The 114641-nt window shown below is 55.1% G+C and carries 108 protein-coding genes and 1 tRNA gene (2 of these 109 cut by a window edge); 44 read left to right on the top strand and 65 right to left on the bottom strand.

Annotation, left to right across the window (positions count from 1 at the left end):
- On the top strand, window positions 1–411 hold the final stretch of the coding sequence (locus L466_RS21375; protein ID WP_032680021.1) for an MDR family MFS transporter. It extends 1107 nt beyond the left edge of the window; only the last 411 of its 1518 coding nucleotides appear in the window; the start codon falls outside the window, past its left edge; the stop codon is at window positions 409–411.
- A 108-nt stretch (window positions 412–519) separates the two neighbouring features.
- Window positions 520–1320: a lipoprotein NlpA gene (gene nlpA / locus L466_RS21380; protein WP_020882712.1), complete on the top strand. Its 801-nt coding sequence runs from the start codon at window positions 520–522 to the stop codon at window positions 1318–1320.
- 41 nt (window positions 1321–1361) lie between these two features.
- On the opposite strand, the gene L466_RS21385 is transcribed toward nlpA, so the two are convergent.
- The gene (locus L466_RS21385) at window positions 1362–2390 is read right to left on the bottom strand and encodes an alpha/beta hydrolase (protein ID WP_032679306.1); all 1029 of its coding nucleotides are present in this window, start codon (window positions 2388–2390) and stop codon (window positions 1362–1364) included.
- 2 nt (window positions 2391–2392) lie between these two features.
- A complete protein-coding gene (locus tag L466_RS21390) occupies window positions 2393–3589 on the bottom strand; it encodes an MFS transporter (protein ID WP_032680020.1) in 1197 nt (398 codons plus the stop codon).
- Between the two features lie 198 nt (window positions 3590–3787).
- Here L466_RS21390 and L466_RS21395 point away from each other — a divergent pair, with 198 nt between their 5' ends.
- From L466_RS21395 to L466_RS21405, 3 genes are all read left to right on the top strand, one after another.
- Window positions 3788–4675, top strand: a complete 888-nt coding sequence (locus L466_RS21395; RefSeq protein ID WP_020882709.1) for a LysR family transcriptional regulator — start codon at window positions 3788–3790, stop codon at window positions 4673–4675.
- Between the two features lie 94 nt (window positions 4676–4769).
- The gene (locus L466_RS21400; protein WP_032680019.1) at window positions 4770–5549 is read left to right on the top strand and encodes an MBL fold metallo-hydrolase; all 780 of its coding nucleotides are present in this window, start codon (window positions 4770–4772) and stop codon (window positions 5547–5549) included.
- Window positions 5550–5575: 26 nt separating this feature from the next.
- A complete protein-coding gene (locus L466_RS21405) occupies window positions 5576–6529 on the top strand; it encodes a GlxA family transcriptional regulator (protein ID WP_032680018.1) in 954 nt (317 codons plus the stop codon).
- A 106-nt stretch (window positions 6530–6635) separates the two neighbouring features.
- Here L466_RS21405 and L466_RS21410 read toward each other — a convergent pair whose 3' ends face one another.
- The 4 genes from L466_RS21410 to L466_RS21425 all read right to left on the bottom strand — a co-directional run bounded on the left by L466_RS21410 (window position 6636) and on the right by L466_RS21425 (window position 10170).
- The gene (locus L466_RS21410; RefSeq protein WP_032680017.1) at window positions 6636–7724 is read right to left on the bottom strand and encodes an AAA family ATPase; all 1089 of its coding nucleotides are present in this window, start codon (window positions 7722–7724) and stop codon (window positions 6636–6638) included.
- Window positions 7725–7872: 148 nt separating this feature from the next.
- Window positions 7873–8832, bottom strand: coding sequence for a YbgA family protein (locus tag L466_RS21415; RefSeq protein WP_020882705.1), 960 nt, complete (start codon window positions 8830–8832; stop codon window positions 7873–7875).
- A gap of 102 nt (window positions 8833–8934) precedes the next feature.
- Window positions 8935–9345, bottom strand: a complete 411-nt coding sequence (uraH, locus tag L466_RS21420) for a hydroxyisourate hydrolase (RefSeq protein WP_014168029.1) — start codon at window positions 9343–9345, stop codon at window positions 8935–8937.
- A 99-nt stretch (window positions 9346–9444) separates the two neighbouring features.
- The gene (locus L466_RS21425; RefSeq protein WP_032680016.1) at window positions 9445–10170 is read right to left on the bottom strand and encodes a MerR family transcriptional regulator; all 726 of its coding nucleotides are present in this window, start codon (window positions 10168–10170) and stop codon (window positions 9445–9447) included.
- Between the two features lie 117 nt (window positions 10171–10287).
- On the opposite strand from L466_RS21425, the gene L466_RS21430 reads away from it, so the two are divergent.
- Together L466_RS21430 and L466_RS21435 are read left to right on the top strand one after the other, a co-directional pair.
- A complete protein-coding gene (locus tag L466_RS21430; RefSeq protein WP_020882704.1) occupies window positions 10288–10812 on the top strand; it encodes a lipocalin family protein in 525 nt (174 codons plus the stop codon).
- 77 nt (window positions 10813–10889) lie between these two features.
- Window positions 10890–11927, top strand: coding sequence for a class I SAM-dependent methyltransferase (locus L466_RS21435; protein ID WP_032680015.1), 1038 nt, complete (start codon window positions 10890–10892; stop codon window positions 11925–11927).
- A gap of 85 nt (window positions 11928–12012) precedes the next feature.
- Here the strand turns inward: L466_RS21435 and L466_RS23530 are convergent, their stop codons facing one another.
- Window positions 12013–12168, bottom strand: coding sequence for a hypothetical protein (locus tag L466_RS23530; protein ID WP_153852750.1), 156 nt, complete (start codon window positions 12166–12168; stop codon window positions 12013–12015).
- 62 nt (window positions 12169–12230) lie between these two features.
- Here L466_RS23530 and L466_RS21440 point away from each other — a divergent pair, with 62 nt between their 5' ends.
- The gene (locus L466_RS21440; protein ID WP_032680014.1) at window positions 12231–12668 is read left to right on the top strand and encodes an acetyltransferase; all 438 of its coding nucleotides are present in this window, start codon (window positions 12231–12233) and stop codon (window positions 12666–12668) included.
- A 455-nt stretch (window positions 12669–13123) separates the two neighbouring features.
- Here L466_RS21440 and L466_RS21445 read toward each other — a convergent pair.
- Window positions 13124–13218: transfer RNA gene (locus L466_RS21445), tRNA-Sec, on the bottom strand.
- Window positions 13219–13505: 287 nt separating this feature from the next.
- Between L466_RS21445 and L466_RS21450 the strand changes: the two genes are divergently transcribed.
- Together L466_RS21450 and yicI are read left to right on the top strand one after the other, a co-directional pair.
- On the top strand, window positions 13506–14897 hold the full coding sequence (locus tag L466_RS21450; protein WP_020882700.1) for a glycoside-pentoside-hexuronide family transporter: 1392 nt from the start codon (window positions 13506–13508) through the stop codon (window positions 14895–14897).
- A 12-nt stretch (window positions 14898–14909) separates the two neighbouring features.
- Window positions 14910–17228, top strand: a complete 2319-nt coding sequence (yicI, locus tag L466_RS21455) for an alpha-xylosidase (RefSeq protein WP_032680013.1) — start codon at window positions 14910–14912, stop codon at window positions 17226–17228.
- A 60-nt stretch (window positions 17229–17288) separates the two neighbouring features.
- Here the strand turns inward: yicI and L466_RS21460 are convergent, their stop codons facing one another.
- Both L466_RS21460 and xanP read right to left on the bottom strand, forming a co-directional pair.
- Entirely contained in the window at window positions 17289–18989 is a 1701-nt protein-coding gene (locus tag L466_RS21460) for an AsmA family protein (protein WP_032680012.1), read from the bottom strand.
- A gap of 119 nt (window positions 18990–19108) precedes the next feature.
- A complete protein-coding gene (xanP, locus tag L466_RS21465; protein WP_032679316.1) occupies window positions 19109–20500 on the bottom strand; it encodes a xanthine/proton symporter XanP in 1392 nt (463 codons plus the stop codon).
- Between the two features lie 225 nt (window positions 20501–20725).
- Between xanP and gltS the strand changes: the two genes are divergently transcribed.
- On the top strand, window positions 20726–21928 hold the full coding sequence (gltS, locus tag L466_RS21470) for a sodium/glutamate symporter (RefSeq protein ID WP_014168040.1): 1203 nt from the start codon (window positions 20726–20728) through the stop codon (window positions 21926–21928).
- Window positions 21929–21930: 2 nt separating this feature from the next.
- Here gltS and recG read toward each other — a convergent pair whose 3' ends face one another.
- The 5 genes from recG to gmk are packed head-to-tail and all read right to left on the bottom strand — an operon-like array spanning window position 21931 to window position 27797.
- Window positions 21931–24012: an ATP-dependent DNA helicase RecG gene (recG, locus tag L466_RS21475; RefSeq protein ID WP_020882696.1), complete on the bottom strand. Its 2082-nt coding sequence runs from the start codon at window positions 24010–24012 to the stop codon at window positions 21931–21933.
- Window positions 24013–24015: 3 nt separating this feature from the next.
- On the bottom strand, window positions 24016–24705 hold the full coding sequence (gene trmH / locus L466_RS21480) for a tRNA (guanosine(18)-2'-O)-methyltransferase TrmH (RefSeq protein ID WP_014168042.1): 690 nt from the start codon (window positions 24703–24705) through the stop codon (window positions 24016–24018).
- A 4-nt stretch (window positions 24706–24709) separates the two neighbouring features.
- The gene (gene spoT, locus L466_RS21485) at window positions 24710–26824 is read right to left on the bottom strand and encodes a bifunctional GTP diphosphokinase/guanosine-3',5'-bis pyrophosphate 3'-pyrophosphohydrolase (RefSeq protein ID WP_014168043.1); all 2115 of its coding nucleotides are present in this window, start codon (window positions 26822–26824) and stop codon (window positions 24710–24712) included.
- Between the two features lie 19 nt (window positions 26825–26843).
- Window positions 26844–27119, bottom strand: coding sequence for a DNA-directed RNA polymerase subunit omega (rpoZ, locus tag L466_RS21490; protein WP_000135058.1), 276 nt, complete (start codon window positions 27117–27119; stop codon window positions 26844–26846).
- 54 nt (window positions 27120–27173) lie between these two features.
- Window positions 27174–27797, bottom strand: a complete 624-nt coding sequence (gmk, locus tag L466_RS21495; RefSeq protein WP_014168044.1) for a guanylate kinase — start codon at window positions 27795–27797, stop codon at window positions 27174–27176.
- A gap of 251 nt (window positions 27798–28048) precedes the next feature.
- Here gmk and ligB point away from each other — a divergent pair, with 251 nt between their 5' ends.
- Entirely contained in the window at window positions 28049–29719 is a 1671-nt protein-coding gene (gene ligB, locus L466_RS21500; protein ID WP_032680011.1) for an NAD-dependent DNA ligase LigB, read from the top strand.
- A 68-nt stretch (window positions 29720–29787) separates the two neighbouring features.
- Here the strand turns inward: ligB and L466_RS21505 are convergent, their stop codons facing one another.
- Complete coding sequence (locus L466_RS21505) at window positions 29788–30405, bottom strand: trimeric intracellular cation channel family protein (RefSeq protein WP_020882694.1); 618 nt, start codon at window positions 30403–30405, stop codon at window positions 29788–29790.
- Between the two features lie 251 nt (window positions 30406–30656).
- Window positions 30657–31520: a YicC/YloC family endoribonuclease gene (locus tag L466_RS21510; protein WP_020882693.1), complete on the bottom strand. Its 864-nt coding sequence runs from the start codon at window positions 31518–31520 to the stop codon at window positions 30657–30659.
- A gap of 125 nt (window positions 31521–31645) precedes the next feature.
- Between L466_RS21510 and rph the strand changes: the two genes are divergently transcribed.
- Complete coding sequence (gene rph, locus L466_RS21515) at window positions 31646–32362, top strand: ribonuclease PH (RefSeq protein ID WP_013094888.1); 717 nt, start codon at window positions 31646–31648, stop codon at window positions 32360–32362.
- Between the two features lie 68 nt (window positions 32363–32430).
- Window positions 32431–33072 carry an orotate phosphoribosyltransferase gene (gene pyrE / locus L466_RS21520; protein ID WP_014168048.1) on the top strand — a complete coding sequence of 214 codons (642 nt, stop codon included), beginning with the start codon at window positions 32431–32433 and terminating at the stop codon, window positions 33070–33072.
- A 39-nt stretch (window positions 33073–33111) separates the two neighbouring features.
- Here the strand turns inward: pyrE and slmA are convergent, their stop codons facing one another.
- The 3 genes from slmA to coaBC all read right to left on the bottom strand — a co-directional run bounded on the left by slmA (window position 33112) and on the right by coaBC (window position 35476).
- Window positions 33112–33708, bottom strand: coding sequence for a nucleoid occlusion factor SlmA (slmA, locus tag L466_RS21525; protein ID WP_020882692.1), 597 nt, complete (start codon window positions 33706–33708; stop codon window positions 33112–33114).
- A 120-nt stretch (window positions 33709–33828) separates the two neighbouring features.
- On the bottom strand, window positions 33829–34287 hold the full coding sequence (gene dut / locus L466_RS21530; RefSeq protein ID WP_014168052.1) for a dUTP diphosphatase: 459 nt from the start codon (window positions 34285–34287) through the stop codon (window positions 33829–33831).
- Window positions 34265–35476, bottom strand: a complete 1212-nt coding sequence (gene coaBC, locus L466_RS21535) for a bifunctional phosphopantothenoylcysteine decarboxylase/phosphopantothenate--cysteine ligase CoaBC (RefSeq protein ID WP_025206464.1) — start codon at window positions 35474–35476, stop codon at window positions 34265–34267. The genes dut and coaBC overlap by 23 nt, the downstream gene beginning before the upstream one ends.
- A gap of 172 nt (window positions 35477–35648) precedes the next feature.
- Here coaBC and radC point away from each other — a divergent pair, with 172 nt between their 5' ends.
- The 4 genes from radC (at window position 35649) to mutM (ending at window position 37842) form a co-directional block, all read left to right on the top strand.
- Window positions 35649–36314 carry a RadC family protein gene (radC, locus tag L466_RS21540; RefSeq protein WP_020882690.1) on the top strand — a complete coding sequence of 222 codons (666 nt, stop codon included), beginning with the start codon at window positions 35649–35651 and terminating at the stop codon, window positions 36312–36314.
- Between the two features lie 217 nt (window positions 36315–36531).
- Window positions 36532–36768, top strand: coding sequence for a 50S ribosomal protein L28 (gene rpmB / locus L466_RS21545; RefSeq protein WP_002436699.1), 237 nt, complete (start codon window positions 36532–36534; stop codon window positions 36766–36768).
- 22 nt (window positions 36769–36790) lie between these two features.
- Complete coding sequence (rpmG, locus tag L466_RS21550) at window positions 36791–36958, top strand: 50S ribosomal protein L33 (RefSeq protein WP_003024094.1); 168 nt, start codon at window positions 36791–36793, stop codon at window positions 36956–36958.
- A 74-nt stretch (window positions 36959–37032) separates the two neighbouring features.
- Window positions 37033–37842: a bifunctional DNA-formamidopyrimidine glycosylase/DNA-(apurinic or apyrimidinic site) lyase gene (gene mutM, locus L466_RS21555; protein WP_032679319.1), complete on the top strand. Its 810-nt coding sequence runs from the start codon at window positions 37033–37035 to the stop codon at window positions 37840–37842.
- A gap of 2 nt (window positions 37843–37844) precedes the next feature.
- On the opposite strand, the gene coaD is transcribed toward mutM, so the two are convergent.
- The 7 genes from coaD to rfaQ all read right to left on the bottom strand — a co-directional run bounded on the left by coaD (window position 37845) and on the right by rfaQ (window position 44736).
- Window positions 37845–38324 (bottom strand): pantetheine-phosphate adenylyltransferase, encoded by a 480-nt coding sequence (gene coaD / locus L466_RS21560; protein WP_014168056.1) that lies wholly within the window; start codon window positions 38322–38324, stop codon window positions 37845–37847.
- Window positions 38325–38327: 3 nt separating this feature from the next.
- Complete coding sequence (locus L466_RS21565; protein WP_032679320.1) at window positions 38328–39098, bottom strand: glycosyltransferase family 2 protein; 771 nt, start codon at window positions 39096–39098, stop codon at window positions 38328–38330.
- Complete coding sequence (waaA, locus tag L466_RS21570) at window positions 39098–40372, bottom strand: lipid IV(A) 3-deoxy-D-manno-octulosonic acid transferase (protein WP_014168058.1); 1275 nt, start codon at window positions 40370–40372, stop codon at window positions 39098–39100. The genes L466_RS21565 and waaA overlap by 1 nt, the downstream gene beginning before the upstream one ends.
- Window positions 40373–40437: 65 nt before the next feature.
- Window positions 40438–41427 (bottom strand): glycosyltransferase, encoded by a 990-nt coding sequence (locus L466_RS21575; protein WP_032680009.1) that lies wholly within the window; start codon window positions 41425–41427, stop codon window positions 40438–40440.
- A 14-nt stretch (window positions 41428–41441) separates the two neighbouring features.
- The gene (locus L466_RS21580) at window positions 41442–42539 is read right to left on the bottom strand and encodes a glycosyltransferase (protein WP_032679322.1); all 1098 of its coding nucleotides are present in this window, start codon (window positions 42537–42539) and stop codon (window positions 41442–41444) included.
- 2 nt (window positions 42540–42541) lie between these two features.
- The gene (locus tag L466_RS21585) at window positions 42542–43669 is read right to left on the bottom strand and encodes a glycosyltransferase family 4 protein (protein WP_032680008.1); all 1128 of its coding nucleotides are present in this window, start codon (window positions 43667–43669) and stop codon (window positions 42542–42544) included.
- Window positions 43669–44736 (bottom strand): putative lipopolysaccharide heptosyltransferase III, encoded by a 1068-nt coding sequence (gene rfaQ / locus L466_RS21590; protein WP_014168062.1) that lies wholly within the window; start codon window positions 44734–44736, stop codon window positions 43669–43671. Before rfaQ ends, L466_RS21585 begins: the two co-directional genes overlap by 1 nt.
- A 150-nt stretch (window positions 44737–44886) precedes the next feature.
- On the opposite strand from rfaQ, the gene L466_RS21595 reads away from it, so the two are divergent.
- The gene (locus tag L466_RS21595; protein ID WP_032680007.1) at window positions 44887–45849 is read left to right on the top strand and encodes a polysaccharide deacetylase family protein; all 963 of its coding nucleotides are present in this window, start codon (window positions 44887–44889) and stop codon (window positions 45847–45849) included.
- Between the two features lie 14 nt (window positions 45850–45863).
- On the opposite strand, the gene L466_RS21600 is transcribed toward L466_RS21595, so the two are convergent.
- Genes L466_RS21600 through rfaD form a run of 6 tightly spaced genes read right to left on the bottom strand, consistent with a single transcriptional unit; the run spans window position 45864 to window position 51987 of the window.
- Window positions 45864–47027, bottom strand: a complete 1164-nt coding sequence (locus L466_RS21600) for an O-antigen ligase family protein (RefSeq protein WP_032680006.1) — start codon at window positions 47025–47027, stop codon at window positions 45864–45866.
- Complete coding sequence (locus tag L466_RS21605; RefSeq protein ID WP_032680005.1) at window positions 47014–47919, bottom strand: sugar glycosyltransferase; 906 nt, start codon at window positions 47917–47919, stop codon at window positions 47014–47016. Before L466_RS21605 ends, L466_RS21600 begins: the two co-directional genes overlap by 14 nt.
- 1 nt (window position 47920) lies before the next feature.
- Entirely contained in the window at window positions 47921–49015 is a 1095-nt protein-coding gene (locus L466_RS21610; RefSeq protein WP_032680004.1) for a glycosyltransferase family 9 protein, read from the bottom strand.
- Between the two features lie 3 nt (window positions 49016–49018).
- Window positions 49019–50002: a lipopolysaccharide heptosyltransferase RfaC gene (rfaC, locus tag L466_RS21615; protein WP_032680003.1), complete on the bottom strand. Its 984-nt coding sequence runs from the start codon at window positions 50000–50002 to the stop codon at window positions 49019–49021.
- A 3-nt stretch (window positions 50003–50005) separates the two neighbouring features.
- A complete protein-coding gene (gene rfaF, locus L466_RS21620; RefSeq protein WP_020882677.1) occupies window positions 50006–51052 on the bottom strand; it encodes an ADP-heptose--LPS heptosyltransferase RfaF in 1047 nt (348 codons plus the stop codon).
- Between the two features lie 2 nt (window positions 51053–51054).
- Entirely contained in the window at window positions 51055–51987 is a 933-nt protein-coding gene (gene rfaD / locus L466_RS21625) for an ADP-glyceromanno-heptose 6-epimerase (RefSeq protein WP_008502707.1), read from the bottom strand.
- A 215-nt stretch (window positions 51988–52202) separates the two neighbouring features.
- On the opposite strand from rfaD, the gene kbl reads away from it, so the two are divergent.
- Together kbl and tdh are read left to right on the top strand one after the other, a co-directional pair.
- Window positions 52203–53399 (top strand): glycine C-acetyltransferase, encoded by a 1197-nt coding sequence (kbl, locus tag L466_RS21630; protein ID WP_020882676.1) that lies wholly within the window; start codon window positions 52203–52205, stop codon window positions 53397–53399.
- A gap of 9 nt (window positions 53400–53408) precedes the next feature.
- Window positions 53409–54434 (top strand): L-threonine 3-dehydrogenase, encoded by a 1026-nt coding sequence (gene tdh / locus L466_RS21635; RefSeq protein ID WP_020882675.1) that lies wholly within the window; start codon window positions 53409–53411, stop codon window positions 54432–54434.
- Window positions 54435–54465: 31 nt separating this feature from the next.
- Here tdh and L466_RS21640 read toward each other — a convergent pair whose 3' ends face one another.
- Genes L466_RS21640 through gpmM form a run of 5 tightly spaced genes read right to left on the bottom strand, consistent with a single transcriptional unit; the run spans window position 54466 to window position 60405 of the window.
- Entirely contained in the window at window positions 54466–55380 is a 915-nt protein-coding gene (locus L466_RS21640; protein WP_020882674.1) for a hypothetical protein, read from the bottom strand.
- 15 nt (window positions 55381–55395) lie between these two features.
- Window positions 55396–56601, bottom strand: coding sequence for a glycosyltransferase (locus L466_RS21645; RefSeq protein WP_032680002.1), 1206 nt, complete (start codon window positions 56599–56601; stop codon window positions 55396–55398).
- 9 nt (window positions 56602–56610) lie between these two features.
- Window positions 56611–57564 (bottom strand): divergent polysaccharide deacetylase family protein, encoded by a 954-nt coding sequence (locus tag L466_RS21650; RefSeq protein WP_014168074.1) that lies wholly within the window; start codon window positions 57562–57564, stop codon window positions 56611–56613.
- Between the two features lie 3 nt (window positions 57565–57567).
- Window positions 57568–58827, bottom strand: a complete 1260-nt coding sequence (envC, locus tag L466_RS21655; RefSeq protein WP_025206449.1) for a murein hydrolase activator EnvC — start codon at window positions 58825–58827, stop codon at window positions 57568–57570.
- A 33-nt stretch (window positions 58828–58860) separates the two neighbouring features.
- The gene (gene gpmM / locus L466_RS21660; RefSeq protein WP_020882671.1) at window positions 58861–60405 is read right to left on the bottom strand and encodes a 2,3-bisphosphoglycerate-independent phosphoglycerate mutase; all 1545 of its coding nucleotides are present in this window, start codon (window positions 60403–60405) and stop codon (window positions 58861–58863) included.
- A gap of 246 nt (window positions 60406–60651) precedes the next feature.
- Between gpmM and L466_RS21665 the strand changes: the two genes are divergently transcribed.
- The 5 genes from L466_RS21665 (at window position 60652) to cysE (ending at window position 63765) form a co-directional block, all read left to right on the top strand.
- Window positions 60652–61083, top strand: coding sequence for a rhodanese-like domain-containing protein (locus L466_RS21665; RefSeq protein ID WP_014168077.1), 432 nt, complete (start codon window positions 60652–60654; stop codon window positions 61081–61083).
- A gap of 11 nt (window positions 61084–61094) precedes the next feature.
- On the top strand, window positions 61095–61346 hold the full coding sequence (grxC, locus tag L466_RS21670; RefSeq protein ID WP_014168078.1) for a glutaredoxin 3: 252 nt from the start codon (window positions 61095–61097) through the stop codon (window positions 61344–61346).
- 32 nt (window positions 61347–61378) lie between these two features.
- A complete protein-coding gene (gene secB / locus L466_RS21675) occupies window positions 61379–61846 on the top strand; it encodes a protein-export chaperone SecB (RefSeq protein ID WP_014168079.1) in 468 nt (155 codons plus the stop codon).
- A complete protein-coding gene (gene gpsA / locus L466_RS21680; protein WP_014168080.1) occupies window positions 61846–62865 on the top strand; it encodes an NAD(P)H-dependent glycerol-3-phosphate dehydrogenase in 1020 nt (339 codons plus the stop codon). The genes secB and gpsA overlap by 1 nt, the downstream gene beginning before the upstream one ends.
- Window positions 62866–62943: 78 nt before the next feature.
- A complete protein-coding gene (gene cysE / locus L466_RS21685) occupies window positions 62944–63765 on the top strand; it encodes a serine O-acetyltransferase (RefSeq protein ID WP_008502718.1) in 822 nt (273 codons plus the stop codon).
- On the opposite strand, the gene trmL is transcribed toward cysE, so the two are convergent.
- The 9 genes from trmL to L466_RS21730 form a co-directional block, all read right to left on the bottom strand.
- On the bottom strand, window positions 63762–64235 hold the full coding sequence (gene trmL, locus L466_RS21690; RefSeq protein WP_014168081.1) for a tRNA (uridine(34)/cytosine(34)/5-carboxymethylaminomethyluridine(34)-2'-O)-methyltransferase TrmL: 474 nt from the start codon (window positions 64233–64235) through the stop codon (window positions 63762–63764). The two genes, cysE and trmL, sit on opposite strands and share 4 nt — an antisense overlap.
- A 45-nt stretch (window positions 64236–64280) precedes the next feature.
- Window positions 64281–65621 (bottom strand): MFS transporter, encoded by a 1341-nt coding sequence (locus tag L466_RS21695; protein ID WP_025206448.1) that lies wholly within the window; start codon window positions 65619–65621, stop codon window positions 64281–64283.
- A 182-nt stretch (window positions 65622–65803) separates the two neighbouring features.
- Entirely contained in the window at window positions 65804–66991 is a 1188-nt protein-coding gene (lldD, locus tag L466_RS21700) for an FMN-dependent L-lactate dehydrogenase LldD (RefSeq protein ID WP_025206447.1), read from the bottom strand.
- Window positions 66988–67761: a transcriptional regulator LldR gene (gene lldR / locus L466_RS21705; RefSeq protein ID WP_014168084.1), complete on the bottom strand. Its 774-nt coding sequence runs from the start codon at window positions 67759–67761 to the stop codon at window positions 66988–66990. The genes lldD and lldR overlap by 4 nt, the downstream gene beginning before the upstream one ends.
- Complete coding sequence (lldP, locus tag L466_RS21710; RefSeq protein ID WP_032680001.1) at window positions 67758–69413, bottom strand: L-lactate permease; 1656 nt, start codon at window positions 69411–69413, stop codon at window positions 67758–67760. Before lldP ends, lldR begins: the two co-directional genes overlap by 4 nt.
- A 285-nt stretch (window positions 69414–69698) precedes the next feature.
- Window positions 69699–70061: a YibL family ribosome-associated protein gene (locus tag L466_RS21715; protein ID WP_014168086.1), complete on the bottom strand. Its 363-nt coding sequence runs from the start codon at window positions 70059–70061 to the stop codon at window positions 69699–69701.
- Between the two features lie 58 nt (window positions 70062–70119).
- On the bottom strand, window positions 70120–70707 hold the full coding sequence (gene mtlR, locus L466_RS21720; RefSeq protein ID WP_192879999.1) for a mannitol operon repressor MtlR: 588 nt from the start codon (window positions 70705–70707) through the stop codon (window positions 70120–70122).
- Window positions 70707–71855, bottom strand: a complete 1149-nt coding sequence (gene mtlD / locus L466_RS21725) for a mannitol-1-phosphate 5-dehydrogenase (RefSeq protein WP_020882667.1) — start codon at window positions 71853–71855, stop codon at window positions 70707–70709. The genes mtlR and mtlD overlap by 1 nt, the downstream gene beginning before the upstream one ends.
- A gap of 99 nt (window positions 71856–71954) precedes the next feature.
- Window positions 71955–73862 (bottom strand): PTS mannitol transporter subunit IICBA, encoded by a 1908-nt coding sequence (locus tag L466_RS21730; RefSeq protein WP_014168089.1) that lies wholly within the window; start codon window positions 73860–73862, stop codon window positions 71955–71957.
- A gap of 655 nt (window positions 73863–74517) precedes the next feature.
- Between L466_RS21730 and L466_RS21735 the strand changes: the two genes are divergently transcribed.
- From L466_RS21735 to L466_RS21760, 6 genes are all read left to right on the top strand, one after another.
- Window positions 74518–74874: a DUF3302 domain-containing protein gene (locus tag L466_RS21735; protein ID WP_014168090.1), complete on the top strand. Its 357-nt coding sequence runs from the start codon at window positions 74518–74520 to the stop codon at window positions 74872–74874.
- A gap of 2 nt (window positions 74875–74876) precedes the next feature.
- On the top strand, window positions 74877–76013 hold the full coding sequence (locus tag L466_RS21740; protein ID WP_014168091.1) for an HlyD family secretion protein: 1137 nt from the start codon (window positions 74877–74879) through the stop codon (window positions 76011–76013).
- Between the two features lie 89 nt (window positions 76014–76102).
- Window positions 76103–76711, top strand: coding sequence for a glutathione S-transferase (locus L466_RS21745; protein ID WP_032679336.1), 609 nt, complete (start codon window positions 76103–76105; stop codon window positions 76709–76711).
- Between the two features lie 103 nt (window positions 76712–76814).
- Window positions 76815–78200, top strand: a complete 1386-nt coding sequence (gene selA / locus L466_RS21750; protein WP_032679999.1) for an L-seryl-tRNA(Sec) selenium transferase — start codon at window positions 76815–76817, stop codon at window positions 78198–78200.
- Window positions 78197–80044, top strand: a complete 1848-nt coding sequence (gene selB, locus L466_RS21755; protein ID WP_032679998.1) for a selenocysteine-specific translation elongation factor — start codon at window positions 78197–78199, stop codon at window positions 80042–80044. The genes selA and selB overlap by 4 nt, the downstream gene beginning before the upstream one ends.
- 86 nt (window positions 80045–80130) lie before the next feature.
- On the top strand, window positions 80131–81669 hold the full coding sequence (locus L466_RS21760; protein ID WP_020882663.1) for an acetaldehyde dehydrogenase ExaC: 1539 nt from the start codon (window positions 80131–80133) through the stop codon (window positions 81667–81669).
- Here the strand turns inward: L466_RS21760 and L466_RS21765 are convergent.
- Entirely contained in the window at window positions 81666–82631 is a 966-nt protein-coding gene (locus tag L466_RS21765; protein ID WP_059305611.1) for a LysR family transcriptional regulator, read from the bottom strand. The genes L466_RS21760 and L466_RS21765 overlap by 4 nt on opposite strands.
- Before the next feature lie 117 nt (window positions 82632–82748).
- Here L466_RS21765 and L466_RS21770 point away from each other — a divergent pair, with 117 nt between their 5' ends.
- Complete coding sequence (locus tag L466_RS21770; RefSeq protein ID WP_032679997.1) at window positions 82749–83489, top strand: MipA/OmpV family protein; 741 nt, start codon at window positions 82749–82751, stop codon at window positions 83487–83489.
- Window positions 83490–83583: 94 nt separating this feature from the next.
- Here L466_RS21770 and L466_RS21775 read toward each other — a convergent pair whose 3' ends face one another.
- Together L466_RS21775 and L466_RS21780 are read right to left on the bottom strand one after the other, a co-directional pair.
- Complete coding sequence (locus tag L466_RS21775) at window positions 83584–85539, bottom strand: glycoside hydrolase family 127 protein (protein WP_032679996.1); 1956 nt, start codon at window positions 85537–85539, stop codon at window positions 83584–83586.
- Window positions 85540–85549: 10 nt separating this feature from the next.
- On the bottom strand, window positions 85550–86950 hold the full coding sequence (locus L466_RS21780) for an MFS transporter (protein ID WP_020882660.1): 1401 nt from the start codon (window positions 86948–86950) through the stop codon (window positions 85550–85552).
- A gap of 224 nt (window positions 86951–87174) precedes the next feature.
- On the opposite strand from L466_RS21780, the gene L466_RS21785 reads away from it, so the two are divergent.
- Complete coding sequence (locus L466_RS21785) at window positions 87175–87993, top strand: helix-turn-helix domain-containing protein (RefSeq protein ID WP_032679995.1); 819 nt, start codon at window positions 87175–87177, stop codon at window positions 87991–87993.
- On the opposite strand, the gene araD is transcribed toward L466_RS21785, so the two are convergent.
- The 8 genes from araD to yiaK are packed head-to-tail and all read right to left on the bottom strand — an operon-like array spanning window position 87994 to window position 95543.
- Window positions 87994–88689, bottom strand: a complete 696-nt coding sequence (gene araD / locus L466_RS21790) for an L-ribulose-5-phosphate 4-epimerase (RefSeq protein WP_032679994.1) — start codon at window positions 88687–88689, stop codon at window positions 87994–87996.
- Entirely contained in the window at window positions 88683–89543 is an 861-nt protein-coding gene (locus L466_RS21795; protein ID WP_014168102.1) for an L-ribulose-5-phosphate 3-epimerase, read from the bottom strand. The genes araD and L466_RS21795 overlap by 7 nt, the downstream gene beginning before the upstream one ends.
- A 2-nt stretch (window positions 89544–89545) precedes the next feature.
- Window positions 89546–90199 carry a 3-keto-L-gulonate-6-phosphate decarboxylase UlaD gene (gene ulaD, locus L466_RS21800; RefSeq protein WP_032679345.1) on the bottom strand — a complete coding sequence of 218 codons (654 nt, stop codon included), beginning with the start codon at window positions 90197–90199 and terminating at the stop codon, window positions 89546–89548.
- The gene (locus tag L466_RS21805; protein ID WP_032679993.1) at window positions 90196–91701 is read right to left on the bottom strand and encodes an FGGY-family carbohydrate kinase; all 1506 of its coding nucleotides are present in this window, start codon (window positions 91699–91701) and stop codon (window positions 90196–90198) included. The genes ulaD and L466_RS21805 overlap by 4 nt, the downstream gene beginning before the upstream one ends.
- Window positions 91702–91749: 48 nt before the next feature.
- Entirely contained in the window at window positions 91750–93069 is a 1320-nt protein-coding gene (locus L466_RS21810) for an MFS transporter (protein ID WP_032679991.1), read from the bottom strand.
- Window positions 93070–93112: 43 nt separating this feature from the next.
- Window positions 93113–94039, bottom strand: coding sequence for a DUF4862 family protein (locus L466_RS21815; protein WP_032679990.1), 927 nt, complete (start codon window positions 94037–94039; stop codon window positions 93113–93115).
- A gap of 27 nt (window positions 94040–94066) precedes the next feature.
- A complete protein-coding gene (locus L466_RS21820; RefSeq protein WP_025206436.1) occupies window positions 94067–94534 on the bottom strand; it encodes a YhcH/YjgK/YiaL family protein in 468 nt (155 codons plus the stop codon).
- A gap of 10 nt (window positions 94535–94544) precedes the next feature.
- Entirely contained in the window at window positions 94545–95543 is a 999-nt protein-coding gene (yiaK, locus tag L466_RS21825) for a 3-dehydro-L-gulonate 2-dehydrogenase (RefSeq protein ID WP_032679989.1), read from the bottom strand.
- A gap of 224 nt (window positions 95544–95767) precedes the next feature.
- Between yiaK and yiaJ the strand changes: the two genes are divergently transcribed.
- Window positions 95768–96586, top strand: coding sequence for an IclR family transcriptional regulator YiaJ (yiaJ, locus tag L466_RS21830; RefSeq protein ID WP_020882654.1), 819 nt, complete (start codon window positions 95768–95770; stop codon window positions 96584–96586).
- Between the two features lie 3 nt (window positions 96587–96589).
- On the top strand, window positions 96590–97045 hold the full coding sequence (locus L466_RS21835; RefSeq protein ID WP_032679988.1) for a 4Fe-4S binding protein: 456 nt from the start codon (window positions 96590–96592) through the stop codon (window positions 97043–97045).
- 4 nt (window positions 97046–97049) lie between these two features.
- On the opposite strand, the gene avtA is transcribed toward L466_RS21835, so the two are convergent.
- Together avtA and L466_RS21845 are read right to left on the bottom strand one after the other, a co-directional pair.
- Entirely contained in the window at window positions 97050–98306 is a 1257-nt protein-coding gene (gene avtA, locus L466_RS21840; RefSeq protein ID WP_032679986.1) for a valine--pyruvate transaminase, read from the bottom strand.
- A gap of 180 nt (window positions 98307–98486) precedes the next feature.
- A complete protein-coding gene (locus L466_RS21845) occupies window positions 98487–100517 on the bottom strand; it encodes an alpha-amylase (protein WP_032679985.1) in 2031 nt (676 codons plus the stop codon).
- Between the two features lie 314 nt (window positions 100518–100831).
- Here L466_RS21845 and L466_RS21850 point away from each other — a divergent pair, with 314 nt between their 5' ends.
- Window positions 100832–101656 carry a protein bax gene (locus L466_RS21850; protein WP_020882650.1) on the top strand — a complete coding sequence of 275 codons (825 nt, stop codon included), beginning with the start codon at window positions 100832–100834 and terminating at the stop codon, window positions 101654–101656.
- 47 nt (window positions 101657–101703) lie between these two features.
- Here L466_RS21850 and xylR read toward each other — a convergent pair whose 3' ends face one another.
- The 4 genes from xylR to xylF all read right to left on the bottom strand — a co-directional run bounded on the left by xylR (window position 101704) and on the right by xylF (window position 106680).
- Window positions 101704–102882, bottom strand: a complete 1179-nt coding sequence (gene xylR, locus L466_RS21855; protein WP_020882649.1) for a D-xylose utilization transcriptional activator XylR — start codon at window positions 102880–102882, stop codon at window positions 101704–101706.
- A gap of 33 nt (window positions 102883–102915) precedes the next feature.
- A complete protein-coding gene (gene xylH / locus L466_RS21860) occupies window positions 102916–104097 on the bottom strand; it encodes a xylose ABC transporter permease XylH (RefSeq protein WP_032679984.1) in 1182 nt (393 codons plus the stop codon).
- The gene (locus L466_RS21865; RefSeq protein ID WP_020882648.1) at window positions 104075–105616 is read right to left on the bottom strand and encodes a xylose ABC transporter ATP-binding protein; all 1542 of its coding nucleotides are present in this window, start codon (window positions 105614–105616) and stop codon (window positions 104075–104077) included. Before L466_RS21865 ends, xylH begins: the two co-directional genes overlap by 23 nt.
- A gap of 71 nt (window positions 105617–105687) precedes the next feature.
- On the bottom strand, window positions 105688–106680 hold the full coding sequence (xylF, locus tag L466_RS21870) for a D-xylose ABC transporter substrate-binding protein (protein ID WP_032679983.1): 993 nt from the start codon (window positions 106678–106680) through the stop codon (window positions 105688–105690).
- Between the two features lie 371 nt (window positions 106681–107051).
- Here xylF and xylA point away from each other — a divergent pair, with 371 nt between their 5' ends.
- The 4 genes from xylA to L466_RS21890 all read left to right on the top strand — a co-directional run bounded on the left by xylA (window position 107052) and on the right by L466_RS21890 (window position 111463).
- Window positions 107052–108374 carry a xylose isomerase gene (xylA, locus tag L466_RS21875; RefSeq protein ID WP_086462926.1) on the top strand — a complete coding sequence of 441 codons (1323 nt, stop codon included), beginning with the start codon at window positions 107052–107054 and terminating at the stop codon, window positions 108372–108374.
- Between the two features lie 71 nt (window positions 108375–108445).
- Window positions 108446–109900, top strand: a complete 1455-nt coding sequence (xylB, locus tag L466_RS21880; RefSeq protein WP_032679982.1) for a xylulokinase — start codon at window positions 108446–108448, stop codon at window positions 109898–109900.
- 103 nt (window positions 109901–110003) lie between these two features.
- Window positions 110004–110543, top strand: a complete 540-nt coding sequence (locus L466_RS21885; protein ID WP_020882645.1) for an isochorismatase family protein — start codon at window positions 110004–110006, stop codon at window positions 110541–110543.
- Window positions 110543–111463, top strand: a complete 921-nt coding sequence (locus L466_RS21890; RefSeq protein ID WP_032679981.1) for a GlxA family transcriptional regulator — start codon at window positions 110543–110545, stop codon at window positions 111461–111463. The genes L466_RS21885 and L466_RS21890 overlap by 1 nt, the downstream gene beginning before the upstream one ends.
- On the opposite strand, the gene L466_RS21895 is transcribed toward L466_RS21890, so the two are convergent.
- The gene (locus L466_RS21895; RefSeq protein WP_032679980.1) at window positions 111456–112451 is read right to left on the bottom strand and encodes an acyltransferase; all 996 of its coding nucleotides are present in this window, start codon (window positions 112449–112451) and stop codon (window positions 111456–111458) included. The genes L466_RS21890 and L466_RS21895 overlap by 8 nt on opposite strands.
- Before the next feature lie 184 nt (window positions 112452–112635).
- Between L466_RS21895 and L466_RS21900 the strand changes: the two genes are divergently transcribed.
- From L466_RS21900 to glyS, 3 genes are all read left to right on the top strand, one after another.
- On the top strand, window positions 112636–112941 hold the full coding sequence (locus tag L466_RS21900) for a YsaB family lipoprotein (RefSeq protein WP_014168124.1): 306 nt from the start codon (window positions 112636–112638) through the stop codon (window positions 112939–112941).
- 161 nt (window positions 112942–113102) lie between these two features.
- Complete coding sequence (gene glyQ / locus L466_RS21905; protein WP_014168125.1) at window positions 113103–114014, top strand: glycine--tRNA ligase subunit alpha; 912 nt, start codon at window positions 113103–113105, stop codon at window positions 114012–114014.
- Window positions 114015–114023: 9 nt separating this feature from the next.
- Window positions 114024–114641 carry the 5' portion of a glycine--tRNA ligase subunit beta gene (gene glyS / locus L466_RS21910; RefSeq protein ID WP_014168126.1) on the top strand. The gene runs 1452 nt beyond the window's last position, so the window shows 618 of its 2070 coding nt (coding positions 1–618); it begins with the start codon at window positions 114024–114026; its stop codon lies off the right edge, out of view.

The following is a 114641-nucleotide window of genomic DNA, read 5'->3' as shown; positions in this document are numbered from 1 at the left end:
ACCGGCGTGCTGGGGATGGGTCTGGGGCTGGTCATGCAGGTACTGGTGCTGGCCGTGCAGAACAGCGTCTCTGCCGATCAATACGGGGTAGCGACTTCCGGGGTCACGCTGTTTCGTTCCATTGGCGGGGCCATCGGCGTCGCGCTGTTTGGCGCGGTCTTCACCCACGTTTTGCAATCGGGTCTGATGGACCGTTTACCGCAAGGGGCGGAGTTACCGCATGAGCTCAATCCAGCGGCCATTCACCGGCTGCCAGAAGCCCTGCGGCTCGATTACCTGGACGCGTTTGGCTCAGCCATTCACGCGGTGTTCCTGCTGGCGGCAAGCATTATGGTGCTGGCGTTTGTACTGTCGTGGTTTTTACGGGAAACGCCGTTACGCCGTGCGGACATGCTCAGGTCGGATCAATAGCACCCCCGCACATATAACTTATCCGTCTTATTGATGCTTTTTCGTTTTTTAGCCAGCCGTACCGTTGTCGATATAGTCACTGAAACGTTTATCAAAAGGATATGTCTCGTGAAACTTCGATTGGGTGCTCTGGTTCTCGCGGGCCTGCTGCTGGCAGGTTGCGATCAAGGCGGCAGCGATGCCAAACACATCAAAGTCGGCGTGATTAACGGCGCTGAGCAGGATGTCGCGGAAGTCGCTAAAAAAGTGGCGAAAGAGAAATACGGTCTGGATGTGGAACTGGTGGGGTTCAGCGGCTCGCTGTTGCCCAATGATGCCACCAGTCAGGGCGATCTTGATGCCAATGTCTTCCAGCATCGCCCGTTCCTGGCAGAAGATAACAAGGCGCATCACTACAAGCTGGTTGCTGTGGCGAACACCTTTGTTTTCCCGATGGCCGGCTACTCCCGCAAGATCAAATCCGTGTCTGAGCTGAAGGACGGCGCGACCATCGCCATTCCAAACGATCCGACCAACCTTGGCCGCGCACTGCTGCTGTTACAAAAAGAGAAGCTGATTACCCTGAAGCCGGACGTTGGCCTGCTGCCGACGGCGCTGGATATCACCGCCAATCCGAAGCATTTGAACATCATGGAGCTGGAAGGGGCGCAACTGCCGCGCGTGCTGGATGATCCGAAAGTGGATGTTGCCATTATCAGCACCACCTATCTCCAGCAAACCGGGCTGTCGCCGGTGCATGACAGCGTGTTTATTGAAGATAAAAACTCGCCGTATGTGAACATCGTGGTGACGCGGGAAGACAACAAAGACGCGGAAAACGTGAAGGAATTTATCCAGTCGTATCAGTCGCCGGAAGTGGCGAAGGCCGCAGAGACCCTCTTTAACGGTGGCGCGGTGCCGGGCTGGTAGTCAGGACAAAGGCGTATAACAGTGTTATACGCCTTACCGGGTTATTTCAGGTTGGCTTTAAAGAACGAGGCCAGTTTTGCAAACGGGATCAGATCCGTGCGGTCATACAGGTCAACGTGGCCTGCATTCGGCACGATATACAACTCTTTCGGTTCACCGGCGCGTTTATAGGCATCTTCGCTAAACTCTTTCGAATGCGCTTTATCACCCGTGATAAACAGCATCGGACGCGGTGAAATGGTTTCGATATCGTTGAACGGATAGAAGTTCATAAACTTACCGATGCTGCTCATCATCGGTTTCGTCGTCAGCGCCTCTTTCTCGCCCTGTGGCGTGTACCCGCCGCGTTCGGTGCGATAGAAATCGAAGAACTCACGCTGGATAGCCGGCGTAGAATCATCCAGCTTATTTACCGTCCCGGGAATGTAGGCTGTCTCTGCACCCTGATACTCTTTCAGACGCTGCTCAGCGGCAGAGGCAATCATCGCTTTACGCTGTTCAACCGTCACGGAATGGTTGAGACCGTTGCGGAAGGCGGAGCCCATGTCATACATGCTGACGGTGGCGATCGCTTTCATGCGCGGGTCAATTTTCGCCGCGCTAATAACGAAGCTGCCGCTGCCGCAAATGCCCAGTACCCCGATGCGCTGCGGATCGACAAAGGACTGAGTGCTCAGATAATCCACGGCCGCGCTGAAATCATCGGAATAGATTTCTGGTGAGATCAGATGCCCCGGTTTACCTTCGCTTTCCCCCCAGAATGAGAGATCAATCGCCAGGGTGACAAAGCCCTGTTCCGCGAGCTTTTGCGCATAGAGACTGGCGCTTTGCTCTTTCACCGCGCCCATCGGATGGCCGACCACGATCGCCGGCAGTCTGGCGTTTTTATCCGCCTCTTTTGGCCTATACAGATTGCCGACGACGTTCATCTGATACTGATTTTTAAAGGTCACCTTCTGCTGCGTAACCTTATCGCTTTTGTAGAAATTATCTGCGCCCCGGGACATATCGGCAGCGCTGGCGGCGAAGGCGCTGACTAACAGCCCGAGCGCCATGGTGAATCTTCTCATGATTAACTCCTGTGAAGTGTGTCGTTGTGTGAGGTGTAAAACGTGAACATGGCAGCGGCGATAAGCAGTACACCGCTGAGTGCAAAGGTGCTTTGCCAGCCGCTGTGGTCAAAGGCCAGGCCACCGAGCGTGGAGCCGAGCGCAATGGAGAGCTGCACCATTGCCACCATCAGTCCGCCACCCGCTTCGGCATTTTCAGGAAGCGTTCTGGCAACCCAGGTCCACCAGCCGACGGGGGCGGCCGTCGCGACCAGTCCCCAGAGGCCGAGCAGGGCGGTGACGGCGGCAAGGTGATGGCCGAAGGCCATCAGTGCCGCGGCAATCAGCGCCATCACCACGGGAATGGCGACCAGCGTGGTGTAAAATCCGCGGCGCAGAAACGTGCCGATCAGCAGGGTGCCGATAAAACCCGCCACGCCAATCACCAGCAGGATTAACGATAACTGCGTCGCGCTGGCGAAAGTCACGGTTTCCAGGAACGGACGCACGTAGGTAAACAGCGCGAACTGCCCCATGAAAAAGACGCCGCACGCGACCATTCCTTTTGCCACCAGTGGGTTTTTCAGCAGGCCGAAGGCGCTGGTGGACGACGCGGTGCGCTTTTCCACGGGCATGGAAGGCAGGCTGAACCACTGCCAGATAAACGCGAGCAGGCTCACGGGCACCAGGCAGTAAAAGGCACCGCGCCAGCCGATTGTCGCCCCCAGCCAGCTGCCGAGCGGAGCCGCAACGACGGTCGCCAGGGCGTTGCCACCGTTAAAAATGGCCAGCGCACGTTGAACCTGATGCGGTGGCACAAGGCGAATTGCGGTCGCCGCGGAGAGCGACCAGAAGCCGCCAATGGCCACGCCAAGCAGTGCGCGTCCCAGCATATAAAGGGGATAGCTCTCAGCCACGGCGATAATCAGACCGGAGACGGCCATCAATGCCGTCAGGCCCAGCAGCAGCGATTTGCGGTTAATGCCTCCCGCAAGAGAAGAGAGAAACAGGCTGGTCAATACGGCCAGCGCGCCGGATATCGCGATCCCGAGGCCCGCCAGGCCTTCACTGACGGCGAGATCCCGCGAAACGGGCGTCAGCAGACTTACAGGCATAAATTCTGAGGCGACCAGCGTAAAAGCGCAGAGGGTCATTGCCAGCACGCCGCTCCAGCAGGCACGGGACTGGCGCGCTGATGTTTCGTTCACCATAGCGGACATCGTGTTTACCTTGTTATTCGTTCGGCCAGATTCGGACAAGCCGGGGCCGGGCGCTATTCACGGGAATAACGCATGCAGATGAAAGGTTGGAATGTGGTTGACGTCAGGTCACAGTGAAAATTTTACACGGCGGGTGTATTCTGACTAGCTAATCAATGCTTAATGAGCTTATAAGTTTGGCTTATAAATGAGGGTGCGATGAAGCGTAACCTGAACGATCTTTTTGCTTTTGTCACCGTGGCGCGTGAGGGCAGTTTTACCCGTGCCGCGGCACAGTTGGGCGTGACCCAGCCCGCGTTAAGCCAGGCCATAACCGGGCTGGAGAACCGGATGCAGATCCGCCTGCTGACCCGCACCACCCGCAGCGTTTCCCCCACCGCAGCCGGCGAACGCTTGCTCAACGCCATTGGCAACCGTTTCGATGAAATCGAAGCGGAGCTGGACATGTTGACGGAGCTTCGCGACAAACCCGCCGGCACGGTGAGGATCACCTGTGGACCCGATGTGTTATCGCGCACCCTGTTGCCTAAGTTGACGCCGCTTTTGCGGCAATACCCCGATATTCACATTGAGTTCGACGCCAATCACGGTTTTCGCGATATCGTTGCCGACCGCTTCGATGCGGGCGTTCGTATGGGAGATACCATCGATAAAGACATGATCGCGTTGCCGATAGGCCCGCAGTTGCGTATGGCCGCGGTCGCCTCGCCGGACTACTTCGCCCGTCATCCTGTTCCGCAAACGCCGCATGAGCTGACGCAGCACCAGTGTATTAACCAGAGGATGATTAAATCCGGCGGGATTTACGTCTGGGATTTTGATCAGGACGGTGGCGATCTGAACGTGCGCGTGAATGGCCAGCTGACCTTCAATACTTCCTGGCATATTGTCGAAGCTGCCCTGGCGGGATTCGGGATTGCTTTCCTGCCCGAAGACGAGTTTGGCGATCATATTGCTGAAGGCCGGTTAATCCGCGTGCTGGAACCCTGGTGTCTGCCCTTCCCGGGGTATTATCTCTACTACCCGAGCCGAAAGCAGCCGTCTCCGGCCTTTTCGCTGGTGGTGGATGCGTTGCGGATGCGATAACGTTGACCCGATTTCATCGATCATCGCCCTGTGGCCCACATCGTTACGCGCGGCATCGGGCTATTCTCCTCTTCACACTATGAGGAGAATACCCATGAACATCACCCAGATTCGTAATGCCACTCAGCTGATTACCTACGCCGGGAAATGCTTTTTAATCGACCCAATGCTGGCCCCGAAGGGCGCTTATCCGGGCTTCCCCGGCACGGCGCATGCGGAAATCCGCAACCCGATGGTCGAGCTTCCCGTTGACGTCAACACGTTGCTGGAGGCGGATGCCGTGATCGTCACCCATACCCATGACGATCACTGGGATCGCGCCGCAGTCGAACTGATCGGCAAAGATAAACCTGTCTTTGTGCAGAACGACAGCGACGCCGCGCTGCTGCGCAGCCAGGGATTTACCCACCTGACGGTAATGACCGAGGAGACGGCGTTTGGCGATATCCGGATCGCGAAAACCCGCGGCGGTCAGCACGGTACCGATCGTGCTTACGCCGTGCCGGAGCTGGCGGAACGGCTGGGTGAAGCCTGTGGCGTGGTTTTACGTCATCCTGATGAGAAGACGCTCTACATTGTCGGGGATACCATCTGGCGTGATGAAGTGGCAGCCGATCTGCAAAAGCATCAGCCGGATGTGGTGGTGCTTAACGCGGGCTATGCTCACGTCATCGGGTTTGGGCCGATTATCATGGGCCAGGAAGATGTGCTCAACGTCCACTTCCTGCTGCCGCAGGCGAAAATTGTGGCGACCCATATGGAGGCCATCAACCACTGTCTGTTGACCCGCCATGCGCTGCGTGAGTACGTTGACGCGAACCTGATTGGAGATGCGGTGAGCATTCCCGAGGATGGTGAAACCGCTATATTCTGAGCATCATCAGGGGAAAGGAGAGATACATGGCGCTAATCAACGTCGCGATTGTTGCGGTAGACGGGTTCAGCCCGTTCCACTACTCCGTTCCCTGCATTTTGTTCGGTGATACGGTATCCGGCGAAAAGCGCTTTAGTGTGTTGATCTGCGCCGAAAAACCGGGATTATTGACATCCACAGACGGGTTTGCGCTTAACGCGACTCACGATTTCTCCGCCATCGGCCAGGCAGATATCGTCGTGGTGCCTTACTGGCAGCATGTCCAGCAACGCCCGCCCCAGACGCTTCTCGACAGCCTGGTCCAGGCCAGAGACAACGGGGCGGAGATCGTCGGGCTTTGTCTGGGGTCGTTTGTGCTGGGTTATGCGGGCATTCTCGACGGTAAACGCGCGGCCACGCACTGGGAGTTTGAACATCAGTTTCAGACGCTTTTCCCGGACGTAAAGCTGGATATCAATGCGCTATACGTCGATGACGACAATATCATCACCTCTGCGGGTACCGCTGCCGCGCTTGACTGCTGCCTGTACATCATCCGCCAGCGCTTTGGCAGCGTGGTCGCTAACCAGATTGCCCGCCGTATGATCGTGCCGCCACACCGCGAGGGGGGGCAGGCACAGTTTATTGCCCAGCCGGTACCGAAAGATACCCGTGACGGACGAATCAACTCCCTGATTGACTATCTCCAGCAGCACATTGCCGAACCGCATAATCTGGACTCGCTGGCAGAGGTGGTATCGATGAGCCGCCGCACGCTTACCCGCCATTTTGTAAAAGCCACCGGGATGAGCGTGGCCGACTGGCTGACCACCGAGCGCCTGCGGCGCAGCCAGATATTGTTAGAAGCCGGGAATATGCCCATTGAAAGCGTGGCAGAGCTGGTAGGGTTTAACTCTGCGGTGACCTGGCGCCAGCAATTTAAGGCGCGTTTTGGCGTGAGTCCGGCAGAGTGGCGTAAGACTTTTCGGCTTCGTCATTAATTTATTACGGCTAACTCAAGAGTTAAGAGGCAAATAAAGGCCTTTATATTTTATCTTAACGGAAGGTATCACGCAGGCGGTGGCAGCGCATGCTTTCGCACCGGGCTTACCCCAGCCTCTCCACCCTCGTCTCCCCCTCCACCATCGACAGCTGATACAGCGAAAACGACCGCTGCTTCTCAATCAACTTCGCCAGCTCCGGCGAGTGGCTGGTGAGCCAGATCTGCGAGTAGCGGCTGGCCTCGGCGATTAAGCTCGCCAGCGCGGGCAGCATCTGCGGGTGCAGGCTGTTTTCCGGTTCGTTCAACGCGATAAAGGCCGGTGGGCGTGGGCTTAACAGCGCTACCGCCAGGCACAGGAAGCGCAGCGTCCCGTCGGAGAACTCCGCCGGTTCCAGCGGCCTGCTCAGCCCCTCGCGCTGCATCATCATGCGAAAGCGGCCGCCGGTGTTGTCGCTGTAAAATTCGCAGCCGGGGAAGGCCTGATCAAGAATGCGCATCAGCAACATTTCATCGCCAATCTCGACAATGGTCTGAAATGCTGCCGCCAGGTTGGCGCCGTCGCTGGCCAGTATCGGGGAGCGGAAACCGACCTGCGGGGCACGCATCGCCGAGCCGGACGAGACGGAAAATTCATGATAAAAGCGCCAGTTACGCAGGGACTCGCGCATCTGCGACACTTCCGGGTAGAGATGCGGTTCGCCGAGCTGCCCGAACACCGATTCGTTTTCATACAGCGTGCCGCTGTGAGTCACTTTTTCGTGGTGCACGTTGTTGAGAAATACCGCCTGATTCCTGCGCTTCATCAGCTGTGATGAAGGGCGACGGCGCTGACCGGTAAGCCAGATGGACTCTTCTTTAATGACCGGATCGAGCTGAAACTGGGAGGGATAGGGCAGTTGCTCGACAAAGCCCACCTGCAGCTCGTACTCGTAAGTGTCCGTTTCCACCGCAAGATTCATCCGCCGGAGCTGGTCGCTACGGGTCTTACCTGCCCAGAACACCTTCAGAATACCGCCTTCATTTGCCAGCGCCTGGGAGAACTGCCCCTGCGCCGCGCTGTGCATCAGGTGTATCGCCTTGTAGATATTCGATTTCCCGGTACCGTTGGGGCCGAAGACGATATTGAGCGCTTCCAGCTCCAGCGACATGTCGCGAATCGAGCGGTAGTTTTGGATGTGCAGGCTTTTGATCACAGGCAGGCTCCTTTTTTGCACTGTAGGCCTGTATATAATTACAGTCTTGAAGGTTAAATGCAAAAAAAGAGACGACAGTGAGGGTGTCGTCTAAACGGGGTACTGCTTTGGGCCTCTGAGGGTCAATGGGGCCTTCGCATTTTTATGATCACTTGACTGCCAGACGCAGACCCAAATCATCAGGATAGGGATCAAAGTAGTTTTGCGTCATCAGATACCGGTCAGGGTATTCGGCCAGGTAGTGCTTCAGCAGCGTGATCGGCGCGAGGATGGGCAACTGCCCGTTACGGTAGTGCAGGATCACGTCGCGAAGTTCGCCGCGCTGGCGGCTGTTGAGCTGGTTACGGAAATACCCCTGAATATGCATCAACACGTTGGTGTGATTTTTCCGCGAGGCAGGTTTTTTCAGGATGGTCATCAGCTTTTCGCGGTACGCCACAAAGAAGGCGTCCAGATCTTCCCACTCGTGCAGCGTGGCAACGAACGGGCCGATTTCACGATAACCCGCCTGATGGTGCGCCAGCAGCTGAAGTTTGTAGCGGCTGTGGAAGTCCAATAGCGCACGGCGCGTCAGACCCTGGGCGCGCAGTGTGTTCAGTTCATGAAGCGCGAAAACACGCTCAACAAAGTTTTCCCGCAGCACCGGATCGTGCAGGCGGCCATCTTCTTCCACGGGTAACCACGGCAGGGTTTCAAGGAGGGTGGCAGTGAACAGCCCGACACCCTCCTTGCGGCCCCGGTTGCCGTTTTCATCATACAGCCGCACGCGTTCCATGCCGCAGCTGGGGGATTTTGCACAGACGATAAAGCCCGCCAGATCGCCGATTTTAGGCAGATAATCTGCCGTAAAGTCAGCCATCTTTTGCGTGACGTCTTCGTGCGGGGCGTGGCTAAAACGCATCTGGGTTTCACCGCTGTCCGTCACGATAAGACGCAGTGCAGGGCGTGGCGTCGGCAAGCCGATGGCCATCTCAGGGCAGACGGGCCTGAAATTCACCCACTGGGCCAGTTCGTCCATGACAAAGCCCATACGCTTATGTCCGCCGTCGAAGCGAACGGCGGAACCGGTCAAACATCCGCTAATACCGATTACAGGTTTCATTGTCATGGTGTGTGTCTCCAGTTCGTATATCTAAAACTTACACAACATGAGTAATTTGTCCAAGTATTGGCGGAGTTATTTTTTATTATCCTTTAAAATCAATGTTTCTTAACTGCCCTTGTAGGTCGAGTAGCCATACTGGCTCAGCAGAAGCGGGATGTGAAGTTTCTCGTTGGTTCGGGTCACGGTAAATAGCACTGGGATCTCCGGGAAGAAGGTGTCCAGCTTTTTGCCGTGGAAGTAATCAGCGGTTTTAAAGGTCACTTTATACACGCCTGGCTGCATGTCCTGATCCTGCGGATAGAGTGATTTGATACGTCCGTCGTGGTCGGTTTTGCCGCTGGCAATCTGGGTCCATGTGTTCTGCTGCTGCTTCTCCAGCGTGACGGTAACGTCAGATGGCGGCATCCCGGTTTGCTGGTCGAGAATATGTACGCTCAGGGTGCCGGCAGGGGCGCTAAACGCGGCAGGAGTAAAGGCCATGGCGGCCAGCATCAGCAGAGGGGTTGTTTTTTTCATTGTGTTTTCCTGTGGAGTTGTCAGTCACAGGAAAACGTTAGCATTTGCGGGACGGAAAAATATTCAACTTTTCGTGAAGTTTACCGCAGGAGAAAATAATCAGAGGATAATCACTTCAAGGGATACCTGCTGCTGCCACTGCGCCACCTGCTTTTTCCGTGTGGCGGTCAGTTTACCGCTGGTCACCAGAAGCCATTTGCGCTCGGGGAAAATCTCAGGCGCCAGTGACGTGGAGGGTGTAGGCAAAATATCGATACGGTGCCCTTGTCCGGTACGCGTCAGGGCCTCGAGCCAGATTTCACACGGGTCATTCAGGTACCAGCCACTAAGCAGGATGTTATCACCCGGCGCTTTTTTGTCGCCCTCAAGGCAGAACGAGGCATAGGCGATGATAATACCGTCGAGGATCTCGCGCAGGGTCATGGCGGCAGGGATGTTGGCTGACATCTGGCTGCGCAACGGACGCAGCACATTTGCAACCAGCTCTGGCCTGGGGTATTCGCGGCCGGCGTCGTAAATCATCTGGCGCAGGGACTCAATTTTCCCGTCCTGCAGGCGTTGCAGCATGGTCTCAAGCAACGTTTGCCAGTTGTTGGTCCGGCGCGGGACGGGGCGTTCCAGTAGCGGTTTGACCTGGCCAATGGGTACGCCTTTTTTCACCCAGTCGAGGATTTTCAGTGCCTGCTGGACGTCCTCATCACTGTACTGGCGATGGCCGCCCTCCGTGCGCTGTGGCTTGAGTAAACCATAGCGACGCTGCCATGCCCGCAGCGTCGTGGCGGTGATCCCGCTGAGTCTGGCGAATTCGCCGATGGAGTAAGCCATGTCCGTGTCCAGAGTGGAGGAATACTCTCAATATACTACGAATTTTCCCTCACGGGATGAAGCGCCGTAACGGTGCACTACACTTTACTTCCAACCGTGCAAATGAAAGGAATTCTCATGAAACTATGGCCTGTTGTGACGGGTGTCGCCATTGCCCTGACTCTGGTGGCCTGCAAATCCCCTACGCCACCGAAAGGCGTAAAGCCCATTTCAAATTTTGAAGCCAGCCGCTATCTCGGCAAGTGGTATGAAGTCGCCCGCCTGGAAAACCGCTTCGAACGCGGGCTGGAGCAGGTGACCGCCACCTACGGCGAGCGCAGCGACGGTGGCATCAGCGTGCTTAACCGGGGTTTCGACCCGGTCAAAAACAAGTGGAATGAGAGTGAAGGCAAAGCGTACTTTACCGGCGAACCGACGACGGCAGCGCTGAAGGTGTCGTTCTTCGGCCCCTTCTACGGCGGCTATAACGTGATCAAGCTGGACGATAAGTACCAGTATGCGCTGGTGAGCGGGCCGAACCGCGACTATCTGTGGATCCTGTCTCGTACGCCGACGATTCCGGATGCCGTGAAGCAGGACTACCTGAATACCGCACGCAGTCTGGGCTTCAAGGTTGATCAGCTGGTGTGGGTTAAGCAGTGAAGATCGTGCTTTCTTCGTAGGGTTTTACTGGCTCGCCTGGATAGACTTCCGTTAAAAGCTCAACGGGAGACGACGACATGAACTGGCAGCCTTTTCGCGGCGACGCACCGGAAAATATGACCATTTTCAGTGCGTCATTTCCGGATATTAGCGACCAGTGGCCGATGAAGGACGACACTGCCCGTGAGATCAATTCGATTAACCGGGCGTTGAAAGCCGACCCGGCGCTTCGTCCTCCGTTGATTGAATACGAAGAGGGGGGACAGGCCGTGCTTGTCCCACAGAACCGTTATTCCGGGCAAGCCTACCGCAATCGTCCGGCGCTCACCGCGTGGCGTACCCGGCTGGTTCCCTCTGCGCTGGCGCTTTTTGTGGTGCAAAACCCGCTGGAGGAGCGCCTGCCAGACGGAACCCGAATGGACAGCGACAGCCGCCAGTGGTTTATCCATGCGAACGATGCCATTGGTGTGCGCTCCCGTGCAAAAGTACTGGCTGCGATGGTGGATAAATACATCCGCAACGGGAACGATAACAATTGGGTGAGCCTGGCGAGCGGGGCTGCAATTCCCGTGCTGGAGGCGCTGCGCGAGGCGAAGCTCGACGGCCAGCAGGTGTATCTGACGCTGGTGGATAAAGACCCTGTGGCGCTCAGTTGGGCCGAAACCATGGCGGCGCAGGAAGGCATTATCGTGGGTGAACAGCTGACCCTGCTCAGGCGCAACTTGCTCCATACGCTGGTGCGTAACGAAGATTTACTGCATGAGCTGGGCGAGCATCAGGCCGAACTGGTGGATGCGCTGGGGATTTTCGACTATTTCAACGATGCCGATGCGGTGATTTTTCTCCAGCGTGCGCTGCGGCTGATAAAGCCCGGCGGGGCGGTGATTGTCTCGAATATGCTGGCCAGCAGCTCACAAATCGATTTTATTTTGCGCTGTATCGGCTGGGAGGATATTTACCCGCGGACGCTCCGGCAGCTGCAGGATATTCATATCGCGGCAGGCGTGCCGGTGGAAAATGTCACCGTGGTGGTCCCGAAAGACGGGGTGTATGCGGTGATGGAGATTAAGGTGGGGGATGACAAACCGCACGGTCAGTTCCCTCTCCCTGAGTGAGAGAGCTAGGGTGAGGGGGGACAGGGCGCTACAATATTTACTGTTCCTCAGTTGTTCGGTTTACCCGAACAACTACCACGAAGGATTAGCTGGTTTCTTTATTCTCAATGTCTGTTGGGGATTCTTGCTTTTCATGCTCTATCTGCTGACCAGTCTCCTGAACCAACTTCCGGGCCATTTCCTTGATACGCTCTCGACTTTCACAGGTTCGAGAGTTTATTACTTCATTTAAGGTCTTCATTTTATTGCCTCCATGCTTCTGGATACTTGATTTAATCTCTGCACCCTATAATGATCCCCCTCATGAAAATCGAAACCGCACACCCCTCACACTTCGAACGCCTGGTCGCGATCTGGGAATCCTCCGTCCGCGCCACCCATCACTTTTTACAGGAAAGCGATATTGCGGCCCTGCGTCCGTTATTGCTCAATGCCTATCTGCCCAATCTCAAGGTTATGATTGCCCGCGATGAAGCGGGTGTTATTCATGGCTTTTTAGGCGTCGATGAAAACCGCATTGAAATGCTGTTTGTTGATGCGGCGAGCCGGGGGAAGGGCGTGGGTAAATTACTGCTGAATTATGCCATTGCGCATTTTGGTGCGAATGAAGTGGATGTAAACGAGCAAAACCCGCAGGGCGTTGCGTTTTATCAGCATATGGGATTTGTGCAGGTGGGGCGCTCAGAACGGGACGGACAAGGGAATGCGTTTCCGTTGCTGCATATGCGGTTGGGTGAGTGAATGCTAACTTAACGCAGATATCCTACTCGTTAGATATGAAATGCGACCCAACTTACCCAAAATCCGGAAAAACCCCTTCATTGCAGATCTGCATTAAAATAAAGTTAAAGGCGCAATTTGAAGCCGCAACGAAAGATGAGAAGTTGAGTTTGGCATATTGGCTAAAAACTTAGCCAGGAAAGCATTTTGCCGTTCAGGAATTGTACCTCACGATTAAAGTTTGGCTATTATGATATCCGAAATATAACCGAACAAATCAATATCAACCTAATTAATTAGTTGAAACACATGGATAAAGTTAAGGCCTGAATATTTGTGGGTGAGAAAACTAAAAAGGATGACTTAAAAATTACTGAAAAGCAGAAGAGTCACATAAAAAATTTTAGTGAATAGATTTAATTATTATTTGGGTTTAATGGTGGAACAAATATGAGAATAATCTCTTCAAAGAATTTTGGCGGAAGATCACAGGAGTCGAACCTGCCCGGGAACGCTGGCGTCCCCAACTGGATTTGAAGTCCAGCCACCTCACCGGAGATGACGATCTTCCGCGCCTGCATTGCTACATGGAGGCGGGGCGCATTATAGCTACTTTCAGGCATTTACCACATACCCCGGCACACTTTTTTCACCTCTCTTTTGACCTTAACACCCCTGTTTCAGTTAATTCCTAAGAAAATCCTCAGGTTAGCATTTCGTGCTCGTCAATATTTACCGCGATCACAAAAAACAAGAAACGTAACCAGCTAACCAGAAAACGCAATACCCGCTCCTGAAACAATGGTTTAAAAATCTGTAACCGGTCTCAGCGCCCCCTACAGCGTGAAGGATAAAAAAATGAGCGACGTATTGTCAGTAAAAGAGAAGATTGGCTACGGCATGGGTGACGCCGCCAGCCACATCATCTTCGATAACGTTATGTTATACATGATGTTTTTCTATACCGATATCTTCGGCATTCCTGCCGGGTTTGTCGGCACGATGTTCCTGCTGGCACGTGCGCTGGATGCGATTTCGGACCCGTGCATGGGCCTGATCGCCGACCGTACCCGCAGCCGCTGGGGTAAATTCCGGCCGTGGATACTGTTCGGTGCTATCCCGTTCGGCATTGTCTGCGTGCTGGCCTACACCACGCCGGACCTCAGCCTCAACGGCAAAATGATCTATGCCGCCATTACCTACACGCTGCTGACGCTGCTCTATACCGTGGTTAACATCCCTTATTGCGCCCTGGGCGGTGTGATCACCAACGACCCGACGCAGCGTATCTCCCTGCAGTCCTGGCGCTTTGTGCTGGCGACCGCGGGCGGCATGCTCTCGACGGTACTGATGATGCCGCTGGTTAACCTGATTGGTGGCGATGACAAAGCGTTCGGTTTCCAGGGCGGGATCGCCGTGCTGTCGGTGGTCGCGTTCCTGATGCTGGCGTTCTGCTTCTTCACCACCAAAGAGCGCATCCAGGTGCCGCCGAGCACCACCTCCATGCGCGAAGACCTGCGAGATATCTGGCACAACGACCAGTGGCGTATTGTTGGTGTACTGACCATTCTCAATATCCTCGCCGTCTGCGTGCGTGGCGGCGCGATGATGTACTACTGCACCTGGATCATGGGCTCACCGGAAATCTTTGTCGCGTTCCTCACCACCTACTGTGTCGGCAACCTGATTGGCTCTGCGCTGGCGAAACCGCTCACCGACTGGAAATGCAAGGTCAGCATCTTCTGGTGGACCAACGCCGCCCTGGCGGTGGTCAGCGTGGCGATGTTCTTCGTTCCCATGCATGCCACGGTGGTGATGTTCACCTTCATCTTTGTGATTGGGGTGTTGCATCAGCTGGTGACGCCGATCCAGTGGGTCATGATGTCCGATACCGTCGACTACGGCGAATGGACCAACGGCAAGCGTCTTACCGGCATCAGCTTCGCGGGCACGCTGTTTGTGCTGAAACTCGGCCTGGCGCTGGGCGGGGCAATGATCGGCTGGATGCTGGCAGGGGGGGGTTATGACGCCGCAGCTAAAACCCAGAACAGCGCGACCATCAGTATCATTATCGGCCTGTTCACCCTGGCCCCGGCAGTCTGTTACGTGCTGAGCGCCATCATCGCCAAACGCTACTACACCCTGAAAACGCCCTTCCTGACCAAAATCATGAGCGAGCTGGCACACGGCGCGCGCCGCAATCAGCAGGAGTTTGACAACCTGCCGGTCAGTAAAGAATTACAGAACTAAGAGGACGAGAGTATGAAAATCAGTGATGGAAACTGGCTCATTCAACCGGGCCTGAACGTCACCTGCCCGGTTCAGGTGTTCGATGTAGAGCAGCAGGGCAATGACCTTGTGGTGTACGTGGCGCCGCGTGATGTACGAGAACGTACCTGGCAGCTTGATACCCTGATGTTCACCGTCCGTCTTTTCTCCCCGCAGGAAGGGATTGTCGGCGTGCGTATCGAGCACTTCCAGGGCGCGCTGAACAACGGTCCGCACTATCCTCTGAATGTCATCAAAGAGGTGAACGTTGAGATTGAAAACAATGCCGAATTTGCTGAGCTGAAAAGCGGTCACCTCAGCGTGCGCGTCACCAAAGGCGAGTGCTGGGCGCTGGACTTCCTGCGCAACGGCCAGCGCATTACCGGCAGTCAGCTGAAAAACAACGGTTACGTGCAGGATACCCGTACCGATCGTCATTATGTTTTTGAGCGTCTGGATCTGGGCGTAGGTGAAACGGTCTACGGCCTCGGCGAGCGCTTTACCGCCCTGGTGCGCAACGGCCAGACGGTCGAAACGTGGAACCGCGACGGCGGCACCAGTACCGAGCAGTCATACAAAAATATCCCGTTCTATCTGACCAACCGCGGCTACGGGGTGCTGGTGAACCACCCGGAAAACGTGTCGTTTGAAATTGGCTCCGAGAAGGTCTCCAAAGTGCAGTTCAGCGTGGAAGGTGAATATCTCGAGTACTTTGTGATCGACGGCCCGACGCCAAAAGAGGTGCTCAACCGTTATACGCGATTCACCGGACGCCCGGCGCTGCCGCCCGCGTGGTCATTCGGCCTGTGGCTCACGACTTCGTTTACCACTAACTACGATGAAGCCACGGTGAACAGCTTTATTGATGGCATGGCGGAGCGCGACCTGCCGCTGCATGTCTTCCACTTCGACTGCTTCTGGATGAAGGCCTTCCAGTGGTGTGATTTTGAGTGGGACCCGGTGACCTTCCCGGATCCGGAAGGGATGATCCGCCGCCTGAAGGAGAAAGGGCTGAAGGTTTGCGTGTGGATTAACCCGTACATCGGCCAGAAGTCGCCGGTATTTCGCGAACTGAAAGAGAAGGGCTACCTGCTCAAGCGTCCGGACGGTTCCCTGTGGCAGTGGGACAAATGGCAGCCCGGCCTGGCGATTTATGACTTCACTAACCCGGACGCGTGTCGGTGGTATGCCGACAAGCTGAAAGGCCTGGTGGATATTGGCGTCGACTGCTTTAAGACCGACTTTGGCGAGCGCATCCCGACGGACGTCCAGTGGTTTGACGGTTCCGATCCGCAGAAGATGCACAACCACTACGCATACCTTTATAACGAACTGGTGTGGAACGTACTGAAAGAAACGGTGGGCGCGGATGAGGCGGTGCTGTTTGCCCGCTCGGCGTCGGTAGGTGCGCAACAGTTCCCGGTGCACTGGGGTGGCGACTGTTACGCCAACTACGAGTCGATGGCGGAAAGCCTGCGCGGCGGGCTGTCGATTGGTCTGTCCGGCTTTGGCTTCTGGAGCCATGACATCGGTGGATTTGAGAATACCGCGCCGGCACACGTCTACAAACGCTGGTGCGCGTTTGGGCTGTTATCCAGCCACAGCCGCCTGCATGGCAGCAAATCTTACCGCGTACCGTGGGCGTACGATGATGAGTCCTGTGATGTGGTGCGTCACTTCACTCAGCTGAAATGTCAGATGATGCCGTATCTCTATCGCCAGGCTGCCCTGGCTCGCGAGTATGGCACACCGATGCTGCGGGCGATGATGCTGGAGTTCCCGGACGATCCGGCATGCGATTACCTCGACCGTCAGTACATGCTGGGGGAGTCGGTGATGGTAGCCCCGGTGTTTTCTGAGGCCGGTGACGTGCAGTTTTATCTGCCGGAAGGGCGCTGGACCCATCTCTGGCATAACGATGAAATCAAGGGCAGCCGCTGGCATAAACAGCAGCATGATTTCCGCAGCCTGCCGGTCTATGTGCGCGATAACACCCTGCTGGCGTTGGGCAACAATCAACAGAAACCGGACTACGCCTGGAACGAGGGAACAGCTTTCCAGCTGTTTAACCTGGGCGATGGCGCGATGGCGGTGAGCGAAGTGCCTGCGGCGGACGGTTCTGTGGCATTTACGCTGAAAGCCACACGCAGTGGCGACACCGTGACCATTACCGGTACAGGTGACGCGCGAAACTGGTCGGTCTGCTTGCGCAACGTGCAGAAACTGAGTGGCGTAAAAGGCGGCTCAGAGGCCGGGAGCGAGTGGGGCGTGGTGGTGAAAGCGGAGGGTAATGAGGTGGTGGTACACCTTTAATTTTCCTCACCCTAACCCTCTCCCCAACGGGGGGAGGGAAGGGTTTGCTTCTTCTTCCTTTCAGGGAGAGGGCTGGGGCGAGGATAGTGTCGACACCTCTCCCCCCGTCATCGTCTGTTGCACCTGCTGTTTATCCATATTTACCGCATTCAGTTTCCCGTTAACCGTCGGCTTCAGCGGTGCGTTGGCCTGCACGCTGCCGCTGGCGGTTAGCTGGATATTGCCATCACCGCCAATGGGCAGCGCCGGCCAGCCCCACGCCTGCAGCACGTTGAGCGGCACGCCGCGTCCGTTCAGGCTGATTGTCGTCTGCCGTGGCGGAAGCTGTGATACCGTCGCCGTGGCTTCCAGAATGCCTTTTTCGGTGAAAGCGCTCAGGTCGGTAATGTTTACCGTTGAGGCGTTAGCGTTCAGCGCCAGCGACGGACGACGCACGTCCACGCGGTTAAAGGTCGCCGCCGCGCCGTTCAGCGTTGCGCTGCCACCCCATACGCCCCACTGGCGATCTTTCGCCAGCTGCAGGTTCGCACCATAGCCATCAAGAGAGGTGATTTGCCACGGGAAGGCCGGGTCGATATCAATAACCAGGTTACGGCTCAGGCCGAATTTTTTCAGCGTCAGGCTGTTCAGCCATTCCGGTAACGGCTCCATCCACAGCGTTTTCCAGTTCTGCGGCAGGGTGTATTCCAGCCCGGCGATGGCGACATCGTCCAGCACCAGCGCGTTACCCTCACGCAGCCAGTTGCCGGAAGCGCGTACCATGCCGCCCTCCCAGCGGGAGGTAAACTGGCGCAGCGCCACGCCTTGCGGGGAGAACTCCGCATTCATGATCGGGTCGAACAGATGCAGAGAGCCATAAATAAACTCGCTGGCGTTCATGGACAAACGCCCCTCCTGACTTTGCCAGTCGCCTTTGCTGAGTGTCAGGTTGCGCAGGCTTAAATCGAGATCGGTCACCGCCCAGTCCGGCCCCTGCAGGCGTGCGTCAGTCACTTCCAGACGGCCAATCTGCAGCGAAATGGTGGTCAGAGGCGCGAAGAAATCCACCAGTGACTTATCGCTTTGCAGGCGGATCTCATTCAGACGCATAGTGTCGATAATCCAGCTGCCGTCAGCGTTGCGCAGGGCGGACCCGGTGAGCGAACCGCGCGCCATATCGGCACCAATGGTGTTCAGCACCACCTCTTTGCCGTTGAGCTGCCCCTGGATCAGCACGTTGGTGGCCGGTACGCCGTTCAGGGTAAGCGAGCCTGCGCTTACCTGGATCTGTGCGTTTTTACCCAACACATTGCCTGCTTCTGGCTGCCACGGGCTGACGCCGCCCGTCACTTTCTGTGCGCTGAGATCCCATTCCGTATTGGGGCTGTTAAAGGCCATGTTATTCAACTGCAAACGGTCCGCCTGGAACGGGAGCGGTGCCGTCTGAGGAGAAAGATTAAGCGTGCCATCGAACAGGGTAATGGTGTCCATGTGCAGCGGATCGGTGACCTGTCGGCTACTCAGACCAATATCGACTTTCCTGGCCACCAGCGTGGCGGGTTTACCGTCGCGGCCAAACGTGACGTTTTCCAGAATGATGTGGGAAGGTGACGAAAAGCGGTGATCCATCAGGTCGAAATTGAGTTCGTAATCGGTATTCACCGTTATCCAGTTGCTGGCCTGAGATGCTCCCCAGCGGGTCTGGAGCAGAATATAGAGCGCCAGCACCACAATGAGCAGGGCCACCAGAAGATAGACGAGTACCTTTCCAATAAATTTCATGGTCTTCCATCCCGCGAAACGCACATAAGGGAGTTATGCACGATTTATGCGCAATGCTCAAGGCGGGAATGGTGTAAAGAGATGTCACGGCAGGCGTTGACAGCCTGCCGTGAGGGCGATCAATTTTTCTCAGGCGGGAAAACGAGGTTCAGAACAATCGCGGTGATACCGCCTGCCGCAATGCCGGAAGAGAGCAGGTTTTTCACCCAGTCCGGGGCAAACTGCAGGATCAGCGGTTGCTGTGAAACACCCAGACCCACGGCCAGCGACAGGGCAATGATCATGATGGCGCGGCGGTTCAGCGGTTCGCGAGAGACGATACGTACACCGGAAGCCGCGATGGTCCCGAACATCACCAGCGTTGCGCCGCCCAGCACCGGTTCAGGTATATGCTGCACAAAACCGCTTACCGCCGGGAACAGGCCGAGGACGATCAGCATCAGTGCCACCACAAAACCGACGTAGCGGCTGGCAACGCCAGTCAGCTGGATCACGCCGTTGTTCTGGCCGAAGCAGGAGTTCGGGAAGGTGTTGAAGACCGCAGAGACAAACGAGTTCAGGCCGTTCGCCAGCACGCCGCCTTTCAGGCGTTTCATATACAGCGGGCCGGAGACCGGCTGCTCGGAGACATCAGACGTGGCGGTGATATCGCCAATCGTCTCCAGCGAGGTGATCATAAAGACCAGCATCAGCGGCAGCAGCAGACCCCAGTCAATGCCCAGGCCGTAGTACAGCGGCGTTGGAATGGTGATCAGCGCACTGTTGGTCTGCGGGGTGTTCTCCGGCAGCATACCCAGCGCCCAGGCCAGCAGATAACCGGCCGCCATGGCGATCACCAGCGATGCCACACGCAGATACGGGTTACGCTGACGGTTAAGCAGAATAATGATTGCCAGTACCACGCCGGCCAGCAGCAGGTTTTTCGGTGCACCAAAAGTGTGGTCGCTCATTGCCGCATAACCGCCACCGATGGAGGTCAGGCCAACCTGAATCAGCGACAGGCCAATGATCATCACCACCACGCCGGATACCAGCGGCGTGATCACGCGACGCGCCAGGTGCAGTACCCGGGAGATCACCATCTCGGTGCAGCTGGCCAGCATCAGCGTGCCAAACAGCGCCGCCATCATGGTCGGAACATCCGCGCCGCCGGTTTTGAGGGCTGTACCGCCCATGATCAGCGGTGCGACAAAGTTAAAACTGGTGCCCTGGATCGACAACAATCCAGACCCCACCGGGCCCCACGCTTTAATTTGAATAATGGACGCCACGCCGGAGGCAAAGAGGGACATACTGATGATGTGCTGTGTATCCTGAGCCGGTAAACCAAGCGCCTGGCAGATCAGCAGCGCCGGGGTGATCACCGCAACGAACATAGCCAGCAGGTGTTGGCAGGCGGCAAAGAGCGTCTGAGGAAGAGGCGGACGGTCTTCAAGGCGGTAAATCAGTTCGCTATTTTGCTTCTGCGCAATCGGTTGCGCATCGGGAGACTCAAGGGTGTTAACGGACATCGGCGGCAATCCCACGGTGGAAAAGCGGGCATTTTATCTGACCACCTGGTAAAAGCAAACGATTGCCAACAAAAAAAGACAAGAAAATCTGCCGCTGTGAGCAGGTTTTCTACAACCCATGGGGAAAAAAAATTACACTTTTTGCGCCGGCGGCTCATGACGAGCGCAAGCCGGCCCAGGATAACGCCGCGTGTGTATGGAACACGCGCATAACAGGAGCCTTTTATGATTCATCTCGATACGTTGTCGACCCTTGTTGCCGCAACGCTGGTCTTACTGCTTGGCCGTAAGCTCGTACACAGCGTTTCCCTTCTGAAGAAATACACCATTCCTGAACCTGTTGCCGGCGGACTGCTGGTGGCGCTGGCCCTGCTGGTGCTGAAGAAAAGCATGGGCTGGGAAATTGATTTTGATATGTCCCTGAAAGATCCGCTGATGCTGGCCTTCTTTGCCACCATTGGCCTGAATGCCAACCTGGCGAGCCTGCGGACGGGTGGCAAAGTGCTTGGCGTATTTCTGATCGTGGTGGTAGGGCTGCTAGTGATGCAAAACGCCATTGGTATCGGGATGGCCACGCTGCTGGGGCTGGATCCGCTGATGGGGCTGCTGGCCGGATCAATCACCCTCTCTGGTGGCCACGGTACCGGGGCGGCGTGGAGCAAGCTGTTTACTGAGCGCTACGGCTTTGAAAATGCCACCGAAGTGGCGATGGCCTGCGCCACCTTCGGTCTGGTGCTGGGCGGCCTGATCGGCGGGCCGGTGGCGCGGTATCTGGTGAAGCACTCTGGTACGCCAGACGGAAGACCGGACGATGAGCTGGTGCCCACTGCCTTTGAAAAACCCGACGTCGGACGCACCATCACTTCGCTGGTGTTGATTGAAACTATCGCGATGATTGCCATCTGCCTGACGGTGGGCAAAGTGGTTGCGCAATGGCTGGCAGGTTCAGCGTTCGAGCTCCCGACGTTTGTGTGCGTGCTGTTTGTTGGGGTGCTGCTGAGTAACGGTCTGGCGCTGATGGGCTTCTACCGCGTATTTGAACGTGCCGTATCGGTGCTTGGCAACGTCTGCCTGTCGCTGTTCCTGGCGATGGCCCTGATGAGCCTCAAGCTCTGGGAGCTGGCCTCACTGGCGCTGCCGATGGTGGCTATTCTGGCCGTTCAGGCGCTGTTTATGGCGTTCTACGCCATGTTTGTGACCTGGCGCATGATGGGCAAAAACTACGATGCAGCAGTGCTGGCGGCCGGGCATTGTGGGTTTGGTCTGGGGGCAACGCCGACGGCTATCGCCAACATGCAGGCGATCACAGAACGTTTTGGGCCTTCGCATATGGCGTTTCTGGTGGTCCCGATGGTCGGGGCGTTCTTCATTGATATCGTCAACGCGCTGGTGATCAAGCTTTACCTGATGCTGCCGATGTTTGCCTGAGATCAGGCGTTGGAATAGCGTTCGGTTTCCGGCATCCAGCGCTCAATTAACGCTGCCGCCTGTTCGGGGTAGCGCTCATGAATATGGCGTGCGAGGCGCTGAACTTCGGGGATCATGGCCTGATCGCGCAGTAAATCCGCCACTTTGAATTCGGCGTTACCCGTCTGACGCGTGCCCAGCAGTTCGCCTGGGCCGCGGATCTCCAGGTCTTTTTGTGCAATCACAAAACCGTCGTTACTGTCGCGCAGCACCTGCAAACGCATCTGTGCGGTTTTCGAGAGCGGTGCTTTGTAGAGCAGCACGCAGTGAGAGGCGACAGCACCGCGGCCAACGCGGCCGCGCAGCTGATGGAGTTGCGCAAGGCCAAGACGCTCCGGGTTTTCGATGATCATCAGGCTGGAATTGGGCACGTCTACGCCGACTTCAATCACCGTTGTGGCAACCAGCAAATGCAGTTCACCCTGTTTGAACGACTGCATCACCGCCTGTTTCTCAGTAGGCTTCATCCGCCCGTGAACCAGACCCACGTTCAGCTCGGGCAGCGCCAGCTTCAGCTCTTCCCACGTCGCTTCCGCAGCCTGCGCTTCAAGCAGTTCAGACTCTTCAATTAACGTGCAGACCCAGTAGGCCTGACGGCCTTCGTGAGTGCAGGCGTTGCGCACGCGGTCGATGATATCGCTGCGGCGCGTGTCCGGAATGGCGACCGTGGTGACCGGTGTACGGCCCGGCGGCAGTTCGTCGATGGTCGATGTATCGAGATCGGCGTAGGCGGTCATTGCCAGGGTGCGCGGGATAGGTGTGGCAGTCATGATCAGCTGATGCGGGTGGAAGCCCTGCTGCAGCCCTTTCTCCCACAGCGCCAGACGCTGGTGTACACCGAAGCGGTGTTGTTCGTCGATAATCACCAGGGCAAGACCATTAAACTGTACCTGCTCCTGGAAAATCGCGTGCGTGCCGACAATCATCTGTACCTGACCGCTGGCAATGGCGTCCTGTTGTGCCTGACGCGCTTTACCTTTTTGCTTCCCGGCAAGCCAGCCCACTTCAATCCCAAGCGGGGCAAACCACGCGCGGAAGTTATTAGCGTGCTGTTCAGCCAGCAGTTCGGTGGGGGCCATTAGCGCCACCTGCCTGCCGTGGGCAATTGCGCGCAGGGCAGCCAGGGCTGCAACCAGCGTTTTACCGGAACCCACATCCCCCTGAACCAGGCGCATCATGGGCACATCAAGCGCCATATCGCGTTCAATCTCGGCCGTGACGCGTGCCTGTGCACCGGTGGGTTTAAACGGCAGTGAGGCCAGCAGCTTATCTTTGAGTTCATCTCGCGGGCTTAAGGGCTGGGCATGAAAACGCTGCGCGCCCGCCCGTACCGCCAGCATGCTCAGGTTATGAGCCAGTAATTCCTCAAGGATAAGACGCCGTTGAGCGGGGTGTTTGCCGCTTTCCAGGTCGCTAAGCTGCAGGGTTGGCGGCGGGCGGTGCAGGGTGCGCAGCGCCTCGGGCAGACTCATCATGCCCTGAGCCAGCTCAGGCGGCAGTAGCTCGGTAATGGCGCAGGTATCCAGCAGTTCCAGTGCCTGGTCGGTGAGTTTACGCAGCGTTGCCTGCTTGATGCCTTCGGTCGTCGGATAAACCGGGGTCAGGGTCTCCTGCAGCTCCGGCGTGCTTAGATCTCCCTGAACGCGATACTCCGGGTGGATCATCTCTGCGCCGTATTTCCCGCGTTTGGCTTCACCATAGGCCAGCACCCTGCGACCGGTCGCAAGGCTGTTTTTCATGGCCGCATTGAAGTTGAAAAAGCGCATGGTGAGAATGCCGGTGCCGTCGCTGATCTGACAGGTCATCATCCGGCGTCCGCCAAAGGTGATATTGCAGTTTAGTACTTCGCCTTCAACGGTGGCGTAAATGGCAGGCAGCAGATCGCCAATCTTATAGAGTTGGGTGCGGTCTTCATAACGCAGGGGGAGATGGAGCAGGAGATCCTGCACGGTATGCAGGCCAATTTTTGCCAGTTTACTGCTTTGCGCCGCACCTACGCCCGTCAGGCTATTGAGCGGTATGGCATCCAGCAGACGGCCTTTCATCGGTTATCCTGCGTACTGCATGGTGGCCCACCACTCGGCATCGGCTTCAATTTCGCCCTGCGCGTTGACGTGGGGGTAAGGCAGTTTTTTCTGTTTCGCGACGCGAGCCAGCACCGGGTAACCACCTTCGAACAGCAGGCGCTGCTGCTCCTCTTCCGGCAGCATGCTGTTGCTGCGCTTGTACATGCCCGCGTTCTGACGCTGGCGCTGCGCTTCATAGAGAATGAGCGCAGAGGCCACGGAGACATTGAGAGACTGCACCATGCCGATCATGGGGATGATGATATCCTGATCCGCCAGATCCAGCGCTTCCTGGGTGATCCCGGTTTTCTCCTGACCCATCAAAATACAGGTCGGGCGGGTGTAGTCGATCTCACGAAAATCGACGGCTTTTGCGGACAGGTTAGTGGCCAGGACCTGCATACCGCGACCTTTCAGGTGCGATACGGCTTCGCCAATAGTCTGGTGGGTTTTGACGGACACCCAGCTGTTGCTGCCGGCGGCAGTTGAAGCCATGGTTCGCATGCGGGCACCCGGCCAGACGGCGTGCACTTCATGCACGCCTACGGCGTCTGCGGTACGGACAATTGCAGAGACGTTATGAGGTTTGTGGACCTGCTCCATGCAGACCGTCAGGTCAGGCTGACGCCTGGCGAGCATTTCGCAGATACGCTCGTAACGTTTTGAATTCATAAGTCTAGTTTCGGTTACGGGTGACTTTAATCACGTCCGGCATCACGCGGATCTTGCGCATAATGTTCGCCAGATGCACGCGGTCACGGGCGGTCAGACGAATAAAGGCGCTGTAGACGCGGCCATCTTTCTCTTCCGTGTTCAGGCTCTGAATGTTGGAAGAGGCCGTATTGATTGCTGCCGTCAGGTTCGCCAGGGCACCCTGGTGGTTGAACATATCCACCTTAATTTCGGTGATAAATTCCTGTGCCGTCTCTTTATCCCACTCGACTGCCATGAACTTCTCCGCCTCTTTTTGATAGCCGCGGATGTTACGACAGGATTCGTGGTGGATAACCAGCCCTTTACCCGGACTGACGTGCGCAATAATCGGGTCACCCGGGATAGGACGGCAACATTTCGCGAAGGTGATAAGTACGCCGTCCGCGCCTTTGATCGGCAGATGACCGTGGCTTTGCGTCGTCGTCGGGATCGCCGTGGTATCACCCTGCTGCAGGTTCTTCGCCACGACCACGCTCATGGCGTTGCCGAGGCCGATTTCTGCCAGCAGGTCATCAAGCGAGGCGAGTTTCATGCGCTCCAGCTCACGCTGAATGTTCTCTTTCGGGATCTCAGCCAGCTTACGGCTACCACCCAACGCATGGTTGAGCAGACGACGCCCCAGGCTGACAGAATCATCGCGCTTGAGGTTTTTCAGCAACTGGCGGATTTTGGCGCGTGCTTTGGAACTCACGACAAAGTTCAGCCAGGCCGCGTTCGGGCGTGCGCCCGGTGCGGTAATAATTTCCACCGTCTGGCCGCTGGAAAGCGGCTGAGAGAGCGGATAAGGCTGCCTGTCGACGCGCGCGCCCACGCAGGCGTGGCCGATATCGGTATGCACGGCGTAAGCAAAGTCGACCGGCGTAGCGCCTGCAGGTAGTTCGACAATGCGGCCTTCTGGGGTGAAAACGTAAATCTCATCCGGGAAGAGATCGGATTTAACGCTCTCGATAAATTCAAACGAGCTACCCGCACTCTGCTGCAGTTCCAGCAGGCTTTGCATCCAGCGCTGGGCGCGGATTTGTGCGGTCGTACTGCTTTCGCCACCGTGCTCTTTATAAGCCCAGTGTGCAGCCACACCCATCTCCGCCATCTGGTCCATGTCTTCGGTGCGGATCTGCACTTCAACAGGCACGCCGTGTGGACCGATCATCGAGGTGTGCAAAGATTGATAGCCGTTCGCTTTTGGAATGGCGATGTAATCTTTCATGCGCCCTGGACGCGGTTTGTACAGGCTGTGCATCTGGCCCAGCACGCGGTAGCAGGTATCAGAGTCGTGGACGATCACGCGGAACGCGTAGATGTCCATGATCGAATGAAAACGCTGCTCTTTGAGCACCATTTTGCAGTAGATGGAGTACAGATGTTTTTCGCGACCGCTGACGCGGCACGGAATTCCCGCTTCCTGTAAACGTCCTTCAATTTCAGAGAGGATCTTTTGAATCATCTCTTTACGGTTGCCGCGTGCGGCTTTCACCACCTCTTTAATCACGCGATAGCGGTTCGGGTATAACGCTTCAAAACCCAGCTCTTCCAGCTCGGTTTTAATGTGGTGGATACCTAAACGGTGCGCCAGCGGACTGTAAATTTCGAGGGTTTCACGGGCAATGCGGCGACGTTTGTCCGGGCGAAGTGAGCCCAGCGTGCGCATATTGTGGGTACGGTCAGCAAGTTTGATAAGAATGACGCGGATATCCTGCACCATCGCCATAATCATCTTGCGAAAGTTTTCGGCTTGCGCCTCTTTCTTGTCGCGGAATTTCAGCTTATCAAGCTTAGAGACCCCTTCCACCAGCTCGGCAACGCTTTTGCCAAACAGCTGTTCCATATCCTGGTAGGTGGCAGGGGTATCTTCGATCACATCATGCAGCAGGGCGGCCATCAGCGTTTCGTAGTCGAGTTTCATCTCGGCCAGAATACAGGCCACCGCTACCGGGTGCGTGATATAGGGTTCACCGCTTGAACGTGCCTGGCCCTCGTGAGCGTCACGTGCAACGAGATACGCCTGCTGAAGACGCTTAATCTGGTCTTCAGGCAGGTAAGTTTGAATCAGTTGATTCAGGCTTTCAAACAGATACAAGGGCGACCCGCAGGTTTAATTAACGACGACCTTCAGCAATGGCGGTTACGGCCTGCAGTTCTGCGGCTTCCTGCTCTTGCTGCTCCTGGCGCTCACGTACGTCGAGGATCTGATTGTTGATCAGACCTTCTTCGATTTCGCGAAGTGCAATAACGGTAGTTTTATCGTTTTCTTCCGGTACCAGCGGATCTTTACCGCCTACCTGCATCTGACGAGCGCGACGCGCGGCGACCAGCACCAGGTCAAAACGGTTACCAATTTTCTCTACAGCGTCCTGAACAGTTACGCGTGCCATACTTAAAATGCTCCACAGGTGAAGAAATGACTGGGCATGATACTGAAAGTGGGTTCAGTCTGCCAACAGTTTGGTGATTAATGCGTCATGTCGCTGCTTCTGGCGGCTCATACGCAAGCGTTCTGCGCGAAGAATGGTTTTGAGATCGCTCAGCGCGGCATCAAAATCATCATTCACAATAAGGTAATCATATTCCGCGTAATGGCTCATTTCTGCAACTGCCTGCTCCATACGCCGGGCGATCACTTCCTCGCTGTCCTGACCGCGGCCACGCAGTCGGCGATCCAGCTCATCTTTCGATGGCGGTAAAATAAAGATACTGCGTGAATCAGGCATTTTCTTGCGAATCTGCTGTGCGCCCTGCCAGTCGATATCCAGGAACACATTTACGCCCGTGGCCAGAACCTGCTCAATGGTTTCACGCGAAGTGCCGTAGTAGTTACCGAAAACTTCTGCGTGTTCAAGAAACGCGTCTCTGCCAATCATCGCTCTGAATTCATCGTGATCAACAAAGAAATAGTGTTCACCGTGCACTTCACCCGGACGCGGTTTACGCGTGGTGTGAGAAACAGAAACCTGTGTGTCGTACAACGGTTGGGTTTTTAACAGTGCCTGAATAAGGCTGGATTTACCCGCGCCACTAGGGGCAGAAACAATATAAAGCGTGCCTTGAGCCATGAGAGTCTTTTGTATGTGTTAACGAAGAAGTCCTACATACGGGCTTATTATACACGTCGCCGCTGTGTGACGTAGCCTTTGTCACACTTTTTCCCCTGCATTATTGAATTTTGCGCGCCGTTTTCAGGTTTTACAGCTGTTTTGCAGCAATAAAAATAAACCTCTGACAACGCCTCGCAGAGCGAAAGATTGCCATTAGCACGGTTTTCCGCGTCGGGTTATACCTCCACCAACGCAAAGGAGGGGTGGCGATGTGGCGATGGATGAGCGGATTAATGCTGTTGTGGTGCGGCTATGGTGCCGCGGTGTGTCCCGTGTGGTCTCAGGCAAAAGCAGAGAAAGAGATTGCGACATTGAGTGCGCAAGTCAAACGCTGGGATGATGCCTACTGGAAGCAGGGCATGAGCGAGGTGAATGACGACGTCTATGACCAGCTCAATGGCCGTTTAAAGCAGTGGCAGCGCTGCTTCGGCGATATACCTTCTGAGGAGGCCTTACCGGTTCTAACGGGGAGCGTAAGACATCCTGTTGCCCATACGGGAGTGCATAAAGCGGGTAGTAAAGAAGAGCTACGCCAGTGGATGCGTGGTCGTGACACTCTCTGGATGCAGCCAAAAGTCGACGGGGTAGCCGTGACGCTGGTGTATCGCGACGGAAAGTTAACCCAGGCTATCAGTCGTGGTGATGGGCTTAAAGGTGAAGACTGGACTGCACAAGTGTATTTAATTCCCGCAGTGCCCAAAAAAGTGACCGGAGCGCTGGCCAACAGCGTCTTACAGGGAGAGCTTTTTTGGTTACGCGACAACCATCTTCAGCGACAGATGGGGGGAATGAACGCACGGGCAAAAGTGGCGGGCGCGATGATGCGGCAAAAGGACAGTCCACTTCTGAGCCAGACAGGGATATTTATCTGGGCCTGGCCGGATGGGCCGAAAGTGATGTCGAGTGCGCTGTCTGAGTTATCTAAAGCCGGCTTTTCCCTGACGGCACGTTATACCCTGCCTGTACAGACTGTTGATGCAGTCGAGAAACAGCGCTCGACGTGGCACAACACGGCATTACCCTTTGCCACGGACGGCATTGTGGTGCGTTCCGCGGATGCTCCTCCCGGCGAAAACTGGTTGCCCGGAGAAGGCAGCTGGGTCGTCGCATGGAAATACCCTCCGGTCGCACAGATTGCCGAAGTAAGAGATATTCATTTTGCCGTGGGGCGCACGGGAAAAATCTCAGTCGTGGCGGCGCTGGTCCCTGTCCTGCTGGATGATAAGCAGGTACAACGGGTCAGTCTTGGGTCCGTTGAGCGCTGGCAAAGGCTGGATATTGCGACGGGTGATCAGATACAGGTCAGTCTGGCCGGGCAGGGTATCCCGCGGTTCGATAAGGTGGTCTGGCGGGGGGAAGAGAGACAAAAGCCCACACCTCCGGCCTCGCATTATCATGCGCAGAGCTGTTTTTACGCCTCGCCGGCGTGTATGGAGCAGTTCTTTGCCCGCCTGACGTGGCTTGGTTCAAAGCACGTGCTGAATATTGAAGGAGTCGGTGAGTCAGGCTGGCGGGCGCTGCATCAGGCGCATCATTTTGAACATATCTTCTCATGGCTGACATTAACGCAGGCGCAGCTGCAGTCTACCCCGGGGTTTTCCGCAGCACGCGGGCTGGCGCTCTGGCATCGCTTTAATCTGGTACGTGAGCGACCCTTTATTCGTTGGATCATGGCATTGGGTGTTCCGCTGACGCAGGCCTCGCTAAACGCTATGGGAGACCTGACGTGGCAGAAAATGCGTGAGCGTAACGCAGCAGACTGGCAGGCGCTTCCCGGCACAGGAAAGGAGAAAGCCCGGCAGCTTGTTGCGTTTATTCATGATCCTGGCATTGCCGGCCTGGTTGCCTGGCTCGGCAAACAGGGAGTGCAAGGATTCTGACATGAGCTTGCTGTCGCTTATCGCGGATAAATGCCGCCACTTTATCGGGGAGAATAGATGGCGGCCAGTCAGTGGGTGTCCTGAGTGTAATGAAACACGGGCAGTCCCAGTTTCAAGCGCAGCGCAAGCAAGCGAGCCGTGAAGCCAAATAACAAGGTGGCGATGACCACGACGTCATGGCTGGAAACATAATGCTGTAAAGCGATATACAGAACGGCTGATGCAAAGGATATCCCGGCGTAGAGTTCTTTTTGAAAGACCAGGGGAATGCGTTTGCAGAACATATCGCGCAGTACGCCGCCAAATACGCCCGTCACGACTGCGGCAATAGTGGCAATCACCGGGCTTTCGCCCATATCCAGCGCAATTTGTGCCCCGATGATGGAGAACACGACCAGGCCCAGAGCATCAAGCACTAAAAACAGACGTCGAAGATGGGGCATTACAGGAGCAAGGATAGTGGTCAGCACTGCGGCGACAGCCACAATGATGATGTACTCGGGGTGCTTAACCCAGCCGAGAGGGTAATGCCCCAGCAGGATATCACGTACCGATCCGCCTCCCAGCGCGGTGGCGGTAGCAATAATGATGACCCCAAACGTATCCATACGACGGCGTCCGGCAGCGAGTGCACCGGTCATGGCTTCGGCAGTGATCCCGACGAGATAAAGGATATGTAGCAGCATGTGTTCCCCCGATAGTGAGGGCAACAGGGTAGCGTTTTGTGCGGTCTGTCACGATTTAGTTTTTCTTGTGTGAGGACGTTAGCCTTATTTTTGGTAATGACTGAACGTTGTTTGGCTGGGTGTGATGGCGATAAACGGTAATTTTCACATTACAATTATTCATGTTATAGGCGTTTGCCGCCGATAGCCTGTTCCGATAAAAAAATGGCCCCTGAACGGGGCCATGATGAGAAAGCGGCTTGAATAAAGCGTTACTCGATATTCTGGATCTGCTCGCGCATCTGCTCAATCAGCACTTTCAGTTCAATGGCGGAGTTGGTCACTTCAGCATTGATCGACTTAGAGGCCAGGGTGTTCGACTCGCGGTTGAACTCCTGCATCATAAAGTCGAGACGACGCCCTACGGCTTCTTTCTTCTTCAGGATGTTGTAAGTCTCTTTAACGTGCGCTTCCAGACGATCCAGCTCTTCGGCGACGTCAATGCGCTGTGCCATCAGCACCAGCTCTTGTTCCAGACGGGTATTTTCCAGCTGAACTTCCGCTTCTTCCAGTTTGGCCACCAGGCGCTCACGCTGCCATTGCAGGACCGCAGGCATATGGGTACGGACTTTAGCCACTTCGGTGGTCACACCTTCCAGACGCTGCTCAATCATCGCTTTGAGGGCCTGGCCTTCAGTTTCGCGGGCAATGATAAAGTCATCCAGCGTGCTGTCGAGGGCACTGAGAATTTCAGCGGCAATCGTGTCCAGATCCTGCTCACCGGCGGCCATGACGCCAGGCCAGCGCAGAATATCGACCGGGTTGATTTCCCCTTCATCGCTTTGCATCTTGACCCAGTTCGCTGCAGTGACGAGCTGTTTCGCCAGTTTTTCGTTGAGGATCAGCTCACCCTGGGCGCTGGCATCAGGCTCAAAACGCAGGTTACATTCCACTTTACCGCGCGTCAGACGAGCACGGATACGCTCGCGTACAACAGGTTCAAGGCTGCGGAACTGCTCCGGCATACGGAAATACGTTTCCAGGTAGCGCTGGTTTACCGAGCGCATTTCCCATGTAGCGCTACCCCAGCTACCCTTGATTTCACGCCGGGCGTAGGCGGTCATACTGCGGATCATAGACATTCCCGTTTTTAAAGGAGAGATGGGGGGATTATAGCTTTCGGGGGCTTCTCAGGATAGGAATAAGCGTCCTTTATCCGTATAATGCGCAGCCACATTCGTTTCAAGCCGGAGATTTCATCATGCGTCCAGCAGGTCGTAGCGCCAATCAGGTGCGTCCCGTCACCCTGACCCGTAACTATACAAAACACGCAGAAGGCTCCGTACTGGTTGAGTTTGGTGACACCAAAGTGCTGTGCACCGCGTCCATCGAAGAGGGCGTTCCACGCTTCCTGAAAGGTCAGGGCCAGGGCTGGATCACTGCGGAATATGGCATGTTGCCGCGTGCAACCCATACCCGAAACGCCCGCGAAGCGGCAAAAGGCAAGCAGGGCGGCCGTACCATGGAAATCCAGCGTCTGATCGCACGTGCGCTGCGCGCCGCCGTTGATCTGAAAACACTGGGTGAATTTACCATTACTCTGGACTGCGACGTCATTCAGGCAGACGGTGGTACGCGTACGGCGTCGATTACCGGTGCATGTGTGGCGCTGGCTGATGCCCTGAATAAGCTGGTTGCAGCCGGTAAGCTGAAAACGAATCCGATGAAAGGGATGGTCGCGGCTGTTTCCGTGGGTATCGTTAACGGTGAAGCGCTTTGCGATCTGGAATACGTCGAAGATTCCGCTGCTGAGACTGACATGAACGTGGTGATGACTGAAGACGGTCGCATCATTGAGGTGCAGGGCACGGCAGAAGGTGAGCCGTTTACCCATGAAGAACTTCTTACCTTGCTGGCGTTGGCCCGAGGGGGAATTGAATCTATCGTAACGACGCAGAAGGCGGCGTTAGAAAATTGATTTTAAAGGCGACTGATGAGTCGCCTTTTTTTTGTTCGTACAAAAGCAAAAGTCGGAGGAGTAAGCCCATGAAATCCTGGCAGCGTGAGTTTATTGAGTTTGCGCTTAACAAGCAGGTCCTGAAATTTGGCGAGTTTACGCTGAAATCCGGGCGTAAGAGCCCCTATTTCTTCAACGCCGGACTGTTTAATACCGGGCGCGATCTGGCATTGTTAGGCCGTTTCTATGCCGAAGCGCTGGTGGACTCCGGCATTGATTTTGACCTGCTGTTTGGCCCGGCCTATAAAGGCATTCCGATTGCCACTACCACTGCGGTTGCGCTGGCGGAACACCACGACCGCGACGTACCGTACTGCTTTAACCGTAAAGAGGCTAAAACCCACGGTGAAGGCGGTAATCTGGTAGGCAGCGCGCTGCAGGGTCGCGTTATGCTGGTGGACGATGTGATCACCGCTGGTACCGCTATTCGCGAATCGATGGAGATTATTCAGGCCAACGGCGCTACGCTTGCTGGCGTGCTGATCTCTTTGGATCGTCAGGAACGCGGGCGTGGCGAAATCTCTGCTATTCAGGAAGTTGAGCGCGATTATGGCTGTAAAGTGACCTCGATCATCACCCTGAAAGACCTGATTGCGTATCTGGAAGAGAAGCCTGAGATGGCGGATCATCTGGCTGCGGTACGTGGGTATCGCGAAGCTTTCGGCGTGTAATATCAAGCCCGGTGGCGTTCTGCTTACCGGGCCTGAAGATTATTGCAGCTGTGCCGCCACTAACGGCCAACGGGCGTCAAAATCGTCCGTTGGACGGTATTTAAACTCGCTGCGAACAAAGCGGGAGAGCATGCCTTCGCAAAACGACAGGATTTGACTTGCCAGCAGCGTTTCATCGGTGCTGTAACCTTCACCCTCACGCATTTTTTTCTCGCGCAGTACCTGGCGCAGTTGTGCTTCAATACGTTCGAAGAGCTGGTTAATACGGCCCTGCAATCGGTCCTGCTCGAACATCAGCGCGTGGCCAGTCAGGATACGGGTTAAGCCCGGATTGCGTTCACCAAAGCCCAGAATGAGCTGCACAATCAGACGCAAACGCGCAGTCGTGTCTTTTTCGTCTTTCAGAATCAGGTTGATGCGAGTGATCAGACTGTCTTCGATAAATTCGATCAGACTGTCAAACATCCGGGTTTTGCTCGGAAAATGACGATACAACGCCGCTTCAGACACGCCCACGGAGGCGGCCAGTTTTGCGGTGGTGATGCGTTGACTACCATCGCTGGATTCAAGCATCAGCGCCAGAGATTGAAGTATTTCTTCGCGACGGTTCCTTTTCGCGGTTTGTTTTTCTGCCATGTTACAAAATACCCCTGAAAATAAGCACTTGCCAGGCTGGCATCCACACAGCGACCGCAAACTGACGTTTGCGGTTTGTTATTGCATTATGGCGCTGTGAGATACGTGTCGGTCGGGCGGTTATTTGCGCCCGGAATGGCCGAAGCCGCCTTCGCCACGGTCGGTGGCGTCAAAGTCTTCCACCAGGTTAAATTCTGCCTGAACCACCGGTACAAAGACCATCTGTGCGATACGCTCGCCCGGTTCAATGGTGAAGCTGTCCTGACCACGGTTCCAGACGGAAACCATCAGTTGACCCTGGTAGTCAGAGTCGATCAGGCCGACCAGGTTACCCAGTACCACTCCATGCTTATGACCCAGACCAGAACGCGGCAGGATCACCGCTGCCAGCGACGGGTCAGCAATGTGGATTGCCAGGCCGGTTGGGATCAGGGTGGTTGCACCCGGAGCCAGCTCTACGGCGTCATCGAGACAGGCGCGCAGGTCAAGACCGGCAGAGCCGGAGGTGGCATAGGTTGGCAGCGCAAATTGCTTACCAACACGCGGGTCCAGAATCTTAACGTCGATTTTTTTCATCATAACGGGTAACGATCTCGTCCAGTAATTGTTGGCCCAGGAGTTCCTTGCGCTCAAGCGGTAAGACTTTATCTCCATCCTGCCAGAAAAGGTGCAGTGCGTTGCTGTCGCTGTTAAATCCTTGCGTGGCCAGCGATACGTCGTTCGCGCAAATCAAATCGAGGTTTTTGCGGGTACGTTTTTGCCGGGCATATTCTTCCACATTATTTGTTTCTGCGGCAAACCCAACAACGTAAGGACGATGGCTTTTCAGTGCGGCGACACCCGCAACAATGTCCGGATTTTTCACCATTTTTAGTGTTAATTCATCGCCTTGCTTTTTAATTTTTGACCCGGAAATGGTTTCGGCACGGTAATCTGCAACAGCCGCACAGCCGATAAAAATCTGCTGGTTCTGCGCATGCGCCTGTACGGCGGCGTCCATCTCCAGGGCGGTGGTGACATCAATACGCTGCACGAACGGTGGTGTCGGTAACGAGACCGGGCCGCTCACCAGCGTGACCTTTGCACCGCGTTTTGCCGCCGCGGCAGCAATCGCAAAGCCCATTTTACCGGAGCTATGGTTGGTAATGTAACGCACCGGGTCCAGCGGCTCGCGCGTTGGGCCCGCGGTAATCATGATGTTGAGATGTTGCAGATCGTTGACAGGCGAAAAATGGCCGGCGGCCAGCTCAACGATGGTCAGCGGGTCAAGCATACGACCAGGACCCACATCACCACATGCCTGGCTACCGCTGTCCGGCCCCCAGATGAGCAGGCCGCGTGAGGCCAGCGTCGTCAGATTATGTTGGGTGGCGGCGTTGCGGTACATCTGCTGGTTCATCGCGGGGACGACGGCAACAGGTGCGGGCGTGGCCAGGCAAATGGTCGAGACCAGATCGTTTGCCATGCCGGCTGCTACGCGGGCAATTAAATCTGCTGTGGCGGGGGCAAGGATAACCAGGTCTGCCCATTTTCCCAGCTCAATATGGCCCATCGCGGCTTCGGCGGCCGGATCAAGGAGGCTGTCAGAGACGGGGTACCCTGAAACGGCCTGCAGGCTCAGAGGCGTGATAAAGGCTTTGCCGCCTTCCGTTATCGCGACCCGCACATCCGCCCCGCGCTCGCGCAAACGACGCACCAGCTCCGGCGCTTTATAGGCAGCGATACCGCCGCTCACGCCAAGAACGATTTTTTTACCGGCCAGGCTCATCATGATTCTTTCCTGTTGGGTTTCACCAGAGAGCGGGCATTTTATCACAATCCCAAAAAGGGGGTGATTTTGTCCTTCGGCCAGTTTGCGAGGCGTTACGCAGGAATGAAAAGTGGGCGTCGAGCGCCGGGGGCGGCTGTGGCAGCATGATGGCAAACCGAAGGAGACAGGCATGGAAGAGACTGAACTGCTGCTACCGCGTGAAAAAATGCTGCGCTATGGCGTCACGTTGTTAAAGGACGACGAGTTGCTGGCACTCTTTTTACGCACCGGAACGCCCGGCAAAACGGTATTTACGCTGGCAAAAGAGCTCATCGACCATTTTGGTTCGCTGTATGGCTTATTGACGGCGGATCTGACGGAATTCAGGCACGTCGAAGGAATTGGCGTGGCGAAGTTCGCCCAACTGAGGGGGATTGCTGAACTGGCCCGCCGTTTTTACGACGTCCGTATGGAAGAGGAAGATCCCATACTCACCCCGGATATGACACGCGTATTTCTCCAGAGCCAGCTATCAGATTTGGAGCGCGAGATCTTTATGGTGATCTTTCTTGATAACAGGAACCGGGTACTAAAACATAGCCGTCTTTTTTCCGGAACACTGAGCCACGTTGAGGTTCATCCGCGAGAAATTGTGCGGGAAGCGATAAAAGTGAATGCAGCCGGCGTGATACTCGCGCATAATCACCCCTCTGGCTGTGCAGAACCAAGCAGAGCTGACAAAGAGATGACCGAACGCATTATCAAATGCTGTCAATTCATGGACATTCGTGTGCTCGACCATCTGATAATTGGTCGCGGCGAGTACATTTCTTTTGCAGAACATGGCTGGATTTAGGCTATTTCTCGCGATCCATCGGGATCTTTGTCTGTTCGGGACTTGAGCACACCGCCGAGTCAGCGTATACTACGCCACCTTTGAGAATCTCGGGTTTGGCATTTGGGCCTGGCAATCGAGAGTTCAATAGAACTATGCGATGACCGGGCTGTAAAGCCTGACGAGGCGCCGATACCCCATACGAAGCTCGAGCTAATTTGATTTTTGGAGAATAGACATGTCCCGAGTCTGCCAAGTTACTGGCAAGCGTCCGGTGACCGGTAACAACCGTTCCCACGCACTGAACGCGACTAAACGCCGTTTCCTGCCGAACCTGCACTCTCACCGTTTCTGGGTTGAGAGCGAGAAGCGTTTTGTCACCCTGCGCGTATCTGCTAAAGGTATGCGTGTAATCGATAAGAAAGGCATTGATACAGTTCTGTCCGAACTGCGTGCCCGTGGCGAAAAGTACTAAGTACTTAAAGAGGAAATAAATCATGGCTAAAGGTATTCGCGAGAAAATCAAGCTGGTTTCTTCTGCTGGTACAGGTCACTTCTACACCACCACGAAGAACAAACGTACTAAGCCGGAAAAACTGGAACTGAAAAAATTCGATCCAGTTGTACGCCAGCACGTACTGTACAAAGAAGCTAAAATCAAATAATTTTAGCCTCCTTGTATTGAAAAACCCCGCAACTGCGGGGTTTTTTGCATTCTGCATCTTACTCCGGAGGAACCATGCCTGAATTACCTGAGGTAGAGACCAGCCGCCGCGGTATTGAGCCGCATCTGGTCGGCGCGACTATTCTTCATGCTATCGTTCGCAACGGTCGCCTGCGTTGGCCGGTATCCGATGAAATCCATGCGTTAAGCGATAAACCGATTCTCAGCGTCCAGCGTCGCGCCAAATATCTGCTGCTGGAGCTGCCCGACGGCTGGATTATCATCCATCTCGGTATGTCCGGTAGTCTGCGCATCCTTACCGAAGAACTGCCCGCGGAAAAGCATGACCATGTCGATCTGGTGATGAGCAACGGTAAAGTGCTGCGTTACACCGACCCACGACGCTTTGGCGCATGGCTGTGGACCAAAGAGCTTGAAGGACACAGCGTTCTGGCGCATCTGGGGCCAGAGCCGCTCTCAGAGGCGTTTAACGCGGAATACCTGAAAGCGAAGTGTGCAAAGAAGAAAACCCCGATCAAACCGTGGCTGATGGACAATAAGCTGGTGGTGGGAGTAGGGAATATTTATGCCAGCGAATCGCTGTTTGCCGCCGGGATCCATCCCGATCGGCTGGCCTCGTCGCTGTCATCCCAGGAGTGTGAACTGCTGGTCCGGGTGATTAAAGCGGTGCTGTTGCGTTCTATTGAGCAAGGGGGGACCACCCTGAAGGACTTCCTGCAGAGCGACGGTAAACCCGGCTATTTTGCTCAGGAGCTGCAGGTATATGGCCGTAAGGGTGAGCCGTGCAGAGTCTGTGGGACACCGATTATTGCAACGAAGCACGCTCAGCGCGCCACGTTCTATTGCCGTCAGTGCCAGAAATAGGGCTACTTTAATTTTTCCATCAACGCCTGATGGACGTTAGCCGGCAGGAAATGGGTCACGTCACCGTGATGACGCGCCACCTCTTTGACCAGCGAGGAAGAGATAAACGACCACTCTTTTGAGGGCATCAGGAACACGCTCTCCAGCTCTGGCATCAGGTGGCGATTCATGTGCGCCAGCTGCATTTCGTATTCGAAGTCAGCCACCGCGCGTAACCCACGGATCAAAATGTTAGCCTGCCGGGCACGGGCGAAGTTGGCCATCAGATCGCTGAAGCCCACCACCTCGACGTTTGGCAGATGCGAGATAGCGTCAGTGGCAAGTGCAACGCGCTCATTGAGATCGAACATGGGTTTCTTACTGGGGCTGGCGGCGATCGCCAGAATCACCTTATCAAACATGCATGCCGCACGGGTGATGATGTCAAGATGACCGTTGGTGATGGGATCAAAGGTACCCGGATAAATCGCTTTTGTGCTCATGGCTCACGTTTTCTCTGAGTAGCCGCGGCAAAGCGCCCACAGCTCGGTGTATTTGTTGAAAGTATACTGGGCATTCACCACCGCCAGTAACCACCCCTGTTTACCGTCCAGCACGCCGCCTCGCAGCAACAGCGTCTTCAGAAATGCCCCCAGCGTGTGGGTGAAAATACCGGTCAGCGTGGCCTTCTTGCCGCGCAGGTGGCGCTCCTGTGCCCATGCGGTGGCATAGTTAAGCTGTTTGCGCTGGAAGCTGGCGAAATCCCGGCAGGTCAGATGCAGCAGATCGCCCGTCAGAGGAATGACGGGGGCACTGTCGCATGCCAGGGATTCATGGACCAGATTATCGTTGTACTGATATCGCTCACGCTCGTAGAGGCGCATTACGCGGTCTGGATACCAGCCGCTGTGGCGCATAAAACGGCCAAGGAAATAGTTGCGACGTGCAATGCTGTATACCGCGCCAGGCTGAGGTGCTGCCAGCACCGCCTGAATGGCCTGGCGGAGCTCTGGTGTAATGCGCTCGTCAGTGTCCAGCATCAGCACGTAATCGCCAGTAGCATAGCGCTGCGCGCGCTGTCGCTGGATGCCGTAGCCTTGCCAGTCGGTATCGATAAAGACCTTTGCACCCGCGGCACGGGCGACATCCACCGTGTTGTCCTCGCTGCCGGAGTCGAGAAGGACAATTTCGTCAGCCCAGGCGACGGAGGCCAGGCAGTCCGGAAGCAGGTCGGCGGCGTTTTTGGCGATCATCACGACCGACAGACGCGTTGACATTAGTGGCTCCGCTGAGGCAGATAAGGTTGCAGAAGTTGCAGCAGACGAGTGAGTGCACCCTGGTTCTGATGCAGCACTTCGACAGCATGGCGACCATACCAGAGGCGGTAATCTTCGTCGGTCAGAAGGGTTGAGACCTCTTTGACCACTGAGTCCGCGTCGGTCACGGTAATTAACCCGTCGGCTTGCTGCAATTTAGCGCAGATATCTTTGAAGTTAAACGTGTGTGGGCCCATCAGCACCGGAATGGCGTGTGCGGCCGGCTCAAGCGGATTATGGCCGCCGCGCTCCACAAGGCTGCCGCCGACAAAAGCCAGATCGGCAATGCCGTAAAGCAGCATCAGCTCGCCCATTGTATCGCCAATCACCACCTGAGTGCTGCCGGAGGGGATCTCACCGCTGCTGCGCAGGGTAAAGCTGAAGCCGCCTTTCTGCACCATCTCACGCGCATCTTTAAAACGTTCGGGGTGACGGGGGACCAGAATCAGCAGCAAATCGGGGAATTTTTCCAGCAGCTTACGATGGGCCTGCAGGATAATGGCTTCTTCGCCGTCATGGGTACTGGTTGCAATCCACACCTGGCGACGCGGTGCCCACTGGCGACGCAGCGTAATCGCACGGGCGGCGAGTTCAGGCGTGACGGAGATATCGAACTTCAGGCTACCCGTCACCGCAAGCTGGTTGCGCTTCAGGCCCAGAGCGAGAAAGCGCGCCGCGTCTTCTTCGTTCTGCGCGGCAATCAGCGTTATTCGGCTGAGCAGGCGGCGCATAAATTTACCTAACTTGCCGTAACCTTTCGCCGAGCGCTCTGAAAGGCGCGCGTTGGCAATCACCAGCGGAATTTTACGGGCATGCAGGGCGGAAATCATATTTGGCCACAGTTCTGTTTCCATGACGATCACCAGTTTCGGGCGAACGGTATTCAGGAAGCGGTTCATGGCGCAAGGCAGGTCGTAAGGCAAATAGACGTGTTGAACGTCTTTACCGAACGCCGATAATGCGCGTTCAGACCCCGTCGGCGTCATGGTCGTGACCGTGATCGGCAGTGACGGATAGCGGTGACGAAGGGCGCGAACCAGCGGGATCGCCGCCAGCGTTTCGCCCACAGAAACGGAATGCAGCAAAATACCGTCCGGCACGACTTTATTGCGGCAGTAGCCATAGCGTTCAGCCCAGCGTTTACGATACGCAGGCGCTTTACGGCTACGAAGCAACAGTCGCAGCCACACCAGTGGCTGGATGATGTAGAGCAGGGCGGTATACAACAATTCCAAGCGATTATCCGTTTTTTAGTTTCGGCGGGGAAATTCTAAGCATTTAAGCCGGGTAAAGCTATCTCTTATGCCAGATACCGTTTTAAACGGAAGTAGCGTCGGCCCAGGCGCCAGCGCAAACGGGGGCTTTTGGCACTTTTCCAGATAAGCCTCCAGATACCCGTGTCGAAGAACTCTTTTATTATCATCGACTTCTTCTGCACATCCTTCATATTGTCGAAGGTATGAATGATCCCAAGCCCCTCTTTGGCGATTTGCCAGTGGCAGGCGGGGATATCTTTCACTTTTTCCGGGTAACGCTGGTTGATGGCATCCAGCATTTGCAGAATTTTCATGTAATGGCGCGCCGAGCGAATCAGCGTGTCATCATTGTCCGGCATATGGGAAACCGATGCGGAGTGAATGTAATAGTCGTAAAAACGTTCACTGGTGTATTGCACGCGGTCAGCTGCGAGCAAGACTTCGGTAGTCCACGGGATATCCTGATGACGCAGGCCGGGCTCAAAACGAAAACCGTTCTGACGAATAAAGTCGTGGCGATAGATATTCAGCCAGGTCACATGCAGAAACTTGCGTGAGTCGAGCGCTTTTTTTAACCAGGCCGCACCGGTCATGACACCTGTCGAGGCCAGCTTGTCTTCCGGGAAAATCGGCCGTGAAGGCTTCTTATTGTTTTCCCAGACGTAGTTTCCGTTGCAGGTGGCGACATCCAGATTCTGTGTGACGGCCATATCAAGCAAGCGCTGATACATGCCCGGCTTAAAGACATCATCAATATCCGGGAAAGAGAGATATTGACCGGTAGCGACGGCCAGACCGGTATTGCGCGCAATGGATACACCCTGATTTTCCTGTTCGATAACCTGCATTTGCGGCAGTTTTTCACGCCAGGTTTCGACTATCTGCATCGAACTGTCCGTGGAGCCATCATTGACGATGATGACTTCCATACTGTCGATGTGTTGATTCGCAAGGCAGGTAAAGAACTGATCCAGGAAAGCTTCGCCGTTATAAACGGCAACCACCACGCTTAATAATGGCGCTGAATTTTGCATAAGAAACCTGATTATTATTGATTGTCTACCAACGCAACATATTGCTGGCAAATGGCATTTATCCCGAACGACGCGATCGTTGCGCTATCAACGACAGGCGGGGAGGTATAGAGATCGGCCAGTGTTTTCGCCAGTGATTCATCATTCATCTCCGACAGCCCGCGCGCCAGCGTACCCGTGAGGATTTCAGCGGGCCCGCCAGGACAGTTCGTACTGACAGGCGGCGTCTGGCAGATGATGGATTCTACCAGTACGTTACCAAAACCTTCACAGTCAGAACTTAACACTAAAAGTCGTGCGCCTTTAATCCACGGATAAGGGTTGGACTCGAAGGGGCGGAAAATAACCTTGTCTTCGATCCCGAGTTCTTTCGCTAACTGTTTAAGCTGTTGAATTTTGGTGTCAGAACCGTTGCCCATCATCACCAGCGATGCGTCTATTTTGCTCTGTGCATAGGCACGCAGAAGGCGGTCGTGGCGTTTATGTTCATGAAAACGACCCACGTGAATAATGTAATCCTGCCCCTGCATCTCAAAAGGTGCATCCGCCAGACGCTGGATTTCAGGAATATCAAAGGGATTATGGATAACCGCTTTGCGACGAAGGTCGATGGACAGCGTCTCTGAGAGATCTTTCAGCACGGCGGCGGAGACGGCGACAACGTTTCGGTTTTCGTAGGTATGACGAATTTTGTAATGCTTAAACCAGCGTGAAAGGCCGTGGCGATGACGCAGGTAGGAGAATGAGAACATGCCATGCACGCAGAACCAGACCTTATCGCGATCCAGCGCACGACTGTGCGCCACGATACGATCGGTTTTATGCAGATGCGAGAATATGACGTCGAACTTCCCGCTGCGCTCAGCCTGCTCAATGGCATTGTCCAGCAGTTGCGCCCGGCGCGGGATCTCGGTGAGCTTTCTCCAGGGCTTTTTACACGTATCCTGAATGACCTGATAATCAATGCCTGCCGGGATGGCGTAGTCGCACACCTTTCGCAGGGAGAAAAGGGAGACCTGATGCCCCATTTCTATCAATCCGCTGGAGAGGGTGAGAACCGTTTTTTCGGCTCCTCCACCGGGCAAACCATCAATAATCATTAGGATGCGCATTTTTAATCCAGTAATTTTTGATAAAGCGAAATAAGCTGACTTGATAATTTTTCTGGGGTCGCTTCTTTTACGCGCTCACGCGCTGCCCGCCCCATATCGTTATTCTTATCCAAAGATGGAAGGGTCATGACTGCCTCCTTCAATCTGCTGATATCAAGTGCATCACAGTAAAAGCCATTCTGACCTTGCTCAATAAACTCTGCACCACCGCAACTCACTGAAGTAATGACGGGCAAACCGCAGGCCATCGCTTCAAGAATGACGTTTGGAAAAGGATCATACAGCGTTGGCAGCAGTAATCCATCGGATACCTGGTAAAATGGTAGTGTCTCTTTTTGCATCCCCAGGAAGCGAATTTGCCCCTCACAGCCCAATGAACGGGCGAGGTCACGGTAACGACTTTCTGCTTTATCCTGTCCAACCACAATCAGCCACGCGGGTGTGCCCGCAATAGCGCGGATAGCGCTGGCGAGCCCTTTACGTTCAAAACCTGACCCGACGAAACACAACACCACGGCATCGACAGGCAATCCGAGTTGCCGACGCAGTGCAGCGCGCTGTCTTGCGGTTGCCGGAACGAAGCGGCTGGAATCAATTGAATTATAAATCACATGTATCTTTTTTGCGTCAATATCAAAGTCTTCGATGATTTCGCGTTTGATCATCTCCGCATTGCAGATAACGGCTTTCAATTCAGGAGCCTGATACATTTCACGTTCGGCGTGCATGACGTAGCGATGGTAGCGATCGTGCATCAGAAGTTGTGCACGCCAGGCAGGCAGAATGCGCGCACGCTGCAGCAGCCAACGCCGGTGCACGCCATCCCCTGCGCGGTAAATATCGCAGCCAGGAATACGCTCGTGGCTCTGCACAATGTCAAACTGCTGCTGTTCCCACAGTGCACGCGCAGCATGTGCAAACCCACGTTCGCGACTGATTCGGCCCCATTTACGTGGGTCGCAAATATGGATATGCCAGTCGTCCTGCTTCTCCCCCTGCCACTCACGCGTGATGACGTTGAGCTCCAGGTTTTGGTTGCTCAGTGCGGTAAGTGCCCGGGAAACGAAGCGTTCCGCCCCGCCATCAGGGCGGTATTTTTGGCGAACAATCGCCAGACGATGGTGTTTCATTACAGGTATCTCCTGGCGGCGGAGACCACGACATCAACGGGAATGGCGTCGAGATAGCGTTCAGTTGTTTTGGTATCAATGGCGTCCGGGTCGGGAAGTGGGCCAAAATCGCCAGCCCAGATGACTTCACCGTTGACCTGCCATGGCGACCAGAACACCCGTTTTGACGGGCCGAAGAGAGCAATGCACGGCGTCTGAAGCGCGGCGGCCATGTGCATCGGAACGGAATCGACGCCAATAAAGAGGCGCGCATGATCGATAAGTGATGCCAGCTGGCGCAACGTGAGTTGACCGGCCAGTGAGACTACGCCCGTTTTTGGCGCCGCGGCGAGAATGCGGTCTATCATCGCCAGCTCTTTTTTATCCGGGCCTGCGGTGAGAACCACAGTGTGGCCATCCTGCTGGAGTGCCGTGATGGTTTGCGCCATCTTGCCTTCGTCCCAGCATTTAAAGAACCAGCGTGACGTTGGCTGGATCACCACGTAGTTATCAGCCACACCCTGTTGCGTCAGTAGCTGGCGCGCGCGATCCCAGTCCTCTGCGCGATAGGCCATAGTGACGTCTGGCTGAGCCGGGACGGGCAACGGTGAAAGAATAGAAAGATTTTGCTCAACGGTATGGAGAGACGGGTGATTGGCGACGGAAACCAAATCGGTATGACAAAAACGCCAGAACGCGTTTTTTCGCTTGTTAAACGCGAACCCGAGGCGTACTGGCGCGCCGGTGAAACGGGTGACAATGGCGCTGCGCCACTGATCGGCAAGGTTAATCACCAGATGATAACGCTGCGCTCTTAAGGCACAGAGTAACTGCCACTCTTTTTGCAGATGTTTCAGGGTGCCGAGCTGCTTCCATTTACGATCTATACCGTAGATGGTGCCGATCGCCGGATGCGCGGCGAGCATATCGCGTGTCTCTTCATAAAGAAGAACATCGATTTGCGCCGTGGGCCATTTTTGACGTAACGAATTAATGACCGGAGTTGTGAGTAACATGTCGCCATGATGTCGAAGTTTGATAAGTAAAATACGTAAATCAGGCGTGTCGAGTAGGTTAATCATCATCATCTTATCAGCGGTATACTGTCAGCAATTCTAATAGACCTGATGGCGACTTGCACTCTTTCTCCTTAATGTCAGGAATTTCCCTGGAAGGGTTTACTCCTGCTTCGCAGAGTGCGTAACATAGCCCTCACTCTTACGTCTTACGGACTCATTATGAAAAAACCAGCGTTTATCATCACCATTGATACAGAAGGCGATAATCTCTGGCAAAACCACCGTGTTATCAAAACGGAAAACGCACGTTACCTGGCACGATTTCAGGCGCTATGCGAGCGTTTTGGTTTTAAGCCGGTCTGGCTGACCAACTATGAGATGGCGATCGAACCGGTTTTCATTGAGTTCGCAAAAGATGTGATTGCCCGCGGCCAGGGCGAGGTTGGCATGCATCTTCATGCGTGGAACAGCCCACCTGAACATGACCTCACCGGTGATGACTGGCGCTGGCAACCTTATCTGATTGAGTTTTCAGATGAAATTATGCGCGAGAAAGTGCTTTTTATGACGCACTTACTGGAAGAGACCTTCCAGACCAAAATGCTGAGCCACCGTGCCGGGCGTTGGGCGTTTGATCGTCGCTATGCAAACTTGCTGATAGAGCTGGGTTATCAGGTTGACTGTTCCGTCACCCCACGGGTGAACTGGCGAAATGCCAAAGGGGCACCGCAGGGTCACGGAGGAACGAATTATCAGCATTTCCCTGACCATGCCTACTTTATTGATACAGAGGATATTTCCCGCCCGGGAAAGAGCCCTTTACTCGAAGTGCCGATGAGTATTCAGTATAAACACCCGGCCTGGCTGAACACCGTTAAACAGGGCTACGATCGGCTGCGTGGGAAATACCGTTCCCCGTCAGTTAACTGGCTGCGTCCGTCCGGTGGAAACGCGTCTGAGATGATTAAGGTCGCACAACAGTGCTTGTCGCAGGGCAATGATTATGTGGAGTTTATGCTCCATTCTTCAGAATTTATGCCCGGCGGAAGTCCTACGTTCAAAGATGATGCGGCCATTGAAGGGTTGTACCTGGATTTGGAACAGTTGTTTACATGGCTGTCGGACAAGACGGTGGGGATGACGCTGGCGGAGTTTTATCGGAGTAAAAGAAGCGCCGGTTAACCGGCGCCTAAAGATTATCTCTGAACGGTTTTTTTCACGGGTGTACTAAATATGATGGCTAATGGTATCCAGAATAACACCCAGTATTCTCGAGGATTACTGATAACGAACATCCCCTGAGTGGAATAAAATACGAGCGCGAAAATCAGTACCGCTACCTCGGCTTTGTGGTCTACAGCAAGGTGTCTCAGGCATTGCCTGAATGCGTAGGCAATCATCGCTAAAAACAGCGTTAGCCCTACGATTCCGCCCTTAAGAAAGGCACCGAAGTAGAGGCTGTGTGTAGTCGTCACATGCTGTTTATAACCATTAATGAATGACAGTTCTTTATTAAATCCCCAGCCAAATACTAATCTTTCTTTTGTTACTTCAAAAGCATGCTGCCAGATGCCAAAACGAACGGAGCCAGCCTGGTTAGAATCTTCAAACCGTTTTATAAGCAGGTCGTAAAAGCCGCTGTAATAAAGTGTAATGCCCAGTATAAGCAGAGTGGCCAGGGACAAGAACACAATTTTGTTGTTCCATTTTGGTTTAATACAGAATACGACAGCTGTTGCTATCATTAACGCCAATAATGGTCCGCGGCTTTGCGTCAGTAATAAGCCACTCAACAACAACGGAACCGGAGCATAATACCAAAGGCTGCGGGTTTCTCGAACGAGAATAGTACTTAAAATAATCCCCAATGCCATATAGCCGCCCAGATCAATAACGTTGTCGGGTGCATAAGGAAAAGCGTTCATTAAACGCCCAACGAACAGGTGAGGCTTGTTAACATAAATAAATGTCATCAATGTCAGTACGATAATGCCAAAATAGGTCGCGCCAACAAGGTATGTCTTCTTGTTTTCAAGTTCACATTGCCGGTACAGGCAGAAGAAAATAAGGATGTAAAATGAATGGGTAAGAGCAGAACTTAAGTGTGATGTCTCGGCCCAAAGGTTCGAGATGGAAAAATAAAGGACAAATAGAGTTAGCAGCCCAAGTGCTGGAAGAAATTCTTTGTCATGTATAAACCGCTCTCTGGCGCTTTTTACCATCATTATGGTGATAAGAAAAAGGGCCAGGGAAACGTGGAAAAGAATATTTACCTTAGATACCCCACAGAATATCATGCTTAAAAACATAAATGCTACAAAAGGGTAAAATGTAATACGCGGCAGTCTATTTAAATACATCCGTAAAATCCTTTCTGACAAAAACAGAAGAAGGTATAGCACTTTGAGGGGAAAGATTAATCACCTCTTTGTTTGCAGAAGCAAAAATCTTACTTGCAAGAGAGAGTGCAGGAAGAACAATATCCTGTACCTTATCTTCCAGAAACGAAGGCAGCATGGTTTCTGTTTTCTCATAAAATCTCGGTTTAGAAAAGTGTGTCATATCCAGTCCAGCAATATAGATTTTTGAGAAACCCATGTAATATAAGATCTGCAATGCCCAGTAAACCACTGTACCGGCATCAACGACACCCTGACAAATATCGAGGCTAAAAGCGCTATTTGGCGTATTTTCAGAAAAAACGATCCCAGGACGATCCTTGAGGGTATTAAAAAGCGCTTCGCGTTTGATTGAGGGTTTATACGTTTTGTAGCAAATATCTTCGATTATGGCTATCTGGCAGTAGATATTTTCGTATGAAAAACGGTCAATAAGCTTAACCACCCCCATAGCCGTTGTAAACAGAAGCAAATTTTTATTGGCCACGATACGCTTTAACAACGCTGTTTGCCGGTCAATAAAGGTCATGTCAACAATAAAGTAATGGCTAAAATTAAGCTGGTTATGAAGGTGCCATGCCCCATTTACCCCCGTACGAATGACATCTACGGGTAATGTAGAAAAATCTATTTTTTTGACTGAGGGGCCAGTGGCGGTAATTAACACTTCTCCGCTAAATGCATTTTTGAGAGAAGTAAGGGCTGTAAGTTGAACGGGCTGACCACGGTACACAAAATCAGAAATCTCGCCGCTTTCATTTCGCGCAATCTTCACATACGGCCACAAATTTTCATTGTGACGCATGTTTCGTTTATGGGTATAACGGTAAAACTGCTTAGTCAGAGAGCCCATCTTAAGCCTTCTCGATTTCACTATTTTTATGCGCAACAGTAGACAACAAATGACTGATTCTCGCCAAATCTTCGTCTGTTACCTCAAAGAGCTCTTCTTTCGGCTGGCTGAAGTAGTAACGCGTTTCAAAGACGTAAGAGTTTATATTTTCATCCTTCCCAATCAGCAATACCTTACCAAGCGGACGTTGTTCATAATGGCAGCAAGGGCCAAACAGCAACACCACCGGGACGCCCACCGCATCGGCAATGTAGATATTCCCTGAATCTGACGCGATATAACAATCCATTTTGGATATCGCCCACGGCAGTTCTTCGAGCGATATTTTGCCAATGAGGTTGATAAAATTGGGAATTTCACCGTAAGCACGGGTGATGTCATCCATCCACGGTTGCTCGTTCGGTGCGCCAAATACATAAAACTCGCAGGGCAGGTCGGCAAGATGATCGACAATACGTTTCCAGATTGCCGGGGGAACCGTCTTTGCTTTGTTACCGGCAGAAATGCTGATACCAATTCGGATAACCCCGGGTTTATCGAGAATTTGCGGGTAAACCGCAGGCTTGAACAGGGGCTTTGTGGCGTGCTTGGGTGCGTCCTGCCAGGTGAGCGCGCGATCGGCGAGCTTGAGATAGTTAGTGACGGACAGCGTCTTTTTGCCATGCTCAACGGTACCATCAGCCGTGGCATAAAAAATTCCGTGATACCACCTGCGCGTATAAGTGCTTAAAAATTGTTTGTTTTTTGCATTACAGGCTGAGGCGAAAAAGAGATTCACACTGTTGGGCTGCAGCAGATAGACATTGTCGTAGCGATTCATGATCCGGCAGGCGAAGCAGAGCTTACGCCACAGGTTGCGCTTTTGCTGCTCCACAAAAAAGATCTCTTCGATACTGTCGTCATGCTGAGCCAATGCGTTAACGCTGCGGCTGATCAGCACATCGCTTTTTTGCAGATACGCCAGTAGAGGCGTTGCATTGATAAAGTCACCGATTTTGGCTGTCTGAATGACAAGGTTTCTGCCCGTGTCTTTGCGAAACAGCTTCCGGATGAGTTTCACCGGAAAAAGTAAAATCAGCAGAAATACATAACTCATGGGTTAAATATCCCTGTTAGAAAGCCGATGGCTGCCCTGTAAAAACGAAAAAATCGCATCTGCGGTAATGTCTCTCATCTGCTGCGTCGGACTGACCATTTGATGCTGGTTTTTACCGTACCCCCCGATCAGTCCCGGGTCGGTCGGACCGAAGAGGGTGATATTGGGGCGGTCCAGCGCTGCGGTTAAATGGCTTAATCCGGTATCCACTGATACGACGGCGTTGGCGCCTGCCAGTTGCGCGGCAACCTGAGCCAGCGTGAGTTTAGGTAACACTTCCACATTTGAAAAGCCCGCAGCCAAACGCTCTGCGCGTTGCCTTTCGTGTTCTGCGCCCCACGGGAGTTTAATATGGATGCCGGTCGGTTGCATTAGCTCAATGAGTCTTCGCCAGTGTGATTCCGGCCAGTGCTTATCATCGCGCGTTGTGGCATGCAGAAAGACCAGATAGGGCGGTGTGTGCGTCTTCGCATCGCGCAAAAAATGCTGCGCAATAGCGTAATCACCCTGCGTGTCCGGTTTTGCATAGCCGAGGCTTTTCGCAAACAGCTCGCGGGTGCGCTCCACGGCGTGCTGCTTTTTCGCGATATGGTGGCGGCGATTATAGAACAGACTCGCCAGCGGCTCGCGGGCGGTTTGCCAGTCCATACCGTGCTTTACGCCGTGCGCCAGACGCGTGACCAGCGCGGCGCTTTTGACCAGACCCTGTGCGTCAATGATGGCATCGTAACGCTGCGCTTGCACCGCATCACGGAAGGCTTGACGTTCAGCCTTAATCGGTGCCGAGAACCACGCTTTACGCCAGCGGCGGATAGCAACCGGGATCACGCGGTCTACTGCTTCATGCCAGGTGGGGATCTGTGCGAAGCCCTCCTCCACCACCCAGTCAAAACGAATGTCGGGAATGGCCTGCATGGCGTCGGTGAGCGACGGCAGAGTATGCAGCACATCGCCCATGGAAGAGGTTTTAACGATCAATACCCGCATCCGTTATCCTTCTTCACTCAACAGCAGCTCGTTGAGCTCTTCAAGGACACGCTCGGGCGTGATGTCGATCAGGCTCTGGTGATAGCCTTCAGCCGCATCGCCTTTTCGCACCTTGTGATAACCGCTGATCAGACGTATGACGCGCGCTTTATGAGAAAGCGGTGGCGTAAAGTCAGGGCTGCTGGGGCCATACAGAGCAACCAGCGGCCGGTTGAGCGCAGCGGCGACGTGCATCAGGCCAGAGTCGTTGGTGACGACGGCTTTACAGGCGGCAAGTAAAACTACCGCCTGTTCCAGTTGGGTTTCCCCTGCCAGATTACGGCACCATGCCTGCTGTTCTGTATTCAGCGAAGCCAGAATTTCGTTACCCGCCTCGTGGTCTTTCGCCGAGCCAAACAATACGACCTGATTACCTTCATCGATCAGCTGTTTTGCCAGCTCAGCGTAATGATAATGCGGCCAGCGTTTTGCCGGGCCGAACTCTGCTCCCGGGCAGAAACCGATCATAGGGCGTTCTGATGAAATTCCAAACGCGTTGCAGGTGTGGGATTTCTCACCGTCGTTGACCTGGAGCTGGGGCCAGAGCAGCGGTTGCGGCAGATCTTTTGCGCTGCGCATCACGCCTTTGTCATAGGCCAGCGCGACGTAGCGCTCGACCATAAGTGGCCAGGCGTCTTTATCAAGCACGCGTGCGTCGTTCAGCAGACCGTAGCGCATTTCTCCACGCCAGCCGGTGCGATGGGGGACGCCCGCAAAGAAGGGTACCAGGGCGGATTTAAAGGAGTTAGGCAGGACATAGGCGCGGTCATAGCGCTTTTCGCGCAGGCTATGGCCGAGCTTGCGACGTTCACCAATTTCCAGCGCGCCGTGGCCGAGCGGCATTGGGATCGCCTCGTTAACTTCCGGCATACGCGATAACAACGGACGGCACCAGGCAGGTGCCATCACGTCAATTATCGCCTGGGGATAACGCGCCTTGAGCGTGCGATAGAGACTTTGCGACATCATCATGTCGCCCACCCATGACGGGCCGATCACCAGAATTTTCATACTTACGCGTCGCGGTTCAGCCAGGCCATATATTCCGTTACGCCTTCGGCAACGGTCTTGAACGGTTTGTCGTAACCCGCCGCACGCAGGTTGGTCAAATCCGCCTGCGTGAAGGCCTGGTAACGACCTTTCAGTTTGTCCGGGAACGGAATGTATTCAATGCTGCCTTTTTTGTGGTACGCCAGGGTGGCGTCCGCCACGGCCTGGAAGGATTCCGCACGGCCTGTCCCCAGGTTAAAGATACCGGAGACGCCGTTTTCCCAGAACCACAGGTTCACTGCCGCCACGTCGCCTACGTAGACGAAATCACGCTTGAAGCCGTCACTGCCTTCAAACAGTTTCGGGCTTTCGCCATTGTTCAGCTGCGTGTTCAGGTGGAACGCGACGCTCGCCATGCTCCCTTTGTGGCCTTCGCGCGGTCCGTACACGTTGAAGTAACGGAAACCCACAATCTGGGAATTGGCTTCAGGCAGAACCTGACGCACGTATTCATCGAACAGGAATTTGGAGTAGCCATAGACGTTCAGCGGCTGCTCATATTCGCGGGATTCGATGAAGTCTGACGTACGGCCACCGTAGGTTGCTGCAGAAGAGGCGTACAGGAACGGAATTTCACGCTCCAGGCAGTAATGCAGGATCTCTTTGGAGTACTGATAGTTATTGTCCATCATGTACTTGCCGTCCCACTCGGTGGTGGAAGAGCATGCACCTTCGTGGAAGATGGCTTCGATCTCGCCGAACTCTTCACCTGCCATAATCTGGATAAGGAAGTCTTCTTTATCCATATAGTCAGCGATGTTCAGATCCACCAGGTTTACAAACTTGGTGCCGTCTTTCAGGTTGTCCACCACCAGAATGTCGGTGATGCCTTTGTCATTGAGGGCCTTAACAATGTTGCTGCCGATAAAGCCCGCGCCGCCGGTAACGATGATCATAACTGTAACCTTTGAAGTGTGGAGTCCGGGGACAATCCCGGACGCTAATGTTCTTATCATATCATTAGTATGGCTGCCCTTCAGCCATTCACCGACATAGCGCAAGGGTACACGTGATTTATGCTGCAAAAACGAGAAGAGATAATGTGTCATCTCGTCATGGCGGTCAGGGTTGGGTAATATGTGCCAAAATTTGCCGAGTCTGGAGAATTGCAATGCGTGGTGATTTTTACAAACAGTTAAACAGCGACCTCGACACCGCACGTGCGGAAGGGTTGTTCAAAGAAGAGCGTATTATCACGTCTGCTCAGCAGGCGGACATCACCGTTGCCGATGGCAGCCATGTGATCAACTTTTGTGCGAACAACTACTTAGGTCTTGCGAATCACCCTGAGCTGATTGCCGCGGCAAAACAAGGCATGGACACCCACGGTTTCGGTATGGCCTCCGTACGCTTTATCTGCGGTACGCAGGACAGCCATAAGCAGCTTGAGAAAAAGCTGGCGGACTTCCTGGGGATGGAAGATGCGATCCTGTACTCCTCGTGCTTCGACGCCAACGGTGGTCTGTTTGAGACGCTGCTCGGCGCAGAAGATGCGATTATCTCCGACGCCCTGAACCACGCTTCTATCATTGACGGTGTGCGCCTGTGTAAAGCGAAGCGCTTCCGCTACGCCAACAACGACATGGTTGAACTGGAAGCGCGCCTGAAAGAAGCGCGTGAAGCAGGTGCCCGCCATGTGCTGATCGCCACCGACGGCGTGTTCTCTATGGATGGCGTGATTGCCAACCTGAAGGGCGTGTGCGACCTGGCAGATAAATACGATGCGCTGGTGATGGTTGATGATTCACACGCCGTCGGTTTTGTTGGTGAGAACGGCCGTGGATCTCACGAATACTGTGACGTAATGGGTCGCGTGGACATTATCACCGGTACGCTGGGTAAAGCGCTCGGCGGCGCGTCAGGGGGTTATACTGCTGCGCGTAAAGAGGTGGTTGAGTGGCTGCGCCAGCGTTCCCGTCCGTACCTGTTCTCCAACTCGCTGGCGCCGGCGATCGTTGCCGCATCCATTAAAGTCCTGGAAATGGTGGAGTCTGGCGCTGAGCTGCGCGACCGTCTGTGGTCAAACGCCCGCCTGTTCCGTGAAAAAATGGGGGCCGCAGGGTTTACGCTCGCCGGTGCCGATCACGCCATTATCCCGGTGATGCTGGGCGATGCGGTTGTGGCGCAGAATTTTGCCCGCGAGCTGCAGAAAGAAGGAATTTACGTTACCGGGTTCTTCTTCCCGGTGGTACCAAAAGGCCAGGCGCGTATCCGCACCCAGATGTCTGCGGCGCATTCGCCTGAACAAATTGAACGTGCGGTGGAAGCCTTTACCCGCATCGGCAAACAGCTGGGCGTAATTGCCTGAGGACGTGTGATGAAAGCGTTATCCAAACTGAAAGCGGAAGAAGGGATTTGGATGACCGACGTGCCGGAGCCGGAAGTCGGTCATAACGATCTGCTGATCAAAATTCGTAAAACCGCCATTTGCGGCACTGACGTTCATATCTATAACTGGGACCAGTGGTCGCAGAAAACCATTCCGGTACCGATGGTCGTGGGCCACGAATATGTCGGCGAAGTGGTGGGCATGGGTCAGGAAGTAAAAGGCTTCAACATTGGCGACCGCGTCTCGGGTGAAGGTCATATTACCTGTGGTCACTGCCGTAACTGCCGCGGTGGACGCACGCACCTGTGCCGTAACACAATCGGCGTGGGCGTGAACCGTCCGGGCTGCTTCGCAGAATATCTGGTGATCCCGGCGTTTAACGCGTTCAAAATCCCGGACAACATTTCTGACGATCTGGCCTCTATCTTTGATCCCTTCGGCAACGCGGTACACACGGCGCTCTCTTTCGACCTGGTCGGTGAAGATGTGCTGGTTTCCGGCGCGGGTCCCATCGGGATTATGGCGGCCGCGGTGGCGAAGCACGTTGGTGCCCGCAATGTGGTGATTACCGATGTGAACGAGTATCGCCTGTCGCTGGCGCGCAAAATGGGTGTGACCCGCGCGGTGGATGTCTCTAAAGAGAGCCTGAGCGACGTGATGGAAGAGCTGGGCATGACCGAAGGTTTTGACGTGGGTCTTGAGATGTCCGGCGCACCACCGGCGTTTCGCACCATGCTGGACACCATGAACCACGGCGGACGTATTGCGATGCTGGGCATTCCACCGTCTGATATGTCTATCGACTGGAACAAGGTTATCTTCAAGGGGCTGTTCATCAAAGGTATCTACGGCCGCGAGATGTTCGAAACCTGGTACAAGATGGCGGCACTGATCCAGTCTGGTCTGGACCTGTCTCCGATTATCACCCATCGCTTCTCCATCGATGAGTTCCAGGAAGGCTTTGACGCGATGCGCTCTGGCCAGTCCGGGAAGGTTATCCTGAGCTGGGATTAGTCATAAAAAAAGGGGCCTCAGGCCCCTTTTTTTACTGATTCTTCTTCTCTTCGTCTGTCAGGTAACGCACCTTTCGCGTGTAATCCTGACCTTTGAACTGCAGCTTATTGTCTGGTGACTCAAGATACTTCTGCCATTCGGATAGCGGGAAACCGCCGTGTGCACCAATGACCTCTTTCGGTACCACAGCCTCTTGTCCGCCAATTTTCTTAGAGACCGGCCAGTTCATCCAGTCACCCAGATTGACCGTTTTCACATCCAGCATATCCAGAAGTGCGGCGAGCGGAAGCTGATCGGTTGGGGGCTGATTATCTTCCATTAGCTCCCAGGTATCCTGGAACAGGGTCAACCACAGCGGGCAAATGCGTCGCCACGTCTTTTGGGTTGCTGCGAGGAAAGCGCCGTTAACGTGATCGACAAGATAAGGGCGCACCGTCTCTTTGTAATAGGCGGGCACTTTCTCCGCGGGAGCGCCATCGAGTTTGGCGATCATCTTACCCTGACGGAAGCTGGAGTAGATGTGCATATCGGCCATGTTGATCTCAGGCATTTTGAGCAGATTGAGATCGGAGTCGATCATCAAAACGCCTTCACCCCGGGCCTGTAGCGGCGCATTGAGCTTCACCAGACGGCTAAGATAGATCTGCTTGTAGCGGTAACTCTCTTCTCGTTTAGGAAGCGTGAGTGTCACTACGCGAGTTTTAGGGGGAAGCACCCCGAAAGCAGATTCTGGCTGATCGCTGACAATCACGATCTCGCTGACGCCGGTGGCATAACGCTCAGCAAAAGTTGCCGACAGTAACGCCTCTTCAACAAAATCAGCGCCGGTGCAAGGAATGACGATGGAGTCAACGGCAACAAGATTGCCCGTTACCGGTAGGGAACGGTACGGAATGTTATGTCGTCCGGTAATATGACGATAGCGAGCGTTAAGGAATTTAAACATGTTCATCTCGTGTGATTATTTTGCGCCAAGTACCGCTTCGACGCCGCTAACATACTGTTCAATGGCATAGGTTCGGCAGACATTCTGACGGGCAGCCAAAGCCAGGCGTGCGCGCAGATCGGCATCTTTCCAGATGCTCTCAAGATGCGCGGCAAGCTGTGAAACGTCGCCCCAGGGGAACAAGAGTCCCGTCGACCCTGGGTCAATTAATTCCGCTGTCCCGGTCACCTGCGAGCCAATGACAGGGATATTAAGCAACATGGCTTCCAGCACGACGCGAGGTAATCCTTCGCTCTGTGAGGCTAAAATAAAAGCGTCAAATGTCGCAAGGTAATCAAAGGGGGTATTCTGGAATCCCGTGAAGATGACCTGCTTCTCAATACCCAATGCGGTGGCCTGAGCAATTAATGCGTCGCGTTCGCCACCTTCACCGACTAACACCATCTTCCATTTTGCGTCAGGGTTCTTCTGACTGAACTGCGCCAGCGCCTCCAGAGTATGATGGTTTGCTTTGCGGGGGATCAGTGACCCCACGCTACCGAAAACGAAAGTATCGTCATCAATGTTCAGCCGCTGGCGCATTGCACGTCGGTCTGGCAGGGGCTGGTGGATGTCGATTGCATTGTTTACGGTTGTGCAGAGCTCAGGGCGAACCCCATTCTGAAGTAAAACACGCTCAACGCCGTGGGAGACCGCAATGATTTTTGTGGCATGGTCATTAACCAGCCTGACCAGCGGCGGCGTCATGACAGGTTCGATGCGGCAGTGCTGAATTAACCGCACATGCTGTTTTGCACCGGCTAAATACCCTTCTTCATTTGAGCCAGGCTGATTGTTCATATACAGCGTATCGAATCCGCCTTCACTGAGCAGCGTTGCAATTCTGCGAACATTGGGCCGAATACGCCAGAGCGTATCGATATGGCGCGTAAAGGCCTTACGCCCCCGGCGCGAGAAGAAAAGGAGACTGCGGCCCAGCTCTTTCGCAAGTTTCGCCCATACGGGCTGCCGTGGCTGAGGGATCACAAGTAAGGGAATGCCGATACTGTCCAGCACCTGGCCGATTGTTTGCCCTTCGGCACGGCTGTAATCACTGTAAAAACAGCAGGTCATATCAAACTTCTCGCGGTCAATCCGCTTCAGAAGTTCGAGCATGCTGTTGGTGCCACCGCCCCACTCTTTGCCGGTATCGAGGAGCAGTATTTTGTGTCGTTGCAGCATCGTTCTACCTTAATCGCCTCTCACAGTCTGTTGCCGGGTAATATTCCAGCCCTGCCACTGGTGCTGGAAATATTGCACCAGTGTACTCTGGCTCACGCTCTCACTAAGCACGGCAAAGAACCGCGTCGCGTAGACGGGTTCTGGCGGGCGTTTCGTTTTACACAGCGTCACACCCCTGAATGGATTGCGTGGCTGCGTTACCGGAGGCTGTGCATTGCCAGGACGCGACGTATCAACCTGTGGCTCATTCAGCAGATCGCCTGGACGAACCAGCGTAATATCAGAGGGCAATGTCGGCAGCATCTGCTGCAGAACGCGAACGGTAGACGGGTGCGGGTGGCCGATAGCAATAGCCGAGCCATTGCGTCGGGCTAGCTGTACGGCGCGATTGAACTGCCCGCGGATGTCCGCGTCGTTCTGGGTGTCATCGAGGAACACCTTGCGCTTTATTACCTTCACGCCTGTACCCTGCGCGGCACGCATCGCCTGGCTGTTGCCGATGGTCATGCTGTCGAGGAAATAGAGGTTATAGCGCTCCAGCGACTGCATCACTTTGAGCATCCCGTACAGGCTGGAGGTCATCGCGCTGCCCATGTGGTTGTTCAGCCCGACGGCGTACGGCACTTTATTGTAAGCATCGCGAATGATGCGATCGATCTCATCGCTGCTCATATCAGGGCGCAAAGTATCTTTTTCCAGCGGCTGCTTGCTGAGCGGTGCCATCGGCAGATGGATGAGAACCTGATGGCCGCTGTTATGCGCTTTGATCGCCATTTCACGCGCGTGCGGCGCATTCGGGAGGACGGCGACAGAGATGGCGGCCGGCATCGCCAGTACCTGATTCTCGGTGTGCGGACGATAACCGAAGTCATCAATCACTATCGCGAGTTTGCCAGCGTAAACCGGTGCTGCCAGCGCCAGTGCACTGGCGAAGGAGAGAACAATTCGACGAAATTGAAGCAAAACTTATCTTCCCAACCACGGCTGTGGATTGACCGCCTGACCCTGGCGACGAATTTCGAAATAGAGTGACGGGCGGCCCTGACCGCCACTGCTGCCCACGAGGGCGATGGGTTGGCCGGCGCGCACCTGAGTACCAACGCTGACCAGTGCGCTTTGGTTGTAGCCGTAAAGGCTCATATCGCCTTTACCGTGTTCCACCACTACCACAAGCCCGTAACCCTGCAGCCAGTCGGCCAGAATCACACGGCCATCGGCGATGGCTTTTACTTCGCTACCTTCAGACGCACCGATAACTATCCCTTTCCAACGTAGTTCACCCTGCAGCTGTTCGCCATAGCGATGCAGAATTGTACCGCGCACGGGCCAGTAAGCCTGACCACGAGGGGAGCCTAAACCGCCGGTACGTGACATCAGGGAGCGTTCGCTTTCGCTTGGCTTGTAGGTCGTACCTTTGCGTGAGGCTTCCTGCTGCTTGTCGCGTACGGCCTGCGCTTCGCGGGCCTCTTTTTCGGCGCGCGCTTTCGCCGCCGCTTCCGCGCGGGCGATACTGTTACGCAGTTTCGATTCGTTGGCGCGCATTTCGCTCAGCTGGCTTTGGCCTTGCTGAATAGAGGACTCGAGACCGGAAAGGGTTTTCTTGCGCTCGTTGCGGGCCTGCTCGAGCTTCGCTTGTTGCGCCTGCTGTTCGTAGAGCAGCGTCTGTTGCTGGCTCTGCTTCTCTTCGAGCTCGGCTTTTTGCGTGGTGACCTCTTCGCGCGTCTGTTTCAGCTGCGCGATAGTCTCCTGACGCGCCTGGTTCAGGTAACCAAAGTAGGCCTGCAGACGCTGACCGCGCTGGCTCTCTTCACCGCTGAGGATCAACTGAAGGCCCGTATGCTCACCCTGGCGAAAAGCAGCATCAAGCTGTGCGGCAAGGTTGCGTTCCTGGGCATCACGCTGGCGTTCCAGTTTGGCAATCGACGCGTTCATTTCGTCGATCTGTTTATTCAACTGGGCGAGGGTGTTTTGCGTTTCACGTAATTTACGTGCGGCAGCGGAGATGGCTTCTTCCTGCTGCTTAAGCTGAGCGAGCAGAGCAGAGCGTTGCTGCTGTTGCTGGCGTACCGCACGCTCTTTCGCGGCGATATCGGCCTGAATGGATTTCAGCTGGTCACGGTCATCCGCGTGGGCGGATGCGGCGCACAGCAATACGCCAGCGCTGAGTGCGCTGGCGCAAAGCAGAGGTCTGACTGATAACCTAAGCGGCTTCACGACCCATGTGATTGAAAAAATCGCCTTTCCCCTCATGGGGAGCGATTATTCCACGATGAACAGCGGCTTACCAGTCATCTCTTCAGGGATCTCCATGCCCATCAGCGACAACATGGTTGGCGCGATGTCGGAAAGCTTGCCGCCTTCCACTGCTTTCAGTGATTTATCACCCACATAAATCAGCGGAACAGGCAGGTTGGTGTGAGCGGTGTGCGCCTGGCCGGTTGCCGGGTCGCGCATCTGTTCTGCGTTACCGTGGTCAGCGGTGATCAGCAGCTGGCCGCCAACGGATTCAACCGCTTTCGCGACCTGCTCAACACAGTGATCCAGCGCTTCAACCGCTTTTACGGCGGCTTCCATCACGCCGGTATGACCCACCATGTCGCCGTTCGGGTAGTTACAGATGATGGTGTCGTATTTGCCGCTTTCGATTGCCGCAACCAGTTTTTCAGTCAGCTCGGCAGAGCTCATTTCTGGCTGCAGATCGTAGGTAGCCACTTTGGGTGAGTTAATCAGAATGCGATCTTCGCCTTTGAACGGCTCTTCAACACCGCCGTTAAAGAAGAAGGTGACGTGGGCATATTTCTCGGTTTCGGAGATACGCAGCTGTGTCTTGTCGTTCTTCGCCATCCACTCGCCGAAGGTATTGGCCAGTGATGCGGGTGGATAAGCGCATGGCGCATTGATGTCAGCGGCGTATTCGGTCAGCTGAATAAAGTCGATCTTCACCACTTTCTTACGGGTGAAACCGTCGAAATCACTGTTCACGAACGCACGGGTGATTTCACGCGCGCGGTCAGCACGGAAGTTCATGAAGATCAGCGCGTCGCCGTCTTCCATGGCGGCATCAGCCTGACCTTCAGCACGAATGACGGTTGCTTTCACGAATTCATCGTTTTCATCACGCGCGTAAGCGGCTTCCAGACCTTCCACCGCGGTTGCGAACTGGAATTCACCTTTTGCCAGCGTCATCAGGTCATAGGCCTGTTCAACGCGATCCCAACGGTTGTCGCGGTCCATTGCGTAGTAGCGGCCGATGATAGAGGCCACACGTCCTTTGCCAAGCGCGGCGAATTTGTTTTCGAAGGAGGCCAGTGAACCTTTTGCGCTGCGTGGTGGCGTATCACGACCGTCCAGGAAAGCGTGCAGATAGATTTTTTCTGCGCCGCGCTCAGCCGCCAGTTCAACCATCGCCATGATGTGATCTTCGTGGCTGTGTACGCCACCGGCGGAGAGCAGACCCATGATATGAACTGCTTTACCGGCCGCCACGGCTCTGTCCACCGCGCCGCAAAGCACTGGATTGTTGAAGAAGGTACGTTCTTTGATTTCAACGTCCAGGCGCGTCAGGTCCTGATACACGATACGACCTGCACCCAGGTTTACGTGGCCAACTTCGGAGTTGCCCATCTGACGATCTGGCAGACCCACTTCCAGCCCGGACGCATCAATCAGGGTGTGGGGACGTTTTGCCCATAGCGCGTCCATCACCGGCGTTTTGGCGTTGAAAATGGCGTTATCCTGTTGATCTTCACGGTAGCCATAGCCATCCAGAATCACCAGTACCATAGGTTTTTTAGAAACCGACATTGCGACAACCTCATGCTCAAGAGTCAAAATTTGCGTAATTTTACTACAGCTGAATCGATCAAATAGCCGCAGAAGATCAAAGAAAGCGCAGGGGCAAGGTGCTTAGCGGACGCTTTTGAGGCAATTTTTTAGGTGGCAGGCCTCAGAAAATGGATTAGGTTATGGTCGCTGGCTGTATTTGCCACAACGCACAGGTATACTCCTGTCCTGGTTTTTTTAATCACTAAGTCGGAGTAGTTACCCTCCATGCAAGAAATTATGCAATTCGTTAGCCGCCATCCGGTTCTGAGCATCGCGTGGATTGGCCTGCTGGCTGCTGTGCTGTTCACCACATTTAAAGGCCTGACGTCTAAGATTAAGGTTATCACCCGTGGTGAAGCGACGCGTCTGATTAACAAAGAAGATGCCGTCGTGGTCGATCTGCGTCAGCGTGACGATTTCCGTAAAGGTCACATTGCTGGTGCTATCAACCTGTTACCTGCTGAAATCAAAGCGAACAACGTTGGCGAGCTTGAGAAACATAAAGCCCAGCCGATTATCGTTGTTGACGCGACCGGTATGCAGGCGCAGGAATCTGCCAGCGCGCTGCATAAAGCAGGCTTCGAAAACGTAACGGTTCTGAAAGAAGGTATTTCCGGCTGGAGCGGGGAAAATCTTCCTTTGGTTCGCGGTAAATAAGGAGTTCAGTAATGGCCAATATCGAGATCTACACCAAAGCAACGTGCCCGTTCTGCCACCGTGCAAAAGCGCTTCTGAACAGCAAAGGCGTAGCGTTCAAAGAACTGCCGATTGACGGTGACGCGATTAAACGCGAAGAGATGATCCAACGTAGTGGTCGTACGACGGTTCCGCAGATTTTTATTGATGCGCAGCACATTGGCGGCTGTGATGACTTGTATGCGCTCGATGCCCGTGGTGGACTCGATCCGCTGCTGAGCTAAGAGACTTTAGGACAATTAAAAAGGGTTTTTCCATGTCAGAACAAAACAACACCGAAATGACTTTCCAGATCCAGCGTATCTACACCAAGGATGTCTCTTTCGAAGCGCCAAATGCGCCACACGTTTTCCAGAAAGATTGGCAGCCAGAGGTTAAACTTGATCTTGATACCGCATCTACCCAACTGGCGGATGACGTGTATGAAGTCGTACTGCGTGTGACTGTTACTGCCTCTCTGGGCGAAGAGACTGCATTCCTGTGTGAAGTTCAGCAGGGCGGCATCTTCTCCATTGGCGGCATCGAAGGCAACCAGATGGCGCACTGCCTGGGTGCATACTGCCCGAACATTCTGTTCCCGTATGCTCGCGAATGCATCACCAGCCTGGTTTCTCGCGGTACATTCCCGCAACTGAACCTTGCGCCAGTTAACTTTGATGCGCTGTTCATGAACTATCTGCAGCAGCAAGCTGGCGAAGGTACTGAACAACATCAGGATGCCTGATGAGCACTCTTAATGCGTCAATGACTGTGATCGGTGCCGGCTCATACGGCACCGCTCTTGCCATCACGCTGGCAAGAAATGGTCACGAAGTGGTTCTCTGGGGCCACGACCCAAAACATATCGCGACGCTGCAACGCGACCGTTGCAACGTGGCGTTCCTCCCGGACGTTCCGTTCCCAGACTCCCTGCACCTTGAAAGTGACCTTGCGACCGCGCTGGCGGCCAGCCGCAACATTCTGATTGTGGTGCCGAGCCATGTGTTTGGCGAAGTACTGCGTCAGATCAAGCCGCTGATGCGCCCTGATGCGCGCATTGTATGGGCCACCAAAGGGCTGGAAGCCGAAACCGGACGCCTGTTGCAGGATGTCGCCCGCGAAGCGCTGGGTGATGACATCCCGCTGGCGGTTATCTCGGGGCCGACGTTTGCTAAAGAGCTGGCCGCTGGCCTGCCGACGGCGATCTCGCTGGCATCAACCGATCAGGCCTTCTCCGACGATCTTCAGCATCTGCTGCACTGCGGCAAAAGTTTCCGCGTTTACAGCAACCCCGATTTTATCGGCGTACAGCTGGGCGGTGCGGTGAAGAACGTGATTGCGATCGGCGCCGGAATGTCCGACGGGATTGGCTTTGGTGCCAACGCACGTACCGCACTGATTACGCGCGGCTTAACCGAGATGTCCCGCCTTGGCGCAGCACTGGGTGCCGATCCGACCACCTTCATGGGCATGGCGGGCCTGGGCGATCTGGTGCTGACCTGTACCGACAACCAGTCCCGTAACCGCCGCTTTGGCATGATGCTCGGTGAGGGCATGGATGTGAAAGGCGCGCAGGAGAAGATTGGTCAGGTGGTTGAAGGCTATCGCAATACCAAAGAAGTTCGCGAATTGGCGCACCGTTTTGGTGTCGAAATGCCAATAACCGAGGAAATTTATCAGGTATTGTATTGCGGAAAAAATGCGCGCGAGGCAGCATTGACCTTATTAGGTCGTTCGCGCAAGGATGAGCGCAGCAGTAACTAGTCGCAGGGATTCTTGTTAGCACTATGACCCGGCCAGCACAGAACTGGCCGGTCATTAACATGTCGTCTGGAGTAAGCAATGCCGTGTGAAGAACTGGATATCGTCTGGAACAATATTAAAGCTGAAGCCCGGGCTTTGGCTGACTGCGAGCCAATGCTGGCCAGTTTCTATCATGCGACGCTACTCAAGCACGAAAACCTCGGCAGCGCCCTGAGCTATATGCTCGCCAATAAACTGGCTTCCTCGATTATGCCCGCCATCGCCATTCGTGAAGTGGTGGAAGAGGCCTATGCCGCTGACCCTGAAATGATCGCTTCTGCCGCCTGTGATATCCAGGCCGTGCGCACGCGTGACCCGGCGGTGGACAAATACTCTACGCCGTTGCTGTATCTGAAGGGCTTTCATGCCTTGCAGGCGTATCGCATCGGCCACTGGCTGTGGAATGAAGGCCGCCGCGCGCTGGCTATCTTCCTGCAAAACCAGGTTTCCGTGACCTTCCAGGTGGATATTCACCCGGCCGCGAAAATTGGCCGCGGGATCATGCTTGACCACGCCACCGGCATTGTCGTCGGTGAAACCGCGGTGATTGAAGATGACGTTTCGATTCTGCAGTCGGTCACGTTAGGCGGTACCGGTAAAACCAGCGGCGATCGCCATCCGAAAATCCGTGAAGGGGTGATGATCGGCGCGGGCGCCAAGATCCTCGGCAACATCGAAGTGGGTCGTGGTGCGAAGATTGGCGCCGGTTCGGTTGTTCTGCAGCCTGTTCCGCCGCACACGACTGCCGCTGGCGTACCGGCACGTATTGTCGGTAAACCAGACAGCGACAAACCGTCGATGGATATGGATCAGCACTTCAACGGTATTCACCATACGTTTGAGTATGGTGACGGTATTTAACTTCTGAGAATGGCGCCCGGGTATCCCAGCTGGCGCCATGCTTCATACACCACCACCGACACCGCATTTGACAGGTTCATGCTGCGGCTGTCCGGCATCATCGGAATACGAATCTTCTGCTCAGCGGGCAGGGCATCAAGAATGGTGGCCGGCAGGCCGCGCGTTTCCGGGCCAAACATCAGATAATCACCGTCCTGATAGCGCACGGCGCTATGTGCCGGCGTACCTTTGGTGGTCAGGGCGAACATGCGCTGTGGGTTTTCGCTTTCCAGAAACGCGGCGTAATCATGATGGCGAACCACGGCCGTAAATTCATGATAATCCAGCCCCGCGCGGCGCAGACGTTTGTCGTCCCACGTAAAACCCATCGGCTCGATGATATGCAGACGAAAACCGGTGTTGGCGCACAGGCGGATAATATTGCCGGTATTCGGCGGAATTTCTGGTTCGAATAAAACGATGTTAAGCATGCTGCCCCCTTAATTGCGGGGGCAGAATAGCAGAAACCGGGCCGCTTATGCGACGCCGAGATCCTGCGAGCGGCAACGCAGCATTTTGTAGAAGGTTGCCGCGGCCGCCAGCAGGGCGGGCAGGCTAAGGATCATCAAAATACTGTCTGCCTGCCACTGCATGGAGAGAAGCTGCGCGCTGGTCATGGTGCCCGCCACGCCACCAAAGCGGCCAATGCCCTGCATCCAGGCAATGCCCGTTGCGCGACACTCGGTAGGATAAAAGGTGGCTGCCAGCGTCTGCATTCCCGATTGTGCGCCGTTCATCGCGATCCCCATCAGGAAAATCAAGCCGCCAAACAGGGCGATATGGTTATGTTCAATGCCGAGCGCCAGAATGAGCAGCATGGTCAGGACAAAGCCACCTGCGACCACTTTGTGTGCCTCCCAGCGATCCATCATCCAGCCCGCGAGAAGGATGCCTGCGGTACCGCCGAAGGTGAACAGCGAGGTGAGCCATGCGGATTCCGCGAGGGGATAGCCCATCCCCAGCATCAGTGTCGGCATCCAGCTAAGCAGGACGTAATAAATCACCAGCCCCATAAAATAGGTTACCCATAGCATCAGGGTGCCGGGCAGCCAGGGCTGTGAAAACAACTGTGCTACGCTCCCCTTTTTGGCGGCGACCCGATCCTCTGCGAGAAAGAAACCGGTGACACCGTCGAGGGTCGTGCGGGCGAAACGGCTGGCGATACGGCGGATCTGCATCATGTCTTTCCCGCGCTGCACCAGATATTTCACCGATTCCGGTAAAAACAGCATCAGCAGCAGCGTTAATATCAGCGGTGCTATCGCGCCGGTCAGCAGTACGCTTCGCCAGCCATGATGCGGGATAAGCCAGGACGATATCGCCCCACCGCCGGCCGCGCCCAGCGGGAAGCCGCAGTACATGGTATTAATCGCCATGGCGCGACAGCGCTGAGGGGCAAACTCTGAGATGAGGGTGATGGCGTTCGGCATGGCGGCACCCAGCCCCAGGCCCGTCAGAAACCGCCATAGCGTCAGGGTGTTAAGGCTTTGTGCCCAGGCCGTCCCCAGGCTTGAAAGGCCGAAGAACAGACAAGAAAAGACCAGTACGCGCTTGCGGCCTATCCGGTCCGATACCGGGCCTGCGACCAGCGCTCCCAGCGACAGCCCGAGCAGTGCTGCGCTCAGTACCGGTCCCAGATCCTGTTTGTGTATGCCCCATTCTGCCGACAGCGTGGGCGCAATGTAGCCCATTGCTGCGGTATCGAAACCATCGATCGCCAGCACCAGAAAGCCCAGCACGATGAGCACCCAGTGAAACCCGGAAAAGGGACTGTCGTCGATCACCTGCTGAATATCCACCTGACCTGAATATCTCATACGCTCCCCTCTGATGTGATGGTGTTTTTGTGTTCTTGTATTTGCTTGTCTATACAATTGCGTGCGGCACAGGTATGTCAAATTTTCTTATCCAATATGTTACCTAGATGTTATTTTTGACAAAAAAAAGCGCCCGAGGGGAGTTCGGACGCGAGGAGAGGGGAAGGGGAATCAGACGGGCGTCAGGCTGCGTCACCCTGGGCAAGCGGTGCCAGTGCGGCGGGTAATTTACCCAACTCCTGCACCAGGGAGTCCTTGCTGATTTCGCGAATCGTTTTTGCACCGGTCAACGTCATCGCCACTTTCATCTCTTTTTCGATCAGGTTGAGCAGATTCGCCACCCCTGCCTGACCAGCCGTAGCCAGTGCATAAAGATATGCGCGTCCGAGCAATACGCTGTCTGCGCCAAGGGCAATCATACGCACCACGTCAAGCCCGTTGCGGATACCGCTGTCGGCGAGGATAGCGATATCACCTTTCACCGCATCGGCAATCGCCGGCAGTGCGCGTGCGGAAGAGAGTACCCCGTCAAGCTGACGTCCGCCGTGGTTAGAGACCACAATACCGTCAGCGCCAAAGCGCACGGCATCGCGGGCATCTTCCGGGTCGAGGATCCCTTTGATCACCATCGGGCCGTCCCAGAATTCGCGGATCCACTCCAGGTCTTTCCACGAGATGGACGGATCGAAATTATTCGCCAGCCAGCCGATGTAATCTTCCAGCCCGGTGGGTTTACCGAGATAGGCCGAGATATTCCCCAGATCGTGCGGGCGACCATTCACACCGACATCCCAGGCCCATTGCGGGTGCGTTACTGCCTGCCAGTAGCGACGCAGGGCAGCATTTGGGCCGCTCATCCCGGAGTGGGCATCACGGTAACGGGCGCCAGGCGTCGGCATATCAACGGTAAAGACCAGCGTTGAACAGCCCGCGGCTTTGGCACGCTCCAGCGCGTTGCGCATAAAGCCGCGATCGCGCAGGACGTACAGCTGGAACCACATCGGACGCTGGAGGGTCGGGGCCACTTCTTCAATCGGGCAGACGGAGACGGTGGAGAGGGTAAACGGAATACCTTTGGCATCCGCCGCCGCTGCCGCCTGGACTTCACCCCGGCGGGCGTACATGCCGCACAAACCGACTGGCGCAAGGGCCACCGGCATGGAAAGCGTTTCGTTAAACAGCGTTGTCTCAAGACTCAGCTCAGACATATCTTTCAGCACGCGCTGGCGCAGCGCCACTTCCGACAGATCTTCCACGTTGCGGCGCAGGGTGTATTCGGCATATGCCCCACCGTCGATATAGTGGAACAGGAACGGCGGCAAAATGCGCTGCGCCGCGGCGCGATAGTCACTGGCTGCTGAAATAATCATGCTTTGTTCTCCCTGGAAATATCACTGTCGCCAGGCAGACGGGTAATACGCGCCTGTCGGGCCTGATCTTCATCGAATCGTTTAATGGTGGTGTGCACGAACCCCAGATGCGCCATCATCGCTTTGCGCGCGGCTTCAGCATCCCCGGCCAGAATGGCGTTGAGTACCGCCTCGTGCTGTTCGGTCAGTTGGGCAAATACCGGCGGGACCAGATACATACGCTGGCGGCTCTGCTTCACGGAGGATTGCAACAGGTCGAAGAAACCACGCATGGTCTGGAGCAGAACAACGTTATGAGATGCTTCGGCAATCGCCAGATGAAACCGCACGTCCGCCTGCGAGGCGATGTCCGGGTCGCTGCTTTGGGTGGCGTCAAAGCAGGCTTTGAGCTTCTCTTTGTCGGCTTCAGTGGCCCGCATGGCCGCATGCCAGGCGGTACTGGTTTCGATGGCGTGCCGCGCTTCAATGATGTCGAAGCTGTAGTCCGGGTCGTTTTCCATCAGCGTTTTAAGCGGCTGCACGATGTTTTGCTCGGACCAGTCATCGTGCTGCCAGCGGACAAAGGTGCCGCCGCCCCGACGGCTTACCAGTACCCCTTCGCTGACCAGCGTCGCCAGCGCCTCACGCAGTGAGTTACGAGATACACCCAGTTGGGCGGCGAGCTGGCGCTCGGCGGGCAATTTCATGCCCGCTTCCAGCTGTTGTTCTTCAATCAGCGCCCGTACGCGAGAGGCAATCTCGTCGGACAGGCGTCTGGGCATGACTATCATGGGATCATCCAGGTTAAGACATAGGCCTGCAGGGTCGTGATCACCCCGACCATACAGGTGAATATCAGGCTGTGTTTCACGGTAAAGCGGAACAGGTCCGACTCTTTACCGACCAGTCCCACCGCCGCACAGGCAATGGCGATGGATTGCGGTGAGATCATCTTGCCGGTCACGCCGCCGGTAGTATTGGCGGCCACCAGAAGGATGTCCGACACGCCAATCTGCTGGGCTGCCGTCGCCTGCAGGGCCGCAAACAGGGCGTTAGATGAGGTATCTGAACCGGTCAGGAACACCCCCAGCCAGCCGAGGAACGGCGAGAAGAACGTGAAGGCGTGGCCGGTATGCGCCAGCGCAAGCGCCAGTGTCGATGACAGGCCGGAATAGTTCGAGATAAACGCGAACGCCAGCACCATGCCGATGGAGTAGATCGGCAGCATCAGCTCCTTAATGGTAGCCGCAAAAGTCTGTACTGCAGCCGCTGGCTTCATGCGTAACCACACCACAGACAGGATAGCGGCAAACAGGATTGCGGTGCCGGTTGCTGAGAACCAGTCAAATTTATACACCGCGGCATACGGCGTGGCGGCGTGCACCACGGGCGGCATGCGGGCGACCATCTTGTCGAGGAACGGCACGGAGATGTTAATGACCATCTCATACAGTGCGCCGCCAGGTGCGAACAGGGCCTTAAACGGTGGAATACTCCAGAGCGTAACCGTGGCGGTCAGGAACAGGAACGGAGACCATGCGCGAATGATTTGTCCCGCGGTATAACCGGTACGTGCCAGGGTTTGATCGACGTGTGAAGCACCCATATCGGCGAAACGGAAGATGCGTACCGGCTGCCAGCGTTTCAGGAACAGCGTCAGGCAGACCAGCGACACCAGTGAAGAGATAATGTCCGGCAATTCGGGGCCGAGGAAATTCGAGCTGAGATACTGGGCAATGGCAAACGAGCCGCCAGCGACGACCACCGCAGGCCATGTCTCTTTCACGCCGCGCCAGCCATCCATAATCGCCATGATCCAGAACAGCACAATGATGGTCAGGAACGGCAGCTGACGGCCAACCATCTGGCCAATTTCAAAGCTGTCCAGACCGGTGACCTGCCCGGCGACCAGAATCGGGATCCCCATCGCACCAAACGCCACCGGCGCGGTGTTAACGATCAGACAAAGACCTGCAGCGTAAAGCGGGTTGAACCCCAGCCCGACTAACAGCGCCGCGGTGATGGCAACCGGTGCGCCAAACCCGGCCGCCCCTTCCAGAAAAGCCCCGAAGGAGAAACCGACAATCAGCATCTGCAGACGCTGGTCCGGAGTAATGGAAAGTATCGATGAGCGGATAATGTCGAATTGCCCGGTTTTCACCGAGATTTTGTAGACAAAGACCGCCGCGATGATAATCCACGCAATCGGCCACAGGCCGTAGAAGAAACCATAGACGACGGAGGCCAGCGCGCGATCGACCGGCATTTTATAGAAGAACAGTGCCACCATCAGCGCAATGGCAACGGTGTACGTCGCGGCCAGGTATCCCTTCAGCTTGAGCTTAATCAGCGCAAAGAAGAAGAACAGGATCGGAAGCGATGCGATCAGGCTCGACAGCCAGATATTGCCAGCCGGATCGTAGTTTTGTTGCCAGAGGCTCATGCAGGTCTCCTGAGGACCAGACAGTCTGCGTAGCGGGTGAGTCTCCGCTCATCTCTGCGTCACAAACTGTGTAAAAGTGGTCCTGCCAATATTGTGTTGTAGGGTGAATGACAATAAATGGTTAACCAGTTGTTATGAGTCGGCAATGATTTTGTGAGGGGAATTAGTGGAATTGTGAACCAGGAAAGTGATTACCGGGAGATTGGTTGGGCCAATTTTAAGCGGTGAGGGGGGCGACGCGGTATGGTTTTCGCCCTCTCGCCTGGGAGAGAGGGCAGGGGACGATCAAAACGCGGTCTTACAAAAACCCGTCATCTCTTTCAGACCCATTTCGCGACCAAGCTCGGTCATGGGATGAACCACCACCAGGCCACGGACGCTTTTCTTCAGCTTGCCCATGTCGGCCTGCTCTTTTTTAGTGATGGCGCGACGGTGCGGCATGCTCAACAGCTTTTGGGCTTCGTTGCTCAGCTTCTGGCCTTTGACTTCGCGCAGACGCTCGATTTCCGCTTCAAGCTTCTCACTCTCTTTCTCCAGCTCGGCATACTTCTCGGCGGACTCAACCAGTGAGAGACCAGCCATCTGGTGGCGGATCAGATCCAGGCGGTCGCTCAGGCGTTTAATTTCGTTCTTTTCGACTTCTTTCATGACAAATAACTCTGAAAACGGGGAATTTACAGGGAAGGATACACCAATGTGAGCAGGCTTACTTCTGAAACGCTTTTTTTAAGCTGATTCGGGAAATCAGCTCAGTCAGGGAAAGGACCATTGTGGAACGGACAACCTGTTGATAACGCAGCTTTTGCATCGCGTACAGCTCAGGGTCACTGTTATCAAAATGGGGAGCAGGGGGAAGCGCGGAGACGCAGTGTAGCTCGCCGAAGGGGCCAAGGATCTCATCATCGGTAAAGGTGTACTCATTACCGTCATGATTTAACTCTTCGCGCAGCGCCATCAGCAGCTCGGCATCTTCATACTCTTGTCGGTTCAACACGCCAAGACCATAAATCAGCTTCAGACGTACCGATAAATCGCCCAGCGGTCCGTCTCCGTCCAGTAACGGTTCTACAGCATATTTTACCGCGTAGTCGTCTTTGCGAAACACCTGAAGTACCAGAATATTCACCGCCTCGGTTAGCAACTCGACGGCGGCAATCAGGAAACTTCGTACGGTTTTGCCAGCATTCAGACGCTCAAGCACACGATTTTCAAAGGCCTGGGTTTGTTCCATTATTGCCTGCATATCTGACAATCTGTTATTTGGGCGCAGGCTATCCTGCGCCGCACTCTGCATCATTTGATTGCGTTGTAAGCGTTCACCGCCTCCACAACCACGTCGCTGTTGGCATCCAGACCAGAGATCTGCGCCAGCGCACCCTGCGGGCCTTTATCGTTAATCAGCTGAGCCAGCTCCTGCGCCTGTGGATCCTGTTCGCTGCGGTAATGCATCGCGGCGGCAATCCCTTTCACCAGGTTGGCGTGCGCAAGACCATACTCCAGCGTGCCCAGCAGCGGTTTAATCAGGCGATCGCCCGCGCTCAGTTTACGCAGTGGCTGACGGCCTACGCGCTCAACGTCATCTTTCAGATACGGGTTTTCAAAACGACCGAGGATTTTCTGGATGTATGCTGCATGTTTCTCAGCATCAAAACCGTAGCGTTTGATCAGCACCGCGCCGCTCTCTTCCATTGCCCCTTTAACCACCGCACGGATGCTCTCATCGAGGATCGCGTCACGAATGGTCTGATGACCGGCCAATTTTCCGAGGTACGCGGTTATAGCATGCCCGGTGTTCAGCGTGAAGAGTTTACGTTCGACAAAGGCCATCAGGTTATCGGTTAATTCCATCCCCGGAATGGTTGGCAGTGCGCCTTTAAACTGGGTTTTATCGACGATCCACTCGCTGAAGGTTTCCACGGTCACTTCCAGCGGATCGTGGGTGGCGGATTCTGATGGCGGAACGATACGGTCAACGGCGGAATCCACAAAGCCGACGTGCGCTTCCACCCAGGCTTTATCTTCGTCCGCGACGGCGGCGAGCACATGGCCTTTCAGCTGCGTGGTGCCGCGCACCATGTTTTCACAGGCGATGATGTTCAGCGGTGTGTCGATGCCCTGCGCTTTACGTTTTGCTAGGCCTTTCGCCACCGCAGGGGCAATGCGCTCAAGCACCACCGGGCCAACGGCCGTGGTCACCAGATCGACACTGGCGATGAGGTCGATAACGTCTTCGCCAATGCTGCTTACCGCATTAACGCCAGACACCGTCTCAACCTGCTCGTTTTCGCCTACCACGTGTACCTGATAGCTATGACGGGCATTCAGGGCATCCAGGACTACCTGATTCACATCGGCGAATGTCAGCGTAATGCCTGCGTCTGCCAGCAGTTTACCGATAAAGCCACGACCGATATTACCTGCGCCAAAATGTAATGCTTTCATAGTATTAACCTTAATCAATGTTTTTACCCGAGAGGGCTGGGGTGAGGCTTTGCCCTCACCCTAACCCTCTCCCCACAGGGGGAGAGGGAAGAGGTTCCGTTACTTGTTCAACAGCGCCAGCACTTCTTCCACGCTGGTGGTGTTGGCCAGACGTTCAATGACAGAGTCGTCATCCAGCGCGTTGGTCAGGCTGGTAATCACCTGGATGTGCTCGTTGTTGCGAGCGGCGATACCAATCACCAGGCGGGCGATGTCGTCTTCTTCTTCACCGAAGCGTACACCATCCGGATACTGGCAGAACACCACGCCGGTTTTCAGTACGCGGTCTTTCGCTTCAACCGTACCGTGTGGAACCGCAATGGATTCACCCAGATAGGTTGGGGTCAGCTTTTCACGCTCCAGCATCGCGTCAACGTATTCAGGCTGCACGTAGCCGCCTTTCACCAGCTGTTCACCGGCAAAGCGAATCGCCTCTTCCTTGTGGGACGCCGTGCGGCCCAGGAAGATGTTTTCTGCGCCCAGGCGGAACAGGTGGCTGTCGTTCGCGTCAAAGCTGTCTTTCAGGCTGTCGCGGACTTTGACTTCGTTATCTTCATGACGCTGCGCGGCCACCAGACGTTCGGTCAGGTTGGTGTACAGGCCGCTGTCCAGGAAGTTGGTCAGCGAAATGTGCTGTGCCTGAGGAACCTGACGCATCGCACGTTCGGTTAGATCGCGGTGCGTAATCACCAGGTCAACATCTGCAGGGAGGCTGTTGATGGCGCTGTTGGTGACGGAGATGTTGGTCAGACCCGCATCCTGCACTTTCTTACGCAGCACGCCGGCACCCATGGCGCTGGAACCCATACCCGCGTCACAGGCCACGATGATTTTACGTACGTGGCTCAGGTCGTTAGAGACATCGCCCGCCGCCAGCGGCGTTGCGCCTTTTGATTCGGCTTTCATGTCATGCATACGACGGGTTGCCGCTTCAATATCGTCATCTTCTTTCACTTTGCTGGTTTTCAGCAGGATAGAAGAGACCACGAAGGAAACGGCCATTGCCGCACAGATGGCTGCGATGTTAGCGAAATAGGCACCTTTCGGGGTCATCGCCAGGACCGCCAGGATGGAGCCTGGAGAGGCCGGAGAAACCAGACCACCGCCCAGCACGCTCAGGGTGAACACGCCCGTCATACCGCCGAGGATAACGGCCAGGATCAGACGTGGGTTCATCAGCACGTAAGGGAAGTAAATTTCGTGGATACCGCCCAGGAAGTGGATGATAGCCGCACCGCCCGCAGACTGTTTCGCACTGCCGCGACCAAAGAACATGTACGCCAGCAGAACACCCATGCCCGGGCCCGGGTTGGCTTCAATCAGGAAGAAGATGGACTTGCCGAGGTCATGAGACTGCTGAATACCCAGCGGTGAGAAGATACCGTGGTTAATGGCGTTGTTGAGGAACAGGATTTTCGCCGGTTCAACAAAGATAGACGCCAGCGGCAGCATGTCGTGCGCAACCATGAAGTTAACGCCTGCCGCCAGAACTTTGGACAGCACTTCAACCGCAGGGCCAATACCGAGGAACGCCAGAATCGCGAGGATCATACCGATGATGCCCGCAGAGAAGTTGTTCACCAGCATTTCGAAGCCGGATTTGATCTTGCCATCAACCCAGACGTCGAATTTCTTAATTGCCCAGCCGCCCAGAGGGCCCGCAATCATTGCACCGAGGAACATCGGCATATCCGCACCGACGATAACCCCCATCGTCGTGATGGCACCCACAACGCCACCACGGTCTCCACCCACCAGACGACCCCCGGTAAACCCGATAAGCAGCGGCAGCAGGTAGGTAATCATTGGGCCAACAAGTTTCGCCAGCGTTTCGTTAGGCAACCACCCTGTCGGAATGAACAACGCAGTGATGATACCCCACGCGATAAACGCGCCGATATTTGGCATCACCATATTGCTGAGGAAACGACCAAAGCTTTGAACTTTGATCTTGAAATCGGATGACATAAAACACCCCTTCTTCTGTTTACGCTTAGGCTTGCGGCCCGAGGTTTATTGTTAATGAGGCGGCAGAGGTAGCCGGGCCCTGTTCTGATGCTGTGAAATCTGGCACTGAATCGTTCAACTGTCCAGACGACGGAAATTTGTGTGATATGAATCACGTAAATGTAGGGGGTGCAGACATGAATGAAGTGATCTTCGTCACAAAAATGGTGGATAAAAAAAATACGATGGCGATAAATAAAGCAAAAACCACCCACTTCTGTGATGTGAATCACATTTGGTTGTCGTGAGTTTGTTTCTGGATTGTGACTAATTTCACAAAAAATTTTTATGCAGAATTCTCCGGATGTGATCGGCGACAAATTCTGCCTGGCGATTCAACGCCAGGATGTCATGAAGTCACACATAAAGCTAAAAAATGACTTTTCATGTGTGGTATGGCGAAAAGCAATAAGGTACGTTACGCTCATATTGTAAGGTTAAGTCTATTATTATTCAGGATATATTTTGACACGCTTATAAACTTGCATGGAGATATTATAAAAAACGATACTCCCCGGCTCTGAAATATAAGTACACCTCGTATTTATAAAAAATTAATTAGGTTGCGTACCGTTTTATTAATTTAATGAGTTGACGTTGTTTAAGTGAGGAGAATATGTTTCTCAACTATTTTGCGCTGGGCGTATTGATTTTTGTATTTCTGGTTCTTTTTTACGGAATCATCGCCATCCATGATATTCCTTATAATATGGCCAAAAAACGGAATCATCCCCATGCGGATGCCATTCATACGGCGGGATGGATTAGCCTGTTTACGCTCCATGCGATTTGGCCGTTCCTGTGGATTTGGGCCACGTTGTACCGCGAAGATCGCGGCTGGGGGATGCAGAACCACATCTCAAAACCTGATGAGGTCCCGGGTATGGATGCTCTGACTAAACGTGTCGCCGAATTAGAACAAAAACTGGCAGCGGTACCTCCCACGGCTGACAAGAATACGCTGGAGCACTAATCATGGATCTGCTGATTATTTTGACCTATGTGGCCTTTGCCTGGGCCATTTTTAAAATATTCCGTATCCCGGTAAACCAGTGGACTCTCGCGACCGCAACATTAGGCGGGGTGTTTATTGTCGCCGGGCTTATCCTGTTGATGAACTATAACCATCCCTATACCTTTACGGCGCAAAAAGCGGTTATTTCCATTCCGATTACGCCGCAGGTTACTGGGGTAGTGAGTGAAGTTACCGATAAAAATAACCAGCTAATTAAAAAAGGCGAAGTGTTATTTAAACTTGATCCGGGCCGCTATCAGGCGCGCGTCGACAGACTGCAGGCCGACCTGGTCACCGCCACGCACAATATCGACAATCTCAAAGCGCAGCTTGCGGAAGCGGTCGCCAATACCACGCGCGTGTCCGCTGAACGCGATCGCCTGTATAAAGATTACCAGCGCTACCTGAAAGGCAGCCGCGCAAAGGTTAACCCGTTCTCTGAAAGCGATATCGACAACGCACGGCAAAACTATCTGGCGCAGGATGCGCTGGTAAAAGGCTCGGTGGCTGAACAGACGCAAATACAAAGTCAGTTAGACAGTATGGTCAACGGTGAGCAATCCCAGGTTGCTTCCCTGCGTGCTCAGCTTGCTGAAGCGAAATACAACCTGGATCAGACCGTGGTGCGTGCGCCGAGCAATGGCTATATCACGCAGGTGCTGATTCGTCCGGGGACCTATGCTGCCGCGCTGCCGCTGCGCCCGGTCATGGTCTTTATTCCTGAACAGAAACGCCAGATTGTGGCCCAGTTCCGTCAGAACTCGCTGCTGCGTCTGAAGCCGGGCGACGAAGCGGAAGTGGTCTTCAACGCGCTGCCGGGCCAGGTCTTCTCCGGCAAGCTCACCAGTATTCTGCCGGTGGTGCCGGGGGGGTCATACCAGGCGCAGGGTGCGTTGCAGTCGCTGACCGTGATCCCTGGTACCGATGGCGTATTAGGCACTATCGAGCTGGAGCCGAATGCTGATGTCGATGCGCTGCCCGACGGCATTTATGCTCAGGTGGCGGTCTATTCGGATCACTTTGCTCACGTCTCGGTAATGCGTAAGGTGCTGTTGCGTATGACCAGCTGGATGCACTACCTCTATCTCGATCACTAACCCCTTCAGGGCAGGAATGCGACACGCATACCTGCCCTTTTTTCATCGCTTGATCCATACTGACTTTTTTCGGCATCAAGGATCAGGCAATGAAACTTATCGGCAGCTACACCAGTCCCTTCGTGCGAAAAATCTCGATTCTCCTGCTGGAGAAAGGGATTGAATTCGAGTTCGTCAATGAACAGCCTTATCACGCTGAAAACGGTGTGGCGCAGTACAACCCGCTGGGAAAAGTGCCGGCGCTGGTAACAGACGAAGGCCAGTACTGGTTTGATTCCCCCATTATTGCGGAGTACATCGAGCTGCTCGGCGTGGCCCCGGCGATGTTACCGGCCGATCCAAACGCGGCGCTGGCAATGAAGCAAATTGAAGCGCTGGCCGACGGTATTATGGATGCGGCGTTAACGTCCGTACGCGAGCAGGCAAGACCCGCCGCCCAGCAGTCTGAAACGGAACTGTTACGCCAGCGTGAAAAAATCAGCCGCAGCCTGGACTGGTGCGAACAGCTTATCCGGGAGGGAAAAATTCAACCCGATAGCCTGAACCTGGCAACGATAGCCATTGCCTGCGCCATCGGTTATCTCAATTTCCGCCGCGTTTCCCCCGGCTGGTGCGTCGACCGTCCATTGCTGGTGAAGCTTGCAGAAACGCTCTTTCAGCGCGAGAGCTTTGCCCGTACCGAACCGCCAAAGGCTTGATGCGGGTTATAACACTTCGCAGCAGGAGGCGGTACAATCCCTTCTTATGTTGACTCCCTCTCCCGTCGGGAGGGGGGATGATATTTACTCGCCAGGCGCTTTCATGACAACTCATCACTCCCTGTACAGCCAGATCCCTGCAACCGACCGTCTTCTTCGCGAGCCGCGCGTGCATGCTGCCGTTGCGCGGTTCGGCCATACCGCGACGGTTGAAATATTACGTCTGCTTCAGGACGAAGCCCGCAGCCATATTCAGACAGAAAATGCATTGCCGGACTGGTGTGCGGCGTGGGGGCAGGAAGTGGAGCTGAGGCTCGAGGAGAAAGCACAAAGCGCGTTACGCCCGGTCATCAACCTGACGGGAACCGTGCTGCACACCAACCTTGGTCGCGCTCAACAGGCAGAAGAGGCCGTCGCTGCGGTCGTGCAGGCCATGCGTTCCCCCGTGACGCTTGAGTACGATCTGGACGGCGCAGGGCGCGGACATCGCGATCGGGCGCTGGCGGACCTGCTCTGCGAGCTGACCGGCGCAGAAGATGCCTGCATCGTGAATAACAACGCGGCGGCGGTACTGTTAATGCTGGCAGCGACCGCCAGCGGTAAAGAGGTGGTGGTTTCCCGTGGCGAGCTGGTCGAGATTGGCGGTGCGTTTCGCATTCCGGATGTTATGCGCCAGGCGGGCTGTACCCTGCATGAAGTGGGCACCACCAACCGCACGCATGCAAAAGATTATCGCGCGGCAGTGAATGAAAATACCGGGCTGCTGATGAAGGTCCACACCAGTAATTATCAGATAGCCGGATTCACCAAAACCGTTGAAGAGGCGGAGCTGGCGGAGCTGGGCCGTGAGCTGGGTGTGCCGGTGGTGGCCGACCTCGGTAGCGGTTCGCTGGTCGATCTGAGCCAGTACGGTCTGCCAAAAGAGCCCATGCCGCAGGAGATGATTGCGGCGGGCGTCAGTCTCGTGAGTTTCTCCGGCGACAAACTGCTTGGCGGCCCGCAGGCGGGGATTATCGTGGGTAAACGTGCGCTTATTGCGAAGCTGCAGCAGCACCCGCTCAAGCGTGCACTGCGAGCCGATAAAATGACGCTTGCTGCGCTGGAAGCGACGCTGCGCCTTTATCTCCACCCGGAAAAACTGGCTGAACGTCTGCCTACGCTGCGCCTGCTGGCCCGTGATGCCGCCTCAATTCGCGCCCAGGGTGAGCTGCTCTTGCCACACGTTGCGCCGCACTACCCCGATTTTGACGTGCGCCTTGAAGCTTGTCAGTCGCAGATCGGCAGCGGTTCACTGCCGGTGGACAGGCTGCCCAGCGCGGCGCTCACGTTTACACCCCGTGACGGGCGCGGCAGCCAGCTTGACGCTTTGTCGGCGCGCTGGCGTGCCTTGCCAGCACCGGTTATCGGGCGCATTTACGATGGCCGAATGTGGCTGGATCTACGCTGTCTTGAAGATGAAGCGCGATTTCTGGAGATGCTGTTGAAATGATTATTGCCACCGCCGGTCACGTCGACCACGGAAAAACCACCTTATTACAGGCCCTGACCGGGGTGAATGCCGATCGTCTGCCGGAAGAGAAAAAACGCGGCATGACCATCGATCTGGGCTATGCCTACTGGCCTCAGCCTGATGGCCGGGTGCTGGGTTTTATTGATGTACCGGGACACGAGAAGTTTCTTTCTAACATGCTGGCGGGCGTCGGTGGCATCGATCATGCTCTGCTGGTGGTGGCCTGTGATGACGGCGTGATGGCGCAAACGCGTGAACATCTGGCAATTTTACAGCTGACGGGCAACCCGCAGCTGACCGTTGCGCTGACCAAAGCTGACCGCGTCGATGAGGCACGACTCAACGCGGTGCGTGAAACCGTGCAGGCGACCTTGCGGGAGTATGGATTTGCCGATGCGCCATTGTTCGTCACCGTGGCGACAGAAGGGCGCGGTATTGACGAACTTCGCCACCATTTGCAGCAGCTTACTTCACGCGAGCATGCCAGCCATCATCGTTTCCGTCTGGCGATCGACCGGGCCTTTACCGTTAAAGGCGCGGGGCTGGTGGTCACCGGTACCGCGCTGAGCGGTGAAGTGAACGTGGGCGATACCTTATGGCTCACGGGTGCCAACGCCCCGATGCGTGTGCGCAGTTTGCATGCGCAGAACCAGCCCGTAGAGCATGCCCATGCCGGGCAGCGGATCGCGCTCAATATTGCGGGCGATGCGGAAAAAGAGAAGCTTAACCGTGGCGACTGGCTGCTGGCCGGTGTACCGCCAGAGCCTTCTGAGCGGGCGATCGTCGCCCTGCAGACGCATGTGCCGCTGACCCAATGGCAGCCGCTGCATATCCACCACGCGGCCAGCCATATCACCGGGCGCGTGTCACTGCTGGAAAACGACCTTGCCGAACTGGTTTTCGATTCGCCACTGTGGCTCGCGGATAATGACCGTCTGGTACTGCGTGACATTTCGGCCCGGGAGACGCTGGCCGGGGCGCGGGTGGTCACGCTCAACCCGCCGCGTCGCGGCAAGCGCAAGCCGGAGTATCTGCAATGGCTGGGAGCGCTGGCGCAGGCCGCGGATGATAAAGCCGCGTTGCTTGTTCATCTTGAGCGCGGTGCCGTCAATCTGAGCGATTTCGCATGGGCTCGTCAGCTCAGCGCGGAAGGATTACGCCTGCTGACCCAGGAGCCCGGCTTTATTCAGGCGGGTAACAATTTACTGAATGCCCCGGTCGCAGCATGCTGGCAGCGCAAGGTACTGACCACGCTCGCCACTTACCATGAACAGCATCAGGATGAACCCGGCCCGGGACGTGAACGCCTGCGACGCATGGCGTTGCCGATGGAAAACGATGCGCTGGTGCTGCTGCTGATTGAAAACATGCGCGAAAGTGGGCTGATAAAAAGCCACCATGGCTGGCTGCATCTGCCGGATCACAAAGCCGGGTTTAACGCCGGGCAAGAGGCGATATGGCAGAAAGTGGCACCGCTGTTTGGCGACGAGCCGTGGTGGGTTCGCGATCTCGCACGTGAAACGAATACCGACGAACAGGTGATGCGCCAGGTGTTGCGCCATGCGGCGCAGCAGGGGTTAATCGTCGCGATCGTGAAAGATCGTTATTACCGTAACGATCGCATTGTGGCGTTTGCAAACCTGATCCGCGAGCTGGATCAGGCGCGAGGCACGACTTGTGCAGCAGATTTCCGCGATCGGCTGAACGTCGGGCGCAAGCTGGCGATTCAGATCCTGGAATATTTCAACCGCATCGGCTTTACCCGTCGTCGTGGCAACGATCATTTATTGCGGGATTCGTTATTATTTCCTGAAACTCCGTGACCCCCGTCGTAAACACCGTTACCGGCTGGCGAGAAAATCGCCAGCCGGAACTACCCTTGTTGTACACCAACAGCAAGGAGACGGTCATGACAAACAATCCTCCCTCATCGCGTATCCAGCCTGGCGAGTATGGTTTTCCCCTCAAGCTGAAGCCCCGTTATGAAAACTTTATCGGCGGCGACTGGGTTGCACCCGTCGGCGGCGAATACTATTCCAATCTGACGCCCGTTACCGGCCAGCCGCTGTGTGAGATAGCCAGCTCCGGCAAGGGGGATATCGATCTGGCGCTGGACGCCGCGCACAAAGCCAAAGACAAATGGGGGCATACCTCTGTTCAGGACAGAGCGGCGATATTGTTCAAAATCGCTGACCGGATGGAACAGAATCTGGAGCTGCTGGCAACGGCGGAAACCTGGGATAACGGCAAGCCAATCCGTGAAACGATGGCGGCAGACGTGCCGCTGGCCATTGACCACTTCCGCTATTTTGCCTCCTGTATTCGCGCTCAGGAGGGCGGAATTAGCGAGGTAGACAGCGACACCGTGGCGTACCACTTCCACGAACCGCTGGGGGTGGTGGGGCAGATCATTCCGTGGAACTTCCCGTTGCTGATGGCGAGCTGGAAAATGGCGCCCGCCCTGGCGGCGGGTAACTGCATTGTGCTCAAACCGGCCCGCCTGACCCCGCTGTCAGTCCTGCTGCTGATGGAAGTCATTGGCGACCTTCTCCCGCCAGGCGTGATTAACGTGGTGAACGGGGCGGGGGGTGAGATAGGGGAATATCTGGCGACATCAAAACGGATCGCCAAAGTCGCGTTTACCGGGTCGACGGAAGTGGGTCAGCAGATCATGCAGTACGCGACCCAGAACATCATTCCAGTGACCCTGGAGCTGGGCGGTAAATCGCCGAACATTTTCTTCGCCGACGTCATGGAGGAAGAGGATGCCTTCTTCGATAAAGCCCTGGAAGGCTTTGCGCTGTTTGCTTTTAACCAGGGTGAAGTCTGTACCTGCCCAAGCCGCGCGCTGGTGCAGGAGTCTATCTATGAGCGCTTTATGGAGCGAGCCATTCGCCGCGTCGAGTCTATCCGCAGCGGTAACCCGCTTGATAACGTGACCCAGATGGGCGCGCAGGTCTCGCACGGGCAGATGGACACTATCCTCAACTACATTGATATCGGCAAGAAAGAAGGGGCGGATGTCCTGACCGGCGGTCGGCGTAAAATGCTGGGCGGCGATCTGCAGGACGGGTATTACCTGGAGCCGACGATCCTGTTCGGCAAAAACAACATGCGCGTTTTCCAGGAGGAAATTTTCGGACCGGTGCTGGCCGTCACCACCTTCAAAACGATGGAAGAGGCGCTGGAGATTGCTAACGATACGCCGTATGGCCTCGGGGCTGGCGTCTGGAGCCGCAACGGTAATCTGGCTTATAAAATGGGGCGGGGCATTCAGGCCGGGCGCGTGTGGACCAACTGCTACCACGCTTATCCGGCGCACGCGGCTTTTGGGGGCTATAAGCAGTCGGGCATCGGGCGTGAAACCCACAAGATGATGCTGGAGCATTACCAGCAGACGAAATGCCTGCTGGTGAGTTATTCCGATAAACCACTGGGGCTGTTCTAACCCTCCAGCTCAGGTTGCCCCTGGGCAGCCTGAGCAATTTGCTGACGCAGGCAGTTCAGTACGCCGTCCAGAATGTACTGCACGCGCCAGGGCTGGTATTCACGTTTGCGGAATATCGCCGTCAGGTCGAGCCACCACTCTTCCTGATGGGGGAAGCAGGGAACCAGAGAACCACTCTTAAGCTCTTTTTTCAGGCTTTCTTTCGGCGCAAAAACAATACCGAGATTATTTCGTGCCAGTTCCAGCGCCGTCTGCGTATTGTCGCAAATATAATTTCCGGTCACTCTGTAATCATATACGGTCTCACTGCCGTGGACGCGAAAACGCCAGATGTTCGCCTCATCCACCAGCATCGAGTCTATTAAAATACAGGAGTGATTCATTAAATCTTCAGGTCCGGTTAAGGGGTGGTTTTTCAAATATTCTTCAGTGGCAAATGCCGTGACGGAATATTTCGTTAACACACTGGCGACCAGACTTTCATCTTTCGGCTGAGCATAGGTAATGAGAATATCGCAATCATCGGGGAACGAGACCCCTTCGGAATATTCATTACGATCCAGGTTGTACGTTTTTAACGAGATACGGATATCACCGATGTCCTCAATCTGATGGATCACGTGTCGCGCCAGATACATCACGATACCCGTTGGGGCGTAAATGGTCACTTTTCCGCGCTTCTCATGCTTATAATCAGCAATGAAATTAATGAGCTGGCTATTTTTATCCAGCGTGGCGTCAATGTAGGGGAGTAACGCTTCGCCAAACTGGGTTAGCGCCAGTTGACGGGTCGTGCGCTCAAATACCTTAAGACCGACACGCGTTTCAAAATCAGAAAGGTATTTACTGACGTTAGCCTGTGCCATGCCCAGCAGGGCCGCGGCATCGCCAATACTGTGGGTGGCTGCGATGACGGAAATAATTTTTAACTCGCGTGGTTTTAGCTGGAACTTATTCATCATGCGCACCCATCTATATGTTTTTATATATAATATTATATAAACTGCAGCGTTGCATTGGCAAATTTGTAACCATTATTATTCGCCTCGCTTGTTTGGCGTCTAAATGGATTACATGTAATGACTATTAAATACAATTTACTCATCGCAGCCACGTTATTTGCAACATCATCTGCAATGGCTGGTGACTTTTCACTTGGGGCGGGGGCTGTATTTAATGAGTCGCCTTATAAAGGATATAACGAAAATACCACGGCGGTACCGTTAATTAGCTATGAAGGCGACCGGTTTTATATTCGCCAGACCACCGGCGGATGGATCCTGTGGAAAGACGAAAAAAATGAATTCAGTATGACCGCATCGTGGATGCCACTGCGATTTGATCCTGAAGATAACGACGACGCTCAGATGAAACACCTCGATGAGCGTAAAGCATCAGCGTTTCTCGGCGGGGCGTACTACCGCCATGAACACTGGGGCTCGCTGAAAGTGGCGGTCTCGGGTGATGCGATGGATGAGAGCGGCGGCGTGATCGGTGAAATCTCATACTTCCGTCCGATTCGGATGGAACGTCTGACGCTGACGCCATCGGTAGGTATTTTCTACAGCGACGAAAGCTATAACGATTACTATTACGGCGTATCCGGCAATGAGTCTCGCCGCTCAGGCCTCAATGAATACACCGCAGGTGATAGCTGGACGCCGTATGTGGGTCTCGCGGCTAAATATCAGTTAACCCAGAATTTGTTTATCAACGCCAGCGCGGTCTATACCGTGTTACCTGACGACGTGAAAAACAGTCCGATGATCGACCGCGAAGACAGTTTCGCGCTGATGACCGGCATGTCCTGGCGTTTCTGATCTAAAGCCGGGTGGCGATTGCCTACCCGGCCTCGGTTTTTATCTCCCGCGCCTGTGGGAGAGGATTGGGGTGAGGCTGACAGGACAGATGCCTTCAGGCCTCATCCACCCAAATCCGCATTTCGCCTTCTCCCCGGTTTGCCCAGCTGAACCACGGAATAAAGGTCAACGTCCGGGGCTGGCGCTGCACCGGGGCGCGATCGTACTGCCACAGTGTCTGCGTGCCTTCCTCATCAGCGTGACGCGCGATGCCCTCCGCCTGAATCAGTATCTTGTGCGCAAAGATCCCTTTTCCTTCAAAGACCCGGAATTCGCTCTGCTCAGGCAGGGAGAGGTTATGCAGGTTCGCGCCATTGTCGGCCTCTTCCAGGCAGTAGACCAGCGGGCCACGCTGCAGCGCGACTTTGCCGGCCTGCTGGCGTACCAGCGGGTTACCGTACACGCGGCGGACCGGCATGGGTAAGGTCAGCGTAAGGGTATCTCCCTCCTGCCAGCGGCGGGTGAGGTACAGATACCCCCGGGAGACATCACCCGTGACCCTTTCGCCGTTCAGTGTCACGGCCGGGCTTGCGCACCAGTCCGGTAAACGTAGTGCCAGCGTGTGGGTCACCGGGACAGGTGAGGTGATCTCGATGTTGACCTCTTCCTGCCATGGATAATTACCGCTAATCCGTAGCTGTAAGGTGCCCTCATCTACCGGTATGGCGACGTCGTTCCCCACATAGAGGTTGATAAAGAGCGCGTCCTGACGAACGGTATAGAGATAGTGGCCCAGCGAAGTGAGCACGCGGGCAATATTGGGCGGGCAACAGGCGCAGCCGAACCAGCGCTGGCGAACCGGCTTAACGTGGTCGTAGACATGATTAAATGCCAGCGTTTTAGGGTGTACCTCCAGCGGGTTCACATAGAAGAAATGTTTACCGTCCAGCGCCATGCCGCCCAGTACCGTGTTGTATAAGGCACGCTCCATCACGTCGGCGTACTGGCTGTCCGCTTCCATCTCCAGCATCCGGCGGGCAAACATCATCAGGCCAATGGAGGCGCAGCTTTCGGCATATACCGTATCGTTAGGCAAATCGTAATCGCTGCTGAAGGCTTCGCCACTGCTTTGCGAGCCGATCCCGCCGGTAATATAGAGCTGTCGCTGGGCCATGTTATTCCACAGCCGCAGGCAGTCCTGGCGTTTACCCTCGTCATGACTCAGGCGAGCAAGATGCGCCATGCCCGCCATCAGATAGACAAATCGAACCGCGTGTCCGATGGCGGTGTGTTGTTCGGCAAGCGGTTGATGCGCCTGGCTATAGGCTTTGTCCTTGACCATCCACGCCGGGCCGTACGTGTTCCAGTACGATGTCCGGCCCCGTTTCTCATATTCGATATCGTAGAAATGAGGCTGCGTGCCGCGCGTGTCGATAAAATATTTCACAAGGGCCAGGTAATGTGGTTCCTGAGTGACGTCGTAAAGCCGCATAAGCGCCAGCTCAATTTCCGGATGGCCCGGATAACCGTGAAGCTGCTCCTCGCCGGGGCCAAAGACCCGGTCGATATGGTCCGCCAGTTTGCATACCACCTCCAGCAGACGGCGTTTTCCGGTCCCCTGAAAATAGGCCACGCCGGCTTCAATCATATGTCCGGCACAGTACAGTTCGTGGCATTCGGCAAGGTTCGTCCAGCGCTCACCGGGTGCTTTCACCGTGAAGTAGGTGTTGAGATAGCCATCGTCACACTGCGCCGCCGCAATCAGCTCAATCACCTCATCGGCGGTTTTTTCACGTTCCGGGTCGGGCTTCTGGCACAACGACCACGCGACGGCTTCCAGCCATTTCGCCACGTCGCTGTCCTGAAACACCATTCCATAGAACTCCCCCTGTTCCAGCCCAGCCGCAATGCGGAAGTTGGTGATGGCGTGACTCGGTTCGGCTTCGGTAACGCGATCGTTTAGCGCATCCCACTGGTAGGGGATCACCACATCACGCACCAGCCGCTGATACTGGCCGAGAAACGGGTCGTTGATGTTCAGTGTGTGCAGGTCGGCTTCCATTATGGACATGTCATTCTCCTCAGGACGATACGTGACGCTGGCGCAGATCGGTGGCAATGCGCGACATCATGGGATTGTTGAGTCTGCACCAGCGGATTGAGACCGCCAGCAGCAGGTGGAAAAGGGCGGGGAGCAGTGTCTCCATCGCAGTAATTCCCTGTAACGAGGCTGGCGTCTGGTTGCCCGCGCCCGGCTGGTAGGCGACGGCGATAAACACCAGGCTGATGATCCCGGCGCTGGACGCCCAGGCGAGCTTGATGAAAAACAGATTGAAAGCGAAGTTCATGCCAGATGAACGTACCCCGTTTTTCCACTCACCATAGTCATCTGCAAATGCCATCAGCGAGAAGTGCAGGGGCAGGGTAAAACCGAGAATGACACCGTTACTCAGAATAACGATCAGCCAGAGCATCTGATGAGCCGGACCGCCTGGCAGAAACCACATTCCCGCCGCGAGCGCGGCCAGCACGAGGTTGGTGTAGTAATAGAGTTTGACGGTATCAATCCGGCGAGAAAGGGGATTCACGATCACCGCGCCGAGAATGGCGGCAAAGGTCACCATCGTGAAGAACAGCGAGGTATAAGCGGTACTGCCCTGGAGCACGTAGGTGATGAAGTACATGTAGCCGCCGCCACGAATGTTGAAGACGTTGATCAGCAGGAATGACATCACCAGCATCAGCAGGAGCTGATCGTTGTTGCGCAGGCCGGCCAGATGCTCGCGTAAGGTGAATTTGCCCATCAGCGCCAGCGGGACGCGCTCACGCACCCAGAAGAAGCAGCAGAGGAACATCACCACGGCGATGGCGCACAACACCCCAACGCCGAGCTGATAGCCTCGCGCGGCGTTGCCCTCGCCCAGCGCTGCGACCAGCCACGGCAGGCCAACAGAGACCAAAAAGCCCGCCACACCGCACAGCACAAAGCGCCATGACTGACAGGAGATGACCTCGCTGTGGCGGGTGGTCATGGTGTTGATCAGCGCGCAGTAGGGCACGTTGATGGCGGTATAGCCCACTGACAACAGCAGATAGGTACCAAACGCCCAGGCGATTTTCACCCCCATGCTGGCGTCAGGCACGGTGAAGGTCAGTACACCGATAACCCCGACAGGAAGCGCCACCCACAGCTGCCACGGGCGAAAACGCCCCCAACGGCTTTGTGTTCGGTCGGCAATCACCCCCATCACCGGATCGGAAATGGCATCAAACACGCGCAGGGCAATAAACAGCGTGCCAACGAGCGCAGGCGTCAGACCAAAAACGTCGGTGTAGAAGAAGGTAAGAAAATTCATGATCAGGCAGGTAATGACCGTGCCACCCGCGTCACCCAGGCCGTAGCCAATTTTTTCGCGGACTGACAGGCGGTCATCCATTGCCCCTTGTACGACCTGTGATTCTGTAATCGGTGTGGAAGTCATGAGGTAACTCCTCGGTAATCGATTTTTATCGTATTTATGCAAGGTACCCCATTCATTCTGCACCGAACGCTCAGGCCAACAAGGGAAGGGAAAAGTATAAAAAGGTGACGATTCCGACCTGATGATAAATTTGTGATTTCGATCGGGAAGGCAGGAAGATATTCATTAATAATCAAAGCATAAGATGAATATTAATGGCAATCAGAGCGGAATGGTGAATATCCATGCTTGAATTATCCATAGCGCTTCCGATTAAAGTGCAAAATGGTGGGCTCTTTATTTCCCGGGGCGTGGGCCGGCATCCGGCGCGCAAATTAACCTCGTGGGAGATTATCTTCGTTGAAAAAGGGACATTAACGATCCAGGAAGAAAACACGCTCTTTGAGGTGAAAGCGGGAGAGAGCTTACTGCTCTGGCCGGCGCGTCGACACGTGGGGACAGAAGATTTCCCGGCGGACCTGCGGTTCTACTGGCTGCATTTTGAGGTCGAAGCACAATCGTCGCCTTTGCCACATGCTTTTCCGGTGGCCATTGAACAACATTGCTGCGTGCGCGATGCTCAATATGTGATTGCGCTATTCCGGCAATTCCTGAGTGAGCAGGAAAAATTACAGCGAAGCGTGGCGCTGGAAATGATTTTGCTGCTGATTTTACAGCAAGTGTCGATCTCCTCAGGTTATGAAGACAGAGCCGATGAAGCCGGCGCGGCCATGGCATGGAAGGCAAAACAGCTTATTCGCACGCAGTTTCATCTGCCGCTTTCCACATCGCAACTGGCAAAAGCCTTGCACTGCAATGCCAATTATCTGGGACGCGTATTTCGCCGGACCTTTCACTTAACCCTGACGGAAGCGATCCATCGCCAGCGCGTCAGGGCGGCAGAAAAGCTGTTGCTGAACGACTCCGCGTCCCTGACCGAAGTGGCAACCCGCTGCGGTTTTAATGATGTCGGGTATTTCCGGCAGATATTTTCAAAGCATACCGGCTTAACGCCCGCCGTCTGGAAACGGCGGTACTGTAAGGAGCATATTAATTCCGGGTGATCACTGCCCGTAGTAGGCATTTGCTCCATGCTTGCGCAGGTAATGTTTATCGAGCAGTTCCTGCTGCATCGTCGGTAGCTGTGGCGCAAGCTGGCGTGAAAACAGCCCCATAAAGGCGCACTCTTCCAGCACCACAGCGTTATGTACCGCATCGGCCGCATTTTTTCCCCAGGTGAACGGGCCGTGAGAATGCACCAGCACCGCCGGGATCTGCATCGGGTTTACGTTGCGCTCCTCAAAAGTTCTGATGATCACTTCACCGGTCTGGTATTCGTATTCACCCGCAATTTCAGCCGGGGTCATCAACCGCGTGCAGGGGATCGCACCATAAAAATAGTCAGCGTGCGTGGTACCCCATGCCGGTAAATCCTGCCCTGCCTGCGCCCAGACAGTGGCGTGGCGGGAATGGGTATGCACAATGCCGCCAATTTCAGGGTAACGGCGATACAGCGCCAGGTGGGTTGGTGTGTCGGAAGAGGGTTTTTTAACCCCCTCGACCACCTGGCCCGTGGCAATGTCCACCACCACCATATCCTCTGCGGACATCACGTCATACTCCACGCCGGAGGGTTTAATCACCATCAGGCCGCGTTCACGATCCACCGCACTGACGTTGCCCCAGGTGAAAGTCACCAGCTGGTGGGCGGGCAGCGCCAGGTTTGCCGCCAGGACCTCGGCTTTGAGTTGTTCTAACATGTCATCCCTCCTTCCTGCATCCGGGCTTCAATCCAGCGGCGTGCCTGGATGATTTCCAGTACCGGCTCTTTGGCTTTTTCAGTCCACATTTCAATCAGAAATGCGCCGCGATAATTGAGCTGATTCAGCGTGTTAAATATGCCCACGAAATCGACGCATCCTTCACCGAACGGTACGTCACGAAACTGTCCGGGGCTTTGTTCAGTCACGGGCTGGGTATCTTTCAGGTGGATGGCGGCGATGCGATCGATGCCCAGCGTCAGCTCGGCGGCCACATCGTTACCCCACGCGCTCAGGTTGCCGACGTCCGGATAAACGCTGAACCATGGCGAAGCGAGCATTTCGTCCCACTTTTTCCATTTGCTGATGGAGTTCATAAACGCGGTATCCATGATCTCCACTGCCAGCATGACCTGCGCGGCGGCGGCCTGCTCCACGGCCCATGCCAGCCCTTCGGCAAAGCGTTGCCGGGTACCTTCGTCATGTTCTTCGTAATAGACGTCATACCCGGCAAGCTGGATGGTGCGAATACCGAGATCGCGCGCCAGACGGATGGCTTTGGTCATGATGGCGCGTGCGCGCTCGCGGACGGTCTCGTCCCGGCTACCAAACGGGAAACGGCGGTGGGCAGACAGACACATCGACGGGATCGCGACCCCGGTTTCCAGCATCGCCTCAACCAGAGAGGCGCGCTGCGCGGTGTTCCACTCAAGGCGGGACAGACGCTCATCGGTTTCATCGATCGACATCTCGACAAAATCAAATCCGCAGCTTTTTGCCAGCACCAGGCGCTCTGGCCAGGTGAGCGCTTTCGGCAGCGCTTTTTCGTAGATACCTAACGGATGCTGACGCATGGTTACTCCCCCCAGATGTCGCGGATGTGTGAATGGAATGCATGGGCCACCTGCGGTGGGTTGGCAGCGCCAGTCAGTGCCCGTCCGGCAATAAACGCTTTCACATTGATTTGCTTAAACAGCGGCAGGTCGGCGGGGGTAATGCCGCCGGTGATCGAGAGCTGCAGGCCGATATCCGAGAGGGCTTTCATGCTGGCGAGATCCGCCTCGCCCCACTGCTGGCCGCTGGCCTGTGCGTCGCGCCCACGGTGATAAATGGCCTGTGTGACCCCGATACGGTGCCATTCTCGCGCATCATCCAGCGTCCAGTAACCAAACAGCTCCATCTGAATTTCCCCGCCGCAGCGCAGAGCCACCTCGTGACCCTTCTCGACGGTTGCCAGCGGCGCGGCGCAGATGATGGTCATCCAGTTCGCGCCTGCGCCAAACGCCTGTTCAGCCAGCGTTTCTCCGGCATCGGCCACTTTCCAGTCAGCCACGATCGTTTTTTTCGGACACTGCTGGCGCAGTGCGCGCACGGCATTAAGCCCTTCGGTGAGACACAAAATGGTGCCTGCTTCGATAATATCGACGTGATCCGCAAGCCGCTCGACGTCGCGCTGTGCGGCCTGAAGTGAGGTATGGTCGAGCGCCAGCTGCAGTAATGGTCGGCTCATAGGTCGTGCTCCTTAACATGGGCGTGATAGCCCTGTAGTGCTGAAATCAGTAGCTGGTAGCGCTGATACTTGCGCTGGTAGGCCGCATGGGCATGCTTGTCGGGTGTGATGACGCGAATGTGATGTCTGACAGCCTGCTGCGCGGTGCGGAAATCGGGAAAAACGCCGGTACCCACCAGCGCGGCCAGCGCCGCGCCGGAACAGCCGGTCTCTTCGACCTGCGGCAGTTCTATTGCCAGACCGCTGACGTCCGCGAGCATTTGCATCCACACATCCGAATGGGCAGGGCCGCCGGTTACGCGCAATGCCTGCACGTGCGTGAAGCGCTGTAGCATGCGGTTAAGATGGGTCATGTGGCTGAAGACCACACCTTCATAGACCGCCTGCAACAGATGCGCGCGGGTGTGCAGGGCCTGCATGCCGTAAAACCCGCAGGTCATCTCCAGCCCGGCGTTGCTGCCATAGAGGAACGGCAGGAAGAGCAGATCGCTTCCGGCTTTCGGCAGGCTGGCCACGGCCTGGTTGATCGCATCGAATGACATGTCGCCCCACTGTGTGGTTAGCCATTCGAGGTTACCGGACGAGGTGGGGCTGGCTTCGTGAACGATGTAGTGCTGCGGATGAACGTAGCGCCCATACACATAGGGATACGGCTCGTTATGGCCTATACCGTTGGCGATCCCGCTGGTGACAGCCCAGGTGCCCATCACGGCGTTGAGCGTGCTGTCGTCATGTAACCCGGCGCAGATCGCGGTGGAAACCACATCAAACAGCCCCCCCACAACGGGGGTGCCCGCTGCGAGACCGGTCAGGGCGGCGGCCTGAGCGGTGATTTCCCCGCACATTTCTGCTGAACCGACGATCGGCGGCAGTGCGCCGTCAATTTCATCGATGCCGAGCCAGCGTGTGAGCTGCGGGTCGTACTGCCCGGTGTTCATGTTGTAGAGATTGGATTCAGAGATGTTGCTCTCTTCACACCCTTTAACGCCGGTGAGGCACCAGCGCAGGTAGTCGTGCGCCATCATCACACAGCCAATCTGCTGATAACGGTGCGGTTCATTCTCTTTCACCCAGCGCAGGAGGGAGGCGGGATGCCCCGTCCATAGCGTCTGGCGCGTATGCGGATAAAGCTTTTCAGGAATACCGTCCTGCTGCCAGCGCTGTACAATCTCCAGCGCCCGGCGGTCAGAGGAGAGGATGGCGTTGCCGAGCGGCTGGTCATGCTTGTCCAGTAAAAACAGTCCTTTACCCTGTGCCGATATCCCGACGCCTTTGATTTGTGCGCCGCCAATGTCGGCATTTTTAAGCAGCAGGGCGACGGTGGTGTGGCACTGCTGCCAGAGTTGGTGCATATCCCGCTCAGCGTGGCCTGCGTGTGGGCTGAGTGTGGCAACCGAGCGGCGCTCAATACAGACTTCCTGGCCCTGGCTGGTGTACAGACCGGCTTTCAGATACGTTCCGCCACAATCGATACCCAGCCAGAAGGGCTCTTTTTCACTCATCGTTGACTCTCTTGTCTTACGCCCTCTCTTCAGGAGAGGGCGGGGGGATCAGGCTGCGTGCTTATGCGGGTTCACGCCGGGGTTGGGTTCCGCTCCGGCATCGCATTTCGCCGGTAGCATCAGGGCGAGCAGCGAGGCCAGCGCCAGCGAAACCGCGAGGCAGTACACCCCAGCATCTTTGCTGTAGAGGGTGATCAGCACGCCCACCGCGTAAGGGCCGCAGAACCCACCGAGGTTACCCAGGGCGTTAATCACGCCGCGAGCGCCACCGGCCATCTCTGCGCTGAACAGGCGCGCCGGAATCGTCCAGAACACACCCGCAGCGGACTGCAGGAAGAAGCCACAGCCCACCAGCGCGGCATAGGCCAGCCAGATGTTCTCTTTCAACGCCACGGAGAGGAACATGCAGAGCGCGAAGCCAATCAGCGGCAGGGAGACGAACAGCTTGCGCTTGCCGGTACGGTCAGACAGTGAGGAGAACAGGAACATGCCCGCAATGGCACCGACATAAGGCAGGATGGCAAGCATTCCCACCTGGCCGATGCTGGTATGCGTCAGCTCTTTGAGAATGGTCGGTAGCCAGAGGGTGTAACCGTAAATCCCGGTCTGGTAGAAGAAGTTCAGGGCAATCAGCTGCCACATGGTTTTGTCGGACAGAACAGCACTCAGCGAGGCATTTTTCACCGCATTTCCGGCAATAGCCTGCTGTTCTGCGGCCAGCGTTTGTATCAGATAATTTTTCTCGGCCTCGGAGATCCAGCGAGCTTCCTGCGGGCGGTCGTAGACGGTGAACACCCAGAGCACCAGCACCACAATGGACATCAGCCCTTCAATGATGAACAACCAGCGCCAGTCGAGTGCGGTGATAATCCAGCCCGACAGGGGCGCGGTGATGATCCCCGCAATGGGAACAAACATGATAACAATCGCATTGGCGCGGCCGCGTTCGGCATCCGGGAACCAGTTACTGATCATCGTGAGCACCACGGGCAGCATCCCGCCTTCTGCCACACCGAGTAAGAAGCGCAGTGCCAGCAGTTGATACTGGTTGGTTACAACGCCGGTCAGGACCGAAATCACCGCCCAGGCAACCAGTGACCAGCCAATAAACTTCTTACCGCTGCCATGCACGGCAATCTTGCCGCCGGGCACCTGCAGGAACAGATAACCGATAAAGAAGATCCCACCCGCCAGGCCTGCCATGGTGGCAGAGATACCTAACTCTTCATCCATACCGCCTGGCATCGCAAATGCAATATTCACGCGGTCCATATATGAAATAATACAGGCGATAAGAATAGGCGGAATGATTCTTAACCAGCGCTGACGCGGAATATCCGCTTGTAGAGCATGAGTAGAAATATTCATATTTAATATCTCAGTGAATGTAACCGGAATAAGATTTTTATTGTTATTGCGTTGCTTTTTTCATTTCACTAATGCCGTCGCGCAAAATAGCGATGCGATGGCTGACGTTAGCATTAGCATTTATTTCCAGTAATTTAATACCGGAGAATTTCAATGTTGCGGCGCTCGCCGCAGTAAAAAGTGCTTTTACCTGTTCGGTGGTCATTAAACTGTCGGCACAGAACGGGGAAAATGGCGCGTGCAGATCCTGCCATTCGCCGTACGCTCCGCGAACGGAGGTCCCGGAGAACATCAGTGCGCCCAGCTTCCCGGCCTCAAGTGCGGCTTTAACATGTTCAGGTGGCAGCGCGGTATTGTGTCCTTCGATAGCCGACCGCGCCCAGTTAATGCATACGCTGATATCCGTTTCTTTCACCACCTCAAGCACCTGCGCTAAGGGCAAAAAACCCTTGCGTGGCGCGGGGCTGGTCATGGCATCGCAGTGTTCAAGCACCAGGTCGCATGACCAGTCCCATGAGGTGATTTCACGTACAGAACGGGAAAACGCAGCGGTAGCTTGTTCAACAGACGGGTTTCCCGCCTGCGGCGCGGCCTGCATCTCCAGGGCGATAATTTTGCCTGGAAAGCGAGTATTGATGGCATCAATCTTTCGCAGCAGATGGCGGTAATATTCAACGCAGGCTTTGCGCTGTTCTTCATCGGCAGAGGCCAGGCCAAACGCGCCATTTGTGCCGCGGCGGCGCATGGTTTCCATCACCGCGGTAACCACTATTTGCCAGTCCCCCGGCGTATGGCGGAACAGCCATTCGTCACCCAACGGATGGAGATCCTCAAGACACGGTTGCTCCAGCCCGCGAATATCTGGCGTGTCGGAAAGCGCTCGCCAGAAGTCCCGCTCTTCTTGTTCCCCTTGCTGGTGAAACGAGGGTGCGCAGGGGTACGCACCAATTATAAAACCGGTGTTAGTCATTTCGCATTCCCAATAGAGTTCAGAAAATTAATCTATTTCGCTGATTGCTACTTTCACCACAATTTTACGAATTGCCGATGCCTTATTTTTAATGCAGGCAGGACGGTGAACATCCTGCGGAAAAAATATGGCGTACGTGCCGGGCGTCATTTCTATAAATGATTCATTTTCGCTGCCGTGATAAAAAATAATATCCCGCTGTTCCAGCAGTGATTCGCTTATTTCGTTATTGCCGGTATCAATGGCGACACCGATTTTCTCTTCACCCCATGCCAGAAACTGAATGTCCAGATAGCGACGGTGCACTTCGGGACGGTTCTCATCCCACGTCCGGGTGGTGAGGTCGAGCACCTGAGCAAAAATGTTACGTCCGTCAATGTCCACCACGCCAGGTGCCAGCGCCGTGAAATCCGTGGTGCGCAGAAAATCGAGCGCTTTCTCTATCGCCCGCGGCAGGCGACACGGATTTGGCTGCGAAATATGTCCTAAAATCATGGCCCACTCCTTACAGAGACTGGATTTTCGCCCACACGCTGTCGTCAATGGTGATGCCGTTGCGGCGGTTCTCTTCGAGCAGACGTGTGAATTCATGACCCGGCAGTCGAACCGCGACGTTGTCATCAGCCCGCTCGGCGTTGATGATAAAGTCCATGATGCGCTGCAGTTTGGCATCGCGGGTGGGTCCGTCGATCAAACGATCGACCTCGATGGCGATAAAGATTTGTGACACGCCATATTCGTCGCTGTTGTCCTGGGTCACTTCCGCAACGGAGGATCCGTTGGAGAGCAGGGTTGCGATCATGTCGAGGACGATGGATAAGCCCGATCCTTTCCAGTAGCCCATCGGCAGAATGCGGCGGTTTTTCTCGATCACACCAGGTTCTCTGGTGAGGTGCCCTTCATCATCAAAGCCCCCATCCACCGGCAACGTGCGTCCGGCCAGGCGATTCACTTCCAGCATGCCGTAGGAGAACATTGACATCGACATATCGACCATTGTGATCGGCGTAGACGGAATCGCCACGATAAGAGGGTTAGTGCCGATGCTGCACGCTTTCGAGCCCCAGGCTGGCATGACGGCAATGGAGTTAGTCCAGCAGATCCCGATGTACCCCTTCTCTGCGGCCTGCCAGCCGTAGCTGCCGCCGCGCATCCAGTGGTTGGCGTTTCGCAGTGCCACCAGGCCGATACCGTGGTCGGCGGCCAGTTCGGTGGCGCGATCCATCATCTTTTTCGCCGTCAGGTTGCCAATCGAACGTCGGGCATCCCACTGTTCGATGGCACCCAGCGAGGTCACCCGTGTTGGCTGGGCATCAGGAATGATGTCGCCGGCATCAAGTTGCTGAATGAAACGAGGGAAGCGGTTAACCCCGTGTGAATAGACGCCCGATTCCGTGGTGCGGGCAAACATCTCCGCGCAGGCGTCGGCGGTGTCCGCTTTTACGCCGCGATCGACCAGGACCCGCCTGAACGCCGCTTTTAACTCTTCAAAGGTCACTTTCATCCCTGTTCTCCTGTTTTTGTCGGGGCAAGTGCGAGTGCTTTTTTATCGCTAAATTTCACTATGCGAAATCTGATTTCAAATATAGCGATCAAATTTTGCCAGATCAACGACATTCATGATTTTCAAAATCGATTAAAATCAACTGGTTGTGTTTTTTCTGTTGAGATCGTGAACTGAACCACACTTTGCGCTACCATCAGGACGCGATAAAAAGGAGCCATTGGATGAGCACGAAAGAGAGCGAAATGACGCAAGAAAAAGAGAGGCCAGCAGGTAGCCAGAGCTTGTTTCGCGGCCTGATGCTGATTGAGATCCTCAGCAACTACCCGAACGGGTGTCCGTTGGCCCATTTATCGGAACTGGCAGGGCTGAATAAAAGCACCGTGCACCGCTTACTGCAGGGGTTACAGTCGTGCGGGTATGTTACCCCGGCGCCTGCGGCGGGCAGCTACCGCCTGACCACCAAATTTATCGCCGTCGGGCAAAAGGCGCTGTCGTCGCTGAATATCATTCACGTGGCGGCCCCGCACCTTGAGACGCTGAATATCGCCACCGGTGAGACGGTGAACTTCTCAAGCCGCGAGGACGATCACGCCATTCTGATTTATAAGCTGGAGCCCACAACCGGTATGCTGCGCACGCGCGCTTACATCGGTCAGCATATGCCGCTTTATTGTTCGGCGATGGGCAAAATCTACATGGCGTTTGGTCATCAGGACTATGTGGCGAGCTACTGGCAGAGCCATCAGGAGCAGATCCAGCCGCTCACCCGCAACACGATTACCGAGCTGAGCGCGATGTATGACGAGCTGGCGGAAATCCGCGAGCACAGCATGGCGATGGATAAAGAAGAGAACGAGCTGGGCGTCTCCTGTCTTGCCGTACCGGTGTTTGATATTCATGGCCGCGTGCCGTACGCGATCTCCATTTCGCTCTCGACGTCCCGCATGAAGCAAATTGGTGAAAAAAACCTGCTGAAACCGCTGCGGGAAACGGCAGAGGCTATCTCAAAAGAGTTGGGTTTTAACGTGCGCGGAGCGTGACAGATGAACCGATTTATCCTGGCTGATACGGAAAAATGCATTGGCTGTCGTACCTGTGAAGTGGCCTGCGTGGTGTCGCATCAGGGAATGCTTTCTGCAGGCGCATTTACGCCCCGCATTCGGGTGGTCAAAGGTGGCGCATTCACTACGGCTGTGGGCTGCCATCAGTGTGAAGATGCCCCTTGTGCCACTGTTTGTCCGACACAGGCTATTCGCCACACCGCGGGTGCCTGGCGGGTGGAGCCGGCGCGCTGTATTGGCTGTAAAAGTTGTGTGGTAGCGTGCCCGTTTGGGGCAATGCAGGTTCAGCGGGTGGGGAACCGCGTTCAGGCGGTGAAATGTGATTTGTGCGCAGATCGCGAGGCTGGACCCGCCTGTGTGGAGGCGTGCCCAACCCACGCGCTGCGCTGCGTTGACCCCGCCAGATTACGCACCGAACGGCTGCATAATCTGGCGTAACGCGTTACTGGCTATCTTCGCGCCAGGCGTACTCAATCTCTTCGGCGAGAATTTTCACGCCCGCTTCGATTTTCTCCGGATCGGGCACGTAGTTCATGCGCATGCACTGATGCGTATGCGGCCACGGCTTATCCAGACCCGGGAAGAAGTAATCACCCGGTACCATCAACACGCCGCGCTTTTTCAGGCGCTGGTAGAGAAGCTCGGTGGTGATCGGCAGATCCTTAAACCACAGCCACAGGAAAATTGCCCCTTCAGGTTTGTGGATCAGGCAGCGTTCTTCCGGTAAGTAGCGGCGAAGAATGGCGATCGTTTCCTGTACCCGCTGGTAATAGAACGGCTTGATAACCTCGTTCGACAGGCGCAGCAGGTCATTACGTTTGATCATTTCGCACATCATCGCCGGGCCGATTCCCCCCGGGGAAAGGCTGATAATGCCGTTCATGTTGGTAATGGCGGTGATGATTTTTTCATTGGCGATGATGATCCCGCAACGGCTGCCCGGCAGACCCAGCTTGGAAAGGCTCATACACAGGACGATGTTCGGGTTCCACAGCGGACGTGCTTCGCTGAAGATGATCCCCGGGAACGGCACGCCATAAGCGTTATCAATCACCAGCGGGATGTCGTGCTGATTCGCCAGCGCATCCAGCTTCATCAGTTCGTCGTCGGTGATGACGTTGCCCGTTGGGTTGGTTGGACGTGATACGCAGATCATGCCCGTCTCTTCACCAATATGCAGATGTTCAAAGTCGACGTGATATTTGAACTGGCCTTCTGGCAGCAGCTCAATGTTCGGGCGCGCCGAGACGAACAGATCCTCTTCGAGGCCGGAATCGGCATAGCCGATGTACTCTGGCGCCAGCGGGAACAGCACTTTTTTGGTGGTGCCGTCGGCGCGACGGCCTGCGAAAAGATTAAACAAGTAGAAAAATGCGCTCTGACTGCCGTTTGTCAGTGCAATATTCTGTGGTTCGATATCCCAACCCAGCTCTTTGCGCAGCATTTTAGCAAGCAGTGTCAGCAGTTCGGTTTTACCTTGTGGGCCGTCGTAGTTGCAAAGCGCATCGGTTGCTTTCCCGCTTTCCAGCATCTGAGCCAGCAGCGTCTGAAAATAGGTGTTCATCTCCGGGATTTGAGCCGGGTTTCCGCCGCCGAGCATGATGGCGCCTGGTGTGCGCAGCCCGTCGTTGAGGTCCTCCATCAGGCGAGTAATGCCTGAATGGCGGGTGAATTTGTCGCCGAAAAGTGAAAACGTCATAGCAGGTGATCTGTCGAGCTTATTTTGAAAGTGGGTAACCATAACGCTAGCACCGTGCTGGTGCAAATCGAGAGATGCGGTCGGGATTGTTGTTTTATGTGGTGGGAAGGTATTTAGGTAGTGGATTGTTCTGGTGAAATATCCCTCTCCCGGAGGGGGAGAGGGAACCGGTTTGCGTCGTTATTGATTACCCGCCCACACCACCATGACCTTATCGCCATTGTGCTCGCGAACGAAGCCGTAGCCTTCTTTCAGCGACAGCGTGGTTTGTTTGCCTTCACCTATTGCGGGATGCCGGGCGCGGAACTGGCCCAGAACCTGCCAGTGGGCGACGGTTAAGGCCTGCTTGCCCGTCACGTCCTGCCAGTTCATATCCGAGCGGGTGCCCTGTAATGGATCGGACCCTGTCGGTCCGAATGGCCGCTCGGATTCATCGCCGTAGTAAATTTGTACGCTGCCCGGTGCGAGCAGGAGCAGCTCTGCGGCACGCTGGCCGCCTTCACGGAAAAGGCGTGTGTCATGCGACGAGAGATAGCTCAGGACATTGAAGCTTTGCAGTTTTTCCGCCATCTGCTGCCAGGTCAGGTCGATGTCCGCCAGACAATCTACCGCTTTTGCTGCCTGCTCCTGATAATCAAAGTTGATCATCGCGTCAAACCCGTGGCGGTAATAATCGCTTTGCATCACGCCGTGGCCCCATGACTCGCCGGTCATCCAGAACGGGGTATTGTCGAGTTTTTTGTCGGGGTTCGCGCCTTTCCAGGCTGCCAGCGCCTGGCTTGCCTGATCTTTCAACTGCTGCCAGGCCTCGAGTTCCACGTGTTTTGCCGTATCCACACGGAAACCATCAATGCCATAGTCACGTACCCACTGGCTGAGCCAGTGGGTCAGGTAATCACGTGGGGTGTAGCCCGAAATGGCCTTCGCGTGGGTATCAGGTTTATGTTGGTAGAAGTTGGGTAAACCGGAAGGGGTCGTCGACTCCGTTTTCAGGTCCGGCAGGAACGCCAGCGACAGGGTTAAATCGTCGAAGCCGGGATTGTCATAATCACCAATGTCGGTGCGGATCCACTTTTTACCCCACCATTTTTCCCAGGCGGCTTTGTCGCTGAAGTTGATGTAATCGTTGAAGCTGTGCCAGCTTTGGCCTGCTCCCGGCTTCCAGTCCGTCCAGTGCTCGCCCAGCGTTTTTTTCAGTTCATCACCCTGCAGATAAAGGGCCCCAAACTGGAACGCCTGCATGTCTGCGAGCGTCGCGTAACCCGTGTGGTTCATGACGATATCAAACAGGATGCGGATACCGCGTTTATGCGCTTCATCGACAAGGTGGCGTAAATCATCTTCGGTGCCCATGTTGGCATCAAGCGTGGTCCAGTCCTGGGTGTAGTAGCCATGATAGGCGTAGTGGGGGAAGTCACCTTTGGTGCCACCGCCAACCCAGCCGTGGATCTGCTCCAGCGGGGAGCTTATCCAGAGCGCATTCACGCCCAGCTGCTGTAAATAATCGAGCCGGGTTGTAAGCCCCTTGAGATCGCCACCGTGGAAGGTGCCGATCTCCTGCATGCCATCTTTGTGGCGTCCATAGCTGTTATCGTTAGAGGGATCGCCGTTGACAAAGCGGTCAGTCAGCACGAAATAGACGGTGGCGTTTTGCCAGCTAAACGGCGCAGGTTTGTCGGTTTCGGCGCGTTCAAGCAGCAGCAGGCCGTTGCTGTTGGCGGCGGGTTGCAGGGTGATTTTTCCATTCTGCACTGTTGCAGTCTGTTTGCTGTAGAAATCACGGACCACCGATCCTTCTGGGAAATCGTTGCCAACTTCAAGCGTCAGGGGCTTACCGTCCCACTTCGGACACTGGCGGGTAACGTTTGCAACCGACGGTTCCGCTGCGCTCTGAATAGTCAGCATCAGTGTGGGCGTACCGGAGCGGGTATCCACACGCATCTGATACTCGCCGTCGCGGAACAGTCGCCACTGCGGCGGCGTGCCGTCACATTTTTTAAGCGACAGCATCTCATTGAGTTTTATTGCATCCGTTGGCTGCCAGCACGTGTTGTCAAAACTCAGCGTAAGAGGGCGAGTACCCTTCGCAAGCTTTGCCTGGCTGGTAAATATCCCGGTACCTTCGGCGCTAAAGGCGTTGAAACCCGGTGATGACCAGTCAGCATGAGCCAGTGTGGGTAACATCAGAAAAGCTAATGCGGTGCGTTTCATTCCATTTTCCTGTCGCGGCATTTTTGACCAGTGTGCCATCAGGTGTGGGGTAAAAACTCATCCCCCAGGGCTTTCTGCAAGGATGACGCGTGAGGATGAGTGATCCCGCGCAAAATTAGGAAGTTATCTGCGAGTTCGCGCACAATTTTTCAGAGTTGATGCTTATGTGAGCAGGTTTCAGGTGACATAGTTTCGGAATTGGACTATTTCTATACGTGCTCTTGCAGTCTATTTTTGTTATGATTTGAGATTCCGCTCTCAAATTTGTGAAAAAAATAAGGTGTTGGAATGTTTATATCCGACCAGGAGACCTAATGATATCGACTCCCATTCGACGATATGGGGCCGCGATACTCATGTTACTCACCATGGCATTTTCGGGTGAGGTGCTTGCGAAGACGCACACGGATACAACGAGTAAGAAAGCCCACGTAATAAAGACAACAAGTAGTAAGGTTAGCAGTAAACAAGAGTATTCTCGCAATAGTGCAAAGAGTAGTTCACTTCCTGATTTGCGAAAATACCCTTCCGGAACACCAAGGAAAAAAGCGTTTCTCCGGACGGTAATGCCTTACATCACAAGTCAAAACGCCGCGATTACTGCGGATCGTAACTGGTTGATTGCCAAACAGTACGACAGCCGTTGGTCGCCATCAGAACGCGCGCGCCTGAAAGATATCACCAAACGCTACAAGGTGAGCTGGAACGGTAACACGCGCCGTGTGCCGTGGAACTCTCTCTTAGAGCGTGTCGACATTATCCCGGGGAGCATGGTTGCGACCATGGCTGCAGCCGAAAGTGGCTGGGGTACCTCGAAACTGGCGCGTAATAACAACAACCTGTTTGGTATGAAATGTATCAAGGGGCGTTGTAACAATGCACCAGGTAAGGTGAAAGGTTATTCTCAGTTTGAATCGGTGAAAGATTCTGTGAATGCCTACGTGGTGAATCTGAACACGCATCCGGCCTACTCATCGTTCCGTAAATCGCGCGCTCAGCTGCGTAAAGCGGATCAGGAAGTGACGGCCAGCACGATGATCCACAAGCTGAAAGGTTATTCGACCAAGGGACAGAGCTATAACAACTATCTGTTCGCGATGTACCAGGATAACCAGCGCTTAATCGCCGCACATATGTAATTCAAAAAAACGCCTTCCATCGGAAGGCGTTTTCTTTTCTCTTTTTTCTACATCATCACTTCGCTGTGACGCTCCCGGTACTCTTTTGGCGTACTTTCATACTCCTTTCGGAACACCGAATAAAAATATTGCAGCGACGGGTAACCGCACATCTGTGAGATTTCGTTGATCGACAATGAGGTGGAGATCAGCAGGCTGCGTGCTTTCTCCAGTTTCTCGGCGTGGATGACCGCATGAATGGTTTCGCCCACTTCCTCTTTAAACCGCTTCTCCAGATTCGAACGGGAAATGCCCACCGAGTCCAGCACCTGATCGACCTTAATCCCTTTGCAGGCGTTGTTGCGAATGTAGTGCATGGCCTGAATAACTGCCGGGTCGCTTAAGGAGCGGTAATCCGTTGAACGGCGTTCGACTACGCGGACTGGGGGAACCAGTAAGCGCTGAAGCGGCAACGCTTCTTTATCCAGCAGACGATGCAGTAACTTCGCCGCCTGATAGCCCATCTGCCGCGTACCCTGTGCCACGGACGAGAGCGCCACGCGAGAGAGGTAACGCGTCAGCTCCTCGTTATCGATGCCAATGACGCACAGTTTTTCCGGCACCGGAATGTGTAAATGTTCGCAGACCTGCAAGACGTGGCGGGCACGAGCATCCGTAACGGCAATGATGCCGGTTTGCGGCGGCAGGGTTTGCAGCCAGTCCGCCAGTCGGTTTTGCGCGTGCTGCCAGTTTTCCGGCGCGGTCTCCAGCCCCTGATAAACCACGCCGCGGTACTTCTCCTGCGCGACAAGCTGGCAGAAAGCATGTTCGCGCTCAACTGCCCAGCGCTTGCCGCTGGTTGACGGTAGACCATAAAACGCGAAGCGATGGACGCCTTTCTCTTTCAAATGCAGGAAGGCGGTCTCAACCAGCGCATGGTTATCGGTGGCGATATAGTGGACCGGCGGATAGTGCTCGGGCGCATGGTAAGAGCCGCCGACGCCGACAATCGGAACGTCGACGTCAGTCAGCAATTGCTCAATGACGGGGTCGTCGTAGTCAGCGATGACCCCATCGCCCAGCCACTCTTTGATGTTTTCGAGACGGGTTCGGAAATCTTCTTCGATAAAAATATCCCACTCGGATTGCGACGCCTGCAAATATTCACCAACGCCCTCCACCACCTGACGGTCGTAGGCTTTGTTGGCATTGAATAACAACGTGATGCGGTGACGCTTTTCAAACATGGCTAACTTCCCAAATAAGTCACAATATTGTTATCAGGCTCGTCGCTTGGTTGCAGAGTCCATCCAGACTGCCAGCAAAAGAATGGCCCCCTTGACGATATACTGCCAAAACGTCGGGACGTCCATCATACTCATCCCGTTATCCAACGAAGCCATGATAAATGCCCCCATCACCGCGCCTGCCACGCTGCCGACACCGCCTGCGAGGCTGGTGCCGCCAATGACGCAGGCGGCGATAGCATCCAGCTCGGCGATGTTCCCGGCCGAGGGAGAACCCGCCCCCAGACGCGAGCTGAGGATCAACCCGGCGATAGCAACCATCAGGCCGTTAATGGCGAAGACGGCGAGTTTGGTGCGCTCGACGTTGATCCCTGAAAGGCGAGCAGCCTCAAGGTTGCCGCCGATGGCATAAATACGGCGACCAAACGCGGTACGCGTGGCCATAAACATCCCGGCCAGCAGCAACAGTGCCAGCAGCAATACCGGCGTCGGGACACCGCGATAGTCGTTCAGAAGCCAGATTGCGCCCAGTGCAATGACCGCAGTGAGTGCCTGACGACCGACTGTGGACGTTGACGCTGGCGATGCCAGACCCAACGCCTGACGGCGCATTCGCCCACGCCACTGCCAGGCCACAAACGCCAGCAACCCAATCACACCGAACGTAAAGCCGATGCTATCGGCGAGGTAGCTCTGACCAATTTGTGACATGGCTGCGCTGGTAGGGGAGACGGTGGTGCCGTTGGTGATGCCAATTAGGATCCCGCGGAAGGCCAGCATCCCCGCCAGCGTGACAATGAACGACGGGACTTTACGGTAGGCAACCCACCAGCCGTTCCAGGCGCCCAGCAGCAGGCCCAGCACCAGCGTAACCGCAATGGTCAGCGGCAGTGGCCAGCCAAGCCAGACGTCAAAAATGGCCGCCACGCCACCAAGCAGACCCATCATCGACCCCACCGACAGGTCGATTTCCGCCGAGATAATCACGAATACCATGCCCACCGCGAGGATGCCGGTAATGGCAGTCTGACGCAGCAGGTTAGAGACGTTACGCGCGCTTAAGTACGAGCCATCGGTCATCCAGGTAAAGAACAACATGATGGCAATAATTGCCGCGATCATCACGAAAACCTGCAGGTTCAGCGCTTTTAGCCCGGCAAACGCGCCGGGCGTCGGAACAGCGACTTTAATATCAGACGGATTGCTTTTCGACATGACGTTCGCTCCTTAAAGCGGCTTCCATCACCTGCTCCTGCGTCAGGTTCTGGTTAATCAGATTGGCTTTCAGTTTTCCCTCGTGCATGACCAGCACGCGATCGCTCAGGCCGAGCACTTCGGGTAACTCAGACGAGATGACAATGACGGCAATCCCTTGCTGTACAAGCTGATTAATCAGTTTGTAGATTTCGTACTTGGCGCCGATATCGATCCCACGCGTCGGCTCGTCCAGGATCAATATGCGTGGGTTGAGGAGCAGGCAGCGCGCCAGGATTGCCTTCTGCTGGTTGCCCCCGCTCAGGCGTCCAATGGCCAGTTCCGGGGAGGATGTTTTGACCTTGAGTCTGGCGAGCGACTGGAGAATGCACTGCTGCTCAGCAGCATCATCGAGGCTGCTCAGCGCACCGGAGAACCGGTCAAGCGCGGCAAGCGTGATGTTTTTACCCACCGCCATGACCGGGACGATGCCATCTTTCTTGCGATCTTCCGGCACCATGGCGATACCGTGGGCAATCGCCTGCTGGCAGTTCTCGATTTTTACCGGCTGTCCGTCGATAAAAATACGGCCTTCCCAGCGGCCCGGCCACACGCCAAACAGGCACTGGACGGCTTCAGTGCGCCCGGCCCCGACTAACCCCGCAATACCGAGGATTTCGCCGCTGTGAAGGGAAAACGAGACGTCATTAACGCGCTTGATGTGGCGGTTAACGGGATGCCACGCGGTGAGGTTTTCCACGCGTAACACTTCGTCACCCGTGGTGTGCGGTTCGTTTGGATAGAGCGCCGTGAGCTCGCGCCCCACCATCATGGTGATAATGTCATCTTCACTCATGCCGGCAGCTTCACGTGTGCCGATGTGCTGACCGTCGCGGATCACACAGATGGTGTCCGAAATGGCTTTTACCTCATTGAGCTTGTGCGAAATGTAGATGCACGCAATGCCGTGGTTTTGCAGATCGCGAATGATATTGAGCAGGACGGCCGTTTCCTGCTCGGTGAGGGAGGCCGTTGGCTCATCGAGGATCAGCAGCCTTACCTGTTTGTTCAGCGCCTTGGCGATTTCAACCAGCTGTTGTTGCCCGAGGCCAAGATCACCGACGCGCGTATCCGGGGAAATCGCGAGACTTACCTGGGCCAGCAGTTTTTCACAGCGTAGCGTCATGGTGTCGTAATCCAGTACGCCATGACGTGAAATTTCGGCCCCCAGAAAAATGTTCTCCAGCACGGTGAGGTGCTTCACCAGCGCCAGCTCCTGGTGGATGATGGCGATGCCTTTGCGTTCGGTATCGCGAATGTGTGTCGCCTGAATCACTTCACCGGCAAAGACAATTTCGCCTTCGTAACTGCCGTGCGGGTAGATCCCACACAACACTTTCATCAACGTCGATTTGCCCGATCCGTTTTCGCCACACAGCGAGACCACTTCGCCGGGATTGAGCCGCAGACTGACGTTGTCGACCGCTTTCACCGCGCCAAAGCGCTTGGTGATGCTTTTCATTTCAAGTAAATAAGGCATAACTGCTCCACATGACCCGAGGGAAGAACAGTACAACTCGATGCGCCCCCGCAGAGCAGGGGCGCGCTGGATTACAGTTCACTCTTCTTGTGGAAACCGTCTTTAATGACGGTGGCGTCAATGTTGTCTTTATTGACTTCAATGGGGGTGAGCAGACGAGCCGGAACATCTTTAAGCCCGTTATTCAGCGTCGCGTCTGCCTTAGGTTGCTTACCATTTCCCAGCTCCACGGCAATTTCCGCCGCCGTATTCGCAAGCTGGGTAATCGGTTTGTAGACGGTCATGGTTTGTGTGCCTGCCATGATGCGTTTGACGCCCGCGAGGTCGGCATCCTGACCCGAAATAGCCACTTTTCCTGCCAGCCCCTGGGCGCTGAGTGCCTGGATTGCGCCCCCTGCGGTGGCATCGTTGGATGCGACGACAGCATCGATTTTGTTGTTGTTGGCGGTTAAGGCGTTTTCCATGATTTTCAGCGCGTTTTCTGGCAGCCAGCCATCCGCCCACTGATCGCCGACCACTTTAATCTTACCGCTGTCGATATACGGCTTCAGGACTTTCATTTGCCCTTCGCGGAACAGCTTGGCGTTGTTATCAACCGGCGAGCCGCCCATCAGGAAATAATTGCCCTGAGGTACTTTGTCGATCAGGCTTTTAGCCTGTAATTCACCCACTTTTTCATTGTCGAACGAAATATAATAATCGATATCCGCATTATTAATCATGCGGTCATAGGCTAAGACTTTTATGCCTTCTTGTTTGGCTTCTTTAACGACGTTACTTAATACCTGGCCGTTATAAGGGATAATGACCAGCACATCGACGCCGCGGTTGATCATATTCTCAATTTGCGACATTTGCGTTTCTTCGTTGCCGTTCGCGGATTGCACAAACACATTCGCGCCAAGTGATTCCGCTTTTTTCACAAAAATATCGCGATCTTTCTGCCATCGTTCAAGGCGCAGATCGTCAATCGCCATGCCAATTTTGACTTCCTTGGCATGTCCGGCAAAGCTTGCAAGGAGGAGCGTAGTGCAGAGAGTAAGGGACAGGTTCTTTATCTTCATAATTATAGGGCCTTTTTGTAGGGGTATGTGTTGCTGAGATAAAAGAAACATTCACTGCTGGGACGCAGCAAATTTTTAACGGGGAAAGGCGGGCTGGCAATTACAGATTTTTATCTTCGCATTATGATATTTGGTTTATTTCTGAATTTATGACCGCGATCGAACTTTAAAATACGTAACGTCTTAATTACATTTGATTATGGAAGAGGGACCGAAAAATAGTTTGCCTGCACATTATTTTGCGAGCCAGCGCACAGTTGTGCATTCTCTCAATAGCAGTGTGAAATAACGTAATTGAGCAAGCCAAAATGTCTATTCACTATTACTCCTGTATCAACGACTCGCCGCATACCCTGATTATGGAGCTCAATATGCAAGCTTATTTCGACCAACTCGATCGTGTTCGTTACGAAGGCCCGAAAACAACCAATCCTTTAGCATTTCGTCACTACAACCCGGATGAGCTGGTGCTGGGTAAGCGCATGGAAGATCATTTGCGCTTTGCCGCCTGTTACTGGCATACCTTCTGCTGGAACGGAGCCGATATGTTCGGCGTGGGTTCCTTTGACCGTCCATGGCAGCAGCCGGGTGAGGCCATCGAGCTGGCGAAGCGTAAAGCCGATGTCGCCTTTGAATTCTTCCACAAACTGAACGTGCCGTACTACTGCTTCCATGACGTGGATGTGTCGCCGGAAGGCGCCTCACTGAAAGAGTATCTGAACAATTTCGCGCAGATGGTGGATGTGCTGGCGGCTAAACAGCAGCAAAGCGGCGTGAAGCTGCTGTGGGGCACGGCCAACTGCTTTACCAACCCACGCTATGGCGCGGGTGCGGCAACCAATCCGGATCCGGAAGTGTTTAGCTGGGCGGCAACGCAGGTGGTTACCGCAATGAACGCCACGCATCAGCTGGGGGGCGAAAACTATGTGCTGTGGGGCGGTCGTGAAGGCTATGAAACCCTGCTCAACACCGACCTGCGTCAGGAGCGCGAGCAGATTGGCCGCTTTATGCAGATGGTGGTCGACCATAAACACAAAATCGGTTTCCGCGGTACGCTGCTGATCGAACCGAAGCCTCAGGAACCTACGAAGCACCAGTACGACTACGACGTTGCTACCGTGTACGGCTTCCTGAAACAGTTCGGCCTGGAAAAAGAGATCAAAGTTAACATTGAAGCCAACCATGCCACGCTGGCCGGCCACTCTTTCCATCACGAGATCGCGTCTGCTATCGCGCTGGGTATCTTCGGTTCTGTTGATGCTAACCGCGGCGATGCGCAACTGGGTTGGGATACCGACCAGTTCCCGAACAGCGTGGAAGAGAATGCGCTGGTGATGTATGAAATTATCAAAGCGGGTGGTTTCACCACCGGCGGGCTGAACTTCGATGCCAAAGTGCGCCGTCAGAGCACCGACAAATACGACCTGTTCTACGGCCATATTGGCGCAATGGATACCATGGCGCTGGCGCTGAAAGTCGCCGCCCGTATGATTGAAGACGGTGAACTGGATAAACGTGTCGCGAAGCGTTATAGCGGCTGGAACAGTGAGTTGGGTCAGCAAATTTTGAAAGGCCAGTTATCGCTTGCGGACGTCGCGAAGTACGCTGAACAACATCAACTGGCACCGCAGCATCAGAGCGGGCATCAGGAGCTGCTGGAAAACCTGGTTAATCACTACCTGTTTGATAAATAACAGCGAGTAGATAATAACGTAAGCCCGGTAAGCGTCGCGCCACCGGGCATTTCTGTTAAAGGAGTCACCGAATGTATATCGGGATTGATCTTGGCACATCGGGTGTGAAAGCCATCCTGTTAAGCGAGCAGGGCGACGTGTTAGCAACGCAGACAGAAAAGCTGCAGGTCTCACGTCCGCATCCGCTATGGTCGGAACAGGATCCGGAGCAGTGGTGGCTGGCAACGGATCGTGCAATCAAAGCGCTAGGTGAACAGCACAGTCTGCGTGACGTCAAAGCCCTCGGCATTGCCGGGCAAATGCACGGCGCGACGTTACTGGACAGTCAGTATCACGTTCTGCGACCGGCCATTCTCTGGAACGATGGTCGCTGTGCAGAAGAGTGCGCACTCCTTGAAGAGCGAGTACCCACCTCCCGCAGTATTACCGGCAACCTGATGATGCCCGGTTTTACCGCACCAAAGTTACTGTGGGTACACCGCCATGAGCCGGAAATTTTCCGTCAGGTGGCGAAAGTTTTACTGCCAAAAGATTATCTGCGTTTTCGCATGACGGGTGGTTTCGCCAGCGACATGTCTGACGCTGCCGGCACGATGTGGCTCGACGTGGCCAAGCGTGACTGGAGCGAGGCCATGCTCGATGCCTGCCACCTGACTCGCGAACATATGCCAGCGCTCTATGAGGGCAGTGAGATAACGGGTACCTTACAGCCTGCCGTCGCAGAACGCTGGAATATGCCCGCTGTCCCGGTGGTGGCCGGTGGCGGTGACAACGCGGCGGGTGCCGTGGGGGTCGGGATGGTGGAAGCCGGGCAGGCGATGCTTTCGCTGGGAACGTCTGGCGTCTATTTTGCGGTCAGCGATGGTTATCGCAGTAATCCTGAAAGTGCCGTTCACAGTTTCTGCCATGCGCTGCCGGGAAAATGGCATCTGATGTCGGTTATGTTGAGCGCCGCCTCTTGCCTTGACTGGGCCGCGAAACTGACCGGGATGGCTGATGTTCCGGCACTGATTGCTGCTGCACAGCAGGCGGATGAAAGTGCGGGTACCGTCTGGTTTTTACCCTATCTTTCCGGCGAGCGCACGCCGCATAACAACCCGGAAGCGAAAGGGGTGTTCTTTGGGTTAACCCATCAGCATGGCCCGGCGGAACTGGCTCGTGCTGTTCTGGAAGGCGTGGGATATGCCCTGGCGGACGGAATGGACGTGGTACATGACTGCGGTGTGACGCCGGCGAGTATCACCCTGATTGGCGGCGGTGCGCGTAGCAGCTACTGGCGCCAGATGCTGTCTGATATCAGCGGACTGCAGCTCGATTTTCGTACCGGTGGTGATGTGGGGCCTGCGCTCGGTGCAGCGCGACTGGCACAGATTGCCATGAACCCGGAAACGCCGCTTTCTCAGCTGTTACCGCAGCTTCAACTGGAACAGGCGCATCTGCCTGATGCGGCACGTCATGCGCGTTATGCGCAAAGACGCGAGGTCTTTCGCAAAATCTACCAACAGCTGCTGCCGCTGATGTCGTAAATACGGTTGTCTGTCAGAGGCACGAGGTTGTCCTTTTTTGGTCTGTGCGGGCCTTCATTTCCTTGCCAGTATGGTGTCATACCCACTGGCGAGGAGATTCAACATGTCACGTACTGCATTAATCAACATCGATACTCAGCAGTCTTTTCATCATCGTCATTACTGGCAGGAGGACGAAATTCCTGCCTTTCAGCAGGCGATGCTGGGGCTGATTGAGGGCTGCCAGGCGCGTGGCATTCCTGTCGTTGATATTTTCCATGTAGATGAAGACGGTCCGTTCACACTGCAAAGCGGCTATGTCAAACCGATGGCCTTTTTACGTCATCAGCCGGACGTGGTCTTCCAGAAACACGTCCATAATGCGTTCACGGATACCGGGCTTGACCGCTGGCTGCGTGAGCGAGACATTAATCAGCTCATCGTGTGCGGCATTCGCACGGAACAATGCTGTGAAACCACTGCGCGGGTGGCATCCGATCTGGGCTATGCTGTGACCTTTGTTAGCGAGGCAACGCTCACGTTTCCAATGACGCACAAGGGGATAACCCTGAGCGCAGAGGAACTGCGTCATCGTACCGAGACGGTACTGGCCGGGCGGTTTGCCGACATTAAAACGGTTGCGGAGACGCTGGAGTCACTGTAATGAGCATCGACGTCTGGTTTGTGATGTTGCCCGGGGTGCTGTCATTAGACATGACGGGCCCGGCAGAGACCTTTGTGCTGGCCGGGGACGCGTTTCGCCTGCATTACATTGGTCCGCAGGCAGAGGTTCCGACGTCGATTGGTCTGATGATGGGCGGTATTCAGCCGCTGCCGGAAAGCCTGCCTGAGGGCAGTTTGCTGGTACTGCCGGGGGTAAGCGACTCCCGCTTTCAGTTTTCAACGCCGCAGGCGCAGCTGATCCAGCACTGGTTAATGCGCCTGCAGCCAAAAATTCATCGTCAGGATATCACCGTCATGTGTGTCTGTTCAGGGGCGTTGCTGGCGGCAAAATCGGGCTTGCTGAACCACCGGCAGTGCACAACGCATCATGACGTTATAAGCCGTTTGCGTACGGCGGCTCCGACGGCAATCATCAAAGAAAACCGGATCTTCGTGCAGGATGAGAATATCTGGACCAGCGCCGGCATCACCTCGGGCATCGACCTGGCGCTGCATATGATTAACCGTCTGTGTGGCGCAGAAAAAGCGCTGGCCGTGGCGCGCGAAATGGTGGTCTGGTTTCGTCGCTCCGGGGACGATCCCCAGCTGTCGCCATGGTTACGCTACCGCAATCATCTTCACCCGGCCATTCATCGTGCGCAGGATGCGCTTACCACCGAGCCGCACAAAGCCTGGGTTTTACCCGAGATTGCCGCTCTGGCGCATGTCAGCCCGCGCCATTTAACGCGGCTTTTTCAGACGTATTTAGGGATAAGCGTTCGCGACTATCTGGAGCAGTTGCGTCTGGCGGTGGCTGAACAGTGGCTGTTGCAAGGGCGTGGCGTGGAACAGGCCTCACTGGCCGCGGGGTTTTCCTCCCCGCGCCAGTATCATCGTGCCCGACAGCGCAGCGTTAACTGACGAAGCGGCGGGTGTCGACCTTCTGCAGCAGCATTGACAGCAGCAGGCTCGCCATCAGCGTGACGGTGAAAATCCACAGGATATCCAGCACCGGCCAGCTTTTGAACTCGACCCCTCTCGTTCTCAGGGCGTGGATCACCAGCGCGTGAAAACCGTATATACCGAGCGAGTGCCGGGAGATAACGCTCAGCACCGGAAGGGGACGTGCGTTCAGGGTGTTTTTGGCGAGCGTAAGCAGGGATACGGCACAGATGAAGACCATCGGGCCGCAATACAGGTACCAGGTATCGGCAAAATTGCCGCGCCATTGCAGTTCATGCAGCGTCCCACGCGAAATGACGATCACGCCGATGATAAACAGCGCTGCACATAGCCCGTTCATGCCGCGTTTTTGGGTGTCCATCATCCCGATAGCTCGCCCCAGCATGCCGTAGAGTACGTAGTAAAAGGTATCGCCGTTGATATAGAGATTGACAGGTAACCATTCAAAACCATCAATTTTCTGCGAGACCGTATTCGGGTTGGCTATGATGCCAATGACCACCATCAGCGCCAGCAGCATTTTCCCGCTCACGGTTTTCACCTGAATCAGTGGGGAAACCAGATAGATAACGATAATGGCGAAGAAAAACCACAGATGGTAGAAGACGGGTTTTTGCAGAAGGTATTTGAGAGATAGCCCGGCGTTAATCGAGGTGAACAGGGTGATATAGAGCAAGGCCACGGCGCTGTAGAAGCCCAGGCAGGCGGCGATGCGGATAAAATGACGCGGTTGCGCGCTACGCTCGCCAAAAAAGAGAAAGCCGGAAATCATAAAGAACAACGGCACACTGACCCGCGATGCGGAGTTAAGAATATTGGCTATATCCCAGCTAACAGGGCTGATACTGTGCGCATTGGTGACATACCAGGTCGTCGTGTGGATCATGACCACCATCAGACACGCTATTCCTCGCAGATTATCAATCCAGCTAATTTTTGACGACATCAGTTCCTCATCATCCCTTGTAAATTCAGTGTGACTGCGATTGTATTGAAGCCTCTCTCTGGAAAATTCTGAGTTTTATTGAGCAGCCTTGTTTGAAAGCCGCGAGGTTCGCAGAATGCCAGGGCATAATCTATAAAAGCTTTGCTACTAAAAATAACAGCCACTGAACAGGGCGGTAATAAAAATGATGATGAAGCGTGCGGCGTCACTCTTTCTGCTGTTCATCCTGGCAGGATGCAGTACGCCACCCTCTGCACCCGTGCAAAAAGCACAGCAGGGAAAAATCAGCCCGGAACGCTCCCTGAATATGGAGCAGTTCTGTAAGGATCAGGCTGCGCGCCGCTATAACTCGGATGCGCAGAACATTGATGTCACCGGATTTGAGCGATTCCAGGGGAGTTATGAGCTGAAAGGCCATACGTCCCGTAAAGAGGGCTTTGTCTGTTCGTTTGACGCAGACGGTCAGTTTTTACATCTCTCCATGCGCTAAGCCGCTCGCATAATCAACAGCCAGACGCCGGCAGCTGCCTGGCGTGGTGGCTTATTTCCCCAATTTTCCCTAAACAAACCCGTTTCGTACTGTATATCTTGCAGGCAGCGGGTATACTGGTCCCTTCCATTTAAAACCACACGTATCCAGCACGACATACTATGCAAAAGTTTGATACCAAGACCTTCCAGGGCCTGATCCTGACCTTACAGGATTACTGGGCTCGTCAGGGCTGTACCATTGTTCAACCTTTGGACATGGAAGTAGGCGCAGGCACTTCACACCCAATGACCAGCTTACGCGCGTTGGGGCCGGAGCCAATGGCGACTGCTTATGTGCAACCTTCACGTCGTCCGACCGATGGCCGTTACGGCGAAAACCCGAACCGTCTGCAGCATTACTATCAGTTCCAGGTGGTGATTAAGCCATCGCCAGACAACATTCAGGAACTGTACCTCGGGTCACTGAAAGAGCTGGGTATGGATCCAACCATTCACGACATCCGTTTCGTGGAAGATAACTGGGAGAACCCAACGCTGGGTGCCTGGGGTCTGGGTTGGGAAGTGTGGCTGAACGGTATGGAAGTGACGCAGTTCACTTACTTCCAGCAGGTTGGCGGTCTGGAATGTAAACCGATTACCGGCGAAATCACCTACGGTCTGGAACGTCTGGCCATGTATATTCAGGGCGTAGACAGCGTTTACGACCTGGTCTGGAGCGACGGCCCGCTGGGTAAAACCACCTACGGCGACGTGTTCCATCAGAACGAAGTGGAGCAATCCACTTATAACTTCGAATACGCGGATGTGGACTTCCTGTTCACCTGCTTCGAGCAGTACGAGAAAGAAGCGCAGCAGTTGCTGGCGCTGGAGTCTCCGCTGCCGCTGCCTGCTTACGAGCGTATTCTGAAGGCCGCCCACAGCTTCAACCTGCTGGACGCCCGCAAAGCCATCTCCGTGACTGAACGTCAGCGCTACATTCTGCGTATTCGTACCCTGACCAAAGCCGTTGCAGAAGCGTACTATGCGTCCCGTGAAGCCCTTGGCTTCCCGATGTGCAACCGAAACAAATAAGAGGCGGCCATGTCTGAGAAAACTTTCCTGGTGGAAATTGGCACCGAAGAGCTGCCACCAAAAGCCCTGCGCAGCCTGGCTGAATCTTTTGCTGCGAACGTGACTGCTGAGCTGGATAACGCTGGCCTGGCACACGGTAAAATTGAATGGTTTGCTGCTCCGCGTCGTCTGGCGCTGAAAGTGGCGAACCTGGCGGCGTCTCAGCCGGATCGTGAAGTTGAAAAACGTGGCCCGGCGATTGCTCAGGCGTTTGATGCTGAAGGCAAGCCAAGCAAAGCGGCTGAAGGCTGGGCGCGTGGTTGTGGTATCACCGTCGATCAGGCTGAGCGTCTGACCACCGATAAAGGCGAGTGGCTGCTGTACCGTGCACATGTGAAAGGTGAAAGTGCGCAAGCGCTGCTGCCTGACATGATTGCCACGTCGCTGGCCAGGTTGCCGATTCCAAAACTGATGCGCTGGGGCGCAAGCGACGTGCACTTCGTGCGTCCTGTGCACACCGTGACGCTGCTGCTGGGCGATACTGTTATTCCGGCTACCATCCTGGGTGTGGCGTCCGATCGCGTGATCCGTGGGCACCGCTTCATGGGCGAGCCTGAGTTCACCATCGACAATGCTGACCAGTATCCG

This window comes from Enterobacter sp. BIDMC 30 (assembly GCF_000534355.1).
Lineage (GTDB): Bacteria > Pseudomonadota > Gammaproteobacteria > Enterobacterales > Enterobacteriaceae > Enterobacter > Enterobacter ludwigii.
Note: the sequence above shows the minus strand (reverse complement) of the source record. Positions and strands in the feature narration are given on the sequence as shown.

What these genes read in the sequence shown, in the direction of transcription:
- L466_RS21385 (WP_032679306.1), bottom strand. Translation starts at nt 2,390, where the DNA reads ATGAGAAGATTCACCATGGCGCTCGGGCTGTTAGTCAGCGCCTTCGCC.
- L466_RS21390 (WP_032680020.1), bottom strand. Translation starts at nt 3,589, where the DNA reads ATGTCCGCTATGGTGAACGAAACATCAGCGCGCCAGTCCCGTGCCTGC.
- L466_RS21395 (WP_020882709.1), top strand. Translation starts at nt 3,788, where the DNA reads ATGAAGCGTAACCTGAACGATCTTTTTGCTTTTGTCACCGTGGCGCGT.
- L466_RS21400 (WP_032680019.1), top strand. Translation starts at nt 4,770, where the DNA reads ATGAACATCACCCAGATTCGTAATGCCACTCAGCTGATTACCTACGCC.
- L466_RS21405 (WP_032680018.1), top strand. Translation starts at nt 5,576, where the DNA reads ATGGCGCTAATCAACGTCGCGATTGTTGCGGTAGACGGGTTCAGCCCG.
- L466_RS21415 (WP_020882705.1), bottom strand. Translation starts at nt 8,832, where the DNA reads ATGACAATGAAACCTGTAATCGGTATTAGCGGATGTTTGACCGGTTCC.
- uraH (WP_014168029.1), bottom strand. Translation starts at nt 9,345, where the DNA reads ATGAAAAAAACAACCCCTCTGCTGATGCTGGCCGCCATGGCCTTTACT.
- L466_RS21425 (WP_032680016.1), bottom strand. Translation starts at nt 10,170, where the DNA reads ATGGCTTACTCCATCGGCGAATTCGCCAGACTCAGCGGGATCACCGCC.
- L466_RS21430 (WP_020882704.1), top strand. Translation starts at nt 10,288, where the DNA reads ATGAAACTATGGCCTGTTGTGACGGGTGTCGCCATTGCCCTGACTCTG.
- L466_RS21435 (WP_032680015.1), top strand. Translation starts at nt 10,890, where the DNA reads ATGAACTGGCAGCCTTTTCGCGGCGACGCACCGGAAAATATGACCATT.
- L466_RS23530 (WP_153852750.1), bottom strand. Translation starts at nt 12,168, where the DNA reads ATGAAGACCTTAAATGAAGTAATAAACTCTCGAACCTGTGAAAGTCGA.
- L466_RS21440 (WP_032680014.1), top strand. Translation starts at nt 12,231, where the DNA reads ATGAAAATCGAAACCGCACACCCCTCACACTTCGAACGCCTGGTCGCG.
- L466_RS21450 (WP_020882700.1), top strand. Translation starts at nt 13,506, where the DNA reads ATGAGCGACGTATTGTCAGTAAAAGAGAAGATTGGCTACGGCATGGGT.
- yicI (WP_032680013.1), top strand. Translation starts at nt 14,910, where the DNA reads ATGAAAATCAGTGATGGAAACTGGCTCATTCAACCGGGCCTGAACGTC.
- L466_RS21460 (WP_032680012.1), bottom strand. Translation starts at nt 18,989, where the DNA reads ATGAAATTTATTGGAAAGGTACTCGTCTATCTTCTGGTGGCCCTGCTC.
- xanP (WP_032679316.1), bottom strand. Translation starts at nt 20,500, where the DNA reads ATGTCCGTTAACACCCTTGAGTCTCCCGATGCGCAACCGATTGCGCAG.
- gltS (WP_014168040.1), top strand. Translation starts at nt 20,726, where the DNA reads ATGATTCATCTCGATACGTTGTCGACCCTTGTTGCCGCAACGCTGGTC.
- recG (WP_020882696.1), bottom strand. Translation starts at nt 24,012, where the DNA reads ATGAAAGGCCGTCTGCTGGATGCCATACCGCTCAATAGCCTGACGGGC.
- trmH (WP_014168042.1), bottom strand. Translation starts at nt 24,705, where the DNA reads ATGAATTCAAAACGTTACGAGCGTATCTGCGAAATGCTCGCCAGGCGT.
- rpoZ (WP_000135058.1), bottom strand. Translation starts at nt 27,119, where the DNA reads ATGGCACGCGTAACTGTTCAGGACGCTGTAGAGAAAATTGGTAACCGT.
- gmk (WP_014168044.1), bottom strand. Translation starts at nt 27,797, where the DNA reads ATGGCTCAAGGCACGCTTTATATTGTTTCTGCCCCTAGTGGCGCGGGT.
- ligB (WP_032680011.1), top strand. Translation starts at nt 28,049, where the DNA reads ATGTGGCGATGGATGAGCGGATTAATGCTGTTGTGGTGCGGCTATGGT.
- L466_RS21505 (WP_020882694.1), bottom strand. Translation starts at nt 30,405, where the DNA reads ATGCTGCTACATATCCTTTATCTCGTCGGGATCACTGCCGAAGCCATG.
- L466_RS21510 (WP_020882693.1), bottom strand. Translation starts at nt 31,520, where the DNA reads ATGATCCGCAGTATGACCGCCTACGCCCGGCGTGAAATCAAGGGTAGC.
- rph (WP_013094888.1), top strand. Translation starts at nt 31,646, where the DNA reads ATGCGTCCAGCAGGTCGTAGCGCCAATCAGGTGCGTCCCGTCACCCTG.
- pyrE (WP_014168048.1), top strand. Translation starts at nt 32,431, where the DNA reads ATGAAATCCTGGCAGCGTGAGTTTATTGAGTTTGCGCTTAACAAGCAG.
- slmA (WP_020882692.1), bottom strand. Translation starts at nt 33,708, where the DNA reads ATGGCAGAAAAACAAACCGCGAAAAGGAACCGTCGCGAAGAAATACTT.
- dut (WP_014168052.1), bottom strand. Translation starts at nt 34,287, where the DNA reads ATGATGAAAAAAATCGACGTTAAGATTCTGGACCCGCGTGTTGGTAAG.
- coaBC (WP_025206464.1), bottom strand. Translation starts at nt 35,476, where the DNA reads ATGAGCCTGGCCGGTAAAAAAATCGTTCTTGGCGTGAGCGGCGGTATC.
- radC (WP_020882690.1), top strand. Translation starts at nt 35,649, where the DNA reads ATGGAAGAGACTGAACTGCTGCTACCGCGTGAAAAAATGCTGCGCTAT.
- rpmB (WP_002436699.1), top strand. Translation starts at nt 36,532, where the DNA reads ATGTCCCGAGTCTGCCAAGTTACTGGCAAGCGTCCGGTGACCGGTAAC.
- rpmG (WP_003024094.1), top strand. Translation starts at nt 36,791, where the DNA reads ATGGCTAAAGGTATTCGCGAGAAAATCAAGCTGGTTTCTTCTGCTGGT.
- mutM (WP_032679319.1), top strand. Translation starts at nt 37,033, where the DNA reads ATGCCTGAATTACCTGAGGTAGAGACCAGCCGCCGCGGTATTGAGCCG.
- coaD (WP_014168056.1), bottom strand. Translation starts at nt 38,324, where the DNA reads ATGAGCACAAAAGCGATTTATCCGGGTACCTTTGATCCCATCACCAAC.
- L466_RS21565 (WP_032679320.1), bottom strand. Translation starts at nt 39,098, where the DNA reads ATGTCAACGCGTCTGTCGGTCGTGATGATCGCCAAAAACGCCGCCGAC.
- L466_RS21575 (WP_032680009.1), bottom strand. Translation starts at nt 41,427, where the DNA reads ATGCAAAATTCAGCGCCATTATTAAGCGTGGTGGTTGCCGTTTATAAC.
- L466_RS21580 (WP_032679322.1), bottom strand. Translation starts at nt 42,539, where the DNA reads ATGCGCATCCTAATGATTATTGATGGTTTGCCCGGTGGAGGAGCCGAA.
- L466_RS21585 (WP_032680008.1), bottom strand. Translation starts at nt 43,669, where the DNA reads ATGAAACACCATCGTCTGGCGATTGTTCGCCAAAAATACCGCCCTGAT.
- rfaQ (WP_014168062.1), bottom strand. Translation starts at nt 44,736, where the DNA reads ATGATGATGATTAACCTACTCGACACGCCTGATTTACGTATTTTACTT.
- L466_RS21595 (WP_032680007.1), top strand. Translation starts at nt 44,887, where the DNA reads ATGAAAAAACCAGCGTTTATCATCACCATTGATACAGAAGGCGATAAT.
- L466_RS21600 (WP_032680006.1), bottom strand. Translation starts at nt 47,027, where the DNA reads ATGTATTTAAATAGACTGCCGCGTATTACATTTTACCCTTTTGTAGCA.
- L466_RS21605 (WP_032680005.1), bottom strand. Translation starts at nt 47,919, where the DNA reads ATGGGCTCTCTGACTAAGCAGTTTTACCGTTATACCCATAAACGAAAC.
- L466_RS21610 (WP_032680004.1), bottom strand. Translation starts at nt 49,015, where the DNA reads ATGAGTTATGTATTTCTGCTGATTTTACTTTTTCCGGTGAAACTCATC.
- rfaC (WP_032680003.1), bottom strand. Translation starts at nt 50,002, where the DNA reads ATGCGGGTATTGATCGTTAAAACCTCTTCCATGGGCGATGTGCTGCAT.
- rfaF (WP_020882677.1), bottom strand. Translation starts at nt 51,052, where the DNA reads ATGAAAATTCTGGTGATCGGCCCGTCATGGGTGGGCGACATGATGATG.
- rfaD (WP_008502707.1), bottom strand. Translation starts at nt 51,987, where the DNA reads ATGATCATCGTTACCGGCGGCGCGGGCTTTATCGGCAGCAACATTGTT.
- kbl (WP_020882676.1), top strand. Translation starts at nt 52,203, where the DNA reads ATGCGTGGTGATTTTTACAAACAGTTAAACAGCGACCTCGACACCGCA.
- tdh (WP_020882675.1), top strand. Translation starts at nt 53,409, where the DNA reads ATGAAAGCGTTATCCAAACTGAAAGCGGAAGAAGGGATTTGGATGACC.
- L466_RS21640 (WP_020882674.1), bottom strand. Translation starts at nt 55,380, where the DNA reads ATGTTTAAATTCCTTAACGCTCGCTATCGTCATATTACCGGACGACAT.
- L466_RS21645 (WP_032680002.1), bottom strand. Translation starts at nt 56,601, where the DNA reads ATGCTGCAACGACACAAAATACTGCTCCTCGATACCGGCAAAGAGTGG.
- gpmM (WP_020882671.1), bottom strand. Translation starts at nt 60,405, where the DNA reads ATGTCGGTTTCTAAAAAACCTATGGTACTGGTGATTCTGGATGGCTAT.
- L466_RS21665 (WP_014168077.1), top strand. Translation starts at nt 60,652, where the DNA reads ATGCAAGAAATTATGCAATTCGTTAGCCGCCATCCGGTTCTGAGCATC.
- grxC (WP_014168078.1), top strand. Translation starts at nt 61,095, where the DNA reads ATGGCCAATATCGAGATCTACACCAAAGCAACGTGCCCGTTCTGCCAC.
- secB (WP_014168079.1), top strand. Translation starts at nt 61,379, where the DNA reads ATGTCAGAACAAAACAACACCGAAATGACTTTCCAGATCCAGCGTATC.
- gpsA (WP_014168080.1), top strand. Translation starts at nt 61,846, where the DNA reads ATGAGCACTCTTAATGCGTCAATGACTGTGATCGGTGCCGGCTCATAC.
- cysE (WP_008502718.1), top strand. Translation starts at nt 62,944, where the DNA reads ATGCCGTGTGAAGAACTGGATATCGTCTGGAACAATATTAAAGCTGAA.
- trmL (WP_014168081.1), bottom strand. Translation starts at nt 64,235, where the DNA reads ATGCTTAACATCGTTTTATTCGAACCAGAAATTCCGCCGAATACCGGC.
- L466_RS21695 (WP_025206448.1), bottom strand. Translation starts at nt 65,621, where the DNA reads ATGAGATATTCAGGTCAGGTGGATATTCAGCAGGTGATCGACGACAGT.
- lldD (WP_025206447.1), bottom strand. Translation starts at nt 66,991, where the DNA reads ATGATTATTTCAGCAGCCAGTGACTATCGCGCCGCGGCGCAGCGCATT.
- lldR (WP_014168084.1), bottom strand. Translation starts at nt 67,761, where the DNA reads ATGATAGTCATGCCCAGACGCCTGTCCGACGAGATTGCCTCTCGCGTA.
- lldP (WP_032680001.1), bottom strand. Translation starts at nt 69,413, where the DNA reads ATGAGCCTCTGGCAACAAAACTACGATCCGGCTGGCAATATCTGGCTG.
- L466_RS21715 (WP_014168086.1), bottom strand. Translation starts at nt 70,061, where the DNA reads ATGAAAGAAGTCGAAAAGAACGAAATTAAACGCCTGAGCGACCGCCTG.
- mtlR (WP_192879999.1), bottom strand. Translation starts at nt 70,707, where the DNA reads ATGCAGAGTGCGGCGCAGGATAGCCTGCGCCCAAATAACAGATTGTCA.
- mtlD (WP_020882667.1), bottom strand. Translation starts at nt 71,855, where the DNA reads ATGAAAGCATTACATTTTGGCGCAGGTAATATCGGTCGTGGCTTTATC.
- L466_RS21730 (WP_014168089.1), bottom strand. Translation starts at nt 73,862, where the DNA reads ATGTCATCCGATTTCAAGATCAAAGTTCAAAGCTTTGGTCGTTTCCTC.
- L466_RS21735 (WP_014168090.1), top strand. Translation starts at nt 74,518, where the DNA reads ATGTTTCTCAACTATTTTGCGCTGGGCGTATTGATTTTTGTATTTCTG.
- L466_RS21740 (WP_014168091.1), top strand. Translation starts at nt 74,877, where the DNA reads ATGGATCTGCTGATTATTTTGACCTATGTGGCCTTTGCCTGGGCCATT.
- L466_RS21745 (WP_032679336.1), top strand. Translation starts at nt 76,103, where the DNA reads ATGAAACTTATCGGCAGCTACACCAGTCCCTTCGTGCGAAAAATCTCG.
- selA (WP_032679999.1), top strand. Translation starts at nt 76,815, where the DNA reads ATGACAACTCATCACTCCCTGTACAGCCAGATCCCTGCAACCGACCGT.
- selB (WP_032679998.1), top strand. Translation starts at nt 78,197, where the DNA reads ATGATTATTGCCACCGCCGGTCACGTCGACCACGGAAAAACCACCTTA.
- L466_RS21760 (WP_020882663.1), top strand. Translation starts at nt 80,131, where the DNA reads ATGACAAACAATCCTCCCTCATCGCGTATCCAGCCTGGCGAGTATGGT.
- L466_RS21765 (WP_059305611.1), bottom strand. Translation starts at nt 82,631, where the DNA reads ATGATGAATAAGTTCCAGCTAAAACCACGCGAGTTAAAAATTATTTCC.
- L466_RS21770 (WP_032679997.1), top strand. Translation starts at nt 82,749, where the DNA reads ATGACTATTAAATACAATTTACTCATCGCAGCCACGTTATTTGCAACA.
- L466_RS21775 (WP_032679996.1), bottom strand. Translation starts at nt 85,539, where the DNA reads ATGTCCATAATGGAAGCCGACCTGCACACACTGAACATCAACGACCCG.
- L466_RS21780 (WP_020882660.1), bottom strand. Translation starts at nt 86,950, where the DNA reads ATGACTTCCACACCGATTACAGAATCACAGGTCGTACAAGGGGCAATG.
- L466_RS21785 (WP_032679995.1), top strand. Translation starts at nt 87,175, where the DNA reads ATGCTTGAATTATCCATAGCGCTTCCGATTAAAGTGCAAAATGGTGGG.
- araD (WP_032679994.1), bottom strand. Translation starts at nt 88,689, where the DNA reads ATGTTAGAACAACTCAAAGCCGAGGTCCTGGCGGCAAACCTGGCGCTG.
- L466_RS21795 (WP_014168102.1), bottom strand. Translation starts at nt 89,543, where the DNA reads ATGCGTCAGCATCCGTTAGGTATCTACGAAAAAGCGCTGCCGAAAGCG.
- ulaD (WP_032679345.1), bottom strand. Translation starts at nt 90,199, where the DNA reads ATGAGCCGACCATTACTGCAGCTGGCGCTCGACCATACCTCACTTCAG.
- L466_RS21805 (WP_032679993.1), bottom strand. Translation starts at nt 91,701, where the DNA reads ATGAGTGAAAAAGAGCCCTTCTGGCTGGGTATCGATTGTGGCGGAACG.
- L466_RS21810 (WP_032679991.1), bottom strand. Translation starts at nt 93,069, where the DNA reads ATGAATATTTCTACTCATGCTCTACAAGCGGATATTCCGCGTCAGCGC.
- L466_RS21815 (WP_032679990.1), bottom strand. Translation starts at nt 94,039, where the DNA reads ATGACTAACACCGGTTTTATAATTGGTGCGTACCCCTGCGCACCCTCG.
- L466_RS21820 (WP_025206436.1), bottom strand. Translation starts at nt 94,534, where the DNA reads ATGATTTTAGGACATATTTCGCAGCCAAATCCGTGTCGCCTGCCGCGG.
- yiaK (WP_032679989.1), bottom strand. Translation starts at nt 95,543, where the DNA reads ATGAAAGTGACCTTTGAAGAGTTAAAAGCGGCGTTCAGGCGGGTCCTG.
- yiaJ (WP_020882654.1), top strand. Translation starts at nt 95,768, where the DNA reads ATGAGCACGAAAGAGAGCGAAATGACGCAAGAAAAAGAGAGGCCAGCA.
- L466_RS21835 (WP_032679988.1), top strand. Translation starts at nt 96,590, where the DNA reads ATGAACCGATTTATCCTGGCTGATACGGAAAAATGCATTGGCTGTCGT.
- avtA (WP_032679986.1), bottom strand. Translation starts at nt 98,306, where the DNA reads ATGACGTTTTCACTTTTCGGCGACAAATTCACCCGCCATTCAGGCATT.
- L466_RS21845 (WP_032679985.1), bottom strand. Translation starts at nt 100,517, where the DNA reads ATGAAACGCACCGCATTAGCTTTTCTGATGTTACCCACACTGGCTCAT.
- L466_RS21850 (WP_020882650.1), top strand. Translation starts at nt 100,832, where the DNA reads ATGATATCGACTCCCATTCGACGATATGGGGCCGCGATACTCATGTTA.
- xylR (WP_020882649.1), bottom strand. Translation starts at nt 102,882, where the DNA reads ATGTTTGAAAAGCGTCACCGCATCACGTTGTTATTCAATGCCAACAAA.
- xylH (WP_032679984.1), bottom strand. Translation starts at nt 104,097, where the DNA reads ATGTCGAAAAGCAATCCGTCTGATATTAAAGTCGCTGTTCCGACGCCC.
- L466_RS21865 (WP_020882648.1), bottom strand. Translation starts at nt 105,616, where the DNA reads ATGCCTTATTTACTTGAAATGAAAAGCATCACCAAGCGCTTTGGCGCG.
- xylF (WP_032679983.1), bottom strand. Translation starts at nt 106,680, where the DNA reads ATGAAGATAAAGAACCTGTCCCTTACTCTCTGCACTACGCTCCTCCTT.
- xylA (WP_086462926.1), top strand. Translation starts at nt 107,052, where the DNA reads ATGCAAGCTTATTTCGACCAACTCGATCGTGTTCGTTACGAAGGCCCG.
- xylB (WP_032679982.1), top strand. Translation starts at nt 108,446, where the DNA reads ATGTATATCGGGATTGATCTTGGCACATCGGGTGTGAAAGCCATCCTG.
- L466_RS21885 (WP_020882645.1), top strand. Translation starts at nt 110,004, where the DNA reads ATGTCACGTACTGCATTAATCAACATCGATACTCAGCAGTCTTTTCAT.
- L466_RS21890 (WP_032679981.1), top strand. Translation starts at nt 110,543, where the DNA reads ATGAGCATCGACGTCTGGTTTGTGATGTTGCCCGGGGTGCTGTCATTA.
- L466_RS21895 (WP_032679980.1), bottom strand. Translation starts at nt 112,451, where the DNA reads ATGTCGTCAAAAATTAGCTGGATTGATAATCTGCGAGGAATAGCGTGT.
- L466_RS21900 (WP_014168124.1), top strand. Translation starts at nt 112,636, where the DNA reads ATGATGATGAAGCGTGCGGCGTCACTCTTTCTGCTGTTCATCCTGGCA.
- glyQ (WP_014168125.1), top strand. Translation starts at nt 113,103, where the DNA reads ATGCAAAAGTTTGATACCAAGACCTTCCAGGGCCTGATCCTGACCTTA.